This is a genomic window from Pseudoalteromonas sp. UBA6610 (assembly GCF_002433295.1).
GTDB classification, from domain to species: domain Bacteria; phylum Pseudomonadota; class Gammaproteobacteria; order Enterobacterales; family Alteromonadaceae; genus Pseudoalteromonas; species Pseudoalteromonas atlantica.
On record NZ_DJHW01000141.1, the window covers coordinates 1 to 90,178 of the forward strand.

The 90,178-nt window shown below is 40.0% G+C and carries 80 protein-coding genes and 4 pseudogenes; 23 read left to right on the forward strand and 61 right to left on the reverse strand.

Annotated elements, in window-relative coordinates; translation table 11 throughout:
- Window positions 1-194: 194 nt before the first annotated feature.
- Window positions 195-2,696, reverse strand: coding sequence for a S8 family serine peptidase (locus B4F91_RS18465; RefSeq protein ID WP_286937731.1), 2,502 nt, complete (start codon window positions 2,694-2,696; stop codon window positions 195-197).
- Window positions 2,697-3,267: 571 nt separating this feature from the next.
- On the opposite strand from B4F91_RS18465, the gene B4F91_RS18470 reads away from it, so the two are divergent.
- From B4F91_RS18470 to B4F91_RS18485, 4 genes are read left to right on the forward strand one after another with little or no spacing between them, the layout of a single operon-like run.
- Entirely contained in the window at window positions 3,268-4,770 is a 1,503-nt protein-coding gene (locus tag B4F91_RS18470) for a curlin (RefSeq protein WP_286937730.1), read from the forward strand.
- 37 nt (window positions 4,771-4,807) lie between these two features.
- Window positions 4,808-5,206 (forward strand): curli production assembly/transport protein CsgE, encoded by a 399-nt coding sequence (locus B4F91_RS18475; RefSeq protein ID WP_064387109.1) that lies wholly within the window; start codon window positions 4,808-4,810, stop codon window positions 5,204-5,206.
- Complete coding sequence (locus tag B4F91_RS18480; RefSeq protein WP_004587047.1) at window positions 5,196-5,621, forward strand: curli assembly protein CsgF; 426 nt, start codon at window positions 5,196-5,198, stop codon at window positions 5,619-5,621. Before B4F91_RS18475 ends, B4F91_RS18480 begins: the two co-directional genes overlap by 11 nt.
- Entirely contained in the window at window positions 5,621-6,394 is a 774-nt protein-coding gene (locus tag B4F91_RS18485; RefSeq protein ID WP_286937728.1) for a CsgG/HfaB family protein, read from the forward strand. Before B4F91_RS18480 ends, B4F91_RS18485 begins: the two co-directional genes overlap by 1 nt.
- Window positions 6,395-6,524: 130 nt before the next feature.
- Here the strand turns inward: B4F91_RS18485 and B4F91_RS18490 are convergent, their stop codons facing one another.
- The 4 genes and pseudogenes from B4F91_RS18490 to B4F91_RS18505 all read right to left on the reverse strand — a co-directional run.
- Window positions 6,525-7,214, reverse strand: coding sequence for a response regulator transcription factor (locus B4F91_RS18490; protein WP_096042767.1), 690 nt, complete (start codon window positions 7,212-7,214; stop codon window positions 6,525-6,527).
- A 171-nt stretch (window positions 7,215-7,385) separates the two neighbouring features.
- A complete protein-coding gene (locus B4F91_RS18495) occupies window positions 7,386-8,888 on the reverse strand; it encodes a trehalase family glycosidase (protein WP_286937726.1) in 1,503 nt (500 codons plus the stop codon).
- Window positions 8,889-8,904: 16 nt separating this feature from the next.
- Complete coding sequence (locus tag B4F91_RS18500; protein ID WP_096042765.1) at window positions 8,905-10,143, reverse strand: MFS transporter; 1,239 nt, start codon at window positions 10,141-10,143, stop codon at window positions 8,905-8,907.
- Between the two features lie 162 nt (window positions 10,144-10,305).
- Window positions 10,306-11,316, reverse strand: a pseudogene (locus B4F91_RS18505) (LacI family DNA-binding transcriptional regulator); the annotation flags it as partial.
- A 279-nt stretch (window positions 11,317-11,595) separates the two neighbouring features.
- On the opposite strand from B4F91_RS18505, the gene B4F91_RS18510 reads away from it, so the two are divergent.
- Window positions 11,596-13,845, forward strand: coding sequence for a TonB-dependent receptor (locus B4F91_RS18510; protein WP_286937723.1), 2,250 nt, complete (start codon window positions 11,596-11,598; stop codon window positions 13,843-13,845).
- Between the two features lie 33 nt (window positions 13,846-13,878).
- Here the strand turns inward: B4F91_RS18510 and B4F91_RS18515 are convergent, their stop codons facing one another.
- From B4F91_RS18515 to B4F91_RS18535, 5 genes are all read right to left on the reverse strand, one after another.
- A complete protein-coding gene (locus B4F91_RS18515; protein ID WP_054981684.1) occupies window positions 13,879-14,400 on the reverse strand; it encodes a hypothetical protein in 522 nt (173 codons plus the stop codon).
- A 58-nt stretch (window positions 14,401-14,458) separates the two neighbouring features.
- Window positions 14,459-16,009: an EAL domain-containing protein gene (locus tag B4F91_RS18520; protein ID WP_286937721.1), complete on the reverse strand. Its 1,551-nt coding sequence runs from the start codon at window positions 16,007-16,009 to the stop codon at window positions 14,459-14,461.
- A 126-nt stretch (window positions 16,010-16,135) separates the two neighbouring features.
- A complete protein-coding gene (locus B4F91_RS18525; RefSeq protein ID WP_286937719.1) occupies window positions 16,136-16,759 on the reverse strand; it encodes a GDSL-type esterase/lipase family protein in 624 nt (207 codons plus the stop codon).
- Complete coding sequence (locus B4F91_RS18530; RefSeq protein WP_286937716.1) at window positions 16,759-17,271, reverse strand: DsrE family protein; 513 nt, start codon at window positions 17,269-17,271, stop codon at window positions 16,759-16,761. Before B4F91_RS18530 ends, B4F91_RS18525 begins: the two co-directional genes overlap by 1 nt.
- A 64-nt stretch (window positions 17,272-17,335) precedes the next feature.
- Window positions 17,336-17,809 carry a flavodoxin family protein gene (locus B4F91_RS18535; RefSeq protein WP_096042760.1) on the reverse strand — a complete coding sequence of 158 codons (474 nt, stop codon included), beginning with the start codon at window positions 17,807-17,809 and terminating at the stop codon, window positions 17,336-17,338.
- 77 nt (window positions 17,810-17,886) lie between these two features.
- Here B4F91_RS18535 and soxR point away from each other — a divergent pair, with 77 nt between their 5' ends.
- Window positions 17,887-18,348, forward strand: a complete 462-nt coding sequence (gene soxR / locus B4F91_RS18540) for a redox-sensitive transcriptional activator SoxR (RefSeq protein ID WP_286937715.1) — start codon at window positions 17,887-17,889, stop codon at window positions 18,346-18,348.
- 14 nt (window positions 18,349-18,362) lie between these two features.
- On the opposite strand, the gene B4F91_RS18545 is transcribed toward soxR, so the two are convergent.
- The 33 genes and pseudogenes from B4F91_RS18545 to tagH all read right to left on the reverse strand — a co-directional run bounded on the left by B4F91_RS18545 (window position 18,363) and on the right by tagH (window position 56,070).
- Window positions 18,363-19,529 carry a lipase family protein gene (locus B4F91_RS18545; protein WP_024032855.1) on the reverse strand — a complete coding sequence of 389 codons (1,167 nt, stop codon included), beginning with the start codon at window positions 19,527-19,529 and terminating at the stop codon, window positions 18,363-18,365.
- A gap of 23 nt (window positions 19,530-19,552) precedes the next feature.
- On the reverse strand, window positions 19,553-20,071 hold the full coding sequence (locus B4F91_RS18550; RefSeq protein WP_024032856.1) for a DUF6795 domain-containing protein: 519 nt from the start codon (window positions 20,069-20,071) through the stop codon (window positions 19,553-19,555).
- A gap of 145 nt (window positions 20,072-20,216) precedes the next feature.
- Window positions 20,217-20,996: a hypothetical protein gene (locus B4F91_RS18555; RefSeq protein WP_286937711.1), complete on the reverse strand. Its 780-nt coding sequence runs from the start codon at window positions 20,994-20,996 to the stop codon at window positions 20,217-20,219.
- 90 nt (window positions 20,997-21,086) lie between these two features.
- The gene (locus B4F91_RS18560; protein ID WP_286937710.1) at window positions 21,087-21,383 is read right to left on the reverse strand and encodes a hypothetical protein; all 297 of its coding nucleotides are present in this window, start codon (window positions 21,381-21,383) and stop codon (window positions 21,087-21,089) included.
- Between the two features lie 46 nt (window positions 21,384-21,429).
- Complete coding sequence (locus B4F91_RS18565) at window positions 21,430-21,909, reverse strand: hypothetical protein (RefSeq protein ID WP_286937708.1); 480 nt, start codon at window positions 21,907-21,909, stop codon at window positions 21,430-21,432.
- A 220-nt stretch (window positions 21,910-22,129) separates the two neighbouring features.
- Window positions 22,130-22,436, reverse strand: a pseudogene (locus tag B4F91_RS18570) (hypothetical protein); the annotation flags it as partial.
- 128 nt (window positions 22,437-22,564) lie between these two features.
- A complete protein-coding gene (locus tag B4F91_RS18575) occupies window positions 22,565-22,999 on the reverse strand; it encodes a hypothetical protein (protein WP_286937706.1) in 435 nt (144 codons plus the stop codon).
- The gene (locus B4F91_RS18580) at window positions 22,986-23,876 is read right to left on the reverse strand and encodes an N-acetylmuramidase domain-containing protein (RefSeq protein ID WP_096042755.1); all 891 of its coding nucleotides are present in this window, start codon (window positions 23,874-23,876) and stop codon (window positions 22,986-22,988) included. Before B4F91_RS18580 ends, B4F91_RS18575 begins: the two co-directional genes overlap by 14 nt.
- 82 nt (window positions 23,877-23,958) lie before the next feature.
- On the reverse strand, window positions 23,959-24,105 hold the full coding sequence (locus B4F91_RS18585; protein WP_157743015.1) for a hypothetical protein: 147 nt from the start codon (window positions 24,103-24,105) through the stop codon (window positions 23,959-23,961).
- A 32-nt stretch (window positions 24,106-24,137) separates the two neighbouring features.
- A complete protein-coding gene (locus tag B4F91_RS18590; protein ID WP_096042754.1) occupies window positions 24,138-24,998 on the reverse strand; it encodes an immunity 49 family protein in 861 nt (286 codons plus the stop codon).
- A 22-nt stretch (window positions 24,999-25,020) separates the two neighbouring features.
- Complete coding sequence (locus tag B4F91_RS18595; protein ID WP_286937704.1) at window positions 25,021-29,793, reverse strand: RHS repeat-associated core domain-containing protein; 4,773 nt, start codon at window positions 29,791-29,793, stop codon at window positions 25,021-25,023.
- Entirely contained in the window at window positions 29,793-30,644 is an 852-nt protein-coding gene (locus B4F91_RS18600) for a hypothetical protein (RefSeq protein ID WP_286937703.1), read from the reverse strand. Before B4F91_RS18600 ends, B4F91_RS18595 begins: the two co-directional genes overlap by 1 nt.
- The gene (locus tag B4F91_RS18605; protein WP_286937702.1) at window positions 30,641-31,666 is read right to left on the reverse strand and encodes a hypothetical protein; all 1,026 of its coding nucleotides are present in this window, start codon (window positions 31,664-31,666) and stop codon (window positions 30,641-30,643) included. Before B4F91_RS18605 ends, B4F91_RS18600 begins: the two co-directional genes overlap by 4 nt.
- A 2-nt stretch (window positions 31,667-31,668) precedes the next feature.
- Window positions 31,669-31,959, reverse strand: a complete 291-nt coding sequence (locus tag B4F91_RS18610; RefSeq protein ID WP_024032867.1) for a PAAR domain-containing protein — start codon at window positions 31,957-31,959, stop codon at window positions 31,669-31,671.
- A gap of 37 nt (window positions 31,960-31,996) precedes the next feature.
- The gene (locus B4F91_RS18615) at window positions 31,997-32,353 is read right to left on the reverse strand and encodes a hypothetical protein (RefSeq protein WP_286937701.1); all 357 of its coding nucleotides are present in this window, start codon (window positions 32,351-32,353) and stop codon (window positions 31,997-31,999) included.
- Between the two features lie 7 nt (window positions 32,354-32,360).
- The gene (locus tag B4F91_RS18620) at window positions 32,361-34,238 is read right to left on the reverse strand and encodes a type VI secretion system Vgr family protein (RefSeq protein ID WP_286937699.1); all 1,878 of its coding nucleotides are present in this window, start codon (window positions 34,236-34,238) and stop codon (window positions 32,361-32,363) included.
- Between the two features lie 74 nt (window positions 34,239-34,312).
- Window positions 34,313-34,792: an Hcp family type VI secretion system effector gene (locus B4F91_RS18625; protein ID WP_055015742.1), complete on the reverse strand. Its 480-nt coding sequence runs from the start codon at window positions 34,790-34,792 to the stop codon at window positions 34,313-34,315.
- Between the two features lie 238 nt (window positions 34,793-35,030).
- Window positions 35,031-37,634 (reverse strand): type VI secretion system ATPase TssH, encoded by a 2,604-nt coding sequence (tssH, locus tag B4F91_RS18630; protein ID WP_286937696.1) that lies wholly within the window; start codon window positions 37,632-37,634, stop codon window positions 35,031-35,033.
- A 22-nt stretch (window positions 37,635-37,656) separates the two neighbouring features.
- Window positions 37,657-38,646 carry a type VI secretion system baseplate subunit TssG gene (gene tssG / locus B4F91_RS18635; RefSeq protein WP_286937695.1) on the reverse strand — a complete coding sequence of 330 codons (990 nt, stop codon included), beginning with the start codon at window positions 38,644-38,646 and terminating at the stop codon, window positions 37,657-37,659.
- Entirely contained in the window at window positions 38,643-40,469 is a 1,827-nt protein-coding gene (tssF, locus tag B4F91_RS18640) for a type VI secretion system baseplate subunit TssF (RefSeq protein ID WP_096042745.1), read from the reverse strand. Before tssF ends, tssG begins: the two co-directional genes overlap by 4 nt.
- On the reverse strand, window positions 40,466-40,951 hold the full coding sequence (gene tssE, locus B4F91_RS18645; RefSeq protein ID WP_096042744.1) for a type VI secretion system baseplate subunit TssE: 486 nt from the start codon (window positions 40,949-40,951) through the stop codon (window positions 40,466-40,468). Before tssE ends, tssF begins: the two co-directional genes overlap by 4 nt.
- A gap of 17 nt (window positions 40,952-40,968) precedes the next feature.
- Window positions 40,969-41,745: a type VI secretion system accessory protein TagJ gene (locus B4F91_RS18650; protein WP_286937694.1), complete on the reverse strand. Its 777-nt coding sequence runs from the start codon at window positions 41,743-41,745 to the stop codon at window positions 40,969-40,971.
- 2 nt (window positions 41,746-41,747) lie between these two features.
- The gene (tssC, locus tag B4F91_RS18655) at window positions 41,748-43,274 is read right to left on the reverse strand and encodes a type VI secretion system contractile sheath large subunit (RefSeq protein WP_138576596.1); all 1,527 of its coding nucleotides are present in this window, start codon (window positions 43,272-43,274) and stop codon (window positions 41,748-41,750) included.
- 36 nt (window positions 43,275-43,310) lie between these two features.
- On the reverse strand, window positions 43,311-44,801 hold the full coding sequence (gene tssC / locus B4F91_RS18660; RefSeq protein WP_055015749.1) for a type VI secretion system contractile sheath large subunit: 1,491 nt from the start codon (window positions 44,799-44,801) through the stop codon (window positions 43,311-43,313).
- Window positions 44,798-45,301: a type VI secretion system contractile sheath small subunit gene (gene tssB, locus B4F91_RS18665; RefSeq protein ID WP_055015750.1), complete on the reverse strand. Its 504-nt coding sequence runs from the start codon at window positions 45,299-45,301 to the stop codon at window positions 44,798-44,800. The genes tssC (B4F91_RS18660) and tssB overlap by 4 nt, the downstream gene beginning before the upstream one ends.
- Before the next feature lie 16 nt (window positions 45,302-45,317).
- The gene (gene tssA / locus B4F91_RS18670; RefSeq protein WP_096042741.1) at window positions 45,318-46,430 is read right to left on the reverse strand and encodes a type VI secretion system protein TssA; all 1,113 of its coding nucleotides are present in this window, start codon (window positions 46,428-46,430) and stop codon (window positions 45,318-45,320) included.
- A gap of 221 nt (window positions 46,431-46,651) precedes the next feature.
- Window positions 46,652-47,449, reverse strand: coding sequence for a PP2C family protein-serine/threonine phosphatase (locus B4F91_RS18675; RefSeq protein ID WP_096042740.1), 798 nt, complete (start codon window positions 47,447-47,449; stop codon window positions 46,652-46,654).
- Window positions 47,442-48,170, reverse strand: coding sequence for a type VI secretion system-associated protein TagF (tagF, locus tag B4F91_RS18680; RefSeq protein WP_096042739.1), 729 nt, complete (start codon window positions 48,168-48,170; stop codon window positions 47,442-47,444). The genes B4F91_RS18675 and tagF overlap by 8 nt, the downstream gene beginning before the upstream one ends.
- A complete protein-coding gene (gene tssM, locus B4F91_RS18685) occupies window positions 48,152-51,661 on the reverse strand; it encodes a type VI secretion system membrane subunit TssM (RefSeq protein WP_286937692.1) in 3,510 nt (1,169 codons plus the stop codon). The genes tagF and tssM overlap by 19 nt, the downstream gene beginning before the upstream one ends.
- 10 nt (window positions 51,662-51,671) lie before the next feature.
- The gene (gene tssL / locus B4F91_RS18690) at window positions 51,672-52,952 is read right to left on the reverse strand and encodes a type VI secretion system protein TssL, long form (RefSeq protein WP_286937690.1); all 1,281 of its coding nucleotides are present in this window, start codon (window positions 52,950-52,952) and stop codon (window positions 51,672-51,674) included.
- 20 nt (window positions 52,953-52,972) lie between these two features.
- Window positions 52,973-54,301 carry a type VI secretion system baseplate subunit TssK gene (gene tssK / locus B4F91_RS18695; RefSeq protein WP_273607374.1) on the reverse strand — a complete coding sequence of 443 codons (1,329 nt, stop codon included), beginning with the start codon at window positions 54,299-54,301 and terminating at the stop codon, window positions 52,973-52,975.
- Window positions 54,302-54,315: 14 nt separating this feature from the next.
- Window positions 54,316-54,780 carry a type VI secretion system lipoprotein TssJ gene (tssJ, locus tag B4F91_RS18700; RefSeq protein WP_273607373.1) on the reverse strand — a complete coding sequence of 155 codons (465 nt, stop codon included), beginning with the start codon at window positions 54,778-54,780 and terminating at the stop codon, window positions 54,316-54,318.
- Window positions 54,781-54,795: 15 nt separating this feature from the next.
- Window positions 54,796-56,070: a type VI secretion system-associated FHA domain protein TagH gene (gene tagH / locus B4F91_RS18705; RefSeq protein WP_286937687.1), complete on the reverse strand. Its 1,275-nt coding sequence runs from the start codon at window positions 56,068-56,070 to the stop codon at window positions 54,796-54,798.
- A 484-nt stretch (window positions 56,071-56,554) separates the two neighbouring features.
- On the opposite strand from tagH, the gene B4F91_RS18710 reads away from it, so the two are divergent.
- Entirely contained in the window at window positions 56,555-58,528 is a 1,974-nt protein-coding gene (locus B4F91_RS18710) for a serine/threonine-protein kinase (protein WP_248461773.1), read from the forward strand.
- Between the two features lie 134 nt (window positions 58,529-58,662).
- On the forward strand, window positions 58,663-59,019 hold the full coding sequence (locus B4F91_RS18715) for a PEGA domain-containing protein (RefSeq protein WP_264390774.1): 357 nt from the start codon (window positions 58,663-58,665) through the stop codon (window positions 59,017-59,019).
- A 38-nt stretch (window positions 59,020-59,057) separates the two neighbouring features.
- Here B4F91_RS18715 and B4F91_RS18720 read toward each other — a convergent pair whose 3' ends face one another.
- Window positions 59,058-59,441 carry a DUF1294 domain-containing protein gene (locus B4F91_RS18720; RefSeq protein WP_264390775.1) on the reverse strand — a complete coding sequence of 128 codons (384 nt, stop codon included), beginning with the start codon at window positions 59,439-59,441 and terminating at the stop codon, window positions 59,058-59,060.
- Window positions 59,442-59,494: 53 nt separating this feature from the next.
- On the opposite strand from B4F91_RS18720, the gene B4F91_RS18725 reads away from it, so the two are divergent.
- On the forward strand, window positions 59,495-60,025 hold the full coding sequence (locus tag B4F91_RS18725) for a hypothetical protein (protein WP_055255511.1): 531 nt from the start codon (window positions 59,495-59,497) through the stop codon (window positions 60,023-60,025).
- 63 nt (window positions 60,026-60,088) lie between these two features.
- On the opposite strand, the gene B4F91_RS18730 is transcribed toward B4F91_RS18725, so the two are convergent.
- Window positions 60,089-60,631: a carboxymuconolactone decarboxylase family protein gene (locus B4F91_RS18730; protein ID WP_029773647.1), complete on the reverse strand. Its 543-nt coding sequence runs from the start codon at window positions 60,629-60,631 to the stop codon at window positions 60,089-60,091.
- A gap of 132 nt (window positions 60,632-60,763) precedes the next feature.
- Between B4F91_RS18730 and B4F91_RS18735 the strand changes: the two genes are divergently transcribed.
- Window positions 60,764-61,351, forward strand: a complete 588-nt coding sequence (locus B4F91_RS18735; RefSeq protein ID WP_024032893.1) for a TetR/AcrR family transcriptional regulator — start codon at window positions 60,764-60,766, stop codon at window positions 61,349-61,351.
- 97 nt (window positions 61,352-61,448) lie between these two features.
- Here the strand turns inward: B4F91_RS18735 and B4F91_RS18740 are convergent, their stop codons facing one another.
- The 5 genes from B4F91_RS18740 to B4F91_RS18760 form a co-directional block, all read right to left on the reverse strand.
- On the reverse strand, window positions 61,449-63,569 hold the full coding sequence (locus B4F91_RS18740; protein WP_286939195.1) for a methyl-accepting chemotaxis protein: 2,121 nt from the start codon (window positions 63,567-63,569) through the stop codon (window positions 61,449-61,451).
- A 99-nt stretch (window positions 63,570-63,668) separates the two neighbouring features.
- Window positions 63,669-64,886: an organoarsenical effux MFS transporter ArsJ gene (gene arsJ, locus B4F91_RS18745; RefSeq protein ID WP_055255513.1), complete on the reverse strand. Its 1,218-nt coding sequence runs from the start codon at window positions 64,884-64,886 to the stop codon at window positions 63,669-63,671.
- Between the two features lie 31 nt (window positions 64,887-64,917).
- Entirely contained in the window at window positions 64,918-65,928 is a 1,011-nt protein-coding gene (locus B4F91_RS18750; RefSeq protein ID WP_024032896.1) for an ArsJ-associated glyceraldehyde-3-phosphate dehydrogenase, read from the reverse strand.
- 38 nt (window positions 65,929-65,966) lie between these two features.
- On the reverse strand, window positions 65,967-66,320 hold the full coding sequence (locus tag B4F91_RS18755) for a metalloregulator ArsR/SmtB family transcription factor (protein WP_004587025.1): 354 nt from the start codon (window positions 66,318-66,320) through the stop codon (window positions 65,967-65,969).
- Between the two features lie 362 nt (window positions 66,321-66,682).
- On the reverse strand, window positions 66,683-67,567 hold the full coding sequence (locus tag B4F91_RS18760; protein ID WP_055255514.1) for a LysR family transcriptional regulator: 885 nt from the start codon (window positions 67,565-67,567) through the stop codon (window positions 66,683-66,685).
- A gap of 181 nt (window positions 67,568-67,748) precedes the next feature.
- On the opposite strand from B4F91_RS18760, the gene B4F91_RS18765 reads away from it, so the two are divergent.
- From B4F91_RS18765 to B4F91_RS18775, 3 genes are all read left to right on the forward strand, one after another.
- The gene (locus B4F91_RS18765) at window positions 67,749-68,369 is read left to right on the forward strand and encodes a glutathione S-transferase family protein (protein WP_055255515.1); all 621 of its coding nucleotides are present in this window, start codon (window positions 67,749-67,751) and stop codon (window positions 68,367-68,369) included.
- 119 nt (window positions 68,370-68,488) lie between these two features.
- The gene (locus B4F91_RS18770) at window positions 68,489-70,624 is read left to right on the forward strand and encodes a pyridoxamine 5'-phosphate oxidase family protein (RefSeq protein WP_286938620.1); all 2,136 of its coding nucleotides are present in this window, start codon (window positions 68,489-68,491) and stop codon (window positions 70,622-70,624) included.
- Between the two features lie 89 nt (window positions 70,625-70,713).
- Window positions 70,714-71,181, forward strand: a complete 468-nt coding sequence (locus B4F91_RS18775; protein WP_286938619.1) for a nuclear transport factor 2 family protein — start codon at window positions 70,714-70,716, stop codon at window positions 71,179-71,181.
- Window positions 71,182-71,459: 278 nt separating this feature from the next.
- Here the strand turns inward: B4F91_RS18775 and B4F91_RS18780 are convergent, their stop codons facing one another.
- The gene (locus B4F91_RS18780; RefSeq protein WP_286938617.1) at window positions 71,460-71,888 is read right to left on the reverse strand and encodes an organic hydroperoxide resistance protein; all 429 of its coding nucleotides are present in this window, start codon (window positions 71,886-71,888) and stop codon (window positions 71,460-71,462) included.
- Window positions 71,889-72,023: 135 nt separating this feature from the next.
- On the opposite strand from B4F91_RS18780, the gene B4F91_RS18785 reads away from it, so the two are divergent.
- Window positions 72,024-72,482: a MarR family winged helix-turn-helix transcriptional regulator gene (locus tag B4F91_RS18785; RefSeq protein WP_138685248.1), complete on the forward strand. Its 459-nt coding sequence runs from the start codon at window positions 72,024-72,026 to the stop codon at window positions 72,480-72,482.
- Here the strand turns inward: B4F91_RS18785 and B4F91_RS18790 are convergent.
- Window positions 72,471-73,370 carry a LysR family transcriptional regulator gene (locus B4F91_RS18790; protein ID WP_286938616.1) on the reverse strand — a complete coding sequence of 300 codons (900 nt, stop codon included), beginning with the start codon at window positions 73,368-73,370 and terminating at the stop codon, window positions 72,471-72,473. The two genes, B4F91_RS18785 and B4F91_RS18790, sit on opposite strands and share 12 nt — an antisense overlap.
- A gap of 113 nt (window positions 73,371-73,483) precedes the next feature.
- On the opposite strand from B4F91_RS18790, the gene B4F91_RS18795 reads away from it, so the two are divergent.
- The 3 genes from B4F91_RS18795 to astB all read left to right on the forward strand — a co-directional run bounded on the left by B4F91_RS18795 (window position 73,484) and on the right by astB (window position 77,359).
- Entirely contained in the window at window positions 73,484-74,494 is a 1,011-nt protein-coding gene (locus B4F91_RS18795) for a zinc-binding alcohol dehydrogenase family protein (RefSeq protein ID WP_286938615.1), read from the forward strand.
- Window positions 74,495-74,496: 2 nt separating this feature from the next.
- The gene (locus B4F91_RS18800; RefSeq protein ID WP_286938614.1) at window positions 74,497-75,600 is read left to right on the forward strand and encodes an L-dopachrome tautomerase-related protein; all 1,104 of its coding nucleotides are present in this window, start codon (window positions 74,497-74,499) and stop codon (window positions 75,598-75,600) included.
- 412 nt (window positions 75,601-76,012) lie between these two features.
- Complete coding sequence (gene astB / locus B4F91_RS18805; protein WP_029773659.1) at window positions 76,013-77,359, forward strand: N-succinylarginine dihydrolase; 1,347 nt, start codon at window positions 76,013-76,015, stop codon at window positions 77,357-77,359.
- A 234-nt stretch (window positions 77,360-77,593) separates the two neighbouring features.
- Here the strand turns inward: astB and B4F91_RS18810 are convergent, their stop codons facing one another.
- Window positions 77,594-78,451: a mechanosensitive ion channel family protein gene (locus B4F91_RS18810; protein ID WP_286938611.1), complete on the reverse strand. Its 858-nt coding sequence runs from the start codon at window positions 78,449-78,451 to the stop codon at window positions 77,594-77,596.
- A 345-nt stretch (window positions 78,452-78,796) separates the two neighbouring features.
- Between B4F91_RS18810 and B4F91_RS18815 the strand changes: the two genes are divergently transcribed.
- Both B4F91_RS18815 and B4F91_RS18820 read left to right on the forward strand, forming a co-directional pair.
- The gene (locus tag B4F91_RS18815; RefSeq protein WP_286938610.1) at window positions 78,797-79,795 is read left to right on the forward strand and encodes a DUF4382 domain-containing protein; all 999 of its coding nucleotides are present in this window, start codon (window positions 78,797-78,799) and stop codon (window positions 79,793-79,795) included.
- 229 nt (window positions 79,796-80,024) lie between these two features.
- Window positions 80,025-80,705 carry an SDR family oxidoreductase gene (locus tag B4F91_RS18820; protein ID WP_248461760.1) on the forward strand — a complete coding sequence of 227 codons (681 nt, stop codon included), beginning with the start codon at window positions 80,025-80,027 and terminating at the stop codon, window positions 80,703-80,705.
- Between the two features lie 129 nt (window positions 80,706-80,834).
- Here B4F91_RS18820 and B4F91_RS18825 read toward each other — a convergent pair whose 3' ends face one another.
- Window positions 80,835-81,098 (reverse strand): Txe/YoeB family addiction module toxin, encoded by a 264-nt coding sequence (locus B4F91_RS18825; protein ID WP_024032911.1) that lies wholly within the window; start codon window positions 81,096-81,098, stop codon window positions 80,835-80,837.
- Complete coding sequence (locus tag B4F91_RS18830) at window positions 81,091-81,345, reverse strand: type II toxin-antitoxin system Phd/YefM family antitoxin (protein ID WP_004587013.1); 255 nt, start codon at window positions 81,343-81,345, stop codon at window positions 81,091-81,093. The genes B4F91_RS18825 and B4F91_RS18830 overlap by 8 nt, the downstream gene beginning before the upstream one ends.
- A gap of 132 nt (window positions 81,346-81,477) precedes the next feature.
- Here B4F91_RS18830 and B4F91_RS18835 point away from each other — a divergent pair.
- Window positions 81,478-81,768 (forward strand): annotated as a pseudogene (locus B4F91_RS18835) (SDR family oxidoreductase); the annotation flags it as partial.
- Window positions 81,769-81,889: 121 nt separating this feature from the next.
- Here B4F91_RS18835 and B4F91_RS18840 read toward each other — a convergent pair.
- Complete coding sequence (locus B4F91_RS18840) at window positions 81,890-82,633, reverse strand: toll/interleukin-1 receptor domain-containing protein (RefSeq protein WP_286938609.1); 744 nt, start codon at window positions 82,631-82,633, stop codon at window positions 81,890-81,892.
- A gap of 18 nt (window positions 82,634-82,651) precedes the next feature.
- On the reverse strand, window positions 82,652-83,470 hold the full coding sequence (locus tag B4F91_RS18845) for a hypothetical protein (RefSeq protein ID WP_286938608.1): 819 nt from the start codon (window positions 83,468-83,470) through the stop codon (window positions 82,652-82,654).
- Window positions 83,471-83,889: 419 nt separating this feature from the next.
- Between B4F91_RS18845 and B4F91_RS18850 the strand changes: the two genes are divergently transcribed.
- Complete coding sequence (locus B4F91_RS18850; protein ID WP_286938607.1) at window positions 83,890-85,203, forward strand: M20/M25/M40 family metallo-hydrolase; 1,314 nt, start codon at window positions 83,890-83,892, stop codon at window positions 85,201-85,203.
- A 15-nt stretch (window positions 85,204-85,218) separates the two neighbouring features.
- Here B4F91_RS18850 and B4F91_RS18855 read toward each other — a convergent pair whose 3' ends face one another.
- Window positions 85,219-86,151, reverse strand: coding sequence for a LysR family transcriptional regulator ArgP (locus tag B4F91_RS18855; RefSeq protein WP_235207531.1), 933 nt, complete (start codon window positions 86,149-86,151; stop codon window positions 85,219-85,221).
- A gap of 72 nt (window positions 86,152-86,223) precedes the next feature.
- Between B4F91_RS18855 and B4F91_RS18860 the strand changes: the two genes are divergently transcribed.
- Window positions 86,224-86,826, forward strand: coding sequence for a LysE/ArgO family amino acid transporter (locus B4F91_RS18860; RefSeq protein WP_004587008.1), 603 nt, complete (start codon window positions 86,224-86,226; stop codon window positions 86,824-86,826).
- 59 nt (window positions 86,827-86,885) lie between these two features.
- Here the strand turns inward: B4F91_RS18860 and B4F91_RS18865 are convergent, their stop codons facing one another.
- The 3 genes from B4F91_RS18865 to B4F91_RS18875 form a co-directional block, all read right to left on the reverse strand.
- The gene (locus tag B4F91_RS18865) at window positions 86,886-87,683 is read right to left on the reverse strand and encodes a response regulator (RefSeq protein WP_004587007.1); all 798 of its coding nucleotides are present in this window, start codon (window positions 87,681-87,683) and stop codon (window positions 86,886-86,888) included.
- Between the two features lie 121 nt (window positions 87,684-87,804).
- Complete coding sequence (locus tag B4F91_RS18870; RefSeq protein ID WP_024032918.1) at window positions 87,805-88,521, reverse strand: SIR2 family NAD-dependent protein deacylase; 717 nt, start codon at window positions 88,519-88,521, stop codon at window positions 87,805-87,807.
- Window positions 88,518-89,534 carry a Kelch repeat-containing protein gene (locus B4F91_RS18875; protein ID WP_286938606.1) on the reverse strand — a complete coding sequence of 339 codons (1,017 nt, stop codon included), beginning with the start codon at window positions 89,532-89,534 and terminating at the stop codon, window positions 88,518-88,520. The genes B4F91_RS18870 and B4F91_RS18875 overlap by 4 nt, the downstream gene beginning before the upstream one ends.
- A gap of 426 nt (window positions 89,535-89,960) precedes the next feature.
- Here B4F91_RS18875 and B4F91_RS18880 point away from each other — a divergent pair.
- Window positions 89,961-90,178, forward strand: a pseudogene (locus tag B4F91_RS18880) (ligand-gated channel protein); the annotation flags it as partial.

Consider the following 90,178-nt stretch of genomic DNA (forward strand, 5'->3'; position numbering starts at 1 on the left):
AACAACTAAATAGCGAATTTTTTGCCTTGCTATCAACACGTTTACCCATCCTCAAAATAGATCATATAATTATGCGCATTGGTATAAAAAAGCCTAGATGTGAGCCGTTAAAGCTAAACTCTAAGAGCTTATTAGATTTATCGTAAAACAAAAAAAGCCCAGCATTGCTGGGCTTAAGGTCACTTTAGGAGTAGTTAATTAAATGACACTGTAATGATGTTAGAACATACATTTTCAGTTACACATAATTGGTAATCGTACGATGGTAATGTAGCACCACGTACGTAGTCGCGGTAACGGCCGTTGTCTGATGTGGTATCAACCAGCTCACCGTTACGGTATACGCTTAATGACTCAGCGCCGACACGTTCCCAACTTAAATCTACACGCATAGTATCAAGGCGAGATTTATTAGCGCGTTTAAGGGTAAGCTCAAGCTCTACATCACTTACTACAACCGTTTGAGTTGACGTACTTGTATTGCCTTCGCTGTCAGTTACGGTTAGTACAACATCGTAATTACCAGAGGCTGCATACACATGCATTGGGTTTTGATCAGATGATGTTGCACCATCACCAAACTCCCAGCTCCACTGTGTAATATCGTTATTTGCATCTGTACTTGAATCAGTAAAGTTAACGGTTAAACCTTGTGTTTCTACATCAAAACCCGCACGCGGTGGTTGTGGGCTAATTTCACCAATAGCGCTTAATGTAAGAGACCACGTATTAATGGTACCCGTATCGGCTGCTGCGGTATCTTCAACGTGTAGCGTCCAATCACCTGTTGCCACTTCACCGTTAAATGACTCAGACGTAAAGCTTCTCACTATGTCGTCGCTTGAACCACCCACGTTGCTTTGTAGCGTTACTTGCGTGCCTTGTGCTGATACTAGCTTAACCACTAAGTCGCCTGAGTAAGTATGCGTAATATCAACATCAGCTGTTGTACCAAACACAGTTAAGTCATCAGGTACATTAATTACTGATACGGCGCCCACTGGCGAGTTATCAGGAATATCAACACTTGCATTACTGCTGTAGGTAAAGTCGTTTAGGCCTACCGGTTGAATCATTAATTTAACTGACTGCTGTTTAACAATTTCATCCGCTGTTGCAGTAACGGTTAGCTCGTATTCACCCCACTGTGTATCAGTGTCGGTTTCAACGTTAAGCATTACTTCATCACCAGGGCGAGCCGTGCTAGCCGACAAATAAGCGCCGCTTAATGTTGATGATAGTTCAAGCGTTACTTCTTCATCCCATTGGGCAATTGAGCCAATGGTGAATGTGTAATTTGTAGCTTGGCCCGCTACAATTTGTTGCGTAAGTGGATCGGCTGAAATTTTAAAGCCAGGTGTAGGATCTGCATCAATAAGTGCTTGGTTAACATTAAGACGCGTACCTGCCACCGTTACACCTTGCAGTGCAGTGTTGGCATCGCCAGAGCTCATTAGTAATTCTTTAAGCTCTTGCGTGTTAAGTTCTGGGTTAATAGATAGCACTAATGCTGCAGCGCCAGCTACATGAGGAGTCGCCATTGATGTGCCTGAGTAAGAGGCATAGCTCTCACCTGGTGTAGTAGATAAAATTGCGCTACCAGGGGCGCCCATATCAACGCTAGTTAAACCATAATGCGAAAACCACGAAATATTATCGGTTTGATCCGTACTTGCTACAGATAACACGCTCGCGTTTTCGTAGTTAGAAGGATAATGCGGGTTTACATCGTTATCTATGGTGTCGTTGCCCGCTGCCGCTACAAACAGTAAATCGGCTGCTTCGCTTGAGGCAATTGCATCGGCTAATGCTTGGCTATAACCGCCACCGCCCCAGCTATTATTTAAAACACGTAAGTTAACACCGGCATTTTTAAGTCCTACCATGTAATCAATACACTTAATTGCATCTGATGTTGAGCCATTACCTGCAGCATCTAAAAATTTACACCCTACCAGCGATACTTCGTGGTTAACGCCTACAACACCTGTTGCGTTATTACCGCTTGCGCCTATGGTGCCCGATACGTGAGTACCATGGCCTTCATCATCCATAGGGTCACCACTGTTGGTAATTGCATTAATACCGTGCACGTCATCTACAAAGCCGTTACCGTCATTATCGATGCCATCTCCAGGCACTTCACTGCTATTAACCCACATATTGCTAGCTAAATCGCTGTGGCTATAGTCAATACCGGTATCAATTACACCTACCACAACATCGCGGCTACCTGTCGAAATATCCCATGCTTCTACTGCATCAATATCAGCATCGGCAGTACCGCCTGTTTGGCCGTCGTTATTTAAACCCCATAACTCATCAAAGCGCGGATCATCAGGCGTTTGAGCAATGCTTACTTGGTAATCAGGCTCAACGTATTCAATCGCTTGGTGAGATTTTAAGCGTGCAATGGCTTCTTTAGTACTCATGCCCGAAATTTTAAACTTAGCTAACCGCCCAGAAAGTAAAGACTTATAGTTATCATCAATTTCATCAGCGTTTACATCTGAAATTTTTGCTTTAACTAACGAACGCGCTTGTTTACGCATTTGTGCTGATGCATTTTTTTTGTATTTAACAATTACTGCATCACTACTTGCTACAACAGGGTGTTTAACACCTGCATCAGGTAGTTTTGCAGCAGCTAAACACGGGAGTAAAGCAAGAGTGATAATAGATAATTTTGTTTTCATTGTTCTATCCATAGTTGGTTTAACTTAGCCGTACTAAGTAAGTTTACTTACAACTTCAAATACAAGAGGATCACGTGGCATAGAACTAGAAAACTAATAAATATGGATTTACACAAGTCAAAAAATAACAAACAACTAAAAATCAACATTTTTAACCAGACTGATTAACAAAAAAACATACAACACAGTCATTTTTATGAAGTACCGCCCGCCATTTTTACCTTTTTAAGGACCAGACATTTTTACTAGTTTTCCTTCCCAGTTTTGTTCCTATATAGATACTTTTTTATAACTCAATGAAATACATAAAAAATAAAATTGGTAAAAAAAGATGGTTTAAGTCCTTCGCCGGGGAGAATACAGTGAAGGTGTTCTTACAAAAAAGTTTAGCCACTTTATGTTTAATAAAAATGACAGGCTTAAACTTAGCATTTGTAATAACAAACGATTTACAAAATCAAATTAACAGTGGATCACACCATTATTTCAGCACGGCATGCTGAGCGAAAATATCTTATTAAAATTTATAACACTTAAGGTATTTGATTTTACTATTTCAAGGAGAATAATAATGAAGTTGAATAAAACACTTTTAAGCTGCGCTGTTGCATTAGCAGTCGGTACCAGCTTTGCCTCACACGCAGATACAGAAAACAAATCAGTGTCTAGCTCGCAACTAAGTACACAGGTATCTACAGAGAGTCTAGAAAACAGCTTAACCCTCAGCCAAACTTCAAATGAAAATAACGCGTTTCTTTATCAAGAAGGCGACAGCAACACCATGCTTGTGACCACCACAGGTAACAATAACGACACTGAAGTTGTGCAAAGCCAATTTGGTAATTATGCCGAAGTAACAACAACTGGCGATAACAACACGCAAGTGTACTCGCAAGATGGCGTTACTAATGGGTTTATTTCTGAGGTAACAGGTAACAACAACATGTTATTTGTTAGCCAATTTGGCCAAGGCTTTTTCGTAAATAACGAAGCGATTAACATCGTAACCGGTGATGACAACCTTATTGATGTAGAGCAAGGTAGCGGCGGCCACTGGTTCTACAACATGGATATGCAAGGTAATGCAAATGAAATCATGTCTTTACAACAGGGTGAATGGCATGAAGCAGAAATCACCATGCTTTCAGGCGATGAAAATACACTTGATTTACTTCAAGACGGCTACTGGAATACTTTTAAAGTAAGTAGCTTAAAAGGTAATGAAAATGAGCTTGATGTTGAACAAAACGGCGACCGTAACGCTGTAGCATTTAGTTCAATTTCTGGTGATGCAAATGAAATTGAAATTGAGCAAGATGGCTTAACAAATGCAGTAACGTTTGCAGCTGTTGTTGGCGATGATAACCAAATAGATTTAGATCAAGAAGGTTCATTAAATACAATTGAATCAAACTTATTTGAAGGTGCAAATAACGAAGTGACAGCAACGCAAGTTGGCGCTGAAAACTTAATGACAGCCGATTTAATTGGCGATAACAACGAGCTAACTTCACTACAAAACGGTGACTTTAACGAATCTTACATGGGTGTAATTGGCTCTGATAATGAGTTTTCAACCTCTCAAGTTGGCGACTTAAACTCTGTTCACCTTGCTAACTTTAACGGTACAGGTAACGATGTTGATTTAGTTCAATCTGGTGATGAAAACGTGATGCTGGTGCAATCGTCGTACCCTGATGTATCGCTTACATCAAACAATAACGATATTGATATTGCCCAAAGTGGTGCTCAAAACGAGGCAGTTGTTACGCTTGCGGGTATTTTAGATAGTAACGATAACCAAATCGATATTGCGCAAGATGGCATGTTAAACCTAGTCGATATGATGGTTGAAGGTAGTAGCCACAGTATAGATATTTCACAAGAAGGTGAAGGTAACTGGGTAAGCGGCGTTGAGCAGTCAGCCTTTTTAGTGGGCGGTGAAAACGTATCGTTTACAGTTACTCAAGTAGGTAACGATAACCTTGTTGAAGGCTCAGTAATTGGCTACGACAGCACGGTTTCTGTTACGCAAATTGGTGATGGCAATACAGCAACAATTACGCAAATGTAATTATTGAGGTGGGGAGGTTAACCCTCCCCATTTTATTATGAAAAAAAATTTTCACTTACGTTACTACCTACTGAGTTTTTTTCTGTTTTTTTCTTCGCTAAGCAATGCTGCGCAAGAACTAGAAATAGATGGCTTACTGCTTGATAGAAGCATTAGTCGTTTTGGCCATCAATTTTATTACGAATTTTCAAATTACTGGCGAGATCTCCCTTCAACCGCTGGTTTTAATATAGAAATAAGAGAAACAGTAATACCAAAAGCTGGCACAAAGCTTTCGCTAATTATGAATAACCAACTCGTGTATGTAACCTATTTAGGACGTAGATTAGCGCCCCTCGACGAACGCGTTGAGCAAGCTGTTTACACTGTAATAGACGCGATGGCACGCTCAAATATGGCAACATCGTCACCCGATATGGCAGTAAATGGATGGTAAAATGAAAAAAATAGCACTTATAATAATAACAACACTTAGTTTTTCAGCCTCGGCAACTGAAATAATTTATACCCCAATCAACCCAAGCTTTGGTGGTAACCCACTCAATGCCACGATGCTGCTTAGTAAAGCGCAAGCGCAAAACAAACACAAAGCCCCAACCATCGAAAAAGGCTACGCAGAGCAATTTCAAGACTCATTAGAGCGCACGTATTTAAACCGCATGGTAAGAGAAATTACCGATATGGCGTTTGGCGAAGAAATTGAAGACAGCCTGTTTGACCAAGACTCAATATTTATGAGTGGCGATTATCAAATAGAAGTCATCACCAGCACAACCGACACTATTACAGTAAAAATAACCAATATATTAGATGACTCTGTCGTGATCATCGAAGTTCCGAGGTTTGGATAATGCGCAAAATACTCATAACAATAACTCTATTAGCCATAACTGGTTGCTCAAGTATGGGAAACTTAATCCCTCCCTCACAGCAAGTCGCCACCACATTAGAACCCACTGAAATATTTAGTGATTTAAAGAACTTACCTAAACCCGTAGGCAGTATCCCTGTGTCTGTGTATTCGTTTAGAGATCAAACAGGCCAATACAAACCGCAAACTAATGTTAGCTCGTTTTCAACTGCAGTAACGCAAGGTGCTAACTCTATTTTAGTGCAAGCACTGCACGAGTCTGATTGGTTTACACCGGTTGAACGCGAAGGCTTACAAAATATTTTAACAGAGCGAAAGATTATTCGTGCAGGCCAATCTGACAACTCTAACCAACCAGATTTACCGCCCCTTACAACCGCTAAAATAATTTTAGAAGGCGGTATTATTAGCTACGATACTAATGTAAAAACAGGCGGTTTAGGAATGGAATACTTTGGTATTGGCGCCTCTGAGTTATATCGTGAAGATGCAATATCTATATATTTACGCGCAGTTGATGTTCGCACCGGCCAAGTATTACTTAGCGTAGCCACCAGCAAAAAAGTACTTAGCCAAGAAATGCGTGCAGGATTTTTTAGGTACGTAAGCTACAAACGCTTAGCCGAAGCTGAAGCCGGCTTTAGTGATAACGAACCGATGAGCATATGTGTAACCCAAGCCATTGAAAAAGCACTCACAGACTTAATTACAAAAGGAATTGATAGAGGATTGTGGGCACAAAAATCAGCGTAATACCAATGCGCAATAACACTTGATTCAGCGAATTAGTATAAGGCTATAATTTAAAAACAAAAAAGGCTACATGATGTAGTCTTTTTTGTATGAGTGAATACAACAATCGTGTTTTAAAAAATTGCTATAACTACTTAGCCATAGGTAATAAAACCGATATGTAACGCTGAGCCCAATTTGCTAATTCAACACGGTTACGAGAATTGGTTTTTTTAAAGGCACTGTACAAATGCGTTTTAACGGTGTGGTCACTTATATTAAGTTTATCGGCAATGGCGTTATTGCTCGCCCCTTGAGCAATTAAGTGAATAACCGATTTTTCACGTTTAGTAAGGTGCGCATAATCCCCTTTTTTGAGGGTAATGTCTTCTTGTAGGCTATTAAACGAAGAGGCAACCGAGAGAATATCTGAAAACGCTTTTGATATAACCTTTCGCGTAAACCATAACTCGCCTGAGGTTATTCTAACTAGCCCTTTAAAAATAGTTTCTGGTGCATCTGATTTATAAAACACACCATTGAAATGATTTAACAGTAGGTTTTTTTCGCACACGGCATTGGGCTCTACATTAAATAAGACAACTTTATGCTTTTTAGCGAGGCAAATTAAGTCGGCAGGCAGCAAATCTAACCAGTTATTTTTAGCGCCATCAATTAAAAATAAATCAAACTTGTCCCTTTTCTCGTTTTTAGGGATCACGTCGTCCATTTTAATATCGCCAAAAATGGCTTGCATGGTTTTTAATATAGTTGTGTAGCTTTCACAGTGAAAAGAAGATTGAAACGTGGTTTTTACAAAAACGGCGTGTGGTTGTAGCATAGATTTCGTCCTTGAAATTTTTACACCACACTACCGAATTTATTAATCACTTACAATGCACCTGGGCATTATTTATACACGGCATAAAACAATCACCAATAATATTTAGTTAATAGTTACAATAACTTAATGAAAACTAGTGAATTATTGTCATATAAAACACTGCTCTGATCAGTCTTCACATAACGTATAAAAGCGTGAGGTAACCCCGTTAGTCCAGCCAAAACCTTGCTGTACTACGTATTCTCCGCCCCCTGCTTTTAATTGAGGCACGCACACATTGTATTTTTCTAGTAGGCACTGATTAACAGAAAAGTCGTTTTCTACCATTGTTAGCCAGTTTTGCATTATACGTTTACTAAGATCACTAAAACCGTAATTATTAAGCCCTTTAACAGCAAACCACTGCAGCGGAGCCCACCCATTAGGGCTATCCCATTGCTGTGATGTAGAGGTAACGGTAGTAACTATGCCACCAGCCTTTAAAAAGTCGCGGCTTAGTCGCTCGGCAATATGTTGAGCTTGTTGCTCAGACACTAAGTTAAAAAATAATGCAGTACTGGCGGCAGCGCTTAACACCTTAGATTGACTCGCTTTGTGATGATTATAATCAACAAAAAAGTGTTGTTGCTCACTCCACATGTATTTATTAATCAGTGTGCGGCGAGCTGCTGCGTAGTCGCTAAATAAATCGGCTTGTTGGCTATTACCTAGCAGCTTATTAAACTTACTAAGCTGTTTTTCTAGGTTATAAAGCAAACAATTAAGATCAATGGGTAATATATCGGTCGTTTGTATAGAGCTAAGTGAATTAGGCTCAGCTAGCCAGCGAGAACTAAAGTCCCAGCCAGATTCACACGCTGCACGTATATGTCGATAAAAGTCGGGCTTTTTATGCTCAGCTAAGCCCTCTGCGAGTGCCAGATCTTCTCTCAGGGATTCTGCCCTAGGGGCTGCTTCATCGTCCCAATAACGATTTAACTTGCCACCGCATGGCATTTTTACAACTCGCCTTAGTGCCGTTTTCTCGTTAGTAAGCTCTTCTGCGCCTTGCATCCAAAACGCATACTCTTTTTCAAGCGCGTCAACACATTTTTCAAGCCATGCTACATTATTGGTTTTACTGTGTTCGTGCTGCCATAGTAATTCAACCATAAGCGCTAAAATAGGTGGCTGTGAACGCGATAAGTAGTAACTGCGATTGCCATTTGGAATACACCCATAATCGTTTATAAGGTCGATAAAGTTTTGCAGCATATCTTCAACAATCTCGGGTTTATTAGCATCAATTAAGCCGAGCGCTGTAAAGTAGCTATCCCAGTAGTATATTTCCTGAAAACGCCCACCAGGCACAATGTAGCTATGCTTTAATGCTAATAAAGAATCGGCTTTAGGTTTATCAGCCGCCCGTCTCAAACCATGCCACAAAGAGTTAATGTAGTGTTTAACGCTTGCGGTATCTGGCTCACTTTGCATACGGAGTAAGGGGGTCGTAATAAAGTGAGCATTTACAAACTCTTTTAATTGGGCTTGATTAAGCGGTGCTACTTGCTCATAGTGTTTACACGCACTTTGCCAGCTGGTTCGTGCAGTTGCATCTGCAAATGTTTTACAGTCATCAAAAATATGTTGGGTCTGTACATCTTTAAATAACTGGCTCTCAAAAAAATTCATAACAATCCTAAATCAATTATATGCTGGCAGCGTGCTGAGAAATGGCGCGGGTGCGCTGTTTAAAAATAATCACGCTTATAAAAATTAAGCTAATGGGAATTAACGACAGGTAAAATGCGTGCTGACCACTAAAATGCTCAAATACGTAGCCTGTGATCATTGAACCAGTTGTGCCTCCAAGTGCTGAAAACACAACGATTAGCCCTGTCATGGCAGCATGTTGGTGCTTTTCTAATGCGCTGAGCATTACCGAATTTAACACTGGATAAATTGGCGCCATAAAAAAGCCAATGAGGGGCAAAACAAATGCAGCCAGTGGTGCATCAAATAGGCTAGTGATTGCTGTATTAGGCAGGTTTTCAGTTAGGGGTAACGTTATAATAATAAGTAATGCCATGGCGACTAAGCATCCGCACAGTACAAGAAACCAATTAATGTGCTTAAGCACCTGCCCCGCAACTAAGCGACCAAACGCTAACGCCGCTGCAAAAATACTCGCTAACTGAATACTTATAGCCACAGGCAGTTGTAAAACTTGGTTATTAAAGGTTGGCAGCCAAGTACCTACGCCTTGTTCAATAAGGACATATAAAAATGCACTTATAATAAAAATAAGCACCAAGGGCTGATACGTTAATTTAAGCATGGCTATAAAATCACTCAAACTAGAGTCAGTTTTATTTTTATCAATTGCAGGCGCAATCGGTGCAATAACAACACTTAGTAATACAATTAAAGTAAGCGCAGCCAACGCGTAATAAACATTGAGCCACGCATTGCTTTGGCTTGGGTCTATAAAGGCGGTAAAAATCCAATAACCACTTAATACACCCACCATAAAAATCCCTTCGATGGAGTTTAAAAGTGACGAGTGACTATTAGCATCTTCGGTTACTTGGCCAATAATCGAATAAACAGAAACTTTGACTACCGCAAAGCCACAGCCTATCACTGCAAATAGCACTTTAAACATATAAAATTCGCTGATCAGTGCGGTGCTTAAGCACGCTAATGCAACGACCGCTAAAGCCCCTAACATTGCGAGCTTATACCCTAATCTAGGAATGAATGAGGCAACAACAAAAGACATTATCGCAATTGATAAGTCTTTAAACCCTTCCAAAACAGACGCCTCAGTTTTGCTAACGCCCAGTGTGTTTATTGCCTGCAAAATGACTGTTCCTACGCTATTTAATAATATTGCGAAAATAAAATAGCTTGCAGCAATTGCTAGTGTGATTTTTGTTTTACTCATAGCTTGCCTTACTTATAACGCAGTGCGCCATAACGATTAAAGCTAACACCTTTGGGTAATTAGCGTGTGTTTGTGTCAGTGAACGTTGAGTTTAGTGTAGAATAAAAATCAATGCAATCGTTTGCATTTTAAGTTTTTAAATTTGTATCTACCATTCATAAATCAGCGTTTACTCGATTGGCGAGTTATTAATTCTATATCAATAACTTGAGACTCAACTTTTTGACCCTTAAATTGTTGCATAAGCTTTTTAACTAAAAGTTCAGCCGCTAATTGAGTATTTTGTTTAATTGTTGAAAGCGACGGATGGCTAATATCTGCCATTGCTATATCGTCAAAGCCCACCAATGCAACATCGTTAGGAATACTGACATAGCGCTCTTTTAACGCCTTCATTGCACCTAAAGCAACCATATCGCTACAAGCCATTATTGCATCAAAGTAGAGCCCTTTTTCGCGTAATAGACTATTAATTTCTTGATACGCCGAACTACTCGTAATATCAATAGAAACAACGTGCTGCTCTAGTTTATGCGTAGATAGCGCAGCCACATAACCGCGGTGTCTTTCGCTAATTTCACCGTGCTCTGGGTCGCCTAAAAATAAAATATTTTTTGCACCGTGTTCGATTAAGTGCGCAGTGGCTTGCATTCCACCTAGGTAGTTATCACTGCCTACAATAGGGTAATTACTGGGTGTTTTAGGGTCTCCCCACACAACCAAAGGGATCCCCGCTTTAGCAGCCGCCTCTATATTGCGCTGATCTTTACCTTGCCCAACCACAATAATACCATCGGCCCTTCGACCATTAATAAAGTAATTAGCCCAATCGTGCTGTGCCATTATTGAATTAGACAATAAAAGCTCTAGCCCTTGTTGATTAAGTGCAAGATTAATTTCGCTAACCACTTTAAGTAAAAATGGATCGCTAATCGATTGTTCGGTTTGTTCATCTAAGTTAATGATAACAGCAACAACATTTGTTTTTTGCGTTCGCAAGCGGCTTGCAGCGGTGTTTAAACTAAAATTATGCTCTTTAGCGAGTTGTTTTAATTTATCGCGTGTTTCTTGTTTTATTAACGGGTTGTCATTTAAAGCACGCGAAACCGTAGAGGTAGACACCCCTGCCAGCTTTGCTAAATCAGCTAATTTTATTTTTTTGTTATCCATGAAAACCCTGAGCCGCGTTGTATTAACTAATGTTTAATGTAACTAGCTGACAATATAGCATTATTAATTTTTTCTGGCTTGCCTCACAGGCTAAAAAAGCCATACCTAGGCTTTTACGCTCAATATTTCTACAAATATAATTCATAAATAATTTACAAATAAATATTGCAAACGTTTGCATTAATCTTTAAGGTTTCATCATATACAGCCTGTTTACATAAAAATTTTGTATACAGCGCAGTAAAAAACACACTGTTTAACACACTAAAAACGGGATCACACATGACATTCAATAAAGCAAAAAGTACATTAGCGTGCGCTATAACTTTAGCCTTGAGCTCACACGCAACCTTTGCACAAGAGCAAGCACAAGAAACCAAGGTAGAGCGAATTGTTGTTTCGGGCACACCTACCGGGGTCGGCATCAGAAAAATAGATGCAGGCTACGCTGTTACAAATATTGATAGCCAGCAAATTATTAAACTTTCACCTAAAAGCACTGCCGATCTGTTTAAAGCCGTACCTGGGGTTTGGGTAGAAAGCTCAGGGGGTGAATCTGGTGCCAATGTATTTGTACGTGGTTTTCCTGGTGGCGGTGACGCCCCATTTTTAACCCTAAGTATTGAAGGGTCACCCGTTTACCCAGCCCCTACATTATCGTTTTTAGAAAACTCTTCACTTTTTAGAATTGATGAAACGATTGAGACCATGGAAGCTTTACGCGGTGGGCCAAACCCTGTTTTATCAAATGGCCAACCGGGTTTAACAACTAACTTTAGGCTAAAGCGTGGTGGTGAAGACACCGAGGGCTTATTTAAATACACAACATCTGATTACGACCTACAACGAGTAGATGCCGTTATTAGTGGTGAAATTACTGACGATTTATACTTTATGGTTGGCGGGTATGTAAAAAGCTCTCCGGGTATTCGTGATGCAGGTTTTACCTCTGAGAAAGGCAGCCAATTTACCATTAATATCACTAAAGATTTAGATAACGGCGAGCTTAATTTTTATACCCGTCAAACAGATGATCATGGTGCATGGTACTTACCTACCCCACTTAATATTGAAGGGATTGACGCAGAATATACCCAACTTGGCACGTTAAACCGCCAAGCAACCATTTTTACCGGCCCCGATGCACAAGCACACGATATTGACTTAGGGGATGGCCGAGGCTGGGACGGCCATGTAACAGGCGGTAGCATTAAACTAGAGCTTGATAATGGTTGGCAATTTTCTGACCGCTTTAATATAACTAAAGGGGATGCCAATACATACGGGTTGGTGCCAAGTGGCTCAGCAACCACGGTTGGTGCAGTTGCCGATAATGGGCAAACCGCATTTGGTGCAGTAACCAATACTGAGTACGCAAGCGACACCCCAATACAACAACTTGGCCGCTGGGTTGTTTTAAAAGAAATTAGCTCATTTACAAACGATTTAGCGTTTTCAAAGCAATTTGATAATTTATCAGCCACGTTTGGTTACTACACAGCCAGTACATCGGCAAACGATTGGTGGAGTTTAGGTAATACGGCTTACCACGTACTAGAAGCCGGCGGCGAGTCGCTAACTGGCATTGAGTGTAATCAAAGCACTGATGGCTGCGATTTTAACTACGATATTAGCTCAACAGGTGATGCGCGCACCAATGCGTTTTATGTAACAGCTCAATACAAATTTGCCGACGACTTTACATTAGATGCAGGCGTGCGCCACGAAAGTCATGAAGTAGAATACAGTGTTGATGAAGACCTTGATGGAATTATTACCAAAACAGTTAACTATGATGAAAGTAAAACATCGTGGACAACGGGGATTAACTATTCAATAAACGATGACATGGGTGTATTTGCACGCGTAAACCGTGGTTATAAAATGCCTTACTTTGACGACTTTAGAGATAACTTTAGCGCTTATGAAGGCGGCGAAAAGCTAATTAAAGAAGTAACCCAAGGCGAATTTGGCTACAAGCTAATTTCTGACTCTACAGACTTTTACGCTACCTTGTTTGTTAACGAAGTAAAGGGCGATACATTTGTACGCCGCCCAGGTGTACCTGCAGAAATTTTAACAAACGAAGCGTACGGTGTTGAGCTTGATTATAACTTTAATCATCAGTCGGGTTTTTCGGTTAATTTAAATACCACACTACAAGAAACCGAAATAACGCAAAGCCCAACCAATGAAGGAAATGAATCTCAGCGTCAGCCAAAGTGGCAAGTGCGTATCACACCTAGCTACGACTTTGAGCTACAAGGTATGTATGCCACGTTATATGGCACACTGTCGGCTGTTGATGACCGCTTTGGTAACAACGAAAACACGGTGACTCTTGATGGCTACGAAAAAGTAGACTTAGGCCTAATTTTAGAACCTATGGAAGGCATAAAACTACAACTGGCCATTGATAACTTAACGGGTGAGCAAGGTATAACAGAGGGCGACCCACGTAATGCCGATGCCCCAAATGGCCGCTATATTATGCCACGCACTACGCGCTTTAGTGTAAGTTATGCGTTTTAAACACACTTAATACTAAAGGGAGCTTGGCTCCCTTTATTTTATTTTTTCGTTTAGTTTATTAAGCGCCTCTACCGAAAAGCCCCTATCGTAAAAATGTAAAATTTTACCTTTGCTATCTATTAAAACAACGCGAGTATTGTTTGGGTTTTTATTACCTGTAAATTTTTGCACAGTGTCACCATCTTCATAAATAGTGATTACCCCGCCCCACAGCTCTTTTGGTATACCCTTGCGCATACCGCTGTCTATAAATGTACTAAACATGCGCGGGGCCATACCTGCTATGGTAGGCAGTTCGTAAGTGGGTAATGTAACCCCTGTCATGTCTAAGCCAATTAACCAACGGTCTATGTCAAATTGGCTATCTTGTTTATAGCCAATGAGTAACAAGGTTTTATCGGCTTTAAAATTACTCGGTATGGTTACGCTTTTCTCATCTAGGCTTTGGCCGCTAATGGTAGGAAACTGCTTACCGGTAATTTGCTGATTTGGGTATTGAGCTGAGCACGCACTAAGCATTAACACCATAAATGCGCTGGCTATTATTTTAATCATTTTAAAACCTTACACTGTTATAAATATCATACTAATACGTGTATGAGGTAAAACACGTTTAAACCGTTTGCAATTTTAAATACGCTTTAAACTCTCGAAGTGCCATGGGCTCGGCATATTTCCAGCCTTGGCCATAATGTACGCCAGCTTGTTTTAGTATGGCTTCTTGCTCATTTGTTTCTATGCCTTCTGCTACACAGGTGTAGTTAAACTTACGTACCAACGCCATAATATTAGGGATCATTGATGCCTTTAAGCCTTGTGTTGTTATATCTTGTACAAAAGTGCGGTCAATTTTAAGCTGATGAAAGCTCAAGTTTTGTAGATTTTTTAAGTTAGAGTAACCCGTACCAAAATCATCTATCGATAAATTAAAGCCCGCCTCAACCAGCCTTTTAAAGTGGGTATGGGCAACTGTTGAGTCTAAGTATTCGTCTTCTGTTATTTCTAAACAAATAATAAAGCGCGAATCGGTGAGTGCAGGTATGTCTTTTAAAAGCGCAATATTGCCTGTTTCTACATCGTAGGGAAAAATATTAATAGAAATTTTAAAATTGCGCGGTAATGCCTCAACGGTGGTTAGCTCATAAAGTACTTTTTCAATCATGGCTTGGGTAAAGCGCCACGTTAAATTGGTTTTTCTGATAATAGGAATAAATTGATCAGGAAATAAAACCCCGTATTTATCTTCAAAACGTGCCAACGCCTCACAACCAACCACTTTACCTGTTTGCAAACAAATAATGGGTTGGTAGGTCCAATAAAATGAGCCTTTTTTAAGGCCTTTGCGCACGCGCGTGATAGTTGAGCGCCTAGCCGCTAAGCTATAGTCAATTAACAGTCCACTCGATACACCCGCTAACGAAATTAAAATAAGCGAAATAATCAATAAAAATTGATTATTAGCAAAAAATTGGCTCCACGGAAGTTGTGCGGCTGCGCAGTACCCGGGGTTATTAGTACTGCATTTAATAATTGATTCATAAGGTAAAAATGAGTGATTTTTTACCTGCTCATAAACCCCTTTAGCCCCCGCTAAATGAAACGTCTCGCGCGTATTTTTATAAAGTACTTCCCACTGAGGAGAAACAATTACTTTATCGTTAAAAGCGCGCGTATCGACTATTAAATTGTAATTACCTTGCCTTACAATTATCACTTCCATTGCACGGCCACTAAACAAAAGCAAATACAATTGCGGTTCGTACCTTATGCGCACAGGTTTATTATCGTATTTATCAATTCGAATGTAGTCGGGAGGATTATCGGTAATTGTTGCTGCCAGCTTTCCTGCCCCGGTGGTGCAAACCAGCTCATTATTTGTAAAAAAGCCAATATCTATCACGTATTGTGCATCAAACAACGCGCGGCGCATTTCTATCAATGTATTGTTATTACATTGTTTAGCGTTTGCGTTATTTAGGCGGGTTAAAATTTTTCTACGTTCTGTTGCGGCAGCATCTATGTGTTGAACAATATAATTTGAATCTCGCGCTAACTGCCTACTTAGCTTTTGTGCAGCAAAGTACATCAGTGTGCTAGCACATATAATAAAAACCACGACACCGCTTAATACTGCAATTAAAGACCTACGTTGATATTGTTTCATAACACCTTTTTAAAGAAGCTGTGTGTGAGTCAGGTGCAATAATAATTGCATATCTGGGCATAAAAGCAATCAAGCTTGTAAAATAATTAAAGCAAATTACGTTTTTAATTTATTGATTTGTTTGCATTATAATTGCAAAACTAGGTGGCTGAGTATATCGCTAAGCTGCTTATGGCCTTGGCTATTTAAGTGTATACCATCACTCCCTATGGGGGCGTTAAGGTGTGATATATCAACGTAATTAAGTGCGTGCTCGTGTGCTACACGTTTAAAGAGAGCGTTTAAGGGTTGTAACTTTTGACTACAGTTTAAATAAATATGGCTTGATCCATGCTGAGGGTTAATAAATAAAGGACCAATAACAATTATGTTCGGTAAGTCAGCAGGCGAGTAAAATTGCTTAATAGAGCCAATAAAATGCGTAAGGCCGGTGGCTATATCTGTTGGGGCTAAGTTAAAACGCTTTTTTAAATCGTTAGTACCAAGTGCAATAATGAGCGTGTGTAAAGCGTGTTGCTGCAAATCGGGTTTTAAATAGCGAATACCATTAAGCTCCCCCGTAAAAGGCGGGTTATTCACAAGCGTACGGTTTGGCTGCCCCGACTCTATTACGCTAAAACCACTGCCTAGCTGTTGCTGTAACCGCGCCGTCCAACGGGTCTTTTCATCATAGCGCTTACCTGTTTCGGGGTTTAAACCCCACGTATTAGAATCGCCAAAGCAGAGTATATTTTTTGTTATTTGCGTCATTAAAATGGGTTAAATGTATAGCCTTGTTGTTGAAGTTGTGCGTGCGCGGTCATCGCAGAAAGCGACATTTTTACGCCATCAATAAGCAGCTCAGACGTTACTTTAAAGTGAGTTGCCGATTGCCCACACACATACACCTGAGTGTTATTAGCAAGTAGCTGCTTAATTAACGCTTGGTTTTTATTGTTAACACTAAAGCGCTTTTTATATTCGCTATTAGCTAACACATCAACACTCGCGCTGCCGTGCACAACTAATGCAAGTTGAATGTTTTTAAGCTTTACACCATGCGCTACATGCATGTTAATAAAACGCGCTAGCGAATTTATTGAATTATTTTGCTCGCCTTTTTTAGCGCCATCAGCAACATCAAATGCTATTTTAAATACCGTAGAGCTATTAATTTTGTCATGCTCGGGTACATTATAATAATTACCAAACCCGTTAATTGGTTGCTCATTAGCATTAATAAACGGGCTAAAAAGCAGCACTAACCCTAGTAAATATTTCATAAAACAATCCTGTGTTTTTAAGCGTATTACTAAACTACCAGAGACAACCAAAAAAGGCTGCAATTTAAGCAACCTTTTGGGTACTTTTATGGTGATGATTAATAAACTGCATACCTAAATAACTAAACGTATTTTTAAATTGCTCTACAAAACACGCCGGCGCTTCACTTGATGACGCATTAGAAAGCACAGAAAAATGCTTACTACGCAGCGTTCGTAATTTTGGTTTTAATGCTTCATCGTCCATGTAGTCGGTTATTCTATCAATAAATAACTTCATTTGTACCGTGGTGCTGTACCAATAAACGGGTGAGGCAAACACCCAGTGGTCATACTTTAACAGTGCTTCAAATACAGCATAAAAGTCATCGCTTTTATAGTTTTTGTTATAACAGTACGGCGCTATTTTATAATCATCTAAACATATTGTCCTTACATCGTTTTGCTCAGCAAAGCTGTTAACGTGTGCCTGCGTATTACCATTTTTACGTGCGCTTGAGTAAATAATAACAGTGCTACGTTTAAGTTTTTGTTGCATTTAGTTAGCTCCTTTTTTAATGTTGAAAGAAGCTTAAAACCTCAACTTATATTGAGGTCAACCGGAAATTTAAAACAATGCCAATAGATCAAAAAAAACTAACCGAGGCTAACCTAACCGTAGGTTATGTCGCTAAGCGCAGCGGCGTAAAAGTATCAACCCTACACTTTTACGAAACAAAAGGACTCATACGTAGTTGGCGAAATAGCGGCAACCAACGCCGCTATAAAAAAGATGTGCTGCGCCGTATAGCGGTAATAAAAGCCGCACAAGCCATGGGAATAACACTTGATGAAATTAAACACACCCTGGCCACATTACCTGAGCAGCGCTCTCCCACACAAAAAGACTGGTCAGCCCTTTCAAAGCAATGGCAAGCACAGCTTGATGAGCGCATAGCGTATATGCAGCGCCTACGCGACCGCGTAGATGGCTGTATTGGTTGTGGGTGTTTATCTATGAGTAAGTGCCCTATGTATAACAAAAACGACCACTTAGGCGAAAACCAAAGTGGTGCTATTTTGTTAGAGCGAGATTGAGATTTAAATTAAGGTTAGTCTAGGCCGCTAAGCCCTTCTCTTGCAGCTCTGTATAAAGCGCCTAGGGTTGAGTCGAAAACAGATTTTATAAAGCTATAAGTCAGCTCCACCGCTTTACTAATTACTTTGCCTGCAAACACTAACATATGCCCTAGTAAACCTAAGGTTTGTGTTGCAAACGAGGCTGACGCTTTAGCTATTTTATCAAGCGTTCGCGCCAACATATCGTAAAAAGTGAGCCCGGTTCCAATGGCTGCTTGGGCAGCAACTGCGCTGTAATAGCCTGCATCTTTTAAAAGGGTAATTAATGCAGCACCAAGTTTATCTGCCCAATGTGAGGTAAATGATGCTTGATTTCTGTCTTCAAATTTTAAACGCACAGGCATGTTTAAAAAGTTATTAGCTTGTATAGTTAAGTTGTTCCAATTATTGCTATTGGCAGTGTTTAAGTAGCCAGGCGTACCAGCAAGAGTATGAGCAGCCCCTTTTAAACCTTGTCCACTATCTAAACGTATTTCTTGGCCATTGTGCGGAGCATGCGAAAAAGGCCATAAAGGCACTTTAGCCACTGGGTCAGCCCCATGTGTACAGCGATAAATTTTATCGATTCTGGATGTGGCTGCACGAGAAAAGTTTTCAAGCCCAACACGTGGCGAACCAAACGTATATAATTTTACAGGAAGTGAATACTCAGCTTTGATCCAATCAGCAGAAAGCGTCGCTAACGCACCACCCAAGCTGTGGCCAACTAAATGAACGCAACCCGTTACTTTATCTTGAATATTCGCTGCTATAAACTCTTGCAGCGCAGGCTTCATACTATAAAAAGTCTTATTAAAACCAGCATGCACCATACTGCCATTTGACCCACCACTCACACCAAAGTGCCCATCGGTTAATCCATCTCTTAGCGAGTTAGTCCCCCGAATAGTTATAACCGAATCGCCCTCATACGCGCCAAGCCCATGCCCTACTAAAGCAAAGCCCGTGCTTAAATTAAATAAATGAGAAAAAAAGCTGCCCGTTACCCCTTGTACTGCGCCAGGGTTAACTGAAAAGTTAAAATTGTCGCGCAAAGAGGCATGAAGTGTGCGATTGAGTAAATTAGTGGTTTTAATACTTTTTGCTTTATAAGCAAGGTTTGCTAATTGTACGGCTTGAGTGGGTGTCAAAGTATTCATATAAGTTCCCTTTAAATAAATAGTTAAAGTTTACATGATGTGTATATCGCAAAAGTGTGGCTTGTATCTTCTTTAATTGGAATATCGTAAGTTTGTGGCTCTTGGCCAATATCACACTCTAAGTGTGCAAGAAGCGCTTTGAGTGTATCGCTATCTTCATGAATTGAAACAAGTGTGTACCACAAAACAATCCCTTCTGGCGTGCCGTTTTCTAAATAAATATGTTGAACCAACGAGTCGTTATCAAACATATTAGAAGGTTTACCTGTTTTTATTGTTTTTTCTGTGAAGGTAAAATAACCCTGTTCATCTGTTGTGGTTTCATCAACGTATTCATCGCCATAGGTAAGTGAGCGCATCACTTTAGTGTTTGCAACTGGCTGCCCATTATCTAATAACTGCCCTTTTACTGGAGCCGATAAATAAAATTCTTGTTTATTAAAAAAGCCAAACATATCTGCACAAGCCTGTGATGTAGTAAAAAAAACAACGGCAATAGAGACTATTACCAATACAAAAATTTTTAAGCGCGATAAAAACAAAGCAAACTCTCTCCCAAGGCCTAGCTATAAACTACTTAATATATATGGCTAATTAATTACACCAGCCATATTTATGCTGAAAAAGTAGGGGTCTAATTAGGTACAATTATACTGCATGTTTTTTAATCAAAAAACAATCACTAATCTAATTATAAAATAGTGTATATATTAATTTACCAATGCCACTAAACATGATGCCGCCCATAAGCAAAAAAGCATACATAATACTAATAGCACCGGCTGAAGGGTCGCTCTTTTTATCAATTTCTATGCATGCCGTACACACAACAAAAAATATAAAAAAGTTAGCTATCACACCTAAAATAAAAGCATTGCCAAATAACGGTGATACGCCAGCTAAAACTGCACCCAAAATTAACAGCGAGCCTGAAATTGAATGTTTATCAAACCGGCTTTCAATTATTTTTATAACTAAAGTGGTTAGCATAGATAGTGAAAAGTATAGCGTTGGCCAAAACTGATAATATAAATACCCCCAGTTTAAAAGCTCACCTGAAGTTGATGAAAAAGCTTGCTGGCCTATGTCGGCCGCTGAACCATTCGCGGCATTTTCGCTAAAAAGGTACCCTATCCCACCAATAATTAATTTTATAAGCCAAAAAAATAAAAAACTGGCAATAGTAAACCCAATAGCGTCATCCCTTGTTAATCGTTTTTTAGCTTTGCTTTTTACAATAATGGCAAGCATTAAACCTAGTAGGCATACACTTCCTAAATAAAGTACTGCCTGCCAAAAGTCATCAGGATAAAATACAGCTAACCATGGCGCTATAAATAGATACATAGCATCTTCGTTATCTAGTGAACGGTTTCGGGCACTTTGCTCAGACTCTTTAAAAAGAGCTAAATATACAAATAAAGGCTGTAAGAACAGCATTAAAATACTCGTGGTAATAAGGCTCATACATCATCCTTAATGAGAAAAAACAAATGCAGCACACGTGCTGCATTAAAATTAAAAATGTGGGTGCTCAATAAAAAAGAGAGGTAGGTATTAAAGGTTTATTTTTTGAAAGTATGTTTTAAGTTTTAAAAGCCCTGATTCAAGTTCAAATTTTTGTATTTTAGGATTTTTGAATTTAAACCCATTAGAAATATGGGTATTAATCATTGTCGCCATCCCCTCAAAGCCAGCTGGTGCAGTGGCAACTAAATCGCTCAATAAGGGCATTATAAGCACTTGATGCTCTTCTATTAAAGTTGGGTTTTCGTATATATCGTAAACAAGGTTAGTTAATGTTTGTTGGTTTTGTTGTTCCATATCATTTCTATAGCGCCTTAGTTTAGGCATTTATAGCTCCCTAGAGTTCTAAATTGAATAAAGGTAAAAAAAATTATTACTTTTTGTTCCTTCGGTTACTTTTTGCCATTTCTTTTTCGACAGCAGCACGAGCGTCTTTTATATCTTTAAAAAAAACATACTGATATTTAATAAGACCTTGGTATTTTTCACCTTTAATTAAATAAAAAGAGAGCAACATAAAGGCTATATTGCTAACTGTTGCAATATAATACCCATTACCCTCTAAAATTATAAATGTCGGTAAGCAAATCACAGCTAAAAATAAAGCATAGAATTTTAATATATTTGCGCAAAAAAAAGAGCCTTGGCTTACTTTAAAATTTATAAGGCAAAATGCTACCCCTGTAGAAAATAAAATTCCTAACAGCCACTCAGGTTCTGTATCAAAGTATTGCGTTAATACAGTCATTCCGGAGTATACAGTACCCAAAAGTAAGAGCACTGTTACAAATAGAAACCTTCGTAAAAGCTTCCATGGTGGAAATAATAGAAATACCTCATCGTTTTTAGACACTACTTACTCAACTCCTCATATACTTCAGTTGCAAGTAAAAGCTAAACTGTGCCATAAAAATTTTTAGATTAAGAACCTATCTTTCCTAATAAATTTAGTTTATTTAACCCATAAAATAGAATTTTACTGCTGTTAAATTTAAATTAAACGCATAAAAATCGCTGCATGATGCAGTTGTGATTTATTACTAAAATTTCACTATAGTTGATTTAATTTTATGCGAGTAGCTTTCGCCCTCTATATATTTCTGTGTAAGTACAGTACCTCTACACAGTTTATGCCAACGAATAATGGTCACTTTATCATTCAGCTTTTTTGTCATCTACATACAGAACCAAGTGAGTATGGTTACTAATAACAGCATAAGGGCACACATCAATACAAAATATCTCGGCTAACTCAAGCAGCTTATCTTCAACCCAGCCTCGTCGATGTTCATAAGATTGACCTGTAAAATGCTCTTCACCGCACAAAAAAGCACGCCGAACACAACGCGAGATACAGTGGTAATATTTTGTATCAGCCAAACTTCAAAATTAAGATGAGTGTCTAGTTTATTCTGCCATCTAGTTTATTCTGCCAATTAACACCCACTATTTAAAGTGGGTATCATGTTATTTATTCTAAAGGTGGGGCTGAATAGTTACGATGCACTTTAAAAATCATCAATAGCAGATAGCTTGCTAAAACTTGAATCATCACAAGTCCAATATTCTTTTTTGCCATTTTTTTGTATGGTGACTGATTTTTCCTCTGTAACCGTATCAAACTCTTCACTGTAGTAATCACTTACTACGATGTCACCATTAGCTTGCGTAAAAGTCATACTATGCTCTGTAACTAAAGAGCGGTGATAACTGGACTTACTTATATCACTGAGTGAAATGGAATTGATGAGGTTGCTTCCATCAACATTAAACGCCTCCAATTTAAATGTTCCATTCACTTCACTAACAACAATTTCGACTGGCTTAGGTGCATCAGCTTGACACTTAAATATAATCTCAGCCTCACTTTGAGTCGCATTACATGATGCAACAAAAAATAGCGGAAGAATAAATAAAGCCTGAAAACGGTTATTTTTTATCATATTTTTCAAATGCCTTTTGCAGTTTAATATCGTATTGGTTCTCCGCATATTTTGACCCATTATAGCCTTTGGCAAATGCAGCCCAATTTAGCGTGAGCAGGTGTTTCTCTAGGCCTTTATGTTTCACAAAGTTAACAAACGCATCAAGTTGCTTTCTTTCAGAGCTAAACATTGTTCGTACAAACTCCTCAACATTAGAAAACCCTGATGCACGATAGTTAAAGCCCATAATTTGAAAACGCCCCCAAGAAGCTGATTTTAATGCCTCTGTTGAATTTAGAGTCATAGCTTCTTCTAGTCTTGTGTATTCTCTTGTACCACCTATGTATAAACTACGATTCCAGTGTCTGCTAGATATAGATGGATGACTCTGATCATATATATGATTTGTATAGCGAGAAAATATATGTGCTTCATATAAGATCTTTGGTTTACCATTGGAAAAAAATGCATCACCAGATGATTCAACATCGGCGACAGCTTTAATAGCTGCAACTTTACATCCTAGTTCCTTTGCAATATCTTGATAATCCGATTCTGATAGCTTTTTAACATCTGTAGAGGCAACTGGTAGCTTAAAGTTATTTTTAACTACAAGGGTTATAAGCTTTTCGTTAATTTTTCTATGGGTGCGTCCATTTGGATCTATTTTTCCATCTGGGCGTACCATGTTTACCACTTTGCTTTGAAACAACTTAATAGCCGCTACTGTTTTAGAGTTTTCAGGGCGTGAGCCTAAACGGCCATCTACGGTAAGTTTTCTAGTGGGCGCTATGAGGGAAAGAAGTGAATTTAAAGCGGTTTGTACGGTTTTTACATCGTTTAAATTGTTAGCGCCGCCCAATCCAACAGATTGAGTTATTCTGATTACTGCCATCGAAGCATCCTTTTCTTTAATGTTATATTTTTAATTACAATGTATTAGTAGTAAATTAACACCCACTATTTAAAATGGGTGTCTAGTTTATTCCCGCTTTTTCAATTTTATGTGCAAATTTGAGGCTGCGATTAATTAAAGCACCTTCAACGGGATTACCGTTTAAAGTAATTACCCCTTTAACTTCAGAGCACATGTGTACGTCATATTTTTTTATTAAACCAAACATAGTGGTTTGAGCCTCCTTACCTATATTTCTAATTATTTAAAATAAGTTCCATTAATTAAAAAACGAGGAAGTGAATCACTTTCAACCGTTACCTCATTACCCATATCGTGCCACATGCACGCCATGCCGAGTAATTGCAGGGGTAAGAATGAATCTACAGGGGCATGATCTGGACCTGCCTCATAAATGTGATAGCGCTCTTGCGCTTGTACGTTTTTGGCAAGTGCTTCATTAAAATCACAACCAACATCAAAAGTTGCTGGTGATAAAGCAGCTAGAGTTTCTAAGTATCCGAAAGCAATATATATCGCCCAGTCATCATTTTGCTTAACAGCCATTCCCATACACTCGTCAAGCAATTTTGGGTAATCGGCTTGATGATGGTGATAAGCTTGAAATACTTCAACGAGCTTATAAGAAACGGGGCCTGCCTGTGTCGCACTTTGTTTCATTGTTTCTATAGGGAAATTTGCCAAGCTATCCATACTTTCAGTATCGCGAGTAATAACCGCTAAAAAATAGGCATCAAGCCATTGCGATGGAGCTGCGCGTCCAGATTCTAACATCCCCTTTCCATTCCACTTTACTTCAGGTAAATCATATATTTTAAACGTAAGGTCTTGCTCTGGGTACTGTGCAAGCTTTAAGAACGCTGCGTACATTTTTGACGCATAACGTAGCCCTGTTGCTGACTTTTTCTCTATCTCTGGCGTTTGAACTTCCCAAGTGAGCCAGCGAGCAAGCTTTATCATATCCTTTGATATCGTCAATAAATTGTCCCTTTTAATTTCAATATTTTCTGCAATTTCTTCATAAGCTCGCTCTAATCGCTTTAAACGTCTTTTAAGAGGTATTTTTTCAAATTCTGGAATGCTATTGCGATTTATAATCATATTTAACCTATTATGTTATTTTTTATATATCAAATTCGGAAATTTCTACACTGCCGACGAGCGAGCCATTCTCTGTTTTAGTTATGGGTGTTTTAACGTGTAAATATTGAACCTTTTTATTCTTTGTGTCAGCATTGTAAATTGCTTCAGCAGCATCTAATTCAGACTCTTTCTCGCTATCTGCCATTTGTTCCGTAATGGCTTCTGCATATTCCGTTGTACCTTGCTGATAATATTCATCACCTATTTTCATTTTACCCAATGGGCTACTGCCCCCCTTGGCTTCAACAATAATTACATCACCATTAGCATTATGATAAACCATATCAAAGTTACCCTTTACCGATGTAGAACTATCTAAGCTAGTTGGGTGAATGCGAGTATAACCAGGGTACTGTATTTTAATCGCTGCATCAGCAGCCTTTTCACCAATTTTGGCTGATTCATTGTTAATCAGTGGTATTTGGTCGTTATAACGTTGTGTTTCTTCTGGTGAAGCTTTCGCCTTGTGCTTATCTCGCTCGAGCATTTCCGCATCACGAGTATTCACATTCTCTTTCAACGTTACAGGAAGAGAAGAAACAGTCCGTTTACTGCCTGCCTTTTTAGTTGCTTTATTGAGTTTTAACTCATTCTCAGTCAACGTTCCTGTTTCACGAGACCATTCTTCATTTACCACTTTGCCATCAATAACATGCCCACCAACAAACTGCTCAATGGTCATTGTAGTTTCAATCACTTTATCGCCTACTTCTCGTGTTAAAGTAATTTTACCGTTATCAACATCCATAGATTCGATACTATATTCATGCTCAAGTCTATTTTCACCATTAGGTCTTGTTACTTTAATATTACCAGTTCTGGCATCTGCTGGAGAACTGTCTTCAGCAATTTTTAATATTTTGGCTTTTGTTGCTGGGTCAACGATGTCGCCTATCATCTTAGAAAGCTTTTTCACCCCCTCTTTACACAATAACCCCATCGGATCGACCCAATTCACCGGGTTTGGTGCATATTGGTAGTGGTTTATGCCACCCACAAGGCCAATCGGGTCTTGGTTTATAAAGCGTTGTTGTTTGGGGCTGTAATAGCGGTAGCGGTTGTAGTGCAGGCCGCTTTCCTCGTCTAAATATTGCCCTTGAAAACGTATTGGCTGAGTGAAGATGTCTTTTTTATTTGACTCAGGCTCGGCTTCTGATTCTTCATAGCCATACACATCCGCTTGGTTTTTCCATACTACTTCTGCTTTGCTGTTGGTAACAAAACGTGGGGTATTCAGTTGGTCTAGGTGGTAGTAGTACACCTCACCTTGTTTAATTAGCGCTACTGGGTGAAATTGATTTGGTAGGTTGATATACCAGGTATATTCACCGTGCTGGCATTCACCGATTAGCTGGTCGTTATCCCAAATGTAGTCAATTTTACCGTGCTCGGTGTGCTTGGCGATACGACGACCGAGTGGGTCGTAGTCGTATTGAGTGAGCGTGCCGTTGTTGTTAAAACAGCTTAGCTGGTTAAATGCGTTATATTCACGGCGGGTTTTAATGCCTTTGCCGGTTTCGCGTATTTGGTTACCAAACTCGTCGTAGTAAAAGTCGCTGTCGCCAAATTGTGTCAGACGGTCGGCGTCGGTGGCACTGTTTATTGTGGTGTTGTTAGTACTTTCATTGTTTGCTACTGAGTCAACGTTGCTACTATTTTTACTACTACTTTCACCACTATTTAGCGCTAACTCTTTGTATTCGCTATGCGTGGCGTGTGTTAAATCAATAGAAGAGCTGACTGTATGCTCATTACTGGCTGCATCATGTTCTATACCCTGCTCGCCTATATCTCTAAGGTCTGCATCGATTGTGTTTGATTCTACTGTTTGGCTTTGCGGGTTACCAAAGCTATCCCACTGGTAGTGTGTGGTTGTATCAGTACGTGAGCCTGCCAATGTTTGTTGTATTAACTGGCCGAGGCTGTTGTATTCAAAATTGATGTTTTGGCTGCTTACGCCTTCGTTTTTACGGGCAATGAGCTGGTTGACGCTGTCGTAGTTGTACGTACAGGTATCGAATAATGCTTGCGCTGGATGTGTAAGCTGTTGCTGCGTTAAACGGTTGAATACATCAAACTGTTGATTGAGGGTTATGCTGTTACCAAACTGCTGGGCTTTAATATTACCTTGGCTGTCGTAACTTAATGTTACAAGCGGCTCAGCTAGCTCAATCTCTTTACTGTTGGTTTGCTGTAAGTTAATACCGCTAAGCTGGCCAAACTGGTTGTAGCTGTATTTAAGCGTGGTTGAATCTGGCAGGGTAAGAGTTTGTCTTCTGCCGTATTCATCGTAGCTGTACTCTAGGGTATGCGCTTGTTGCTGGTTATTAACTTGCTCGGCGCACAATAGCCTGCCGCCTTTATCAAACTGCTGCTTAAGTGTTGATTGCGCATTATGTGCACGAGTAATTTTACCTTGCAGGTTATAGCTGTAGTAATTGGCGTTATTAATGATATGTGAGTCGCTTGCAAGGCTTGCATGCTGCGCAGTTACGCGGCCAAGGCTGTCGCGCTCTATTTTTACATGGCGTTTGTTGCTTTGTGTTACTGAGGCTAAGCGGTTACAGGCATCGTACTTATATTGCTGTAGCGTGCCATCAAACCCGGTTATTTGTGTTGGGTTTTCGTTAGCGTCGTAACTTATGCGGTATACGTGACCATCGCTTCGCTCGATGGCTGTTAAGTTGCGCTCTTTGTCGTACGTTAAATGCAGTGCGCTGCCATCGGGCTGAATAACACAATGCGGTTGGCTTAGCCCTTCAAAGTGTTGCTCGGTGGTGTCGCCTTTGCTGTTTTGCGAGCTAATTAACCGCCCTGCTTCGTCGTAGCTAAAGTATTGATGCTGTTTATGTTCAGGCTCGTTTTCATCAAAGGCAATTGTTTGTGTAAGCTGGCCGTGCTCATTGTATTTATATTGGGTGAGTAACCCTGCGTTATTCAGTGTGGCATTTACGCGGCCTAAGCTGTCGTAGCTGTAACGTATTAACTCATCGTTATGGTGTTTTGCTAAAAGCTCGCCTTGCTCGTTCCAAATAAACTTGGTGATTTGACCATTTTTATTAATATGCTGGGTTAACTGTCCGAGCTTATCGTAGCTGTATAATGTGGTGCGGCCATCACCAAAGGTTTCGCTTTGTAATAAGCCAGCCACACTGTATTTACGCGTAATGGTTTGGCCATCAGGTAAGGTAGTTACTACACGTTGCCCAAGTTGGTTGTAAGCAAAATGGGTTTGGCTACCATCTGGCTGCGTTATTGTTTCTAATTGGCCATAAGGTGTATAGCTATAGCGCGTTGTGCTGCTATCGGGCTTAATTTCACTGAGCTTTTGGCCTTGCGCATTGTATGTATATTGCCAAACGTTGCCGTTAGGGTCGGTATGTTTTACCAATTTACCTTGTGCGTTATGTACAAAGTGCTCTTTGTGGCCTCGAGAGTCTATACAGGTTGTTTCACCGCGCTCAGGGTTGTATTCAAACTGGTAGGTATAGGTATTGTTATCGCCCCACTGCTTTATACATTTAGCGCTGGGTGAGTAGCTATCCCACTCAAAATGATGGCTAAAGCCACTGGCTCGGGTACGCTTTGCTAATAAATTAGCGGCGTTATAGGCGTAGCGCTCAGTTTCGTTTTGCTGATTAGTAGACTGAACAAGGTTTTTGTTTTCGTCGTACTCATAGCTTGCAAGCAAGGGCGATAGCAATTGCTGTTTGTTGTTTTTATCGGTGCAGTACGCTGCTATTTTACTTAATAAACCTTGCGCGTTGTAGCTAATTATACAGCCACGTACTTTGTTTACTTCTATACGGTTTAGGCGCTCTTTAGCATCGTAATAAAACGCGATGCTTTGGCCTTTTTCGTTAATTATTTTTTCAAGCAGCCACGCGCTTTCGCCTGGTTTAAATGTAAGGTGTTGGTCATCTGGTGTTACAAGTACTTGCTTACCATTTGTTTGGTAATGTAGCGCAAGGTTACTACTTAACTGATAGCTTGATTGGCCAGGTTTCACCTTTTCAAATTTATGTTTAGCGCCGTGCTCGTCTTGGTACTCTAACCAGTAAGTGCCTTTTTGTTTAGGACCCACTTTTGGTGGCGGCAAATAATGCTCTGTAAGGCTTGCCATAAAGTCATGGCGCCAACCATTACCCATTGTTGTGCACACATCAGCATGAGATGAGCGATACAAACGTCGCCATATTAATTGGCGACTCCCTGCTAGGGTAAAGTCGATAAGCGGAAGAATTTCTTCGCCAGAGAGCATTGAAACTGGATCTGATCGGCACTCTTGATTTGTAATGGGCTCTTCACTTGCGGTGTTATTACTTGCACCACCCGTGTTTTTTGCGGGTGCTTGCGATGCGCTTTTACCTGATGCAGTTGAGCTTGATTTATTGCTCGACTTTTTGCCCGCTGAGCCACTATTAGTATTATCGCTTACTTGAATGGCCGACTTTGCTTTTTGGTGGTAACACGTTACTGCGCCACTTACTAAGGCCTGGGTAAGTACGCTTGCGGTTTCGCGAGCTGATGCGCTGCGTGGGCAGTTAACGCCAGCACTATTTAATAAATTAATTACATCAAGACGTTTGGCAGCGTCACCTGTTAACGCACCACCAATTTGAGCTATTTGTTGTTTAGCCGTTTCTGGGGTGTTTGCCACAGTTGGCGCATAACCTGACGGCGTTTGGCCTTTGCCAGCAACTAGGCAAATGGGGTAACTCGTTCCTTGTAAAACAACCGTATTACTTTGCATTAGTTGTGTACTTCCTCACTTATCCATAAGTATGATGCTGCGGCCTGATATTTTGATTGTTCTTGAGAAATCACTAACGCGTGTTTAAAGTGATTTACAATAGCCGGGCTTGAGGTCAATTGATATAAATTGACGAGTCCTTCAAGCGCACCAATTTTACCTAATTTGTAATTAGGTAATTCATAATGTGTATGCTCATTAATTAAATTACTGAGCAATTGTAAATTAGTCAGCCATACATCACTTTGCTGATGTATGCCGTTGCCAGGTGCAAATATAAGATCTATATGGTCTTTATTATCCTGTGCGATTTTTGAAAATATACCGCCTAGTTGGTCGTGCTTTATAAAATCTATTGAAGGAGCAAATTCATGACTAGTTTGCATCCAGCCAATTTGAGCCGTTTCAATAGTCGCGAGTGCACCACCTACTCCTAAGTATACCCACTCATTGTTTTTATCGGCTTTATAGGTAGCATCAATGGCTATCACGTTTGCCTTATGCCATTTTTTTTGCACCGCCAACTGCACTAACGTATTAGCACCAACAGCGCCATAAAATAATAAGTGCTCTACATGCTCAGGGAACAACTGTTTAAAACTTTTTGCTAAAAGCTGCTTTAACTCATCTTGGTACGCAAGTGCTGGCAATAACCATACAAGTGGCAAGTTTGAGTCTTCTACTTTAGCAAAAAGCTCTTTCGCTCTTACTATGCAATCATAAATACAGGCATTCCATGATTGCCAAGTAATACCGTTAGGTGGAGCTGGGGTATCGGCATATAGCAGTGTATCTATGTCTTGCGACAAAGGCGTAGAAAAACAGCTTACGTTTACATTAAACGCCTTCATGCTTGCGCCTCTGCTTTTACATTTTTAGCCATCGATTTGTAGTAGGTATACAAATTAAATATTGCTTGGCTATAACAGTCCATTGCCGACATTTCTATTGCGTTTAACCTTTTATTCAGAGATTTTCCAGCTACAAACCTTTGTAAGCAAAGCTCCTCCTCGTATTTAGGCCAGTTTTGCTGTAACTGCTGTTTAAAAGCCACTAGTGCTTGTTGTTCAGCATTAAATGCACTTACTTGAATGTCATAGCTTACGAGTAAATCGAGCTTATCACCGAGCATTCGCCTTATTAAGGCAATAATAGCTGTTGGGTTTTCTACTTGATTTAACGACATACACGCTAAGGGCACTAGCTTTACATAGCCACTTTGTAATAGCACATGTAACGTGTCATCTAGTGTTAAAACATTGCTTGCGTAATTACTTAATGCGTTTACTTGTTCCCAACTTAGTGATAATAAAAAAAGCGACATTAACGGTGAATTAACAAGCTTACTTTTACATAGCTCATCAAACACATGTTTTAGCACTTGTATGTTTGCATTAGGGTTGAATGCACTGATAAGCGCCACTGTTTCGGCTGATGTTGCCTCTTGTTCGGTGCTATCAGCCAATGCAAAATAAATAGTGTTTAAGTCAATTAATGCAATTAAATTAAAGCTGTGTTGCTGTAATAAAACTTTATAAATAACAGCCTTTGCTAAGTTATGCAGGGATGGGCTGTTGAGCAACGAGTTTATAAAAGCCAGGTTAATTGTTTGCGGTAAATTAGCCATAACCTCTATACATGCCTGCGCAGTCACATCAAGGCTTTGCTCACTCGTTACTAACGTATTAATTAAAGTTAAATCGGGTTGTGTAAAGTGTTGCGGAGTATTATTTTTTTTAGCGGTTAACCACGTTGTTTCTAACAGCTTTTTTTTAAGTGTTTTTACATAACCTACAGAAGTAAACGGGCAGCACTGCGCCTTACTAATACAGAGCAATTGTGCTTGATGATTACTTATGTAAGTAGACAGCAAGGTTAGCCACCTATTAATACAGTAGGGTTACCAACAACAATTTTTCCGCCGTGGGAGCTATCATCACCCATTCGAGCTGCGGGTTTACCGTTAATTTTTACGCTACCAGAGCCTGACTTTATGCTGTCGGGTGGCCCAACACACACTAACATATCGCCTTTACGTGCTGCGGGCATGCTACCTATTAATACATTAGTTGAGCCTACCACAACAGGGCCGCCAACATGCGGGACTGTACCTGTGGTTTTAGGGCATACATGCATATGACCAATTGTAGCTGCGGGCTTACCCATAAAGACTCCTTGTCTTATTTACTTTTTGACAATAAAACTAATCAAATAAAGGAATAATTAATAATTTACTTTGAGAAACTAAACCCGATAAGGTATCAACTAATTCTGACTTACTATAATCCGAAATTGATACCGGGCTTTGTAATGCGTACTGATATAAAGCGGCTATGGTATCTTCACTATTTAAAGCATTATGTAAATTACTTAAAAACTGATTAGCATAATAACCATCCATAGCTTTTAAATGCGTTAATGCAGGATTTAGCAATGGATCATCCGGCCTATTTATTGGCAAACAAATTAAATACGGCAAACCGTAACGGCAATATACAACGTAACCATTATTATTAATGCCGTTTCTATGCCCTGTATAAAAGCTATTTATTATTTCCATAACTGCACTAATTTAATTTAATCATGCCGGCAGATAAAGTAATGGCGCTACCATCAACTTTAACGTTACTGCCTTTAATGTCTATATTAGTGCCTTCTATAGTTATATTACCGCTGCTGCTCATTTTAATTTGTGCAGAGCCTGTTTTAATTACTATTTCGTCACCGGCTTCAATATTAAGTGTTTTACCCACTTTTAACGTGTCGTTTTCACCTATATCGTCACAGCGATTTTTAGCCACTTTTAGTGTTTCATTATTGCCAATATCAACTTTTCGATCGTTGCCAATTTCAATATTATGGTCGTGATCTGTTTTGTCGTTTTGGTCATTTTTTACGTAAAGCTGCTTATCTTTTTCTGCTTGAATATAAACCAGCTCGCTGCCTTTTTTATCCTCAAACCTTAGCTCATTAAAGTTATCGGCTCCGCCTTCTTTAGTAGAGCGTGTTTTAATACCACTTTGTGTTTTTTCGCCAGGCAGTGCATACGGAGGCATTAAATCTGCGTTGTACACTGCTCCGCTAATAATTGGTTGGTCTGGGTCGCCATTTATAAAGTCTACAAGTACTTCTTGGCCTACCCGAGGGAAGAAAAACGCTCCCCACTTTTTACCTGCCCAGTTTTGCGCAACACGGATCCAACATGAACTTTTTGAATCTTTTTTACCTTCTCGGTCCCAGTCAAATTGCACTTTTACGCGACCATATTGGTCAATCATTATTTCATCGGCGCTGTCGCCAGTTACGATTGCCGTTTGCACACCGTTTATAACTGGTTTTTTCTTATTTATTTGCGCTCTGTAGGGTATATCTTTGGGTACACATTCAAAATGGTTCGAGTACACTTCTTCAGCACTTGATTGCAATGCACCCGATTGATTAGGTATTGTTATTGACGTCATCATAGAGGTAATGACAAATGTTTTACCTTCAAGACGTGGGTCTTCGTGCTTTTTAAAGCTAAAAAGTTTACCCACAGTGAATGAGCGACAGTCACTGCGACCACTAGAAAGCTTCATGTCTCGCTGTAATGACTCAAGCTGAACAGATGCTAAGTTAGCTGCACGCGGGTGGCACTCTTGCTCGCCAGTATATTCAAAAATTTCTGATACTGATTGCGTCGGGAGCTGTGGGTTTGCTTGCTCTCCGTCTGGGTAGCGTGATGGCTGCTTAAAGTCGTAACCAACGCGTTTAAAGCTGCCAGGTGCAATGCTTAAACCGCCCTGCCAACGCGATACGTGTGATTCGCTTAAATGGCCAGTTGAATAAACAACTTTAGCTTCGTCACATACCTCGTATGCAGTTATATCATCTGCAAGTACCAGTGTGTGGTTGCTATTGGTGTGCTCAAAAAAGTAAAAAATACCTTCTTGCTGAAAAAGTCGTTGAATAAAGTCAAAGTCTGACTCTTGGTACTGAACACAGTACTCGTATTTAGGGTATGTCTTGCTGGTTTTATCACTAAAGGCAACATTATGTTGACCAAATAGGTCAGCAAATATTTCTTTAATAGTTTTCTTTTGGAATATTCGGCTGTTTTTACGATTGCGCATTGATGCTGCGAACGGAACGATAGTTGCCTGATAATCTATATAGTTTTTTTGTTCTTCTACATCAGCTGTGCGGCTACCATTTGATACTAAATGACTTACTATTCCGTGATAGTAACGTTCACCACCGCCTTGAGCATTTTTTACTTTAATAGATACAGGCTTACCTACTAAATCTTCGTGCGCTATTTGTTTACCAATCGTGTACATATTGGCAGACATAACAAATAAATCTGACATTGCCTCTTGGGCAACAAATTGGGTTAAATAGAGGGCATCTTTACCAGCAGGGGTGCTAATTTGAATTACGTTATTATCTTGTGTTGCTTGTTGCATTCCTTGCCTTTCCCATCCTAAAGATCAAAAAAAGCTCTGAGCAAAAGCTCAGAGCCATTATAAGGTAACAAAAATTACATTTGTTGACCTTTAACACCGCTGTAACCGTATACAAGTGGAGCAGTAATGTTATTTTTGTCGTCTGTTGGAGTAACAGTCATCATCATTTCTGTGTAGCTGATAGTGATTGTTTCAATAGGACGATCGTTTTGAACTGATACAGAGTAGCTAGAAATCATTGCATCTGTAAGTTCGATTTTCATGATTTCTTCAACTTTATCACCTTGCTTAGTGATATGGAAAATAGCTGGAAGGCCTTTACCAATAGTTGCTTCTTTGAAAAGATCCGGAGATGCTTTATCTTGAAGTTTAGTGATAGTTACATCGCCAAGACGAGTAGAGCTAGACTCACGGTCCATTGCTGTACCAGTTGCTGCACTAATTTCACGGCTTACATTCCAATCTAAAGATAATACTGTGATTAAATCTTTGAAAGACTCAGCCGTAGTTTCGCCTTTGATTGGACCGTATTTTAAATATGTATTTGCTTGCATTTGATAATGCTCCTTTTAATTAAACAATGTTATCCATTTAAACTGGATTATTTACTTTGGTTTCCCAAAAATTCCTTTGAAATCATTATCTTTAATACAGCAATGAAAAGGCCTTCAGATTCCTTTCCTTAGATGAAGACAATGTCTCAAAAATTCCATGTAGTGAATTAAGGCAACAAAATTATAATACCCTAAAATCAAAGAAACAACCTTAATACAAAGTTAATTTAAATAAACTTTAATTTAACTCAATATTAAATTCATTATCTTTTACAGCCAACTTTATACTATTTATTTTTTTATCATCAATCATACTAGAAAGTAAAACTTCAGATAATAATGGTAATAATTTATTTTGCAAAATAGTGTGTATGTTCCTAGCACCGGACCCTGCATTTTGGCAATTATCAATTATATATTCTATTACGTCATTTTCATATTTAAGCTCAGCATCGTAATGCTTGTTAACGCGTTTAACAATTTTTGCTATTTGTAATGAGGCAATTTCTGAAAGGATATCGTCACTTAGTGGGATGTACGGAATTACATTAATACGACCTAAAAAAGCAGGCTTAAATGAAGCGAGTAAATCATCTTGTAATGCTTTTAATAAGCCTTTAATACTTGGCTTACTTTCTTCGTCTTCAAATAAGCTCATGGTGGTATCAGTACCCACATTTGAGGTCATAATTATAATTGTATTTTTGAAGTCGATATCTCGACCTTCACCGTCTTTTATTGTACCTTTATCAAATACTTGATAAAAAATATCTTGCACACCAGGATGTGCTTTTTCCATTTCATCAAGCAGCACTACGCTGTATGGTTTTCTTCTTACGGCTTCGGTTAATATGCCACCTTCGCCATAACCTACATACCCAGGAGGTGAACCAAGCAGTAGTGATACTTTATGCTCTTCTTTGAACTCAGACATATTAATAATGGTGACATTTTCTTCACTGCCATACACTTCTTGTGCAAGCGAAAGTGCAGTCTCGGTTTTACCTACACCACTTGGACCTGCCAACATAAAAATACCGTTAGGTCGGCTTTCATCTGCTAGTTGGGCGCGAGATGTTTGCACTACCTTAGCGATTAAATCTAACCCATGGTCTTGCCCTACAACACGTTTTTTCATTTGCTGTGCAAGGTTTAAAATGCCATGTATTTCATCTTCGTGCATTTTACCTACAGGTATGCCAGTCCAATCTGATATAACCTGTGCAATAAGCTCTTCATCCACTTGCCAATGAACCATATTATGTTCAAAAGCAGTTAACTTTTCTTTACTCTGCTTAAGATTGGCTAAAATTTCATCTGATGAATTTTCTTGATCTGAGTTAATAGACTCGAGCGCCTTATTAAGCTCAGCAACAATTTCTTTTTCTACTTTAAATTGCTCTGTTAATGGCGCTAACTGCTCTTCAATAGTTACAAGTTCAGTTTTAAGTGTGTCTAGCTGCACTGAATGATCTAAACCTGTTTTCTGTTCACGGTGTAGCATCTGCACTTGTGTTTCTATTTCACTTAAACGATTTACAAGTTGCTCTATAGTGTTTGGTGTAGATGCTTGGCTCATTGCCACCCGTGCGCAGGCAGTATCTAATAATGCCACTGCTTTATCGGGTAATTGCCTTGCCGTAATATAGCGATGCGATAAGTGCACTGCACTTTCAAGGGCTTGTTCAGAAATAAATACTTTGTGGTGTTTTTCCATCACTGGTACTAAACCGCGTAACATAGCCACTGCTTTTTCTGGCGTTGGCTCTTCTACTTTTACCACTTGGAAGCGACGCGTCAACGCAGCATCTTTTTCAAAAAACTTTTTATATTCAGCCCACGTTGTAGCAGCAATGGTTCTAAGCTCGCCACGGGCAAGTGCTGGTTTTAATAAGTTAGCAGCATCGTTTTGGCCTGCGGCCCCACCGCTACCAATCATCGTATGAGCTTCATCAATAAATAAAATAACCGGGTTAACTGAGTTTTTTACCTCGTTAATTAATGATTTAAGACGATTTTCAAACTCGCCTTTCATGCCTGCGCCAGCTTGTAATAGTGCTAAATCTAAGCTGTGGATTTTCACATTCTGCAGCACGGCCGGTACATCTTTTTGTGCAATTCTTAAAGCTAAGCCTTCAACTACAGCTGTTTTACCTACACCCGCTTCACCGGTTAAAATTGGGTTGTTTTGACGGCGTCTAGTTAAAATATCTACCATTTGGCGAATTTCGAAGTCGCGGCCCAAAATAGGATCTATTTTTCCGGCTTTTGCTTGCGCCGTTAAATCAACAGTAAATTGGTCAAGGCTCGGTGTTTTAGAGTTTGTAGCCGATTGGCTAGCCGTGTTTTGCACTGAGTGATTACGCTCTTGCGATTGAGCAACAATTTCCGGCCATGCATGGAGTAACTGCCCTGGCTCTATTTTATTAAATAACTTACTACAGCGCGTTACTAAGCTCGATAAGGTATCGTCTTTTACAAGCGTATAAATAACGTAGGCACTGCGAATTTGGTTATCAGTAAACTCAATACTGGTACTTAACCAAGATTGCTTTAATAGACTTGTAACATGCACAGATAAACTAGGTGATGACTCACTACCGGTTTTAAACGCTTCTAGAGATTGATTTAAGTCTTGTTTTACTTTTTCAATATCAATGTCAAAAGAGCCAAAAATAAGCCTAACGTCATCTAGTTGCTGCTCAATCATGGCAAGTAACCAGTGTTCAAGCTCCACTGTAAAGTGGCTTCTGCTATTACAAATTGCAACCGCCGCCTCTAGGCTTTTTCTGCAATCAGGGCTTAGTTTTTCAACTAATTTATTGAGTGTCATCGAAGACATACAGTGTTCCTTTTAATTTTAATTATCCCTTAAACGATAACTTAGTAGGGTTAGATTTTGATTTGTTATTTTGTACTGCTAAAAAAGAATTAATTCCAAGTTGGGCTTTATCCTCTAAAAGCTGGGCTGTATCTAAACGTGTAAAATCAGCTTCAATTATTAAACGAAACTGAATAGAGTTTCCTATATAATCTTTTGTGATTTTTTTTGCCAATTGAAACAACTCACCCCTTGGTAAAAGTTGTTTGACTTTGCAAGGCTTATTGGGTTTTATATGTACTTCTATGCTAGAAGACACATCCCATACCTGCTTACCTATCACTGAATCAACCCCGAGCCGCGCATGTTGACCTTCATACATAACTTGACTAGCTAAAGCCGTTTGTTCTTGCAACTTTAGCTCATACCACTGACCAACCATCTGATTTATTTTTACTTCACAGCCAAGATAAGAACCAAGCACACTTTGTAAGTCAAAAGCATTGCGAATTTTTCGGCTGTACAAACCTGAAAAGTGCAACTGATGTTCATTATACCCACCACTTAATAGCCCCAACATTTGAGTATACGGGTCTTTTTTTTTGTCGTTATTTATATGATTTAGTGAAGGTTTATATTTTTTCCAAGCTCGGTAATACAAAGAAATCAGGCGATGGTTAAACATGTCATAAAAATCGCGCATGGTTGTGTCTTTATAGCGCAGCCTTTGCATAACCAGTTCGCTATAAAATTGCGGTAATGCACCAGAGCAGCCAGTTAACCCCATAAATGACACCTGTATATTTACTTTATGCAAGCCATCTTCAAAACCAGCTTCTTCAAGCTTAGTAATTGAATTTCCCGGGTAGCCAAACTTTTGTGTTGCCGTAAATTTTATTAATTCTTGTTTTGGGTTGCTATCGTAGCCAACGTGGCGATAATCAAAGCCACGCTTTTTAAGCTGGTTTTCAATTATGAAAACCGCTTTATAAAAATCGACTTGAGAAGCTTGGGCGATCAGTTGCTTTATCATAATAGTGGTCTGTCACCTACGCGCGCAGGCCACTGATAATATATTTGCTCTTGCTCTTTTAAACGCAAGCTCAAACGTGTGTAACTATTTATAGCGGCAAACTGAGCAAAGAAATGATCCAACACTGCGGCAAAAAAGAACATGCCACTGCCCGAAAAATCATCGTTAGCAAAAGTAATTTCTATTTCGCTGCCAGTTACAAAACTTACCCTGCCTTTTTGAATAACACGCGCGGTTGCAGGCTCAATACTAACGCGATATATATTATCTATTAGCCCTTTGGTTTGAGGCGATGCTCTAAAGTCATATAGACGAAGTACTTCTTTTAATTTATTACACGCATCTTCACCGCTAAACGTATCGAGTGTTAAATGATTAACAAGCTGCCAGCGCGTTGCATCGGCTAATACGGGTCTAACTGCATGTGTAAAAGGTGCTAAACAACGAATTTTTTTAATTACATCGCCGCGCTCTGGCATCAGTAATCCAAGCTCATCGTCGCCAAATGGCATACTCGCAGGTAAATTACGGTTGCTACAATTTGCGCGTACAGTGAGTACAGAGTTACCTTCACCATATTCCATAGCGCTGTTTTCAAATTTAGCATCTACCAATGACATAAATGTCTCGGTGCCAGACTCTACATAACCGCCCGCCCACGACGCTGTTTCTCTTCTTATATGCCAAAATAGGTCTTCGTGACCTTGATAATTTGGATGAGTTTGACCATAAAATGGCGCAACGACTTGTTTATTACCTTTGTGATCAAACGCTATAACCTCTGAAATACCAATCACTTCAGAAATTTCTGAGTCCATATAACGCGGTGCAAGTTGATACTCGTATTCACTTATCTCAGGGCGAATTGGCTCAAGCTCTTGCTCGAATAAGTTAATTATTGGCGTGCACCCGAGTAAAAACATATCCTCATCAACCTGTTTCTCAAGCTCACTTGACTCAGTATCAAGGTATATATAGATATCACATTTGTTGGAGTTTTTAGGTAATGCGCCGCGTATACCTTCAAGTTCAAAAAAACGAAACTTCTCAGGAAAAGTAAAGTTTTCGACCAATAAACGATAACCGGCAGCAGAGCGCTGAGAGTAAGGCACAACCGCTTCGTGTGTTTCAAACCCGACCGCTTTTAATTGGTTTTTTGATAAGTATTTAATGCCTTCTTCGCCATTATCTATGGCTATACCAATGCTGTGTTTAAATAACAGTTCGTACACTTTAAGAGTATGGTGCCACTGCCCGTTTATATATACGCGAAGTTTTTCTAAACCAGTTTCTGCAAGCGGAACGCCCTTGTATTCACCGGTTAGCTCTAACTTAAATATAGACTTTGCCTTTTCATGCCAACGCGGCTTAGGCGCTACAAAAGGGCTGTTATCAAACTGGGCTTTAGTGATTTCAATGGGCCAAAGGTAGGTTTCGTAACAGGTTTGAAACTTACATTGCTTCATAGAATCAACGTTAGTTTCAACTTCACTTGCTCTTGGGATGACAACACCCGCGGTTGAAAGGTTTTCGGCTTCTAATTTTACAATCGACATAGAAGGGATAGGTGCTTGGTAATCTGGGAGCATTTGCCCTAATAAAGCATCGGTTAGCTCAGGGAAACTATCATCTAGCTTTTGTCTAATATTGGCAGTTAAAAACGCAAACGATTCAATAAGTCGTGATACATGAGGGTCTTCAACATGATCTTCACTAAGCTTTAAACGCCCTGCTACTTTTGGGTATTTCTCAGCAAAATCTTTTCCTAAATGACGCACAAATGCTAATTCACGATTGTAATACTTTAATAATTCATCGTTCATAATGATGCCTCAATAACCTTCATACCCAAATTAACGGGCTCTACCTCAGAATCAAAGCTTATAAATTCTGGCTCAGGATCAGCGTATAAAAGCGCATTAATACGCAAGTTTAAAACGCGATTAACCGGTACTTCTTCATCAGTAAATACTTCAACTTCTAAAAATCGTGGCTCAAATTTTAAAATAGTGTTTCTAACTGTCTCGCATAGCAGTGCTCGACCTTCGTGAGAACTGACCGACATACTTGAAAAATCAGGCAAGCCGTACGATAAACACGACGTTGAAAGCTCACTATATTGTGTAGGCCACGTATGCCACTGGATTCGGGCGTTAAGCAGTGCTTCTATATCTCTTCGCACACTTTTACGTAGCTCACTTATTGTGATCCCCTCTGTACGCGATGGTGCATCTTGAAAGTCAGGTTCATCATCAATGAGCCTGTCTAAAATTGATGCCTGAAGCTGCTGCTTATGTTCTATCATTTTTGCTCAAATATAAATTATGCTGCTTCTACAGCATTAACTTTTAAATTAGGAATTGTGATCGCCTCATCATTAATAAATAGCATTTTCATGCCTTTACCAATAATGAATTCATCTTTGAGTTCAACCCAATCAGAGACCTGACCTAATTTTTCAAGGTCCGATTCTGCATTGGCATAGACAAGGGGTAAGTGTGCTGTACCTGAAGGGCCTTCTTTAATCGTTATTTCAACACGTAGCCAAATACTTTCTAATACTGAACTTACAGGCTCTACCTTTAACGACTCAATTTCATCAAAATTTGCCAAGTAAAATTCACCATTTGTGCCTAGAACTTCTAAATAAGGATTTAATGTATCGTCCAAGTCGCGTGCCACAGACTCTGCATCATTTAACGAACTTACTCTTAAGGTTTCCATTTGTGCAGAAAGCTCTGCAGCTTCATCAATTTCTCCCTGAAGCAAAGCCACATGCATTTTTAAAAACAATGTGTCTATCTCATCAGCATCATGAAATAATTTAGGGATCCCTTTACCTTTGTAAAAGTCTATTCGTGATTGCTGAGCACGGATCAAATGTCTAAGATTTACAGCACCGACAGCAAACTCAGGATTCTTTTGAACCATAAAGTCGAGTTGTTTATCAGCTTTTTCAAGCTCACCATTTATACAAAGTAGCTCAGCGTAGCTACTTCTGATATCAAAATTTAAAGGCTCATCTTGAAGCTCTGCAGCACATAGGCTAAGTGCTTCAGTTAATTTTCCCTCGCGGATTAAGCTGTGTATTTTCTTCATGGTTATTCCTTTATTTTGTGATGAGGACTGAGCTCTGTTATTAATTTAATGCTCGAGACCATTTGATCTAATTGAAAATGGGGTTGTAATTGTAAAACAGAAAAAAAATGACCCGGATTTGCTTTGTTTTCACTTACTTTAATGCGCGCATTGCTCAGTGGGTATTTACTTCTGATTTGCTCTGATGCTGAGTCTGATGCGGTTGTATAGTTATTTATCCACGCTTGTAAATCACGCTCGCATGCATGAGCATTTATGTAAGAGCCCACTCTATCGCGTGCTAATATTTTTAAATAATGTGCAAAGCGTGAAACACATAAAATGTATTGCAACATAGATGAAAGGCGCGCATTAATATTAGCTGCGCTGGATTCGTAATTATTTGCTTTTTGTACCGATGCGTTGCTATAAAAAACGATGTGCTCTGAGTTAGTAACTGATGATGCTGGGATAAATCCAAGTTCAGAAAACTGCTTTTCAAATTTGCTAGTCACCAATAGATCGAGTGGCGGTTTTGCCTCTTTTTGGTATGTATCATTTGCAAAACTATCTTTTGCAAGCCCTGTAACTAGTCCTTTTGACACTTTTCCTGGCTCAATACCTCTAATATGCCCAAACCAACCACTATCGCAATAGGCTCTAATTATTGTTGATACAAACTGAAATGCAGCGTTACCCCATAACATATCTGTTTCGGGGCTTTTAATTTGTTCTTTAAAGTAAAAATCTTGATGGCGTTTACCATCGTTAGTGTAAGGTGCTCTGACTAAAACGTGCGGTAACGTTAAACCAACAAAGCGTGCCTCTTCCATTGATCTAAAGCTTTGCCATTTTACATATTCAGGTTGCTCAAATTGATTGAATAAATCTGCGTAGTACCCTAGATCAGAAAAGTTATCTGCGCCAAAAAGGTTTGGAGACGCTGAACATATAAATGGTGAGAATGCTGCAGCTGCAGTGCGCGAGATTTCTTTAATAGTATCAATGTCGTTATAAATAGTGCCATTAGAGGGCATATTACTAATTTCGTAGTCGCCAATTACCACACCAAAAGGCTCGCCACCGGCGCTATCAAATTCACTTTGATAAAGTAATTGAAAAAAGTAACTTTGGTCGAAATCTATTGCTTTATTGACATCTTTAGAGAGGGTTGCCCAATCACAGTTTAGTACCTTTATTTTTACTTTATTTTCTTTGTCAAATTGCTCTGTTTGAAGGGTTAACCAATATAAACTCCGCCAGCTTGCTTCTAACTTTTGAAATCGCGTGTGGTGAATTATATTATTTAGTTGCTGAGAAATTAGTTGGTCAAGTTCTACAATTATTCTTTGTAAATAAGGACCAAGCGATTCTTTGCTCCAAGAAATGGGAGAATCAGAAGAGCCTTCAAGCCACAATAACAGTGCCTTATCTAAGTTTTTTTCATATAGAAAACGCTCTAATAAAGCATCATTATCGCTAATTCTAGACTGCGACTTTTGATGAAAAGCGTAGTTTTGATTTATAAATGAAAACTCTTCGTGATTCATTTTACTGCATTATCCTTAACGCTAAAGATTGGCTAATTAACCAATCTCTGGAATTTTAGCTACAAGGCGTAATGAAGAAGTAAGTTCTTCCATTTGTAGCCAAGGTCTTAACCATGCCACTGCGTTATAAGCACCTGGCTGACCTGGTATTTCTTTAACTGATACTTTCGCATCGGCTAACGGGTAGCGTGCTCTGATATCTTGACCACCACCCTCTGTCGCATTTACGTATGATAAAATCCAACGATTTAGCCATGACTCAACATCTTCTGCTTCCATAAAGCTACCAATTTTATCACGCGCCATCACTTTTAAGTAATGTGCAAAACGAGATGTTGCCATTAAATAAGGTAAGCGTGCTGAAATTGCAGCATTAGCTGTTGCATCAGGCGTTGAATATACTTGTGGTTTTTGACAGCTTTGCCCACCAAAGAAAACAGCGTAATCAGTATTCTTGTAGTGACATAAAGGTAAGAAACCAAGTTTACTAAGCTCTGCTTCACGACGGTCTGTTATGCCAATTTCCGTTGGGCATTTAAGATCCGGATCACCATCATCACTTGTGAAAATATGCGTTGGTAAGCCTTCAACTTTACCGCCACCCTCAGCACCACGAATCGCAGTACAAAAACCGTATTGTGAAAACGCCTTGGTCATATTAGTGGCCATTGCGTAAGCTGCATTACTCCAGCAGTAATCACTATTTTCGGTACTTACTGAGCGCCCTGCTTTTGGTTCAACTTCAAACTCTTCATAGTTAAACTCTTCTACAGGTTTAGAAGCTGCACCATAAGGTAAACGTGATAAGAAGCGAGGCATAGTTAACGATACAAAACGTGAATCATCGCTGTCTCTGAACGAGCGCCACTTTGTGTACTCTAATGATTCAAACACTTTTTCTAAATCTCGAGGTTTAGTTAACTCTTCCCAGTTATCAAAGCCGAATAAAGAAGGTGACGAAGCGGCAATAAATGGACAGAAACCAGCCGCTGCCACGTTCGACATTAAGCTTAACGTTTCAACATCTTCTGGGTGGTTAGTAAATTCATAGTCGCCCACAATTGTGCCATAAGGTTCTCCGCCTGGTGTACCAAACTCAGATTCGTAAATCTTTTTAAATGTTTGGCTTTGGTCAAACTCAACTGCTTTACTCAAATCTTTATGCAATTCTTTTTTCTTCATGTTTAAAACACGAATTTTAAGCGTTGAGCTCGTTTCAGAATTCATTACAAGGTGGTGTAACCCACGCCAAGAACCTTCTAGCTTTTGAAACTCATCGCTATGCATGACAACACTAAGCTGTTTTGATATTTTTTGATCAATTAATTGAATTGCTTCATTAAATGTCACAGTCATGTTTTTATTCCATTGAACTGTGCCTTTTAATGCCTCTTCAGTTAACGTTTTAAGAAGCTCTTCTGCGCGACTTGCATCAGTTTGCTTAGTAGCACCAATTGCTTGCTCCAATAACGATGAACTTGCCTCAGCTGTTGACTCTAATTCAGTACTTAGTTGCTCTGCACTCATTTTTCAGTCTCCTCTAGCTTAAGTTCCTTAGCGATAGAATCAAGGTTCGAAGTATTACTTAATACTTCTTCTAAAACATTTTCTAGCTCTTCTGAACGGTCAATCTTAGTCATTAGATCGCGTAATTTATTACGCGTTTCCATTAGTTTACGCAATGGTTCAACCTGATTCACAACAGCCGCAGGCTCAAAATCTTCAATCGATTTAAAGTTAAGACTAACATTAAATTGAGAGTCATCTTCACTTAAAGTGTTTTCAACAACTAAATTTAATGAAGGACTCATACGCTTCAAAACATCATCAAAATTATCACGATCAATCTGAATGAAACGTCTATCTTTTAATGGCTTTAAAACTTCAGTGTTATCTCCTGAGAAATCCCCCATTACACCAACAACAAATGGTAATTCTTTTTTTACTGCTGCACCCTCAGTTTCTACATCATAGGTGATGTGAACGCGAGGCTTACGTACTCGTTTTAATTTATCATGGATACTCATAGAGAACTCCTTTTACTTATGTTTCAGTTTCGCTGATCTTAATGCCAGACAACTTAAAGTACCCGGTCCTAGCATCACTATCTGTTATCAATTCATTTAATAATTCAGGCAGCGATAATTCGCTCCATCGAATCACTTGTTCTATCGTGTAAGACATTGGAGAATGCGGTTCGGTTTTTCTAAAAAACGCCGCTATTTCTTTAAGCTTATTTATTGCATTCTCACGTGAATCAATTGCTTGGCTAATGGCCTTTTTAGGCGCCTCAACTGCATCCTGCTCTTCACCGTTTTGAGTGAGTTGCTCTTGTGTTTGCTCTGATATCAACGCCTGTTCAGCTGCAACAAGTTTGTCTGCAGCAATATGGTTAACAGCAGCCAAACTTACCTCAAGCGCTTGTTTAATATTTGAGGTAGGTTGCGGTTGCCCCGTCACTTTATCCATCACGTCACTAAGCTGGGCAAACTCAGAAATCGCCTCTTCAATATCTTGTTTTAATGTTACAAAAAATTCTGTACTTGTCTCTGCAGCACTTTTTTCGATTAATTCAAAATCAACCGCGCCCTGTGCTAGCTTTTTCTCTCTTTTGTCATCATTAAGCCTCGAAATATCATAGCCTTGCTGATACTCCCAAAATGTAAAAGGGTCTAAGCTAACACTGTCGGTTAAAAGTATGCTTTTAATGGGGATAATCAGAGTCCCCTCACCTGCGGAACCATTCAATCCGCCAAGCGCTGATACTTTGTCTGAAATTTCATCGTCTGCATCAAGGGAGGGATATAGCGCATCAAAATAATTATCTAATAATTGGCTGGCCACTTTAAAGCCAAAAGCAAGTCCTTTAAAACCATGAATTCGACAAAGGGCTTCAATAAACCACGCTAAATACTCAATATCTTTGCTTTCTGTTTTTAGCGCGTTGCTGCATTGTTCTAATAAAGGTAACCAGTCGCGGGCAAGTGATGAAATACCCTCCTCGTCTACTAGCGCGTTTCTTTCTGCGGCACGAAGTTGGTTTCTTAAATCTTTTAAGGCGTAATAAGTCGACGTAGGAGAAACATCCGAGCGCGGGTCTAAGCCTGCGATTTCAGTTTCAGAAATAGGGGAAATATACTCTTCAAATACAAACATTCCATCGTCCTAATAATTATCCATAAAACTCCAATAAAGCGGAGCGGATTTCATATTACATTCTTTATATTAAAATACAAGCCCAGTTACAATTGAGTTTAAATCTTAATTGTTGTTTTTATAAAAATAATTAAAATCTAATATACTTAATTAATCCATGCCGGAAATTAAAGTAAAAACTCTAAATCAAAAAAGATAGTATTCTTTATATTTAAGATTAACTACTTAGTAAAAAGTGGAATTGTAGCTTCATCTTGAATTTTGTATGTTTCCGATTTGCTACTAAAATTATCATGGCCGTATTTGATTATAATACAGGTAACATTATCGCGTGCTCCTCTTACTAAAGAAGAGTGCATAAGCGCCATACCTGAATCAATAATACTATTAGGTTCTAATGACAAACATATTTCTTCATCAGACAATTCACCTGTTAATCCATCTGAACAAAGTAAGAAAATATCATTAGTATTTGCTTCACCTTGTACTACATCTACTTTAACTTCGTCTGTAACGCCCACAGCGCGTGTAATCACATTCGAAAGCGGGTGCGTTTTTGCTTCCTCAACTGAAATTACGCCTTCATCGATAAGATCGTTCACTTGGCTATGGTCCCGCGATATTTGCTGTAATTGACCATTTCGTAGCATGTATGCCCGGCTGTCACCTACCCACAAAACGTAATATTGATTATCTTTTATAAATAAGGCGGTTACTGTACTGCCCGCTGTTTTGCTTCCTAAGTACTGAGCACTGTATTCATTTAATTGACGATTTGCATCTTCAATAGCTGAAACAATATGCGAAACGCTAAGCGTAGCTAGTGTCTTTTCTTCAACTTTTGCTCTAATAACATCTACGACTAGTTGGCTTGCAACTTCACCCGCTTCATGTCCACCCATTCCATCAGCTACTACCCATAAGTTATGGCTATTAATTTCAACATGAGAGTCTTCATTTAATTGCCTAACTGCACCGCGATGAGTTATTGCGTAACTTGTGCTTAAATTGCTAATCACTATTTTTTACCTGTGTGTAATTCCATTCCCAATGTTTCCATCGGCCATCTAACATAGCAGCAACTTGGTTAACAGGCGGTAGTCCTGAAGTAACAAGCATCATAGGCTTTATATTGCATGAACCGTGTGTCCACCAAACACTATAATCACCATGCTTTTTATATAAAAGTGCATGTAGGGCGTCTTTTAAAACATCACTTGATAGCTCATCACCTGAGAACTCAAATGCCTCACCCTCTTTATTTTTGTCACTAGAGGGAGAAATACTAAGCTGCTTTTTAGGCGCTATAAGGGTGTTTATCGATTTAGCAACGTCTTTTCGCCAAGTAAAAAGGTCAACAGAGCTATCGAGCACTTTAAGTACAGTGTCTTCGTACTCTAAGGAGAACACGCCCGAATTTAATACTTCTATAGGCGCAACTTCTAATGTACTGGCTACCGTAAATGGATAATGACGCCCTACTGCATCCATGCTCGGTAATAGGGTTCCCATTACGCCTTTATCACCGACAATATTTGGCGATAATGCAAAATGCCATACAGGGCCTGTTAGGTAGTTATCTTGCCAATTGTCACCCAACTGTTCTTTGCTTACAGCAATAGCTGCTTGCAGCCATTGCTCCCAGTGCTCTGAAAATTCTTTCGAAACGCTGTCTTGAACAAAGTCCCCTAAGCTAGGGACTTTGCCAAGGTAGCCTATATTTATAATCGGGTCGGACATGAAAACTTCTCTACACTTTTATTCCAAAATGGATGTCTAATTGATTTTGGCAATAGCTCAACTTTTGCGTTGTTACCCATGAGAGAAAAATGTAACTCTAAATCCTCACGTGTTTTAGCTCTTTTAGCGCTTAACTCATCCAACATGCGATAAAGCGACCATTCACCTTGGTAAGTTGTATTTACAGAGCGGCCTCCATTAGGTGGAGTGAATACAACTCGCGTTTTACTTTGTCCACTTGCGCCTGGCCAAACAAAGTTAGTAACTCTTAAAGGGCCATGCCGGTAAATCATTGATTGACCGTCAATTTCAATCATTAAGCTCGATGTAGTTTTATCCAACGATAGCGGACGTAAGCCAAACTCAATTCTAGGTGTTGCACTTCCACCATCGAAGAATACCGTTTGAATTTGATGGGCTAGTTCAAACATGGCTAAAGTATCAGCGCTTATGCCAATGTCTTTTTCAAACTTCCACGGACTCGAACTCATATCCACACTTGGCGCTACATAGTTAGTGAAGAAGCTATCAATAGTGCCATCTGGTCCAAAGAAGCGTGTAAAGTCTTTCATATTCACTTCTTTTTGTGCATAAGGAGAGAAAGGGTATCGGCCCACAATAGCTGCGTTGTACTCACGTAAAACTTGGCTTTTCCAAATCTCATTTAAGTGTCTGTTAGCGCTATTTTTAGTGATATTACTGGTATCTCTGCTTATATCTAATAACCAGCTATTAAATGGGTAAGGTAGATCACGGCTTTGGAACTCAAGCTGGCGAATGAAACTTGGTTTACTTTTTCCACTGATTTGATCTTTTATCGAAGATTTTAACTGATCACCTCTATCAAGCTTAGTGAGATATACATTAAGCTCTCTGAGGTTTTTCTGAATGTTATCTAATTGCTGAGCATCAATATTTATAACATCCTCAAACGCTTCTTCAACCTGATAACCTGGTAGTTTAATGTCAAACTTAGGCGCTTCGTCAGGTAAAAAACGTTTAATTCTGTTAGCTTTAGTTTGCATTGCAATTTCAGCGGCATTAGCGGCAACTTTACCCGCTGCTTTTTGATTCTCTGACACCGGCAGTTTGGTTAGTTGCACATTTTTTTGTACAGCCATAATAATATTTTTAATCGGTGCTTCTGAACCTGCTAGTACATCTGTAATATTGACACCCTCAGCAGGTGAGCTGTACTGATTTAGGCTTAGATCGTCGATAAATGACTGCCAAAAGAAGATATAATCTTGAAAATAACGTTGCTCTAATTTCTTTTCAATTTCTTCTTTAGAAATATCATAAGTGCCCGATGCCTCCTCGCCATATACCCAGCTGCTTGCCATCAAATTGCCAAGCATTTTACTTTTCTCAACATTAAAAATGCCGTGAAAACCGTTAAAGGTATATAAACCAGGAATACTTCGAGTCAGCTCACCGTTGTTTCTGAATGTGAATTTTTGCGCGCTTTCAAAACTAATAATGTCTGTTAATCTAAACGGCGGAATGCTGCTATCAAGAAAATCAGCTTGTAGGCGTTGGTATGCTCTTTCGGCTATTGGTAACTTAGTTAACTCAGCTCTAGCTATACGCACTGCTTGATTATCTATTTTTGTTTGACTAACCCCCAGCTCTAATAAGGCAGCAATGTGGTTCATTAACTGGCCGCGAGTTAGCGCATTTTTATCACCCGGTAGATTTCTTTCTAGGTATGCATTAAACCAAGCCGAAATATCTTCACTTTCAAAGTACTCAGGTTGGAATAGCATTAAATAGCACTTTAGCGTCTCGTATAAATAGCTAAGGTGCTCTGGGTGCGCTTCCATTTCTTTAATTAACGTATTGGCTATATAAGGTTCTAAATACGTTTGTAGAGACCTGTTATAAGCTTGTGTAGATGACTGTTTAATTTCATTAAGCTTATTAAAACCTATCGACTGAGATTCATCGTCATCAAGTAACGCAGGATTGTTAGCTGGTAAATTTCTTAGCGCATTGAGCCTGTCGTTTAATACTAATAAGTTACTTCTATCAAACGAGGCTCCATCTAGCTCCTGATAACTTTCAATGGCTTCATCTGTAGCAGCCATTAAATTATTATTCCATGCAAAGCTAAAGTACCACGAAATAGAAAAACCAATTACCGCAATACTGGCTAAAGAAATACTACCTACTCTCAGCCATTTGTTTTGCTTATCGTGATGTTTGTTAGTACTTGCTAGGTTTTGTTCAGGGAAAATCACACCTTCTAAAACGTTTTTAATAAAGAAGCTTTTCGATTGATTTATATAGCTAGAATCTGCTGAGTTTACATCATTTAAAAAACTAGCTGGCTTCCCTTCTTGAGTAGCACTGGTCAAATACACGCCCCTAAACATAGGGAGTTCTTCATACGCGTTAGGGGTAAAAATTTCTTTTAAAAACGCATCGCCAACACCTTGAAGCACACGAAGTTGTCTCGGAAATTCAAAAATTTTGGCTCGTATTTCTTCATTACGCTCGTTAATCAACCTACGATTAAGCATTTCTGTCAGCTTTGAAATTAACGCGTGAAACTCTTTATTAAACGCTTCAACTTGAGTGTCTTTATCTAGGTCTAACTCAAAAGTAACCCCCCAAACTTGCTCGCATTCCTCTTCTGTAAGCTCGCCAAAAAACTCTCTAAAACCTTCAATTAAATCAACTTTAGAAAGAATGACGTACACCGGAAAAGTCATACCCAACTGATTTTGTAACTCTTGTAAGCGCTGTTTAATTGCGCGGGCATGCAGATTACGCTCTGTTTTAGTTTGACTCATGAGCTCAGAAATACCCATGCTGATCATTACACCGTTAATGGGGCGCAGCGGGCGGTATTTGCGTAAGAGCCCTAAAAAGCCCTCCCAGGCGCGCGAGTCATGCTTTGCGTGGCTACTTTGTGTTGTGTATCTTCCTGCGGTATCGATAAGTACGGCTTTATTAGTGAACCACCAATCACAGTTTCGTGTACCACCAACACCATGGACTAAATCCACACCTAACTTATCTTTTAACGGATAGTCTAAGCCTGAGTTATTAATAACTGTTGTTTTACCGGCCCCTGGCGGGCCAATCATAATATACCAAGGTAATTGATATATATTTTTACCTTTAAATAGCTTTACATCTTTGAGTAAATTGATAGCTTCATTCATGCGATTTTTTAACGTGGTGATCTCTTCATTTACCTCGTTACTGCTCGACTCATCGCTTTCAATTAACTCATCGGCCATTTTCTCATCGCGTTTGCTTTGTTGCGTTAAGCTATAAATTTTGGTGATAGCAAACACTAAAATAACAAACAAAATAGTTAACAGCCGTGCTGCTACGCTCTCTAAAGGTATATAGTCGGCAATCGCGATAAGCGGACCACCAAACCAAATTAATAAAGATAACGCCAAAAAGCCGATAATTAACATGGCTGTTTTAGAAGTGAGTACGTAAGTAATTTTTTTTATTTTGTGTGAAAAACTCATGTCAGCCTCATTAAAATAATAAATCGATTTCAATTCGTCGGTTTAGTGACCGAGAAGCTGAATCTGAATTGCTGGCGATAGGCTCTGCTGCACCTTTACCCTCAGGCCATAAACGGCCACTTAGGTTTGTACTTTTAGCCATAGAATTGGCAACTTGCGTTGCACGCGCTAATGATAGATGCCAATTTGATGGATATTTATCGGTACGGATAGGCGTATCATCGGTATGTCCAGTAATTAAAATACGGCCTTTTGTCCCTTCTAAACTACGTGCTAGCTTTTCTAAAATAGGTTGAATGGACGGTAATAATTTCGCATCGCCTTGATTAAATAGACTTTCATTATTTATTGAAATTCGTATACGGTCTAAATTTTTCTTTACTGTAACAATCCCCATCTGAATTTCTGTTTGCAGTAACTGCTCAAGTACTAATAACTGCTTATCTTTTTTATCTACACTTTCGTTTTGCGCTATAGGATGAATCACAGCCAGCTTATCGTTAAGTGAAGTAACGCCGTCGTTTAGTTTCATGTTAATAAATAAGTAAACCATTAACAGCACTAAGCCCAGCACTGAAAAAATCACCCAAAGCGGAACTTGATTTCTAAGCTCTACACCAGCGGCAACACGCTGCTTCCAATTAGGCGAAAGTTTATTATTCAGCGGCCCATCTAATTGATTTAAAAGGTGATATATTTGAGAGCGGTATTCTTCTATTTTAGTATCGCCACCATTGTCTAATCTATATTTACCTTTAAAGCCTAAGTTTAAGCAATGGTACTGCAACTCAATAAATTGTTTGTGCTGTTCAGGTTGAGCTAGTGCATTATCAAGCAGGGTGTAAAAGTATTCACCGCCAAACGTTTCTTTATGAAACGTCGATAGTAAACTCTCATCAGCCCACTCCATTGAGCTCCATTTAGAATTTAAAACTGATTCATCTAAAATCGCGCACAAGCAATAACGCGAGTTGGTAATGACATCTTTAGAAAGCCCCTGGTTGCGCACTTCAACTTCAAAGCGCTTTACAGCCTCAACACAGCGATGCTTTAAAGCAGCAATATTTGTCATCTCTTTAGCTTGGCTAATCGAAATTACAATTGAAAAACAATCTGTTGCCGCTTCTAATAGTGGGTTTTTAAAAATTGAAACTTTAGACGTATTAGTAACACTGCTGGCAACAGGCTCAACAGACATCACTGTTTTATCAGCATCGTTATCAACATTAGGAGTGTTTGAAGTGTCACGCCCTAGTCTACCAGGGCGAGGTTTTATAATGGTTTCGTCCATTGAAACTCTTCCTTTAAAAGTTAGGTTCTAATTGCCCAAAGGCTTATTTGTAGCTCAGGGTAATTGCCCGACAAGTGGATAGCGATACCTCCACTTGAACGAAGTTTTTCCCAGTGTTCACCCTGCTTGTTTAACTCAAAGTAATGAAAACCTGCATGGTATGGGATTTGGCGCGGTGCCGTTGGTAAGTTACTAATGGTAATACCAGGAATTTGGTTATTAACTAAGTCACGTATGGTTTCTACACTACCAATCTTAATCTGTGAGGGCAGTATTTTGCGCAGCTCTTCGTGCGGTACACTTGCTTTGATTGCTAAAACAAATTGTGCCGAGTTAAGTACAGATTTATCTTTTAGTGCGCCAAACGAAATACCAAACTTGCTTTGCTCTAATTTAATTTCTGTCGCAGTTTGTTCAATAACATGACTTAAAGATTGATATAAGAAATTAACTACTTCAGAAAATACTTTGCCCAAATTTTCATGATCGTACTTAGGCAGCTTTGGTACTCTTTTATTCGCAGTACTAAAAGTAGATAGCTCGCCAGCAAGCTCAATAAGACGGGTATAAAATACATTTGGGTGGAGGTTATTCACGCTAAGTAGATTGTCAAAAACAGCATCGTACTTATTAAGGGTTTGCAGCATGATAAAGTCGGCAACAGAGGTGCTCCCTGCATAACCTTGACATAAACGCACAGAAATACTCTCTGCGCGCTGTTTTATCATAGAGCCTATTTCTCTTACTAAACCGAGTAACGGCTTGCATTGACCTACTTTTAAAGAGGCAGGTATGTATTTAGTGTCAAGCTTAATGCTTCCTTCATTGCTTACTTCAATAATGCGCGCCACAGGTAGCAAAATATAACCAGCGTGATCATCTGATGAAAGCACAAGTTTGCTATAAATTTTAGCAACCTGAATTACCTCTTGAGATTGAGCACCCAAAGAGTCATCACTAACTGTTAGATCATTTAGCTTATAGCGCGTGACGATATTTTCATCCAGCGCTGAAATATTAATACCACTGCTTTTCAATGCAGGGATGGCAAGGTATACCACCTCATCATACACGTCTTTATTAACCACTAATGGCTCAGGTAAAGGAGTTGACTGCGGCATTTCAATTGGGAGTAAATCAGGCGTGATAGCACTTAAAGACTCAAGAGCAAACTGCCCTGAGCTCAATAATTGTGTGTCTATACTTATATCAAGTATGCCCCACGGATCAGATAAATTCCCTTTGCATAATTGATTTATTAAGTTAGAAAAATGCTTATCTGATTGTTGAAAATGTTGCGGCCTTAAGAACATCCCTTCAGTCCACGCAACACGAGTGTTATCACCCATTTTACAAATCCTTTTTATTGTTCTCTCATGTATGTAGCAATTGCTTCAACATTTACATCTATATCGTCATAGCCTGTTGGATCAACCTCAATAACGGCTCTCCATCTTGCTTGGTCGATATCTCTATAGGCCACAACAACACCCACATAACGGGTATTCCTGTTAAGGCTCATTTTGTATTTTTGTACTGAGTTTGGTTGTAGCTCTAACTCATCTTTTTTAAGTAAATCTGGACCCAGTAGCTTTTCAGGCGTTTCGTATAGGCTAAAAAAGTCCTGCGTATCAAAAATAGTTCGTGAACTAAGTTCAAATATTTTCATAACAACTGGCGACGGTCTATCTGATGTGTCTGGATTTACATCTTTAGAAACATTAATAATTAAATCAGTTGAAGGCGGCACTATTTTATTTACGGTGGTACACCCAACCGTCAAAAAGAGTAGGCTAATGCTCATAAAAAAGAGCTTAAGTTTAGACATTATTTACTTTCCTTCCTAAAACGTTTCTTGAGTTTTATCATTGTAAGCCTTTAAAAAATCGTCAGATAACGCCATAGCGCCTTTAGCATTAACATCATGCGCTAGCTCTTCATAAAGGCTTTGGTATATCTTCCAACATTTTGCTTCTGACTGGCCTGGAATAATCTTTAATACATTAGAGTTTTCATTTACTTGCTGGGTGATCTGCTGGGGAGAAACCTGCTCTAAAATCCCTTTAAGTACACCATCAGCTCCTGCTAATAAAGCATGTTCATGTCTTCGTGTATCAGTAAAACTTTCTTTAATCGACTCACGAGACGACAGGAAGCTTGCACTATTTCTTATGAATAAATTCTGAATAACATCATCAATATCAGCAGAAAATTTTATAGGGTTATTTTGCTTTGTTTGAAACATGGTTTGATTCAAACGTAATTGATTTTTTACCAATGCTCGTTGTCGTAATGACTCCATCAGCTCGTTTAATAATAAATTTAAACTTTGCCCCATTTCAAACCACAACTCTGGTGTATTGAGGGCATTTTGAAGCTCAGTTTTAACACCTAAACCTTTTAAAAACGCCTCAGATAAAGCGGAATTAGCGCTTTCGGTACTAGCGTGTGTTTGCGCTTGTTTTACTGGCTGCTTAACGGGTTCTGGTGTTTTTTGTGGCTCAACTTTAACGGGTTGTTCTGCCACTGCAACATCATCAAAATGGTTTTGCGGTGAGACTGACACAGCAGGGTTCATTAAATGTGATAACTCATCCCAATTTTCAGGAATTTGATTATCAGGCTGTGCCATGTTTTCTTCTTTCATTGAAACAGCAGGCATTGACTCATCTAAAATAGATTCATTTAAAAATAAGTCACTTGAAGAAAAGTTATCTATTTCAGGTGCCGGGGCACTATTTCTTAGTGCAAAGTCATCCGTATTTGGGCGTGCTTCAGTGTATGCTGTCGTAGATTGAGAATCAGCTAACTCGACTTCAATTTGAAAGTCCCCCACAGTAATCACATCACTGTGCGCTAAACGGTGTTTATTGCCTTGACCAAGCGCAGACACGCCAAAATTAACAAACGTTCCGTTAGTAGAGGTATCGTATAAGTAAAACGAATCTCCTTCTTTTTCAATACGGCCGTGACGACTAGAAATTATTTTTTCAGGATCAGGCAAGTGCCAATCGCACGCTTCCGAGCGGCCAAAAATAAGAGAGTGTTTAGTTGTTTTAGAAGCTTCAATTTCAGGCGAGAGTCTATGATAACTAGTTATATTTAGTATCAGTTCCATTTGATAAGTTAGTCCCATAAATCTACATTTTTATTAGGATAAAGTAGAAGCGAAACTATTGTCAACATTGAAATTAATATATAAAAATATACACATATATTTAAATTTGAAGACAATGATAAATCTAATAAACCTAAAAACATGAAATCCAATAATTACATCACCGTTTGAATGTTCCTTTTCCAGCACACTGTAATAAATTTAATCCCAAACAAAATAAAGTGATAAATTACCGATGAATGTACCTTTTACGCCTTTTACAGCGCTTTTAAGCACGTTATTTTTTAAGTTTAAAAATAAAAACAAATTTTAAGTGAGTTAAAACAGGCGACATAATTAATTTTGTATGAAACTTCTACGATAGAAAGATTGCTAAAGTAATCTTTTTTTGTAAAAATACTGCCGTTATCAAAGGGAGAATTGATAAAAACGATAAAAATTCACCTTTGCAATTATTTATATATACACAATAAAAGGATTTATAATGAGCGGTATCAATAATTCTAACGATAAAACTCAGATAGCGTCGCTTGATTCAAATCTCAAAAAACCCCAAGCTAAAAATAAGCTCAATCTAATTGGCAAAAAAATATCTGCTCGTTACTTGGTTGAAGAATTAATTGGCCAAGGCGGTATGTGTTATATCTATCGCGCAAGGGATTTATTTTTAGAAAGCCCAAGCCGCCCTGAAGTGTTTGTTGCGATAAAGGTGTTACTCGAAGAGTTTTCACACTCAGAAGAGGCCATCACTCTCCTAAAAGATGAAACCACTAAAACACAACAGTTAGCTCACCCTAATATAGTTAAAGTCTATTCAGCAGGTTCAGATGGCGATCTTCACTATGTAACAATGGAGCTTGTTGAAGGCGAAACACTTGAGCAAATAATAAAAAGAAATAAACCCACTGGCATGGTGTTTAAAAAAGCCAAAGTAATTTTAGAGCAGTTAGCTGATGCACTGATTTACGCGCATGCACGCGGTGTTATCCACAATGATTTAAAGCCATCGAATATTATTTTTGATTCTAACGGCAACTTAAAAGTACTTGATTTTGGGATTGCAAAACATAAAACCATTGAAGATGCCTATGCTGTTCAAAACCAACAAAATGCCGCAGTTGTAGGTGGTTACACCCCCACCTATGCAAGCCCGGAGCAACTTAAAGGTGCAGAAGCATCAGTTAAAGATGATGTATTTTCTTACGCATGTATAGCCCTTGAACTATTAAGCAGCAAACATCCATTTAACCGCGTAGCAGCTGATAAGCTAGCAAAAGAGACATCGGCAAAACGCCCTAGTAACTGCCCACTATGGTTGTGGGGTAGCTTAAATAAAGCAATTGCATTAAACGCTTCTGATAGATTAAGTTCACTCGACCCCATTACTGCTAAATTAAACCATAATTACAAACCAGCTATCGCACTAGTAGCAAGCTTAGTGGTTGCTACAGTATTAGCAGGGCAATATTACTTATCTAACGATAACAATGTAAAACAGCTCGAAGCAAAATTAGATAATGCTCAGGCTATAAATCAGCAAGTAAAAACGTGGATGTCGTGGAGTGGCCCAAGCATACTCGATAAGCTTTCTGAAATACCGCCGCAATACGAAGTTTTAAAGCAAGGCTTATTGCGTGTAAATCAAGAGAGTGTTTTGCAAAGCTTTGATGGTATGGCTAATCAGCTAAATAATAGTGGTGATAAGTTTAAGAACTTCGACGAAACAATAGATGTATACACTCAAGCGCTTGAATACTACCCAGATTCAGAAAAGCTTTCTGTGCAACTGGAAAGCATTTTAAGAGAAAGACAATCTATTATTTTTGATATTACATCGCGAATTAATTTACTTTTAGAGCAATCTCGTTATAACGAAGTTGATAACAATAGTATTCCTCAGTTAATTCTTGATTTACATGAGGTAGATAAAACTTATGTTTATCAAGTATCTCCTACCCACTTCGAAAACTACAAAAAAGCGTTAGAAAACGCAATCGCTAAAGATGATGTAGTCACTCAAAGTTCTTTAATATCCGTTGGTAAAGCCATTTTGGATAAAAAACAGAAATCTGAAGTTAGCTTTGAAAGTTTACTACAAAGAGAGTCTGCAATAATCGCGTTAACTGATTATCAAGATAAACTTAATCAAGGTAAGGAGGTAGTCTTCCCTTCAAATGCTGCTTTAGTGTTTTATGAACAACGCTTCGAACGCTATTCTAAGCAACTAACTGTTATAGATAAATATAAAGATTTAATTGCACTAGAGGAGTTAATTGACTCAGAGTCGACTATTTTGCCCAATGATTTTCCTTTATTAGTATCTATCAGGCAAGAATTGTCAAAGCGCTATATCACAATGGCCAATAGCTTAATGAAAAAAAGAATGTATCGAACAGCTGAAACATTAGTTGAGCGAAGTGAAGCTATAACAAAGTCCTTAGATAGTATTATGCTGTAGCATCATTAGTGTATTTGAAAGTTTTTAAATAATAAATATACAAGCTATGAATTTAGGAAAGACAAATATTATCTACTTTATTACTTCCTTACTTTCATGGCCCTATTTTAAAATAATAATTTTACGGAGCTCACATGAAAAAAATAACCGCACTTGCAGCATTACTCATCTTAAGTGGCTGTGCAAACACTTCAAATATGAATGAAACTGAACAAAAAGTTGAAGACAATGCTGCCGATGTTCAGGCTGAAGTAGCCGAAGTGGTTGCTCCAATCTCACTTACCGTAATTACTAACCCTAATGACGCCCGCGTACGTATTATGAATATCAAACCGGTATACCAAGACGCGATCGAACTAAAAGAAGGTGAATACGATGTTGAGGTAAGCAAACCAGGTTACCAAACTTATCGTAAGTGGGTTGTGGTTGATAAAAAAACCATACTTACAGTAGAGTTAGATGAAGTAGCCAAAACTGAAGCTGCAAACTAAACACCGTGTAAAATTGTATTTATGCCTTTAAATACACATTAATTTAAAGGCATAACTCTCACGTTTTCTGCAAAAAATGTAATAGCCCCTATTACACTCACATTCCCAAAAATACACAGCCATAACACCACTATAAAACGACGTTTTTGCGATTTATGCCTAAGCCATTGCTGTGCAATGAGTGCGCCGGGCCAACCGCCTAGTAACGACAGTAACTGAAGCGTGCGCTCGGGTGTGCGGTTTACTTTTTTATGCGCTGATTGTTTAGCTTGTCGTTTATCCCATGCGTACATTATAAAAGTAGTAAAGCTTAAACCTGTAAAGTAGCTTGGTATATAAATACTCATATTATAAAGCCAATGAGCTTGCCATACTGCGACCAAAAAAAGCAGTGAGAAGGTGATTAATGTTTTCTTTATCAATTCATGATCGCCTATACTAAAAAGAGTTAAACCAAAATAATAAGAGCCAAATTATGACATACTTTAAAGCCCTATTTTTAGTATTATGCTTATACGCCTTTAATAGCTACGCCGCTGATACCCCAAGTAACCTTGATAAAGAACTCGCTGTATTTAAACCTTATTTAGGTACATGGCAGGCCGATTTTGACGTACCTAAAGGTGCAAAACCTGTACAAGATGTTGGCCACTGGGAGCGCGCATTAAATGGTAAAGCTATACATACCAAGCACTCTATTAATGAAGGTGAGTATGGTGGGGAATCAATGATTTTTTACGACAGTAAAAAAGAGTCATTGGTGTTTTACTATTTTACTACCGCAGGTTTTTACACAAAAGGCACCATGAAAGTGCTCAGCCCTACCCAATTTGTAGCGTATGAAGAGGTAACAGGCAGTAAAGAAGGTATTACTAAAGTGCGCTCGATCAGCGAGCTAAAAAACGATACGTTTGTAGTTTCAACTTCTTATTTAAAAAAGGGTGAGTGGACTAAGCCCGAGCAGCGTACTTATACACGCAGCACTAAAGCCGTTAAATTTAAATAATGGCCATTCGCTTACAATACAAAAAGGCAGCCTAGGCTGCCTTTGTTATTTATAAAACCGCTATTATTTAGCAAACTTTTTAAATGGTTCGTCAACTGGTGTATCAGCAAGGTGGTTAGTGTAGTTGCTCATTACTTTTTGCGATAAGCCTACAACAATTTCTAGTAGTTGCTGTTTACCGTAACCTGCTGCAAAAAACTTTTCAATTTGCTGATCGCTAATTACGCCGCGATCGCGTGTCATTGCAAGTGTGGTTTCACGCAGTGTTTCAAGTTTTGCATCTGCAAGTGGTGTTTTGTTTACTAGGGCATCAACAATATCTTGGTCTACATTCATTGAAGCGGCAATTGCGCTGTGTGCTGGTACACAGTAATGACACTCGTGCTCAACATTAATTGTTTGCCATACCACAGTTAGCTCTTCTGCGTTAAACGAGGTGTTTTGAAATAACTCATGCAGTACTTGGTAACCTTTAAGTAGCGTAGGCGCTTCTGCCATTACGGCATGAAGGTTAGGCAACATGCCAAATGCTGCTACTGAATCAGCCATAAGCGATTTTGACTCTTCTGGTGCGTTGTCTTGGGTATATAACGTAAATTCTGCCATGTTCTGCTCCAATAAATTAATGTGTTTGAGTAACCTGGTGTCAGGTTAAGTAACTTCGAGACACATACTATTTGATTTTGAGCGACTGTTCAAGTTAAAATTGAGCATACGTTCAAAATAGTTGAGAATAAAATGGCAAACAAAGTTAAATTTGAGCGCGATAATGTAATTCGCGTTGCAAGCCAATTGTTTTGGGAAAAGGGGTTTAACGCCACCTCAACCCGCGATTTACAAGAAGCCATTAACATGCGCCCAGGCAGTATATATGCGGCGTTTGGCTCTAAAGAAGGCCTATACAGCGAGTCTTTAAAAGACTACACAGTACAAATGAAAAGCCAAATTGATGGGTTTTTAGCAAGTTCTGACTCTGTTTTAGGTGGTTTGCGTGCGTTTGTAGAAAACGTAATTATTAAAACCAAAGACTGTAGCCCAAGTGCTATTTGTATGTTGGTAAAAGCAAACAGCGAATTTGCAGAAAAAGACGCCTCGTTATACGAGCTAAGCCTAGATCTATCAGCAAAGTTTGAAGCCTACTTAACCACCTTGTTTGCTCAAGCCATTAAAAATAATGAGCTAAGCAGCAACCTTACCGCGCTTGAATACGCGCAGTTTTTTCAGGTGCAGTTTACTGGGCTTCGTGGCTATTTTAACCGCCCAGGGGTTGAGCAATTAGCGCAGCCAATGATCAATCAAATGTTTGCCTTGATCAAAAAGCTATAACGTTTCGTTTTACTAACTTCTAAAAAGTCTCAACTAAAAAAAGCGGCTAATTCGTGTGAATTAGCCGCTTTTTATATTTGCTAGGGTTGAGCTTTACTTACGTTTTAAGTTTATTAAGCTCGCTATCTTGCTGCGCTACCAGTGCATTAAGCGCTTCACTGCTATCGCCCGCTTTGGTAGATAAATCAGCAAGTTGCGATGCCGCATCAGAAATAAGCGTAAGGTTACGGTTTATCTCTTCGGTTACTAAGCTTTGCTCCTCGGCTGCGGTGGCAATGTGGGTAATTTGATTAGTAATTTCATCTACTTTTACTACCACACTGTGCAGCGCGTCAAACGCCACTGAGGTTTCGTCTACTGCGCTTTGCGCGCGTACTACGCCTTTTTCAATTACGGTTGATGCATTACCTACTTCTAACAATAAGCTATCTATAAGTTGGCTAATATCATCGGTAGATGAGCGTGTTTTAGACGCCAGTGCGCGTACTTCATCGGCAACTACCGCAAAGCCTCTGCCGTGCTCGCCAGCGCGCGCTGCTTCAATGGCGGCATTTAATGCAAGTAAGTTGGTTTGCTCTGAAATGGTTCTGATCACATCTAAAATTTGCGTAATATCTTTACTACGCGAAGCCACTTTTTCAACCGCTTGGTTGGCTTCTTTTATTTCTTCAGACATGGTTTTCACTTGGCTCATAGCCGATGACAAGCTCGACTCACTGCTAACCACTAAACCATTTATTTCATCCGCTTGTTGAGCAGATTGCTCAGAGGCTCTGGCAACTTCAAGTGCGGTGGCGCTCATTTCGTTCATAGCGGTCACTACGCTTTCAATTTCTTGAAACTGCGATTGCACATTATGTTTTGTATCAATAGCAATATGCTGTGCTATTTCGCCTTGCTGTTTTGTTTGCGACGATACATCTTTAAGCTCTGCAATTAAGCCACGTAGCTTAGCTAAAAAGGCATTAAAACCACCCGCAAGCGCAATTAGCTCTGCGTGGGTATCTACATGGAGCGTATGAGTTAAGTCACCTTCTGAGCTGGCAAGGTTATCTACACGCTGTTGAATTTGCTCAAGGGGTGCAACCACAGTGCCCACTACCACTTTCATAATAATAAAAGCAATTAAAGCAATAACAGCACCGGTTATTAAAATAACAACACCGAGCTGATTGGCCGAGTCACTCATGTTTTTAGCTAAGGCATTGGGCCCCTCTAGCGCTAAATTACTTGGCACTTCAATAAGTAGGCTCCACTGAGTGTTAGCCAGCTTAATATTAATTGGGTAGTTAACTAAATACTCGCTAGGTGTTTTAAAAAGGCCATGTTGCCCTTTAAATTTAACCAGCTCACTGTAAGTGTTACTACTAACCGCCTCTTTAAAGGGGCGGCCTAATTTAGATTTGTAATGGCTGCTGCCTACAATTAAACCTATATCACTTAAAAGTGTTACTTTTGCTTGGCCGTTATAAAGTTCGCTCGAAAGCTTTTCGGTTAAGCCCTGAAACGTAGGGAGCGTTAAATCAACGCCTGCTAAACCAATAAAGCGGCCCGATTTAGTAATAGGTACGGTTAAAGAGGTAAGCATAACCGAATCGCCAGAAGGTATTTCGTAAAGGTAAGGTTCCATAATACAGGGCTTAAGTGTATCTTTTGCGCATAAATACCAATGCGCTTCACGAATACCAAATTCGTTTAACGAGGTCAGGTATTTATCGGCAGCGTTAGCTACTTTTTGCTGCTCAATAATGCCGTTTTGATCACGCGTTATATATACTTCTAACGTGCCATCGCCATTAACTGAGTGTTTATATCCTTGCTTAAATTGCGCGTCTTGCCCATCAAAGGCATTGGCTTCAAACTGCGAATAAATTGACGATAAAAACCGATTTTTTTCAAGTATAGAGCGGTTAATGCTCACTACCGTGTCGCGGTTTAATGTTTGAGTATTAGCCGCATCACCAAGTACTGCAGCTAATGAGTTTGGAATTCGGTAAGCTTCGTTGATAAATCCGGCAATTTTTTCGCCGTAAGCAGCCGCGTTTGCGTTAAGCTTTTGCTCAACTTCAGCCACGATATAATCTTCAGACTCTTTAGCGAGCGCCTCGCTGTTTGATGACATTTGCCACCATAAAACCCCAGAAAGTACTAATACTGTTAAAAATGTACTCCCTACAGTTATCCATAATAACTTTTTTGCTAACGTGAGTTCTCGCACTTAAATTACCTTTTGTTAAAACACCCCTACAGTTTAATATACAAACTGCATCAAGCCATCAATAACATAAAATAATTTAAGTTTTTTGAACAATTAGGCCTAACGCTTGGCCAAAATAGCAGTGGTTATCGTGGCACCTATGAGTAAAGCAACGCTCACCCACAAACACGCTACAAAGCCATAAACCTGAAATACCCACCCCGAAAGCACCGTGCCCAGTAAACGCCCCATGGCATTGGCCATATAATAAAAGCCAACATCAAGCGATACACCATCGCTTTTAGCAAAGCTGACAATTAAGTAACTATGCACAGATGAATTAACGGCAAATACACCGCCAAAAATAAGCAAACCTATAATCAGCGTGGCATGTACGGCCACATCAAGTTGCATAAAAAGAGCTAATAGTGCTGTTACAACACTTAGCAGCAACACCCATAAATAGGCATGTTTAACGGTATCAATGTTTGAGTTACTGGTGCCGGTAATACGCGGCGCTTGCGATTGCACACCACCGTAGCCAATTACCCAAAGTGCCATAAAGCCACTTACCCACCAAAAGTTCCAGTTAAACTGCTGGGCTAAATAAATAGGTAAAGCCACTACAAACCATACATCACGCGCGGCAAACAAGCATAATCGTGCTGCACTTAGTAAATTTATTGCACGGGATTTAGAAAATAGCTCTTTAAACTTAGGCTTATTTTTAGCCTTGCCCATGTCGCCTTTTAAAAATACAACGCTAATAATCCACGCAATAGTGAGTAATAAAATAAGGGCTTTTAAAGCACCTACAAAACCCAGTACCGTAAGGAGTAAACCACCTAAAAAGAAGCCGACCCCTTTTAACGCATTTTTAGAGCCCGTTAAAATAGCCACCCATTTATAGAGCTGGCCTTGGCCGCTTTCTCCCTCAGGCACTAAGTGTTTAATGGCGCTTTTGGCGCTCATTTTATTTAGATCTTTTGCTATGCCGCTAAGCGCTTGCGCCGCCATAACATAAGCCACGGTGAGCCATTCACTTGGCGCACATAACATGGCAAGCGCCATTATTTGCAGCGCCAAGCCAAAGTTCATGGTTTTATTAAGGCCTAAATGAGCCCCTAGCCAACCGCCCACTAAATTGGTGATCACACCAAAAATTTCGTAAAACAAAAACAGCATGGCAATGGCCAGCGCACCATACCCTAACTGATGAAAATGCAGCACCACCAGCATACGTAGTGCGCCATCGGTTAAGGTAAATGCCCAGTAATTACCGGTAATTATTAAATACTGTTTTATTGCTGTAGGTAAATTAGCGAGTTGCTCAAACATGGTTAACGCCCTTAAAACCTTTAATTAATGGTTAAACCAAGTCACTTTTAGCAACTTTAAGCATAAGCTCGGCAGTACGATTAGCGTAGCCCCATTCGTTATCGTACCAAGCGTATAATTTAAGCTGGGTATTATTAATAACCATGGTAGAAAGCGCATCAATAATGCTACTGCGTGGATCGGTTTTGTAATCAATCGATACCAGCGGTTTTTCTTCGTAACCTAATACGCCAGCAAGCTCGTTTTTAGACGCCTGAGCAAACCACTCATTCACCTCAGCGGCAGTTACACCACGCTCAAGCTCAAATACACAGTCAGTAATAGATGCGTTAGTTAAAGGTACGCGCACGGCATGGCCATTTAACTTACCTTTTAGCTCAGGGAATATATGCGTAATGGCTGTTGCACTACCGGTTGTGGTAGGTATTAAACTTGTCCCGCATGAACGAGCACGACGTAAGTCTTTATGTGGCGCATCAATAATAGTTTGGGTATTGGTAATATCGTGAATAGTGGTCATTGAGCCGTGCTTAATGCCTACTTTTTCTTGCAGTACTTTTACAATAGGCGCTAAACAGTTAGTCGTACACGAAGCCGCAGTCACAATTTTGTGCTCATCTGGGTTATATAAATTATCGTTAACGCCCATAACCACATTTAAAATGCCGTCTTCTTTTACCGGAGCGGTTACCACAACGCGCTTAACACCTTGTGCTAAATATTGATTTAACAACTCAGTGGTTTTCATTTTACCGCTGGCTTCTATCACTACATCGCAATCAGACCAATCGGTATCGCTAATGGTTTTGTTATTGGTAACGGCAATAGTGTGTTTACCCACACTAAAGCTATTCTCGTTAGCTGTAACGCTGTGCGCTAAACGCCCGTGCACTGAGTCAAACTCTAATAAATGGGCATGTGTTTTAGCATCGCCCGCTACATCGTTTACTTTAATAAATTCTACTTCTGGCCACTCTAGTGCTGCGCGCAGTGTTAAACGTCCCATACGGCCAAAGCCGTTAATACCTACTTTAATTGTCATAATAAATACCTTTAGTAAAGTTATATCAATTTACTTAATTAACAGCAGCTTGCTGCACGCTCTGGGCGATTACCCATTGCATTGAGTCGATTTAAATCATCGTTATAAAACGCAGAATTTTCGTTTCGTGTTTGCGTTAGTACGCTAAGAGCCCATTGTGGCAGGGCTTTATTAATACTGTAATACACCCATTGATTTTGCTTACGGTCGCTCAATAGGCCACATTGCCTAAGCTGCGCTAAATGGCGCGACACTTTAGGTTGGCTCAGTTCAAGCGCAGCAACAAGCTCACACACACACAGCTCTTGCTCATGGCTAATTAATAACATGGCTTTTAAGCGTGTATCGTCGGCTAAGCATTTGTAAAATTGTAGTGGGTTGAGTTGTTCCATAGCATCCTCGTTTAGTTAGTGTGCATACAATAAAACAAAATAAGAATATATGAAATAGTGAATATACGATTTTTCGTATGTTTATTTAAAAGCCCACTTCAATTAATGTGATCTCTAGTAAATTGCAGCGCACAAAAAAGCCCAGTGGCAAACCCCTGGGCTTTTGTAGCGTTTTAGTATGGGCATACTTGGTGTGCTTTATCGCTGCTGCCATTTAAAGCCTTATGCTAACAAGGTATTTACGCAGGTCTGTGCGATAAAAAGATGCCCTACGCTTTGCTCTACTTCACGAGCAAATTCTAAATCAATAAGCAGATACGTTATACATTGTGCCTGCACAGTAGCTATTGAGGTAATTACCACTAAGTTGCAAAAGAAAGCGCAAGATGATCAAGTAATGCTCGTATTCTTGCCGGTAAGTGGCGGTTTGAAGCATACACTGCATTTAGCTCCAATATGCTTGCTTCGTAGGGTTCGAACAGTAACTGCAATGAGCCGTCTTTTACGTAAGGCTCTGTCACGTATTGTGGGCCCATGCCTATTCCTAGCCCTTGAGAAGCCATGTGGGTTACTGCTCTGGGGGAGTTAGAAGCAAAATCGCCGCTAACATTAACGGTGAACGTATTGCCATCTTCCTTGAACTTCCAGTTTTCAGGGTCGTTTTGAGAAGTTTGCAATAAACAATTGTGTGTCGCCAGCGCACGGGGATGGCTTGGTGTGCCATTGCGCTTTAAATACTCAGGAGAGGCAAAAAAAACAATACGCATATCCATTAATCTTTTAGCGATCAGCGTTGAATCCTTCAACGGCCCAAACCTCACAGCAACATCCACACCTTCATCGATAATAGCCACGTACTGATCAGACAGGTTCAACTCAACATTAATTTTCGGATGCTTGGCTAAAAATGGGGCCAGTGCATCGACTAATTTAGTACTGCCAAATGCGGTAGGTGCGGTTAAGCGAACCGTGCCAGACAGATCAGACTGTCGATGCTGAATGACATCTTCTAGCTCTTCAAATTGTTCCAACAAAGGAACGCATCGCACAAAATACGCCTGCCCAGTTTCGGTCAACGTAATACTTCGCGTAGTACGGTGGAACAACAAAGCACCGTGCTTTTTCTCTAACTGACCAATATATTTACTTGCTAGCTTAGTGCTAATGCCCAATTGTTTAGCCCCCGCGGTGAAAGATTTTTGCTTTGCCACCGCAATAAACGTGCGCATGCCGTCAAGTGTATCCATAAGAGCTCCTTATATTGCTCCGTGTAATGCTTCGCCCAATTTATGAACATTCTGTACATAGTGATTCCATAAATCAACATATTGTTCATAAGAGACTCAACGCCTAATATTTACCCATGCCACGACAGGTCAGTGGCTAACAGCAAAAGTCATCAGTTAACGATTAAATAAGGTAAATATCATGTCAAACGCCATTAAAATTCACGGTTTTCCATTATCCGGCCATGCCCACCGAGTAGAGTTATTTGCAAGTGTTGCAGGCATAGCCCATGAAGTTATTTATGTAGACTTACCCGCTGGGGAGCATAAACAAGCCCCCTTTCTGGCTCTCAATCCATTAGGTGTAGTACCAGTAATTGAGGATTCTGACGTGGTAATCCACGATTCAATATCAATCTTGATTTACTTGGCACGCAAATACGCACCTTCATATATTCCGCAAGATCTTGCCAACGAAGCTGAGATGCATCGTTTTCTTGCCATGTCAGCAGGAGAGATATCCTACGGTCCTGGTGCAGCGAGGTTAATTAATGTTTTCAACTCGCCGGTTGACCCTGTTTTCGCTAAAGAAACAGCAGCAAAAGCCCTAACAAAACTGGAACAGCAACTCAATGGCAATGACTTCTTGGTGGCAAATAAAGTGAGCTTGGCTGATTTTGCGATATACAGCTATGTCGCCCACGCTCCCGAGGGGGATGTATCTCTTGACCCATATCCGAATATACGTCGCTGGTTATCTAACGTAGAAGGGTTAAGCGGTTTCGTTCCTATGCAGGCTACAAAAGCGGGACTGGTAAAGTAAGTATTTGTTAAAGCGGCTCTGCCTTTCAATGAATAGGTTTGAGCCCGACATTCTTTTGCATCACCAGTTTAATATTTTTGGCAAATGCTTTTCCGGCGCACTGCGCTAATGGAGTCATTATGAACACACACATTACTTCAAGTGCTTTTCACGAAGGTGAACAGCAAATGCAAAGACGTGCCGGAAGTTACGAAAAAATGCGTACTATTGGCCGCCGCGCGATCCGCGAATTTATGCCAGATCAGCACAGGCAGTTTTTCCAACAACTGCCGTTTATGGTGCTGGGTAGTACATCAGATAAGGGGCAACTTTGGGCGTCAATTTTGCCTGGAAAGCCCGGCTTCGTGCAGTCCCCTTCCCCGACTCAGCTCACAGTAAACACCCCAATTTTATCAGGTGATCCATTAGCAGCAGCAATCACACAAGGTGCTCGATTGGGTTTATTGGGGTTAGAAATGTCGACCCGGCGTAGAAACCGCGTCAACGCTTGTGTTACCAGCGCAGCGAACAACCAGTTTGCTTTAGAGGTTGAGCAATCTTTTGGCAATTGTCCGCAATATATTCAAACTCGCGACCTTCACTTTATCCGTTCGCCAGATGCGCCATACAAGGCCCCGCGCGCTGAAACGTTTTTTGAACTAAGTGATAGCCTAAAGGCCTTTATCCGCCAAGCGGATACGTTTTTTGTTGCCAGTTCTGCGGGTCACGAACCTGCAAACGAAGTAAACCGTCAGGTATCTGCCCGTAATGCTATGGGGGTTGATGTGTCACACCGTGGTGGCATGCCAGGTTTTATAAAGGTTGACGAAAACACCCTCACCATTCCTGATTATGCAGGAAATAACTTCTTCAATACGCTGGGAAACTTCTTAGTCAACCCCAAGGCAGGGTTATTGTTTGTTGATTTTACCAGCGGCGATGTTTTTATGTTAACCGGCACGGTTACCTTGCTGGCGAGTGACTCACCGATAATTAAAGGGTTTCAAGGTGCGCAGCGCGGCTGGCAATTTACCCTAACCCAAGGGGTGACATTAAAAGCGGCACTGCCATTTCGCGCTCAATTCGACAGCTATTCTCCCAATTCTGAAGCAACGGGTACTTGGTCACAGGCAGAAGCAATCGTTAAAGCACAAGCTAAACGCAACCAGTGGCGCGCATTTACCGTCAGTAAAACCGAAGACGAGAGTAGTACAATCCGCTCATTTTATTTACAGCCTAAAGATGACTCTCCCGTACTGCCATTTTCCCCAGGGCAACATTTAACCCTGCGTATTAAGCAGCAAAATACTGAAAACTGGCTTGTGCGCAATTACACTGTATCCAGTGCCCCAACGCAAAGTGGTTATCGTATTTCAGTAAAACGTGAAGAGTATGGTCTGGTATCAAGTACCTTGCATTCTCGAATATCGATTGGCAGTGAAATACAGATTAAAGCACCAAGCGGCCATTTTTTTATCGATAACACACAACAGCGCCCAGCCATTTTAATAGGTGCGGGTGTGGGCATAACGCCAATGGTAGCCATGGCTAATGATGCAGTTAATGAAGGTATACGCACTCGCTATATCCGCCCAATGGCAGTTATTCAAGCGGCCAAAAACAGTGAGCAACGCGCTTTTTATGCAGAACTGAGCAACATTGCTAAGCGAAGCGCTGGGCGTATTCAGTATTATTCTGTGTTAAGTGATATTCACTACGCTCAGACAGAGAGTTCTGCGGCGTCGAACGATTACACTTCCCAAGGGCGAATTAGCCAAAGCTTGGTAATGGACGTACTCAATGCAATGGCCACAGAGCATAGCGTCGATTTCCCATCGCTGTTCGACAAAGACTTTTATCTGTGTGGCCCTCAGGGATTTATGCAAAGTATGTATGACTTACTGATCGGCATTGGGGTAAAAGATCAAGATATTCATGCCGAAGCGTTTGGGCCATCATCTTTAGCACGCCAATCAGCAGATACCAGCAACCACGCTGAGCTAGAGGCCGAATCTGCCGTGATAAAGTTTGCCCACTCGGGTATTGAACAAAGCTGGAATAAAGGTGATAGCCCCTTGCTAGAGGTGGCCGAAAGCAAAGGACTTACGCCACCATACAGTTGCCGCAGCGGCCAATGTGGCTCATGTGCGGTTAAACTAAAAAGTGGTGCTGTAACGTATCGCACCAAGCCAAGTGCGCATATTGACCCATCAGACGTATTGTTATGCTGCGCTGTGCCAGCGAAAGATTGCGACACTGTTATATTAGATTTGTAGCTCAATTAAACAGGCTAATATTCAAAGTCACTTATTGATGAAACCTATACAAGTTATTCAACGTTACTTTACCCAAAGAGGATTTAAACATGAGTACACGCCCACCACTGCCCCCTTTTACCCGCGAAAGCGCCATCGAAAAAGTGCGCCTAGCAGAAGATGGCTGGAACAGCCGTAACGCTGAAAAGGTATCACTTGCTTATACAGTGGATACCAAATGGCGTAATCGCAGCTCTTTCGTGAACAGCCGCGAAGAAGCCGCAGAATTTTTAACAAGAAAATGGGAAAAAGAATTGGAATATAGGCTGATAAAAGAGTTATGGGCTTTCACTGAAAATCGTATTGCCGTGCGTTACGCGTATGAGTGGCACGACGACAGCGGCAACTGGTTTCGCTCCTACGGCAACGAAAACTGGGAATTCGATGAAAACGGCTTAATGCAAAACCGCTTTGCTTGCATCAACGACTTACCCATCAAAGAATCAGAGCGCAAATTTCACTGGCCCCAAGGGCGCCGCCCCGACGATCACCCAGGACTGTCGGAGTTAGGGTTGTAAGCACACCCAATACAGGCGATACAGACGATAAAGTTTGCCCTCTATCGGCGTTCTTGCAGAACGCCTTAACCCTTTTCATCCTCCCAACATTTTTCAGCATTAAAGAGCTGCTTACTTAATCATTGCAAGACAAATACAGCTGTGTCAGTTGCTGGTATATGGGTTAATTTAATCATGCTGTTTTCATATATTTATAACGTTATTTTTTAATAAACTTTGCATACAAAAAAGCCCAGTGGTAAACCACTGGGCTATTACAATGCTAAGTAATCAGTTAATTAAATAACCGAAAGCTCAACTTCAATATTACCGCGTGTAGCGTTTGAGTATGGGCATACTTGGTGTGCTTTATTTACCAGCTCTTGCGCTGCTGTTTTATCCATATCACCGAGTGATACTGCTAATTTAACTGCAATGCCAAACCCGCCTTCAATCGCGCCAATAGATACTTCAGAGTTAATGTGTGTATCACTTGGTAGCGCAATTTTTTCGCTACTGGCTACAAATTTTAGTGCACCAATAAAGCACGCTGCATAACCAGCTGCAAATAATTGCTCTGGGTTTGTGCCTTGTCCGTCGTCGCCGCCTAGCCCTTTTGGGGTTGATAAGTTTACATTTAAACGGCCATCGTCTGATTTAGCTACACCTTCACGACCACCGGTTGCAGTTGCTTTTGCTGTGTAAGCAACGTTTTGTAATACATTCATAGTGAACTCCAAAGTTTATCAATTAATTTAATTTGCATGCAAAATAATAGGTCAAGTAATTAGAGATTGCAAATACTTTGCATGCAAATTAAAATGTTTTTTGAGTTGAAGGTATTAACGCACTAGGAGTTGGGTATGTCATTTGAGCAATTAAAATTAAAAAATCAGCTTTGTCATAGGTTATATATGGCATCAAATAGCATTGCACGTGCTTACCGTGAGCCTTTAGCTGCACTTAATTTAACGTATCCGCAGTATGTAGTAATGATGGCGCTGTGGGAGCAAGACAAAATAACCATAGCGCAGCTAATAGATAAAACCGCTATTGATGGTGGCGCTATGACCCAAATACTCAAAAAAATGACCGAAAAGTCTCTGCTGGCTGTTATTAAAGATGAGCACGATAAGCGTAAGCGCCTAATTCAGCTTACCCAAAGTGGGCAAGCCCTTAAAAACGAAGCCGCTGATATTCCAAAAAATATATTATGTAAGTTTGAAAGTGTAGACCCCACACAAGCCAAACAGCTAATGCAGCTGCTTGATTTAGTAATAAGCGATTTAACAACTAAAAACGATGATGAGTTAGCCCACTAACGCGGTTATTTTTTGTTGAATAAACGCCCTAAATGCGCTGATCACCGGTGTCATTTGGCGTCGGTCGGCGTACATCATATAAAGCGGTAGCGGATCGCTTTGCCACTCGGGGCATAAATGAACGAGCTGCCCGCTTGCTAAATCATCAATTACATCTAAGTACGACTTATACGCAATGCCTTTGCCCTCTAGCGCCCAGCGCCTAACCATTTCGCCATCGTTAACTATGTGTTGGCAATTTAGCTGCACTTTTTGCACTGCGCCATTTTTATAAAATCGCCACTCTTTAAACACTTCGCCAAAGCGCATAAAGGTAATGGTGGTGTGCTGCGTTAAGTTAAGTGGATGTGTAAGCAATCCATTGTTTGCTACATATTCAGGAGAGGCCACTAAAATACGCGTATTATTTAAAAAAAGTGGCGCTGCAATTAACTGCGAATCTTTTGGTACACCAAAGCGCAGTGCAATATCAATTGATTGGCTGTAAATGTCGCTTACTTCGTCACTTAAGTGCAATTTAAGTTTTACATGCGGGTAGTGTGCTAAAAACTCATTAAGCCATTCACTTAGTTTATTGCGCCCTAAGTCGCACGGGGCCGATACCTGTAGCGTTCCCGTTACTTCGCCCAATGCGGTTTGTACTGCAGCTACCCCTTGTTGAATAAGCGAAAGAGAGTCTTTGGCGTAACTTAAAAACTGCTCCCCTGCCACACTTAAGCGTAAGCTGCGAGTAGAGCGAATAAACAGCACGTTTCCTAAGTCTTTTTCTAGGCGCTTAATAGCTGCACTTACCGCCGCTGGGGTTTGCTCGTTTTGTCGTGCAGCTTCAGAAATACTAGCGCAACTGGCTACATCTATAAAAGTTTGAATATCGTTAAATGATCGCATATTTTCAATTAAAATTTGAAAGTGCTTTAGTTTTTCATGTCTTTTTCTATTTTTCAACTGAGCTATAGTGCTTATAAGTTAAAAACACTTGGTTAAAATCATCAGGAACGCACATGAAAGCATTTGGCTACACCAAAAACACTAAAACGCTTACAGCAAGCTCTATACAAGCAATTGAGCTTGATACCCCAACTGCCAGCGGGCACGACCTACTTATTGAAGTAAATGCTATTTCGGTAAACCCTGTAGATACAAAAATACGTGCAAATGTAGCGCCAGAGCAAGGCTACAAAGTATTAGGCTGGGACGGTGTAGGCGTTGTAAAAGCCGTTGGCGAGTCGGTATCGTTATTTAATGTGGGAGATCGTGTATTTTACGCTGGCGATTTATCGCGCCAAGGCAGTAATGCGCAATTTCAATTAGTTGACGAGCGTATTGTAGGCCGTGCGCCTAAAACATTAACCGACGCACAAGCCGCAGCGCTGCCGCTAACCAGTATTACCGCCTACGAAATGCTGTTTGATCGCCTGCAAGTGCCTAAAAATAAGCAAAATACTCAACAATCTATTTTAGTTATTGGCGCCGCAGGTGGCGTTGGCTCTATTTTGGTACAGCTTGCCAAGCAACTTACGGGGCTAAACGTAGTAGGTACTGCATCGCGCGAGCAAAGCGTAACTTGGCTTAAAGAGTTAGGAGCGGATCATGTGCTTGATCATACTAAAAACTTAAACGAGCAGCGCCTAGAGCTTGGTTTAGCTGAGTTTGATTACGTTATTAGCTTAACCCATACCGACCAATACCAAGATCAAATAGTAGAGTGTATTAAACCGCAAGGTAAATTTGCGCTAATAGATGACCCTTCATCGTTCGATATTTTAAAATTTAAGCGTAAGTGTATATCGGTGCATTGGGAGTTTATGTTTACCCGCTCGCTATTTACTACCGCCGATATAACAGCGCAGCACACCTTACTTAATGAAATTAGCGAGCTGATAGACGCAGGTACACTTAAAACCACGCTTGGGCAAAATTTAGGCCCAATTAACGCGGCTAATTTATATAAAGCACATCAAATTTTAGAATCGCACACCTCACGCGGTAAACTTGTTTTAGAAGGCTTTTAAGCATGAACCAGATTAAAAAAATACTTTTAGCAGCAGCCTGCAACACCGCATTTTTAACCAGCATTGCATTTGCTAATACCCAACCTACGCACACCGATTTAAAAACAGTTGCTACATTTGATGCACAACACCCACCGGGTAATATTGCTATTACGCCATCGGATCGTAAGTTTTTATCGGTACATGGTTTTTACGGCCAAAAACAAAAAATTATGGAGCTATTAAGCGATGGCACCACCAAACCCTACCCTAATGAAGAATGGGCATACGCGTACAAAAACGGTAAAGGGTTTTACGACGTACTTGGCATAAATGTATCAGCCGATGGCGTGTTATGGATGCTTGATACATCAGGCCCTGATCATGCTGGGCGTTTAGTCGGTTGGGATACCAACAAAGAGCAGCTGCATAAAATAATTTATTTAGCTAAACCCACCATTACCGACACCTCGTTTTTAAACGATTTAGTTATCGATAATAAACACGGCGTTGTATACATTGCCGACACCGCACAAGGCAGCCAAGCCGCTATTATTACCGTAAATTTAAAAACAGGTGAGGCGCGCAGAGTCTTACAAAATAGCCCATACACCACAGCCGAAAACATCGACATGGTCATTGAAGGGCGCACTATGAAACTAGGCGGCCAACCAGCACGTTTAGGCGTAAACCCAATCACGCTCGACCCAAGCGAACAGTGGCTTTACTTTGGCTCTATGTCTGGCACATCGGTTTACCGTATTGCCACAAGCGATATTAACAATAAAAGCCTGAGCGCAAGCGCCCTTGAAAGTAAAGTAACGCGTTACGGCACTAAACCAATTTCAGATGGCATTATTGTTGATGGCGGCGGTAATGTGTATGTTACCGACATAACCAACGGCGCAATTGGTGTAGTAAAACCAAGCGGTAAATACCACGTATTATTTAAAGACGAGCGCTTAAGCTGGCCTGATGGCTTTAGTTATGGCGCCGATCATAAAATATATTTTACCGTAGATGAGCTACACCGCTCGCCAGTATTAAATAACGGTAAAAATGCCAGCCAAGGAAAATTTAGTGTGCTGTCGTTCGACCCACTAGTAAAGGGTAAAGTAGGGCGCTAAATACAGCGTATAAACCATACGCCACGCACCCGCTGCGTGGCTTTTTGATGCAACTTTTAAGCCTTTTAGCCCCAAAGTGGTGCTAAGCGCTCAAAAGTTATTTTTAGTGTTTTAATAAATATCTGATTTGTATTCATAAAATATTCAATTAACAGTTGGCATAATTCTTTCAAAGTACAGATGTGTTCAGTGAAACTTTCAAGGAAAATACCATGGCTAACCTATACCACACCCTTTACCTACTATGGCGTTTAGACATTAGCGTATGGCAGGTAAACGATCCGAGCAATACCCATACTACGTGCGATAAAGAGCGAGTTTACAGCCGATAAATTTCGTATTTATAGGCTTTGCAAGCGCGGCCATTGCGTTGTATTGTTAAGTAACTAAAAACAATATGATTGGAACGTGTATGCACGCCTTAGAAGTAAATTTTGATGGCTTAGTTGGCCCTACTCACAACTATGCGGGTTTATCGTATGGTAACGTTGCCTCGTTAAATAATGCGGCAAGTTTTTCAAACCCTCAAGAAGCTGTGTTACAGGGCCTTGAAAAAATGAAAGCCATGCACGACAAAGGCCTAACACAAGGTGTGTTTGCGCCCCATGCACGCCCCGATTTAAACGTACTACGTCGCTTAGGTTTTACCGGCAACGACTCGCAAGTTATTCATAAAGCATTTAAAGCCGACCCTATTTTATTGCGCGCGTGTTACTCGGCCTCTGCAATGTGGACTGCCAATGCCGCTACTGTTTCTCCATCGCCAGACACCCTCGATGGCAAAGTGCACTTTACCTCAGCTAATTTAAACAATAAGTTTCATCGCTCCTTAGAGCCTGCTACAACTACCCGCTTACTAAAAGCCATGTTTAATAACGATAGCTACTTTGCACACCACACGCATTTACCCGATCAGGGCTTTTTTGGCGACGAAGGCGCGGCTAACCACACCCGACTTTGCGACAGCCACGGCGAGCAAGGCCTAGAAATGTTCGTATTTGGCGCAAGTGCCTTTAACAGCCAGTTACCAAAACCGGCTAAGTTTCCTGCAAGGCAAACACTAGAAGCCTCAGAAGCCATTTGCCGATTACATAATTTAAAAGAATCGAGCCAAATTTTACTGCAGCAAAATCCAGATGTTATAGATCAAGGCGTGTTTCATAACGATGTAATTGCAGTAGGTAACGCAAACGTATTGCTTTGCCACCAGCAAGCATTTTTAAACCAACACGATGCCCTGCAAGAAATTCGCGATGCCTACACCGGCAGCAAACAGCTATACATAATTGAAGTACCTACCGATAAAGTAAGCATTAGCGATGCAGTAAGCAGTTACTTGTTTAATAGCCAATTAGTAAGCCTAGATGATGGCTCAATGCTATTAGTAGCGCCACAAGAGTGCCAACGTAATAGCGCAGTAAACGCCTACATTGAAGAAATGATTTTAGCGGATAACCCAGTAAACCAAGTGCAGTTTTTTGACCTGCGCCAAAGTATGCAAAATGGCGGCGGCCCTGCCTGCTTACGTTTACGTGTAGCCCTTAACCAACAAGAGCTAAGCGCAGTAAACCCAGAGGTTATTTTAACCGATACTAAATACACACAGCTTTGTGACTGGGCAAAACGTAACTACCGCGATAAGTTAGGCGCAAGCGACTTTGCTGATTCAGCCCTACTTACCGAAAGCTACCAAGCACTGGATGAACTCACCCAGCTGCTTAACTTAGGCTCAGTGTACGACTTTCAATTAGAAGGTTAATACTCGTCAGCAAAAAGCTGATACAAAAATAGCGAGCCAAGGCTCGCTATTTTATTTGTGCTTATGCTAATAGTGTTTAAAGGTTTTTTATACCAATTCGCTTTATTAAGTGATCTATTTTGAGGCTGGAAAAACGTGTTGATAACTAGGCAAAAAATTCGTTATTTAGTTGTTCTAAATGAGAATTTTTTAACGCAGGTAGCGACACGTTTAGCCCCGCAAAATGATTAAGTATTATTGCGGATTGGTATTAACCGTTATTGCCGATGCCATCGACTCAGATATATGCAGCGTTCGCTGCGGAAACGGAATACTCAGCCCCGCGCCTTCTATGGCCTCTTTAACGCGTTTATTTAAATCCCACACGGTTTGCCAGTAATCGCCATTTACAGCCCATGCACGTAATTGAATATTTACTGCGCTTTCGCCTATTGAGGTAACCATTACTTTAGGCGCTGGCTCTGCGAGTAATCGGCTTTCTGATGCAGCTAATTCTTTAAGTACATTTAAGCCTACATCAATAGAGTCGGCGTACGAAATACCCACCACTATATCCATGCGCCTTTTACCGTTGCGGGTAAAGTTTTTAATGTTGCCGCCCCACACTTTACCGTTAGGCGATGCGATATAAAGGCCGTCGGTGGTTTTAAAAATGGTCGTAAATAAGTTTATTTCGTTCACTGTGCCAAGCGTGCCGCTCGCATCTACAAAGTCGCCTATTTTAAATGGCCTAAGTATTAATAACATAATGCCGGCTGCAATATTACTTAAAGTGTTTTTAAGCGCCAAACCAATCGCTAAACCCGCCGCGCCCATTAGCGCTATTAAGCTTGCCGTATTAACGCCAAAAATATCTAATATAAACAGCCCAGCAATTATGTAAACTAAATACCCCGCAATGCTCGATAAAAGCGGCAGTAGCGTTTCGTCTACTTTTTTTAATGGCGACTTAGAATTTTTAATCGCTTTTTTTACCGAACGCGCAATAAGTGCACTCGCAACTAAAATAGCCAAGGCTAATACCACTTTGTAACCTAAAGTGATGATAGTTTCTGAATGGCTTTGCCAAAACACAATAAGTTTATCTTTCATACATATTCCAACTATGGGCTGATTATCAGCAAGAATTAAATCTATACACTTCAAAAGAAGTGGCGGGAGTATATAGTAAAAATTTTAAAGCGATAGCATTAAAATAAGTGGAAGGTGTGCCTATATCAGCAAATTAATTTAGCAAAGTTTTTCTTTTTTCGCTTAAATTTTCACACTTAAAACCTTAGTGCTCACAAACTAGTTAACCTATGGCGTACATACTTTTGTTCAAAAATGCGCAAAGTAAAATAAAGATTAACTTCAAGTAACTATTCTAAAAACCAGTTCAATCTAAATTCAGCTTAGCCCTTCTACAATCCGCTTTATAAACTAAAGGAGTAAATCATGAATTTTAAATCAACATTAGTCAGCAGCGCCGTTCTTTTTGCATTAGCCGGGTGTGGCTCTTCAAGTGATGACAATGACACAACACCGCCACAATCTAGCGACAAATCAACCTTTAGCCTTGGTGTGTCAGATGCGCCGGTTAGTGGTTTAAAAGCGGTTAACGTCGTGTTTGATTCAATCACTATTAAAACACAAGGCGATGAAGAATTTAGTTTTGAAACCCGAAGTGAAGCTGACGCATCTCAACCACAAATGGTTAATTTGCTCGATTACACCGGGGACGATGTTTTTGAGCTGCTTGACGATCAAGAAGTGCCAGCAGGCGAATACTCGTGGATCCGCGCTCAAGTTATAAATGGCGATACTAATAACCTTAGTTTTACATCTCACGTAGTATACGAAGACGACAGCATTGCTCCGCTCGTGGTAAAAAGAAAAGGGAATGATGGTGTAGGCGAAATACAACTCGATGGCTTTACACTTAACCAAACTGATAACGACTTTGTTTTAGAATTTGACCTAAAAAAATCGCTGGTCGATCCCCAAAATAATGAGGAGCTCTTTTTAAAACCTAGAGGCGTACGATTACAAAATCTTTCTGAGTCACAAGAAATTGAAGGCACAGTAAGCCAAGCGCTTATTAATAACTGTGAAACAGATAATATCGCCACTGCTGCTGCAGATTCAACGTTTGGACACGCCGTATATTTATATTCATCAGATGCTCAAGTACCTAAAGATATATACGAAATAGATGAGCAAACCCCAGAAGATGCTCCACTTGCGACCGCAAATGTTGTATTTGATCAAGACGATAACCAATATGAGTTTGAGCTTGCTTTCATTACACCGGGAGACTACCAACTTGGCTATACGTGCACCGCACATATAGACGATGCAGAGCTAGAAGATACTGATTTCACTGTTTATCAACTTAAGCAAATTAGTGTACCGCAAACTGAGGACCTTTCAGTTAGCTTTGACGTAACACAATAAACGTATAGCGCACTTTAAGGTGCGCTTTTTTTTATAAAAAGTATAACAAAAACGAACACTCCACCTTTGCAAAAACCCATTAAAGCCACTCATCTAAGATCATCCAAATAATTCATTCGAAAAGTGACCTGCATTCAAGCCCCGTTAACCCAGAACTGGTACAGTCAATAGCACGTATTAGTTAAACCGTTCTTATCATTTTGAATATGTAAACATAGGAGAAATAATCATGGCGAAAGAAAAAGTAGTTCTAATTACAGGTGCCTCTAGTGGCATAGGTGAAGCGAGTGCAAAAACATTGGTTAATAACGGCCATAAAGTCATTCTTACCGCCAGAAGTGAAGATAAATTAGCTGAACTAGTTGAGTCATTAGGTGAAGATAACGCACTGAGTGTACCCGCAGATGCCACCGACTTTACCGAACTTGAAAACGTAGTAACAGAAGGGCTTAAAAAATTTGGCCGACTAGATGCCGCATTTGCCAACGCAGGTATGGGCGTTTCAACCGCAGGCACTGAAAAAGGCGACCCCGATGAATGGTCAACCATGATAGACATAAACATTAAAGCCCTGCTGTGGACGGCAAAAGCAACCCTGCCTCATTTACGCCAAAACAAAGGCCACTTTATATTAACCAGCTCAGCCGCTGGCCGTAAGCCAATAAAAGGCTCTATTTACGGTGCAACTAAATGGTTTGCTTACGGGTTTGGGCAAAACTTGGCTGAGGAAATGAGCGAGTGGAACGGCCGCTGTACCACCATAGCCCCTGGCATGGTAAACACCCCATTTTTTGATGAAGCTAAACCCGACAAACTCGACCCGCAAGATGTAGCCGACGCCGTACTGTTTGCCATTGAAGCAAACCAGCGCAACAACGTGCGCGAGATTTATTTAATGCCGACTAATTAACGTTGTTTGGTTAAATTTGAGCTGTCAGGTTTAATGCCAATGGCGTTAAACCTGACGGTTTTTTAATAAATACTGGCTGGATAGGATGAATAATTCAAGATGGGTGTCTTGTTTATTTATCTTGTTTATTTAGTAATGGTAACGGCACGAGATAACTGTAATTGCTGTATCATCCACGGCATATACCAAACGATTTGTATCATCTATTCTACGAGACCAAAAGCCTGAAAGATTTTCTTTGAGGGGTTCCGGTTTTCCAATCCCATCAAATGGAGAACGCTTAACATCAGCAATTAGCTTATTTATACGTTTCAAGGTTTTCTTATCTTGAGTCTGCCAGTAGACGTAACTATTCCAAGCTTCATCAGTCCATGATAATAACCTGTTACTCATCAATAAGTTCTCGTGGAGTCGTTTTGCCCGCTTTATACTGCGCAATTGAACGGTTTAAATGTTCAGCGTTCGCTGGAGAGCGAAGTAAATGAACAGTTTCCATAAGGCTGTTGTAGTAATCTAATGACATTACAACCGCATCTTCAGTGTCACGACGAGTGATTACTGTCGTATCTGCATCATTAATTACATTATCCAAAACGGCTTTTAGACTATTTCGGGCTTCGGTAAAAGACACTATTCTCATTTTGCACCTCACTTGTACATTATATAAGACAAGTTTAGCTGGAAAATTATCACATGTACAGGATACTGTGCATTACTTTGTTGTGGTAGCAAATTTCTAAATAAAGCGCACAGATATATGGGCTAAAACCAAGGCTACTTTATATTAACCAGCCCAGCTGCTGGCCGTATGCCAATTAAAGGCTCTATTTACGGTGCAACTAAATGGTTTGCTTACGGGTTTGGCCAAAACTTAGCTGAAGAAATGAGCGAGTGGAATGGCCGCTGTACCACCATAGCCCCTAGCATGGTAAACACTCCATTTTTTGATGAAGCAAAACCCGACAAACTCGACCCACAAGATGTGGCCGACGCCGTACTATTTGTCATTGAAGCAAACCAGCGCATCAACGTGCGCGAGATATATTTAATGCCGACTAATTAACGATGATTGGTTGAATTTGAGCTTTCAGGTTTAATGCCAATGGCGTTAAACCTGATGGTTGTCTTTATTAGATGTTGGTAGTCAAAAATAAAGCAAAGGTATTGTATATTTAAACGTTTTGTTAGGAATCTATGATTCCGTGACTAACTAGATAATCATACCCATCGCTAGTGACCGAATATTTATTAAGTATATCAGACTTAACTAGCCCCATTGATTCAGCTTGACTCAAATACCTTTCTAATTTTAGCCGATGCATGTCACTAAAATTTTTAATTTCCCCAATGCTTAAGTCATCATATTGACTCTTTTCAAATGCTTTAGATAAAACGACCATTGATGCTTTTACGCCGTCTGCGGTTCTATCAGGCTTAGACCCCTGCAATGGCCTAAATGGGTTTGTTCCAATTTCAGGTTTTTCATACAAAGGGGCATCAAGAAGAGTCCTCAACAACTCATCAAGTGAATATTCAACCTCTGAGTCATTAGAAAAGTTTATATAAAGCTTTGATCGCAAGAAGGTAGGAAGAGTCGGTGAAGATGACTGACGAACTACAGGAATGATAATATTGCTATCAATTCTTTGCAGCAATGAGGCTGTTACTATCATTTTCTCATAACCAACCCCTCCCTTACCTGCATTAGCTTTTGAAACATAAGTTTCTGAACACACAATAATAACGTAATCACATTTATCTAATTCAGTTTCCATGAAGTGTGGCAGATCATCGCCTGGCCTTAAATCCCACTGATCGAGAACTGTATCAATTCCACGACTTCGTAAAGTGGTAGCAAAATCTAAAACCCAACTTTTGTGTTCAGCAGAGTCATGAGAATAAGAAATAAATACTCTAGGTGGTGTCATTTAATTAAATGCTCCTCATTAATTAGGGCTTGATCCATAAGCGCGATTTTCAGCATCCGGCTTTCTTGACTTGTTAGAGCTTTTACTTGATGTAACACCTTGATCACTAATGACATCTAAGAATAATTTTTTCATTGCATTTGGTCTAGCAGAAAATATTTGGTAACCACCTATAATAAGCGAAAGAACAACAGCAATAATTGATATCCAAAATGACATTTTTGAATCCCCCAGATATTCATCTACTAATATATTTTTCTCATGTAGCTCGTCCGCCAGATTATTTATGTCATTTACTATATCTGGATATGAGTCACCTGTTTTAATTCTAATATTTTCGAAGTAGTCTTTTTGTCCAACTTGAAGTTTATCGAATGGGTTAATTTCTTCATATTCACTAATAATTGGCTCTAATATTGGCAGAATATCTTGCTTTGATTTTCTAAATGCATTCACCCTTATGTCACTTAATACAACCGACAACGGTATATCCACGTTATAATAATCATCTCTATTAGAAAAAATGACTTTTAGTACATTTTCTGTTGATTGAGTTCTTGAAGCTTGCCTTATCGCTTCTAAATCTCCTCCATTCACTATTATTTCTTCAATGTCTTTCTGAAGAACTATTTTTTCTACGAACTTTTTTTCCTCTACTAATATAAGAGAAAGAGATGTCATTATCGAAAGTAAAGGCAATAAAAGAAGAAGTAAGTAAACGCGTTGCCTTTTGCTTCTTTGCTCAATCCGTTCTAAAACAGCTTTTTGATAATGAAGCCTTCTATTTCGCTCTTTGATAGCAGAGTCACTCTCCATGTCTTCAAAATCATTTACCATTTAAAATTTGCTCCATTTACAGTGAAGTTCCAACAATTCAAACTAAGACATTTGTCATTTTGCAAAGCAGTAAATGTCCCTATTTTATACTGATTTCATCCTAGCTATAAAATAAATAACTGTAAACAAATAGTTAGCTTCACCTTACTTTTCCTAAATGTAGCAAAACCCCAAAATGGTGGAGATCAGTAATATCAGACATATAGCTGTGTAGTTGTATTAGTTGATTATTAATTATTAATTAATAAATCATATTTTAAATACCTGAGTTTAAACCAGTAACGCATACACCCATTAACCCGTAAACTTGTAACCTGTTATTGCTTATAAAATTAGTTAAAAATCACAATCTACTTCTATTGAACCCTTTGTATTTTTACTCCATATTAGCTGAACTACTTTTCAATTATTAGGCTGTTATGTCACTTTTAAAATTTAGCCAAGCACTTATTTTTACCCTTGCAAGTACCCTGTCGCTTACAAGCTATGCGGCGCTTAATAAAAACGAGCGTGAAATAGTAAAACAAGTTGAGCAAAACATGCCGCAAGCGCTTAAAGAAATAGAACAAGCGGTAAACATTAATAGCGGCTCACTAAATATTGAAGGCGTAAAAAAGGTAGGCGCGCTTGCAAGCGAGCAATTAAAAGCCATTGGTTTTGAGGTTGAGTGGCTAGATGGCAGCGCGTTTAACCGTGCAGGGCATGTATTAGCAACCCATGAGAGTAATGATCCCGATGCAATAAAAATACTGATGATCGGCCATCTTGATACCGTGTTTGCTAAACACGATAACTTTACTACCTATAAACAAATTGATGAACACACCGCCAGAGGCCCAGGTGTAGCCGACATGAAAGGTGGTAACACTATTATAATTACCGCACTTAAAAGCCTGCAAGCGCTCAATTTACTTGAAAACGTAAGCGTAAAAGTGCTGCTTACCGGCGATGAAGAAAGCAGCGGCCGCCCACTTAGTTTATCTAAAAAGGCGATTGTTGATGGCGCAATTTGGGCTGACGTAGCGCTAGGTTTTGAGAACGGCGATAACAATATTAAAACCGCGATGGCGGCGCGCCGTGGTTATACCGGTTGGACGTTAAATGTAACGGCCAATGCCGCACATTCATCGCAAATATTTAGTGACAATGTGGGCTATGGCGCTATTTACGAGGCGTCGCGTATTTTAAATAACTTTAGAGAGCAACTAGCTACACAACCTAATTTAACCTTTAACCCGGGGCTTATTGTAGGCGGTACAAATGCCGATTACGACAGTGCTAACTCGTCAGCCACGGCGTTTGGTAAAAGTAACGTAATTGCGCAAACCGTGCATGTAGCGGGTGATTTACGGGCGCTTTCGCCAAAGCAGGTAGAGGGCGCTAAAAAAGTGATGCAGCAAATAGTGGCTAAAAGCTTAAATGGCAGCCAAGCTGAGCTTACTTTTGAAGACGGCTACCCACCAATGGGGCTCACTGAGGGTAATAAAAAGCTGCTTGCACTGTATAGCCAAGCAAGCCAAGACTTAGGCTATAACAAAGTGGAGGCTGCAAACCCACGTAATGCCGGTGCTGCTGATATTTCGTTTGCTGCAAACCATGTTGATATGGCGCTTGATGGCCTAGGCCTCATGGGCAGTGGTGCGCACACTAAAAACGAAACCGCCGATTTAACCTCACTTAATAAAAACATCGCTAAAACAGCACTGCTTATTTACAGATTAGGGCAGTTATAAACGCAGGCTTAGCCTTTATAGGTTAATAGGCTCTAGCCGTTTGCCTGCTACTTGCAATGCAAACTTACGCAACGTTTTAAGCTGCGGGCTTTCGGTTTGCCAATAGTGCCAATACAAAGGTGTATCAATATAATATTCTGGGAATAAATCGACTAACTCGCCTTTTATCAGCGAATCTCCTAGCTGTAAGGTAGGTAATAGCCCATAACCTAGGCCTGCTATCATGGCTTGTTTAAATCCCTCTGACGAAGGGTAAATATGGGTAAACAGTGGGGCTGAGCCATTAATATCTTCTAAAAACTGGTGTTGTAGCTTGTCATACTCACTAAATACCAAGCACGGTAAATGCGCTAATTGCGAAAGCTCAGTAAGCTTATGTTGTTTTATAAAATCGGGGCTTGCAATGGCTTTGTAGCGTATGGCGCCAAGTGGGCTAACTAGGCCGCCATTAACGGGCTCGGGGGATGAGCTAATACACACCATAACCTCGCCGTCTTTCATTCTTTTATGGGCAATGGATTGATCTTCACTAATGACTTCAAAGCGTAATTTGCACGCAAGCTCTGTATCTAATACGGCGAGTGCTTCGGGCAGCCAGGTTGCAAGCGAATCCGCATTAGCAGCAAGCTTTACGCTAAGCGGGGTGTTTAAATCTGTGTGCTCGTTAAGTGCCTCTACATTAAGGGCCACTTCTAGCTGTAATACTTGCTGTAAATGATTAAGTAAACGTTTACCAAGTGCCGTGGGCGTTGGCGGCTGGGTTCTTATTAATACGGGTTCGCCTAGTTTGGCCTCAAGCTGATGAATACGCCTGCTCACCGCCGATTGGGTAATAAATAATTTTTTTGAGGCCTTTTCAAATCCGCCTTCACTTATAACGGCACTAAGCGCATTGAGTAACTGGTAATCAATCATGAGTTTTACGCATATAACAATAAATATATTCATTGGATTTGTAACAGAATACCCCCTACCCTGCAAGGCATTGGATAACAGGTTTTATTTGAGTGGATTAGAAGTATGTCGTTTTTGTCGGGTGTGATGTTAGGGCTAAGTTTAATTATTGCCATTGGGGCGCAAAATATTTGGATTTTAAGCCAATGTATGGCGGGCGCTAACCGTTTTGTTTTAGCCGCGGTTTGTATACTTTGCGACGCCACATTAATTATTGTAGGTGTATTTGCCGCTAATGAGTTAAAGCTATGGCTGCCGGGGTTATTACCGTGGTTAACGTGGGGCGGTATAGCTATGTTACTTTACTTAGCATTTGGCTCTGCGCGCAGCGCAATTAAAGGCACATCGGGGTTAAAAGTAACTCAGGTAATAAAAGTGAGCTGGTGGAAAACGGCCCTTGCGGCCTTTGCTATAAGCTTACTAAATCCACATGTTTATTTAGACACCGTATTGCTGCTTGGCAGCATTGGCGCATTACAACCCGTGCCTATGCACTTTGCTATTGGCGCTTGTGTGGCCTCTGTTATTTGGTTTAGTAGCTTAGTGTTGTTTGCGCCAAAATTAAAAAAGGTTTTAAGCTCCCCGTTTAGATGGCGCGTATTTGATAGCTGTATTGCGGTTATTTTATGTTTTGTGGCGTTTCAGTTATATAACGTGCCAAGCCAATAAGCCAAAACAGCGGTAGTTATGTATTTAACTACCGCTGTTGTTAGCCGTTTTTTAGAAGACTAAGACATTATTTTATAAAGTAATTCTCGCACTGTGGCCGGCTCAAACGGTTTATCACAAATGGCATCAACTCCTGCTTGCGCAATATTAGCTAGGTGAGTGTCGTTTGCCTCTGAGCTCACCATTAAAATAGGAATATGCGAGTAAGCATTTGAGCCACGTACAGTTTCGGTTAGTTCGCGGCCATCCATTTCTGGCATGTTGTAATCGGTAACGATTAAATCGAACGATTGCTCACTAAGGTGCGCTATGGCTTCTTTTCCGTTTTCGGCTTCTACGGGTTCGGGGATCCCCATGCCAGCAAGTACGCGTATTATGTGTTTACGAGCAAAGCGGCTGTCGTCTACTACAAGTACACGAAGTAGCGTTACATCAAAATGATCAAGATCTACTTCTTCTTCGCTTATTATATCGAGGGTTGCTTTGAGTGCGCGAGTAATGGCTTTTGCACTAAAAGGCTTAGGTAAAATAGCCAGCACACCGGATTGGCGTAGTTGCTCAAGGTACTTTTTATTACGCTCGCTCGATATAAGCATAAAAGGTTGATGTTCAGTGGCGGGGTTAAGTCTTATTTTTTGCAATAATGAGTCGGCGGTGCCGTCTGATAAGTACATCGAGCTTATTACTAGGTCTGGGTGGTAACTTTCAAGTAACGATAAAACCTGCGCTTGAGTAGCCGCAGTTTCTACTTGTTTAACACCACTTTCTGCAAGCGATTTTATTATTATTTTTTGCTGAACCTCTGAAGGCTCTACAAGTAAAATGGACAAGTTTGCTATTGCAGTTAGGTCGCTCATTCAAGTCTCTTTGGTATTGTTATAATGAGGATAATAATAACATTATTGACTCGTTAATATTATATAAAGAGATTGTAATATTTAAGAAAACATTAGCAATCTCTTTAAAATATAGCACTTTCTAATTAGATTGGATGTATTCTAATGCATTCATTTTTTTGTACGTTACGTTGCTGTGCATTATGTGAACAGGGTTAGGGTCTACCACTTCTACAGGTATGTCGTAATTACGGGCTATTTCTAATGCCATTTGGGTGATATTTACACTAAACGAGGTGCCCATAAATACAATTTTATCGGCGTTGAGCATACGCTGTTGTGCTTCGGTTATTCTGTAAAGCTCGGTGTAAAATTCATCGAACAACAACACAAAAGGCTTAAACGAATGATTAAGCTCCGGTGTTTGGTTTTGAATATTAAATAGCTCAAAAAGAGACTCATGCAGGCGACTTTCATCTACACTATCCCACGGTGTCATAAGCGGTTTAACGGCTTCGCCTTGCTCATGAAATAACGTCATTTGATCGAGCCTGCCGTGTATAGCAATGTAATTTTTGTTACCGGCTTTGCCATCAAGGCCATCTATATTTTGGGTTATTAAGTTTTTATCGCTCAGCCAATGGTGTACTTCATTCGGGCCATGGTTACGATAGGCTGCAAAACGATTGTAATACCAAGCTAAAAACTCGCGTGGATTATTTTGATACATAGCACGCGTGGCCATTTCCATAGGCGTATAGTTTTTACTGCCTATAGTCCAAAAGCCATCTTCGCCTCTAAATGTAGGTATGCCACTAGCAGCACTTACCCCTGCACCGGTAATATAAAGTGTATTCACTGTGCTACCTCGTACCCTAGTACATCGTTTATTACTTGTTGTTGGTTGTTCATACCGCCAATACGATATAAAGCCCCATTGTGCTCAAGTAGGCCACGGTGATCCATACTGCCAACAGCTACATTAGGTAATACCTGCCACGTGTTTTGCTTTATATTAAAACGCCACACATGGTTGCTCGCCGGGGCGGGCTGTTTATTGTAACCAATCCCGTTGTAGTTATAGGGGTTATTAGAGCCGCCCAGCATGTAAATATTGTTATTGTAGCTAGTAGCAGCCATACGGTAATGCGACTCCCCCGTAGGGTGGGGCAAAGTACGCCAATCTATTTTTAGCGGATTGTTGGCATTTATTGTGCCTTTTAAACACTGAGCAACACCTGCAAACGAGCGGCGAGAATCTGAATTTGCTTGGGTTTTAACGCCATCGCAAATAACAATGGTATTACCACTAATAGCAGCCGCTTGGCCAAATACTGGCTCACCTAAAAAAGGCGACCCCTGCTGCCATGTATTGTTTTTAGTATCGTAAACTTGTACTAAATTTACGTTGCCATCGTTATGCCAGCCGCTAATAAGGTATATGTAACGCTCTTTGTAGCTTAGCGCTACGCTGTCATCAACTGGTACTGGCATGCTTGCAAGGTGTTTATACGTATTGTTTTTTATATCGAAACGGTACACATCGGGGCTTGAAATTTCAGTATGATCGCTATCTACCGTGTAGCCACCAAATATATAAGCGTATTCACCTAAGCCAACAGCAGTACTGGCTAAGCGCCCCTTTAATGGCAAACTTGAAGGCACACTCGCTTGTTGCTGCCATGCGCTGTCGCCCAGTTTTAGTGAAAATACCTTATTGTGTACATCTGTGTGTTGTTTGTTTTTACCAAGCCCCATAAAACTCAAAAAATAGCGTTGGTTTTCAACAGTAACCTTAGCTACGGCATTGTTTGCAACGGGTTCGGGTAAAGCAGGAAGGCTTGCTAACGCAATAGAAAAAAGAAGGCTCATAAAAACAAATAATATAAAAGTGACTAATACACTTAGGGTAAATTATTTTGCCTGTATGAACCAGCTAACTATAAGTAATTTACCTTATTAATGGTGTGTTTAGGTGTGCTGCGTTTTACATACCATCTAATAATTAATGATATAGCCAGCAAGCTAAATTAGATAAGCGAATTTACAAGCAGCGCCTAATGTACACTGCCTTATTACTTGATTTTGTAGCTTTATTTGTTAATTTTATTTAAAAACTACAAAACTTTAATAATTTAGCGTTACGTTTTAAAACACCCTTACTACTTAGTAATTTATGCTAGTTAGCCTAATAAAGTGTACTTTTAGCAATATAAAGTATGCTAATATTTTGTGGTAACAAATGTTTTACAAAAATATATCCTGTTTTTGATTTTTGATCCCTGTGGAGAAACCTAGGTGAAAATACCTAAAAAGCTATTGTGCTCACTAATTATTGCCTCACCAATACTTGCTGCAGAACCATTAAACGACGATGACTTAGACCTTGACGCGTTAATGGGAATGGATGTTCAAGCAACTTCTGCAATGAAACGAGCACAATCGGCCTTTAACACCGCCTCTTCTATTTATGTGCTAAGCAAAGAGCAAATTACAAGTTCGGGCGCTACCTCTAT

What these genes read in the sequence shown, in the direction of transcription:
- B4F91_RS18815 (WP_286938610.1), top strand. Translation starts at nt 78,797, where the DNA reads ATGAATTTTAAATCAACATTAGTCAGCAGCGCCGTTCTTTTTGCATTA.
- B4F91_RS18755 (WP_004587025.1), bottom strand. Translation starts at nt 66,320, where the DNA reads ATGGAACAACTCAACCCACTACAATTTTACAAATGCTTAGCCGACGAT.
- B4F91_RS18600 (WP_286937703.1), bottom strand. Translation starts at nt 30,644, where the DNA reads ATGAAGGCGTTTAATGTAAACGTAAGCTGTTTTTCTACGCCTTTGTCG.
- tssF (WP_096042745.1), bottom strand. Translation starts at nt 40,469, where the DNA reads ATGAACGATGAATTATTAAAGTATTACAATCGTGAATTAGCATTTGTG.
- B4F91_RS18810 (WP_286938611.1), bottom strand. Translation starts at nt 78,451, where the DNA reads ATGAAAGATAAACTTATTGTGTTTTGGCAAAGCCATTCAGAAACTATC.
- B4F91_RS18780 (WP_286938617.1), bottom strand. Translation starts at nt 71,888, where the DNA reads ATGAATGTATTACAAAACGTTGCTTACACAGCAAAAGCAACTGCAACC.
- B4F91_RS18595 (WP_286937704.1), bottom strand. Translation starts at nt 29,793, where the DNA reads ATGCAAAGTAATACGGTTGTTTTACAAGGAACGAGTTACCCCATTTGC.
- B4F91_RS18650 (WP_286937694.1), bottom strand. Translation starts at nt 41,745, where the DNA reads ATGAAGAAAATACACAGCTTAATCCGCGAGGGAAAATTAACTGAAGCA.
- B4F91_RS18850 (WP_286938607.1), top strand. Translation starts at nt 83,890, where the DNA reads ATGTCACTTTTAAAATTTAGCCAAGCACTTATTTTTACCCTTGCAAGT.
- B4F91_RS18465 (WP_286937731.1), bottom strand. Translation starts at nt 2,696, where the DNA reads ATGAAAACAAAATTATCTATTATCACTCTTGCTTTACTCCCGTGTTTA.
- B4F91_RS18820 (WP_248461760.1), top strand. Translation starts at nt 80,025, where the DNA reads ATGGCGAAAGAAAAAGTAGTTCTAATTACAGGTGCCTCTAGTGGCATA.
- B4F91_RS18480 (WP_004587047.1), top strand. Translation starts at nt 5,196, where the DNA reads ATGGATGGTAAAATGAAAAAAATAGCACTTATAATAATAACAACACTT.
- B4F91_RS18590 (WP_096042754.1), bottom strand. Translation starts at nt 24,998, where the DNA reads ATGATTATAAATCGCAATAGCATTCCAGAATTTGAAAAAATACCTCTT.
- arsJ (WP_055255513.1), bottom strand. Translation starts at nt 64,886, where the DNA reads ATGTTTGAGCAACTCGCTAATTTACCTACAGCAATAAAACAGTATTTA.
- B4F91_RS18535 (WP_096042760.1), bottom strand. Translation starts at nt 17,809, where the DNA reads ATGCAACAAAAACTTAAACGTAGCACTGTTATTATTTACTCAAGCGCA.
- B4F91_RS18875 (WP_286938606.1), bottom strand. Translation starts at nt 89,534, where the DNA reads ATGAGCCTTCTTTTTTCTATTGCGTTAGCAAGCCTTCCTGCTTTACCC.
- B4F91_RS18610 (WP_024032867.1), bottom strand. Translation starts at nt 31,959, where the DNA reads ATGGGTAAGCCCGCAGCTACAATTGGTCATATGCATGTATGCCCTAAA.
- B4F91_RS18470 (WP_286937730.1), top strand. Translation starts at nt 3,268, where the DNA reads ATGAAGTTGAATAAAACACTTTTAAGCTGCGCTGTTGCATTAGCAGTC.
- B4F91_RS18710 (WP_248461773.1), top strand. Translation starts at nt 56,555, where the DNA reads ATGAGCGGTATCAATAATTCTAACGATAAAACTCAGATAGCGTCGCTT.
- tssE (WP_096042744.1), bottom strand. Translation starts at nt 40,951, where the DNA reads ATGATAGAACATAAGCAGCAGCTTCAGGCATCAATTTTAGACAGGCTC.
- B4F91_RS18625 (WP_055015742.1), bottom strand. Translation starts at nt 34,792, where the DNA reads ATGCAAGCAAATACATATTTAAAATACGGTCCAATCAAAGGCGAAACT.
- B4F91_RS18545 (WP_024032855.1), bottom strand. Translation starts at nt 19,529, where the DNA reads ATGAATACTTTGACACCCACTCAAGCCGTACAATTAGCAAACCTTGCT.
- B4F91_RS18725 (WP_055255511.1), top strand. Translation starts at nt 59,495, where the DNA reads ATGACATACTTTAAAGCCCTATTTTTAGTATTATGCTTATACGCCTTT.
- B4F91_RS18495 (WP_286937726.1), bottom strand. Translation starts at nt 8,888, where the DNA reads ATGAATTTTTTTGAGAGCCAGTTATTTAAAGATGTACAGACCCAACAT.
- B4F91_RS18585 (WP_157743015.1), bottom strand. Translation starts at nt 24,105, where the DNA reads ATGTTTGGTTTAATAAAAAAATATGACGTACACATGTGCTCTGAAGTT.
- B4F91_RS18575 (WP_286937706.1), bottom strand. Translation starts at nt 22,999, where the DNA reads ATGATAAAAAATAACCGTTTTCAGGCTTTATTTATTCTTCCGCTATTT.
- B4F91_RS18775 (WP_286938619.1), top strand. Translation starts at nt 70,714, where the DNA reads ATGAGTACACGCCCACCACTGCCCCCTTTTACCCGCGAAAGCGCCATC.
- tssL (WP_286937690.1), bottom strand. Translation starts at nt 52,952, where the DNA reads ATGGACGAAACCATTATAAAACCTCGCCCTGGTAGACTAGGGCGTGAC.
- B4F91_RS18785 (WP_138685248.1), top strand. Translation starts at nt 72,024, where the DNA reads ATGTCATTTGAGCAATTAAAATTAAAAAATCAGCTTTGTCATAGGTTA.
- B4F91_RS18825 (WP_024032911.1), bottom strand. Translation starts at nt 81,098, where the DNA reads ATGAGTAACAGGTTATTATCATGGACTGATGAAGCTTGGAATAGTTAC.
- B4F91_RS18840 (WP_286938609.1), bottom strand. Translation starts at nt 82,633, where the DNA reads ATGACACCACCTAGAGTATTTATTTCTTATTCTCATGACTCTGCTGAA.
- tssH (WP_286937696.1), bottom strand. Translation starts at nt 37,634, where the DNA reads ATGTCTTCGATGACACTCAATAAATTAGTTGAAAAACTAAGCCCTGAT.
- tssA (WP_096042741.1), bottom strand. Translation starts at nt 46,430, where the DNA reads ATGTTTGTATTTGAAGAGTATATTTCCCCTATTTCTGAAACTGAAATC.
- B4F91_RS18715 (WP_264390774.1), top strand. Translation starts at nt 58,663, where the DNA reads ATGAAAAAAATAACCGCACTTGCAGCATTACTCATCTTAAGTGGCTGT.
- tagH (WP_286937687.1), bottom strand. Translation starts at nt 56,070, where the DNA reads ATGGAACTGATACTAAATATAACTAGTTATCATAGACTCTCGCCTGAA.
- B4F91_RS18520 (WP_286937721.1), bottom strand. Translation starts at nt 16,009, where the DNA reads ATGAAACAATATCAACGTAGGTCTTTAATTGCAGTATTAAGCGGTGTC.
- B4F91_RS18515 (WP_054981684.1), bottom strand. Translation starts at nt 14,400, where the DNA reads ATGATTAAAATAATAGCCAGCGCATTTATGGTGTTAATGCTTAGTGCG.
- tssB (WP_055015750.1), bottom strand. Translation starts at nt 45,301, where the DNA reads ATGAGTATCCATGATAAATTAAAACGAGTACGTAAGCCTCGCGTTCAC.
- B4F91_RS18845 (WP_286938608.1), bottom strand. Translation starts at nt 83,470, where the DNA reads ATGGTAAATGATTTTGAAGACATGGAGAGTGACTCTGCTATCAAAGAG.
- tssC (WP_138576596.1), bottom strand. Translation starts at nt 43,274, where the DNA reads ATGAATCACGAAGAGTTTTCATTTATAAATCAAAACTACGCTTTTCAT.
- B4F91_RS18730 (WP_029773647.1), bottom strand. Translation starts at nt 60,631, where the DNA reads ATGGCAGAATTTACGTTATATACCCAAGACAACGCACCAGAAGAGTCA.
- B4F91_RS18500 (WP_096042765.1), bottom strand. Translation starts at nt 10,143, where the DNA reads ATGAGTAAAACAAAAATCACACTAGCAATTGCTGCAAGCTATTTTATT.
- tssC (WP_055015749.1), bottom strand. Translation starts at nt 44,801, where the DNA reads ATGAGTGCAGAGCAACTAAGTACTGAATTAGAGTCAACAGCTGAGGCA.
- B4F91_RS18475 (WP_064387109.1), top strand. Translation starts at nt 4,808, where the DNA reads ATGAAAAAAAATTTTCACTTACGTTACTACCTACTGAGTTTTTTTCTG.
- tagF (WP_096042739.1), bottom strand. Translation starts at nt 48,170, where the DNA reads ATGTCCGACCCGATTATAAATATAGGCTACCTTGGCAAAGTCCCTAGC.
- B4F91_RS18560 (WP_286937710.1), bottom strand. Translation starts at nt 21,383, where the DNA reads ATGCCTAAACTAAGGCGCTATAGAAATGATATGGAACAACAAAACCAA.
- B4F91_RS18790 (WP_286938616.1), bottom strand. Translation starts at nt 73,370, where the DNA reads ATGCGATCATTTAACGATATTCAAACTTTTATAGATGTAGCCAGTTGC.
- tssK (WP_273607374.1), bottom strand. Translation starts at nt 54,301, where the DNA reads ATGGGTGATAACACTCGTGTTGCGTGGACTGAAGGGATGTTCTTAAGG.
- B4F91_RS18510 (WP_286937723.1), top strand. Translation starts at nt 11,596, where the DNA reads ATGACATTCAATAAAGCAAAAAGTACATTAGCGTGCGCTATAACTTTA.
- soxR (WP_286937715.1), top strand. Translation starts at nt 17,887, where the DNA reads ATGCCAATAGATCAAAAAAAACTAACCGAGGCTAACCTAACCGTAGGT.
- B4F91_RS18750 (WP_024032896.1), bottom strand. Translation starts at nt 65,928, where the DNA reads ATGACAATTAAAGTAGGTATTAACGGCTTTGGCCGTATGGGACGTTTA.
- B4F91_RS18865 (WP_004587007.1), bottom strand. Translation starts at nt 87,683, where the DNA reads ATGAGCGACCTAACTGCAATAGCAAACTTGTCCATTTTACTTGTAGAG.
- B4F91_RS18855 (WP_235207531.1), bottom strand. Translation starts at nt 86,151, where the DNA reads ATGAATATATTTATTGTTATATGCGTAAAACTCATGATTGATTACCAG.
- B4F91_RS18800 (WP_286938614.1), top strand. Translation starts at nt 74,497, where the DNA reads ATGAACCAGATTAAAAAAATACTTTTAGCAGCAGCCTGCAACACCGCA.
- B4F91_RS18860 (WP_004587008.1), top strand. Translation starts at nt 86,224, where the DNA reads ATGTCGTTTTTGTCGGGTGTGATGTTAGGGCTAAGTTTAATTATTGCC.
- tssM (WP_286937692.1), bottom strand. Translation starts at nt 51,661, where the DNA reads ATGAGTTTTTCACACAAAATAAAAAAAATTACTTACGTACTCACTTCT.
- B4F91_RS18795 (WP_286938615.1), top strand. Translation starts at nt 73,484, where the DNA reads ATGAAAGCATTTGGCTACACCAAAAACACTAAAACGCTTACAGCAAGC.
- B4F91_RS18490 (WP_096042767.1), bottom strand. Translation starts at nt 7,214, where the DNA reads ATGCTACAACCACACGCCGTTTTTGTAAAAACCACGTTTCAATCTTCT.
- B4F91_RS18620 (WP_286937699.1), bottom strand. Translation starts at nt 34,238, where the DNA reads ATGCAACAAGCAACACAAGATAATAACGTAATTCAAATTAGCACCCCT.
- tssJ (WP_273607373.1), bottom strand. Translation starts at nt 54,780, where the DNA reads ATGTCTAAACTTAAGCTCTTTTTTATGAGCATTAGCCTACTCTTTTTG.
- tssG (WP_286937695.1), bottom strand. Translation starts at nt 38,646, where the DNA reads ATGATAAAGCAACTGATCGCCCAAGCTTCTCAAGTCGATTTTTATAAA.
- B4F91_RS18765 (WP_055255515.1), top strand. Translation starts at nt 67,749, where the DNA reads ATGTCAAACGCCATTAAAATTCACGGTTTTCCATTATCCGGCCATGCC.
- B4F91_RS18615 (WP_286937701.1), bottom strand. Translation starts at nt 32,353, where the DNA reads ATGGAAATAATAAATAGCTTTTATACAGGGCATAGAAACGGCATTAAT.
- B4F91_RS18580 (WP_096042755.1), bottom strand. Translation starts at nt 23,876, where the DNA reads ATGGCAGTAATCAGAATAACTCAATCTGTTGGATTGGGCGGCGCTAAC.
- astB (WP_029773659.1), top strand. Translation starts at nt 76,013, where the DNA reads ATGCACGCCTTAGAAGTAAATTTTGATGGCTTAGTTGGCCCTACTCAC.
- B4F91_RS18830 (WP_004587013.1), bottom strand. Translation starts at nt 81,345, where the DNA reads ATGAGAATAGTGTCTTTTACCGAAGCCCGAAATAGTCTAAAAGCCGTT.
- B4F91_RS18525 (WP_286937719.1), bottom strand. Translation starts at nt 16,759, where the DNA reads ATGACGCAAATAACAAAAAATATACTCTGCTTTGGCGATTCTAATACG.
- B4F91_RS18770 (WP_286938620.1), top strand. Translation starts at nt 68,489, where the DNA reads ATGAACACACACATTACTTCAAGTGCTTTTCACGAAGGTGAACAGCAA.
- B4F91_RS18760 (WP_055255514.1), bottom strand. Translation starts at nt 67,567, where the DNA reads ATGGATACACTTGACGGCATGCGCACGTTTATTGCGGTGGCAAAGCAA.
- B4F91_RS18530 (WP_286937716.1), bottom strand. Translation starts at nt 17,271, where the DNA reads ATGAAATATTTACTAGGGTTAGTGCTGCTTTTTAGCCCGTTTATTAAT.
- B4F91_RS18485 (WP_286937728.1), top strand. Translation starts at nt 5,621, where the DNA reads ATGCGCAAAATACTCATAACAATAACTCTATTAGCCATAACTGGTTGC.
- B4F91_RS18555 (WP_286937711.1), bottom strand. Translation starts at nt 20,996, where the DNA reads ATGAGCCTTATTACCACGAGTATTTTAATGCTGTTCTTACAGCCTTTA.
- B4F91_RS18735 (WP_024032893.1), top strand. Translation starts at nt 60,764, where the DNA reads ATGGCAAACAAAGTTAAATTTGAGCGCGATAATGTAATTCGCGTTGCA.